96 protein-coding genes, 10 tRNA genes and 1 other RNA gene (2 of these 107 cut by a window edge) are annotated in these 115,343 nt (G+C 49.1%); 46 read left to right on the top strand and 61 right to left on the bottom strand.

What is annotated here, in order from left to right; translation table 11 throughout:
• The 6 genes from H6F93_RS19565 to H6F93_RS19540 form a co-directional block, all read left to right on the top strand.
• Positions 1-436, top strand: partial view of an iron uptake porin gene (locus H6F93_RS19565; RefSeq protein WP_242043529.1) — the 3' portion only. 938 nt of this gene lie to the left of the window's left edge; the window shows 436 of its 1,374 coding nt (coding positions 939-1,374); the start codon falls outside the window, past its left edge; the stop codon is at positions 434-436.
• A gap of 370 nt (positions 437-806) precedes the next feature.
• A complete protein-coding gene (locus tag H6F93_RS19560) occupies positions 807-4,169 on the top strand; it encodes a non-ribosomal peptide synthetase (RefSeq protein ID WP_190684154.1) in 3,363 nt (1,120 codons plus the stop codon).
• Positions 4,166-10,015 carry a non-ribosomal peptide synthetase gene (locus H6F93_RS19555; protein ID WP_190684151.1) on the top strand — a complete coding sequence of 1,950 codons (5,850 nt, stop codon included), beginning with the start codon at positions 4,166-4,168 and terminating at the stop codon, positions 10,013-10,015. The genes H6F93_RS19560 and H6F93_RS19555 overlap by 4 nt, the downstream gene beginning before the upstream one ends.
• A 17-nt stretch (positions 10,016-10,032) precedes the next feature.
• On the top strand, positions 10,033-11,157 hold the full coding sequence (locus H6F93_RS19550) for a THUMP domain-containing class I SAM-dependent RNA methyltransferase (protein ID WP_190684148.1): 1,125 nt from the start codon (positions 10,033-10,035) through the stop codon (positions 11,155-11,157).
• A gap of 91 nt (positions 11,158-11,248) precedes the next feature.
• Entirely contained in the window at positions 11,249-12,949 is a 1,701-nt protein-coding gene (locus H6F93_RS19545; protein ID WP_524537973.1) for an NAD(P)/FAD-dependent oxidoreductase, read from the top strand.
• Positions 12,950-13,111: 162 nt separating this feature from the next.
• A complete protein-coding gene (locus tag H6F93_RS19540; RefSeq protein WP_242043528.1) occupies positions 13,112-14,227 on the top strand; it encodes an alpha/beta fold hydrolase in 1,116 nt (371 codons plus the stop codon).
• A 181-nt stretch (positions 14,228-14,408) separates the two neighbouring features.
• Here the strand turns inward: H6F93_RS19540 and H6F93_RS19535 are convergent, their stop codons facing one another.
• On the bottom strand, positions 14,409-14,816 hold the full coding sequence (locus H6F93_RS19535; protein ID WP_190684145.1) for a helix-turn-helix domain-containing protein: 408 nt from the start codon (positions 14,814-14,816) through the stop codon (positions 14,409-14,411).
• Positions 14,817-14,822: 6 nt separating this feature from the next.
• Positions 14,823-15,272, bottom strand: coding sequence for an AraC family ligand binding domain-containing protein (locus H6F93_RS19530; RefSeq protein ID WP_190684142.1), 450 nt, complete (start codon positions 15,270-15,272; stop codon positions 14,823-14,825).
• Positions 15,273-15,480: 208 nt separating this feature from the next.
• Between H6F93_RS19530 and H6F93_RS19525 the strand changes: the two genes are divergently transcribed.
• On the top strand, positions 15,481-17,178 hold the full coding sequence (locus H6F93_RS19525) for an iron uptake porin (protein WP_190684139.1): 1,698 nt from the start codon (positions 15,481-15,483) through the stop codon (positions 17,176-17,178).
• On the opposite strand, the gene H6F93_RS19520 is transcribed toward H6F93_RS19525, so the two are convergent.
• Complete coding sequence (locus H6F93_RS19520) at positions 17,175-17,507, bottom strand: helix-turn-helix domain-containing protein (protein WP_190684136.1); 333 nt, start codon at positions 17,505-17,507, stop codon at positions 17,175-17,177. The genes H6F93_RS19525 and H6F93_RS19520 overlap by 4 nt on opposite strands.
• Positions 17,508-17,772: 265 nt before the next feature.
• Between H6F93_RS19520 and H6F93_RS19515 the strand changes: the two genes are divergently transcribed.
• Both H6F93_RS19515 and H6F93_RS35345 read left to right on the top strand, forming a co-directional pair.
• Positions 17,773-18,981 (top strand): GAF domain-containing sensor histidine kinase, encoded by a 1,209-nt coding sequence (locus H6F93_RS19515; protein WP_190684133.1) that lies wholly within the window; start codon positions 17,773-17,775, stop codon positions 18,979-18,981.
• 12 nt (positions 18,982-18,993) lie between these two features.
• Positions 18,994-19,632 carry a response regulator gene (locus H6F93_RS35345; RefSeq protein ID WP_190644411.1) on the top strand — a complete coding sequence of 213 codons (639 nt, stop codon included), beginning with the start codon at positions 18,994-18,996 and terminating at the stop codon, positions 19,630-19,632.
• A 132-nt stretch (positions 19,633-19,764) separates the two neighbouring features.
• On the opposite strand, the gene H6F93_RS19505 is transcribed toward H6F93_RS35345, so the two are convergent.
• Positions 19,765-20,577: a mechanosensitive ion channel family protein gene (locus H6F93_RS19505; RefSeq protein WP_190644412.1), complete on the bottom strand. Its 813-nt coding sequence runs from the start codon at positions 20,575-20,577 to the stop codon at positions 19,765-19,767.
• Positions 20,578-20,690: 113 nt separating this feature from the next.
• Positions 20,691-21,893: a lanthionine synthetase C family protein gene (locus H6F93_RS19500; RefSeq protein WP_190684130.1), complete on the bottom strand. Its 1,203-nt coding sequence runs from the start codon at positions 21,891-21,893 to the stop codon at positions 20,691-20,693.
• A gap of 145 nt (positions 21,894-22,038) precedes the next feature.
• On the opposite strand from H6F93_RS19500, the gene H6F93_RS19495 reads away from it, so the two are divergent.
• Both H6F93_RS19495 and H6F93_RS19490 read left to right on the top strand, forming a co-directional pair.
• Positions 22,039-23,418 carry a carotenoid oxygenase family protein gene (locus tag H6F93_RS19495; RefSeq protein ID WP_190684128.1) on the top strand — a complete coding sequence of 460 codons (1,380 nt, stop codon included), beginning with the start codon at positions 22,039-22,041 and terminating at the stop codon, positions 23,416-23,418.
• Between the two features lie 109 nt (positions 23,419-23,527).
• A complete protein-coding gene (locus H6F93_RS19490) occupies positions 23,528-24,115 on the top strand; it encodes a nucleotidyltransferase family protein (RefSeq protein ID WP_190684125.1) in 588 nt (195 codons plus the stop codon).
• A gap of 43 nt (positions 24,116-24,158) precedes the next feature.
• On the opposite strand, the gene H6F93_RS19485 is transcribed toward H6F93_RS19490, so the two are convergent.
• Together H6F93_RS19485 and H6F93_RS19480 are read right to left on the bottom strand one after the other, a co-directional pair.
• On the bottom strand, positions 24,159-24,527 hold the full coding sequence (locus tag H6F93_RS19485) for a GNAT family N-acetyltransferase (protein ID WP_190684122.1): 369 nt from the start codon (positions 24,525-24,527) through the stop codon (positions 24,159-24,161).
• A 37-nt stretch (positions 24,528-24,564) separates the two neighbouring features.
• Complete coding sequence (locus H6F93_RS19480) at positions 24,565-24,723, bottom strand: hypothetical protein (protein ID WP_206755750.1); 159 nt, start codon at positions 24,721-24,723, stop codon at positions 24,565-24,567.
• A 286-nt stretch (positions 24,724-25,009) separates the two neighbouring features.
• Between H6F93_RS19480 and H6F93_RS19475 the strand changes: the two genes are divergently transcribed.
• The gene (locus H6F93_RS19475) at positions 25,010-25,231 is read left to right on the top strand and encodes a hypothetical protein (RefSeq protein WP_190684116.1); all 222 of its coding nucleotides are present in this window, start codon (positions 25,010-25,012) and stop codon (positions 25,229-25,231) included.
• A 92-nt stretch (positions 25,232-25,323) separates the two neighbouring features.
• Here H6F93_RS19475 and H6F93_RS19470 read toward each other — a convergent pair whose 3' ends face one another.
• Positions 25,324-25,881 carry an RNA 2'-phosphotransferase gene (locus H6F93_RS19470; RefSeq protein WP_190684114.1) on the bottom strand — a complete coding sequence of 186 codons (558 nt, stop codon included), beginning with the start codon at positions 25,879-25,881 and terminating at the stop codon, positions 25,324-25,326.
• A 229-nt stretch (positions 25,882-26,110) separates the two neighbouring features.
• On the opposite strand from H6F93_RS19470, the gene H6F93_RS19465 reads away from it, so the two are divergent.
• Complete coding sequence (locus H6F93_RS19465; protein WP_190684111.1) at positions 26,111-26,503, top strand: hypothetical protein; 393 nt, start codon at positions 26,111-26,113, stop codon at positions 26,501-26,503.
• Between the two features lie 92 nt (positions 26,504-26,595).
• Here the strand turns inward: H6F93_RS19465 and H6F93_RS19460 are convergent.
• The 13 genes from H6F93_RS19460 to H6F93_RS19405 form a co-directional block, all read right to left on the bottom strand.
• Positions 26,596-26,683, bottom strand: a tRNA-Ser gene (locus H6F93_RS19460).
• Between the two features lie 4 nt (positions 26,684-26,687).
• Positions 26,688-26,771, bottom strand: a tRNA-Ser gene (locus tag H6F93_RS19455).
• A 3-nt stretch (positions 26,772-26,774) separates the two neighbouring features.
• Positions 26,775-26,851, bottom strand: a tRNA-His gene (locus H6F93_RS19450).
• Positions 26,852-26,853: 2 nt separating this feature from the next.
• Positions 26,854-26,927: transfer RNA gene (locus H6F93_RS19445), tRNA-Ala, on the bottom strand.
• Between the two features lie 34 nt (positions 26,928-26,961).
• Positions 26,962-27,033 (bottom strand) — tRNA-Arg (locus tag H6F93_RS19440).
• A 319-nt stretch (positions 27,034-27,352) separates the two neighbouring features.
• Positions 27,353-27,430: transfer RNA gene (locus H6F93_RS19435), tRNA-Arg, on the bottom strand.
• Positions 27,431-27,614: 184 nt separating this feature from the next.
• A tRNA-Trp gene (locus H6F93_RS19430) sits at positions 27,615-27,685 on the bottom strand.
• Positions 27,686-27,687: 2 nt separating this feature from the next.
• Positions 27,688-27,763, bottom strand: a tRNA-Ile gene (locus H6F93_RS19425).
• Between the two features lie 5 nt (positions 27,764-27,768).
• Positions 27,769-27,865: transfer RNA gene (locus tag H6F93_RS19420), tRNA-Cys, on the bottom strand.
• Between the two features lie 16 nt (positions 27,866-27,881).
• Positions 27,882-27,965: a transfer-messenger RNA gene (gene ssrA / locus H6F93_RS35860) on the bottom strand.
• Between the two features lie 4 nt (positions 27,966-27,969).
• Positions 27,970-28,043: transfer RNA gene (locus H6F93_RS19415), tRNA-Arg, on the bottom strand.
• A gap of 487 nt (positions 28,044-28,530) precedes the next feature.
• Positions 28,531-28,944, bottom strand: a complete 414-nt coding sequence (locus tag H6F93_RS19410; RefSeq protein WP_190684107.1) for an alr0857 family protein — start codon at positions 28,942-28,944, stop codon at positions 28,531-28,533.
• Positions 28,945-29,022: 78 nt separating this feature from the next.
• Positions 29,023-29,274 carry a hypothetical protein gene (locus tag H6F93_RS19405; RefSeq protein WP_190684103.1) on the bottom strand — a complete coding sequence of 84 codons (252 nt, stop codon included), beginning with the start codon at positions 29,272-29,274 and terminating at the stop codon, positions 29,023-29,025.
• Positions 29,275-29,372: 98 nt separating this feature from the next.
• Here H6F93_RS19405 and H6F93_RS19400 point away from each other — a divergent pair, with 98 nt between their 5' ends.
• Entirely contained in the window at positions 29,373-29,795 is a 423-nt protein-coding gene (locus tag H6F93_RS19400; RefSeq protein ID WP_190684101.1) for a hypothetical protein, read from the top strand.
• A 162-nt stretch (positions 29,796-29,957) separates the two neighbouring features.
• Here H6F93_RS19400 and H6F93_RS34735 read toward each other — a convergent pair whose 3' ends face one another.
• The 5 genes from H6F93_RS34735 to H6F93_RS19375 are packed head-to-tail and all read right to left on the bottom strand — an operon-like array spanning position 29,958 to position 33,059.
• Positions 29,958-30,116 carry an AAA-like domain-containing protein gene (locus tag H6F93_RS34735; RefSeq protein ID WP_199313838.1) on the bottom strand — a complete coding sequence of 53 codons (159 nt, stop codon included), beginning with the start codon at positions 30,114-30,116 and terminating at the stop codon, positions 29,958-29,960.
• A 50-nt stretch (positions 30,117-30,166) separates the two neighbouring features.
• Complete coding sequence (locus tag H6F93_RS19390) at positions 30,167-30,832, bottom strand: response regulator transcription factor (RefSeq protein WP_190684098.1); 666 nt, start codon at positions 30,830-30,832, stop codon at positions 30,167-30,169.
• A complete protein-coding gene (locus H6F93_RS19385; RefSeq protein WP_190684096.1) occupies positions 30,738-32,270 on the bottom strand; it encodes a sensor histidine kinase in 1,533 nt (510 codons plus the stop codon). Before H6F93_RS19385 ends, H6F93_RS19390 begins: the two co-directional genes overlap by 95 nt.
• Entirely contained in the window at positions 32,267-32,446 is a 180-nt protein-coding gene (locus H6F93_RS19380; RefSeq protein ID WP_190684092.1) for a hypothetical protein, read from the bottom strand. The genes H6F93_RS19385 and H6F93_RS19380 overlap by 4 nt, the downstream gene beginning before the upstream one ends.
• Positions 32,447-32,468: 22 nt before the next feature.
• On the bottom strand, positions 32,469-33,059 hold the full coding sequence (locus H6F93_RS19375; RefSeq protein ID WP_190684089.1) for a cytochrome b: 591 nt from the start codon (positions 33,057-33,059) through the stop codon (positions 32,469-32,471).
• A gap of 317 nt (positions 33,060-33,376) precedes the next feature.
• On the opposite strand from H6F93_RS19375, the gene H6F93_RS19370 reads away from it, so the two are divergent.
• The 6 genes from H6F93_RS19370 to H6F93_RS19345 all read left to right on the top strand — a co-directional run bounded on the left by H6F93_RS19370 (position 33,377) and on the right by H6F93_RS19345 (position 44,731).
• Positions 33,377-35,311, top strand: coding sequence for a CASTOR/POLLUX-related putative ion channel (locus tag H6F93_RS19370; RefSeq protein ID WP_190644427.1), 1,935 nt, complete (start codon positions 33,377-33,379; stop codon positions 35,309-35,311).
• 162 nt (positions 35,312-35,473) lie between these two features.
• On the top strand, positions 35,474-40,360 hold the full coding sequence (locus tag H6F93_RS19365; protein WP_190684086.1) for a PAS domain-containing protein: 4,887 nt from the start codon (positions 35,474-35,476) through the stop codon (positions 40,358-40,360).
• Between the two features lie 131 nt (positions 40,361-40,491).
• A complete protein-coding gene (locus tag H6F93_RS19360) occupies positions 40,492-40,998 on the top strand; it encodes a hypothetical protein (RefSeq protein ID WP_190644429.1) in 507 nt (168 codons plus the stop codon).
• Between the two features lie 107 nt (positions 40,999-41,105).
• Positions 41,106-42,461, top strand: a complete 1,356-nt coding sequence (locus tag H6F93_RS19355) for a PQQ-dependent sugar dehydrogenase (protein ID WP_190684083.1) — start codon at positions 41,106-41,108, stop codon at positions 42,459-42,461.
• Between the two features lie 91 nt (positions 42,462-42,552).
• Complete coding sequence (locus tag H6F93_RS35340; RefSeq protein ID WP_190684079.1) at positions 42,553-43,500, top strand: EamA family transporter; 948 nt, start codon at positions 42,553-42,555, stop codon at positions 43,498-43,500.
• 328 nt (positions 43,501-43,828) lie between these two features.
• Positions 43,829-44,731 (top strand): LPS biosynthesis glycosyltransferase, encoded by a 903-nt coding sequence (locus tag H6F93_RS19345; protein ID WP_199313829.1) that lies wholly within the window; start codon positions 43,829-43,831, stop codon positions 44,729-44,731.
• Between the two features lie 79 nt (positions 44,732-44,810).
• On the opposite strand, the gene H6F93_RS19340 is transcribed toward H6F93_RS19345, so the two are convergent.
• A complete protein-coding gene (locus H6F93_RS19340) occupies positions 44,811-45,305 on the bottom strand; it encodes a cupin domain-containing protein (protein ID WP_190684077.1) in 495 nt (164 codons plus the stop codon).
• Between the two features lie 33 nt (positions 45,306-45,338).
• On the opposite strand from H6F93_RS19340, the gene H6F93_RS19335 reads away from it, so the two are divergent.
• Positions 45,339-46,394, top strand: a complete 1,056-nt coding sequence (locus H6F93_RS19335; RefSeq protein WP_190684074.1) for a hypothetical protein — start codon at positions 45,339-45,341, stop codon at positions 46,392-46,394.
• 234 nt (positions 46,395-46,628) lie between these two features.
• On the opposite strand, the gene H6F93_RS19330 is transcribed toward H6F93_RS19335, so the two are convergent.
• Entirely contained in the window at positions 46,629-47,471 is an 843-nt protein-coding gene (locus H6F93_RS19330; protein WP_190684071.1) for a hypothetical protein, read from the bottom strand.
• A gap of 133 nt (positions 47,472-47,604) precedes the next feature.
• Positions 47,605-48,042 carry a hypothetical protein gene (locus H6F93_RS19325; protein ID WP_190684068.1) on the bottom strand — a complete coding sequence of 146 codons (438 nt, stop codon included), beginning with the start codon at positions 48,040-48,042 and terminating at the stop codon, positions 47,605-47,607.
• An 843-nt stretch (positions 48,043-48,885) separates the two neighbouring features.
• Here H6F93_RS19325 and pruA point away from each other — a divergent pair.
• Entirely contained in the window at positions 48,886-51,909 is a 3,024-nt protein-coding gene (pruA, locus tag H6F93_RS19320; RefSeq protein ID WP_190684065.1) for an L-glutamate gamma-semialdehyde dehydrogenase, read from the top strand.
• 270 nt (positions 51,910-52,179) lie between these two features.
• Positions 52,180-52,377, top strand: coding sequence for a hypothetical protein (locus tag H6F93_RS19315; RefSeq protein WP_190684062.1), 198 nt, complete (start codon positions 52,180-52,182; stop codon positions 52,375-52,377).
• Between the two features lie 352 nt (positions 52,378-52,729).
• Here H6F93_RS19315 and H6F93_RS19310 read toward each other — a convergent pair whose 3' ends face one another.
• The gene (locus tag H6F93_RS19310; protein ID WP_190684059.1) at positions 52,730-53,212 is read right to left on the bottom strand and encodes an acyl-CoA thioesterase; all 483 of its coding nucleotides are present in this window, start codon (positions 53,210-53,212) and stop codon (positions 52,730-52,732) included.
• A 715-nt stretch (positions 53,213-53,927) separates the two neighbouring features.
• Between H6F93_RS19310 and H6F93_RS19305 the strand changes: the two genes are divergently transcribed.
• The 3 genes from H6F93_RS19305 to H6F93_RS19295 all read left to right on the top strand — a co-directional run bounded on the left by H6F93_RS19305 (position 53,928) and on the right by H6F93_RS19295 (position 57,615).
• Entirely contained in the window at positions 53,928-55,067 is a 1,140-nt protein-coding gene (locus tag H6F93_RS19305; RefSeq protein WP_190684056.1) for a hypothetical protein, read from the top strand.
• 602 nt (positions 55,068-55,669) lie between these two features.
• Positions 55,670-56,518: a universal stress protein gene (locus H6F93_RS19300; protein ID WP_190684054.1), complete on the top strand. Its 849-nt coding sequence runs from the start codon at positions 55,670-55,672 to the stop codon at positions 56,516-56,518.
• A 149-nt stretch (positions 56,519-56,667) separates the two neighbouring features.
• Positions 56,668-57,615, top strand: a complete 948-nt coding sequence (locus H6F93_RS19295; protein WP_190684051.1) for a DNA-methyltransferase — start codon at positions 56,668-56,670, stop codon at positions 57,613-57,615.
• 94 nt (positions 57,616-57,709) lie between these two features.
• Here the strand turns inward: H6F93_RS19295 and psbM are convergent, their stop codons facing one another.
• The gene (gene psbM, locus H6F93_RS19290; RefSeq protein ID WP_190644443.1) at positions 57,710-57,823 is read right to left on the bottom strand and encodes a photosystem II reaction center protein PsbM; all 114 of its coding nucleotides are present in this window, start codon (positions 57,821-57,823) and stop codon (positions 57,710-57,712) included.
• Between the two features lie 150 nt (positions 57,824-57,973).
• On the bottom strand, positions 57,974-58,270 hold the full coding sequence (locus tag H6F93_RS19285) for a 2Fe-2S iron-sulfur cluster-binding protein (RefSeq protein ID WP_190644444.1): 297 nt from the start codon (positions 58,268-58,270) through the stop codon (positions 57,974-57,976).
• A 274-nt stretch (positions 58,271-58,544) separates the two neighbouring features.
• Here H6F93_RS19285 and psbB point away from each other — a divergent pair, with 274 nt between their 5' ends.
• From psbB to metK, 6 genes are all read left to right on the top strand, one after another.
• A complete protein-coding gene (gene psbB / locus H6F93_RS19280) occupies positions 58,545-60,077 on the top strand; it encodes a photosystem II chlorophyll-binding protein CP47 (RefSeq protein ID WP_190684048.1) in 1,533 nt (510 codons plus the stop codon).
• A gap of 182 nt (positions 60,078-60,259) precedes the next feature.
• Positions 60,260-60,358, top strand: coding sequence for a photosystem II reaction center protein T (locus tag H6F93_RS19275; protein ID WP_190644446.1), 99 nt, complete (start codon positions 60,260-60,262; stop codon positions 60,356-60,358).
• Positions 60,359-60,509: 151 nt separating this feature from the next.
• Complete coding sequence (nrdR, locus tag H6F93_RS19270; RefSeq protein WP_190684045.1) at positions 60,510-61,058, top strand: transcriptional regulator NrdR; 549 nt, start codon at positions 60,510-60,512, stop codon at positions 61,056-61,058.
• Positions 61,059-61,579: 521 nt separating this feature from the next.
• Entirely contained in the window at positions 61,580-62,575 is a 996-nt protein-coding gene (locus tag H6F93_RS19265) for a 30S ribosomal protein S1 (RefSeq protein WP_190644448.1), read from the top strand.
• A gap of 91 nt (positions 62,576-62,666) precedes the next feature.
• A complete protein-coding gene (locus tag H6F93_RS19260) occupies positions 62,667-63,422 on the top strand; it encodes an HAD family hydrolase (RefSeq protein ID WP_190684042.1) in 756 nt (251 codons plus the stop codon).
• A 109-nt stretch (positions 63,423-63,531) separates the two neighbouring features.
• The gene (gene metK, locus H6F93_RS19255) at positions 63,532-64,794 is read left to right on the top strand and encodes a methionine adenosyltransferase (RefSeq protein WP_190644450.1); all 1,263 of its coding nucleotides are present in this window, start codon (positions 63,532-63,534) and stop codon (positions 64,792-64,794) included.
• A gap of 90 nt (positions 64,795-64,884) precedes the next feature.
• Here the strand turns inward: metK and cutA are convergent, their stop codons facing one another.
• The gene (cutA, locus tag H6F93_RS19250; protein WP_190684039.1) at positions 64,885-65,226 is read right to left on the bottom strand and encodes a divalent-cation tolerance protein CutA; all 342 of its coding nucleotides are present in this window, start codon (positions 65,224-65,226) and stop codon (positions 64,885-64,887) included.
• 122 nt (positions 65,227-65,348) lie between these two features.
• Between cutA and metH the strand changes: the two genes are divergently transcribed.
• Entirely contained in the window at positions 65,349-68,963 is a 3,615-nt protein-coding gene (gene metH, locus H6F93_RS19245) for a methionine synthase (protein ID WP_190684033.1), read from the top strand.
• 266 nt (positions 68,964-69,229) lie between these two features.
• Positions 69,230-71,398, top strand: coding sequence for a pentapeptide repeat-containing protein (locus tag H6F93_RS19240; protein WP_190684030.1), 2,169 nt, complete (start codon positions 69,230-69,232; stop codon positions 71,396-71,398).
• A gap of 284 nt (positions 71,399-71,682) precedes the next feature.
• Here the strand turns inward: H6F93_RS19240 and H6F93_RS19235 are convergent, their stop codons facing one another.
• The gene (locus H6F93_RS19235) at positions 71,683-72,309 is read right to left on the bottom strand and encodes a hypothetical protein (RefSeq protein WP_190644455.1); all 627 of its coding nucleotides are present in this window, start codon (positions 72,307-72,309) and stop codon (positions 71,683-71,685) included.
• A 126-nt stretch (positions 72,310-72,435) separates the two neighbouring features.
• The gene (locus H6F93_RS19230) at positions 72,436-72,762 is read right to left on the bottom strand and encodes a YbjQ family protein (RefSeq protein ID WP_190644456.1); all 327 of its coding nucleotides are present in this window, start codon (positions 72,760-72,762) and stop codon (positions 72,436-72,438) included.
• A 235-nt stretch (positions 72,763-72,997) separates the two neighbouring features.
• On the opposite strand from H6F93_RS19230, the gene H6F93_RS19225 reads away from it, so the two are divergent.
• From H6F93_RS19225 to H6F93_RS19205, 5 genes are all read left to right on the top strand, one after another.
• Positions 72,998-74,173 (top strand): tetratricopeptide repeat protein, encoded by a 1,176-nt coding sequence (locus tag H6F93_RS19225; RefSeq protein ID WP_206755749.1) that lies wholly within the window; start codon positions 72,998-73,000, stop codon positions 74,171-74,173.
• A gap of 15 nt (positions 74,174-74,188) precedes the next feature.
• On the top strand, positions 74,189-75,988 hold the full coding sequence (locus H6F93_RS19220; RefSeq protein WP_190684027.1) for an alpha/beta hydrolase: 1,800 nt from the start codon (positions 74,189-74,191) through the stop codon (positions 75,986-75,988).
• 262 nt (positions 75,989-76,250) lie between these two features.
• Positions 76,251-76,895: a hypothetical protein gene (locus H6F93_RS19215; protein WP_190684023.1), complete on the top strand. Its 645-nt coding sequence runs from the start codon at positions 76,251-76,253 to the stop codon at positions 76,893-76,895.
• A 204-nt stretch (positions 76,896-77,099) separates the two neighbouring features.
• Positions 77,100-77,975, top strand: coding sequence for a creatininase family protein (locus H6F93_RS19210; RefSeq protein ID WP_524537972.1), 876 nt, complete (start codon positions 77,100-77,102; stop codon positions 77,973-77,975).
• Positions 77,976-78,003: 28 nt separating this feature from the next.
• Positions 78,004-79,242 (top strand): NupC/NupG family nucleoside CNT transporter, encoded by a 1,239-nt coding sequence (locus H6F93_RS19205; protein ID WP_190684020.1) that lies wholly within the window; start codon positions 78,004-78,006, stop codon positions 79,240-79,242.
• A 50-nt stretch (positions 79,243-79,292) separates the two neighbouring features.
• Here the strand turns inward: H6F93_RS19205 and lepB are convergent, their stop codons facing one another.
• The 5 genes from lepB to H6F93_RS19175 form a co-directional block, all read right to left on the bottom strand.
• Entirely contained in the window at positions 79,293-80,063 is a 771-nt protein-coding gene (lepB, locus tag H6F93_RS19200; protein WP_524537971.1) for a signal peptidase I, read from the bottom strand.
• Positions 80,064-80,648: 585 nt separating this feature from the next.
• Positions 80,649-81,665: a TOBE-like domain-containing protein gene (locus tag H6F93_RS19190; RefSeq protein ID WP_190684017.1), complete on the bottom strand. Its 1,017-nt coding sequence runs from the start codon at positions 81,663-81,665 to the stop codon at positions 80,649-80,651.
• A 189-nt stretch (positions 81,666-81,854) separates the two neighbouring features.
• Positions 81,855-82,541 carry an HAD-IA family hydrolase gene (locus H6F93_RS19185; protein ID WP_190684014.1) on the bottom strand — a complete coding sequence of 229 codons (687 nt, stop codon included), beginning with the start codon at positions 82,539-82,541 and terminating at the stop codon, positions 81,855-81,857.
• Positions 82,542-82,586: 45 nt separating this feature from the next.
• Positions 82,587-83,780: an NAD(P)/FAD-dependent oxidoreductase gene (locus H6F93_RS19180; RefSeq protein WP_190684012.1), complete on the bottom strand. Its 1,194-nt coding sequence runs from the start codon at positions 83,778-83,780 to the stop codon at positions 82,587-82,589.
• A 92-nt stretch (positions 83,781-83,872) separates the two neighbouring features.
• The gene (locus tag H6F93_RS19175; protein ID WP_190684008.1) at positions 83,873-84,856 is read right to left on the bottom strand and encodes a protochlorophyllide reductase; all 984 of its coding nucleotides are present in this window, start codon (positions 84,854-84,856) and stop codon (positions 83,873-83,875) included.
• A gap of 246 nt (positions 84,857-85,102) precedes the next feature.
• Here H6F93_RS19175 and H6F93_RS19170 point away from each other — a divergent pair, with 246 nt between their 5' ends.
• Positions 85,103-85,711, top strand: coding sequence for an HdeD family acid-resistance protein (locus H6F93_RS19170; protein ID WP_190684005.1), 609 nt, complete (start codon positions 85,103-85,105; stop codon positions 85,709-85,711).
• Between the two features lie 203 nt (positions 85,712-85,914).
• On the opposite strand, the gene malQ is transcribed toward H6F93_RS19170, so the two are convergent.
• A complete protein-coding gene (malQ, locus tag H6F93_RS19165; RefSeq protein ID WP_190684002.1) occupies positions 85,915-87,426 on the bottom strand; it encodes a 4-alpha-glucanotransferase in 1,512 nt (503 codons plus the stop codon).
• 304 nt (positions 87,427-87,730) lie between these two features.
• Here malQ and H6F93_RS19160 point away from each other — a divergent pair, with 304 nt between their 5' ends.
• On the top strand, positions 87,731-88,567 hold the full coding sequence (locus H6F93_RS19160) for a cyanophycinase (protein ID WP_190644466.1): 837 nt from the start codon (positions 87,731-87,733) through the stop codon (positions 88,565-88,567).
• Here H6F93_RS19160 and H6F93_RS19155 read toward each other — a convergent pair.
• A complete protein-coding gene (locus H6F93_RS19155) occupies positions 88,527-89,822 on the bottom strand; it encodes a damage-control phosphatase ARMT1 family protein (protein WP_190683997.1) in 1,296 nt (431 codons plus the stop codon). The two genes, H6F93_RS19160 and H6F93_RS19155, sit on opposite strands and share 41 nt — an antisense overlap.
• A gap of 298 nt (positions 89,823-90,120) precedes the next feature.
• Between H6F93_RS19155 and H6F93_RS19150 the strand changes: the two genes are divergently transcribed.
• A complete protein-coding gene (locus H6F93_RS19150) occupies positions 90,121-90,747 on the top strand; it encodes a fasciclin domain-containing protein (RefSeq protein WP_190644468.1) in 627 nt (208 codons plus the stop codon).
• A 154-nt stretch (positions 90,748-90,901) separates the two neighbouring features.
• On the opposite strand, the gene H6F93_RS19145 is transcribed toward H6F93_RS19150, so the two are convergent.
• The 7 genes from H6F93_RS19145 to H6F93_RS19115 all read right to left on the bottom strand — a co-directional run bounded on the left by H6F93_RS19145 (position 90,902) and on the right by H6F93_RS19115 (position 98,287).
• Positions 90,902-91,942 carry an N-acetyltransferase DgcN family protein gene (locus tag H6F93_RS19145; RefSeq protein ID WP_347277325.1) on the bottom strand — a complete coding sequence of 347 codons (1,041 nt, stop codon included), beginning with the start codon at positions 91,940-91,942 and terminating at the stop codon, positions 90,902-90,904.
• Positions 91,929-92,975 (bottom strand): dipeptide epimerase, encoded by a 1,047-nt coding sequence (locus H6F93_RS19140; RefSeq protein WP_190683995.1) that lies wholly within the window; start codon positions 92,973-92,975, stop codon positions 91,929-91,931. Before H6F93_RS19140 ends, H6F93_RS19145 begins: the two co-directional genes overlap by 14 nt.
• A 27-nt stretch (positions 92,976-93,002) precedes the next feature.
• The gene (locus H6F93_RS19135) at positions 93,003-93,392 is read right to left on the bottom strand and encodes a VOC family protein (protein ID WP_190683990.1); all 390 of its coding nucleotides are present in this window, start codon (positions 93,390-93,392) and stop codon (positions 93,003-93,005) included.
• 26 nt (positions 93,393-93,418) lie between these two features.
• Entirely contained in the window at positions 93,419-94,567 is a 1,149-nt protein-coding gene (locus H6F93_RS19130; protein WP_190683988.1) for a hypothetical protein, read from the bottom strand.
• Between the two features lie 149 nt (positions 94,568-94,716).
• On the bottom strand, positions 94,717-95,700 hold the full coding sequence (locus tag H6F93_RS19125) for a hypothetical protein (protein ID WP_190683984.1): 984 nt from the start codon (positions 95,698-95,700) through the stop codon (positions 94,717-94,719).
• Positions 95,701-96,162: 462 nt separating this feature from the next.
• Complete coding sequence (locus H6F93_RS19120) at positions 96,163-97,326, bottom strand: CNNM domain-containing protein (RefSeq protein WP_524537970.1); 1,164 nt, start codon at positions 97,324-97,326, stop codon at positions 96,163-96,165.
• Between the two features lie 274 nt (positions 97,327-97,600).
• Entirely contained in the window at positions 97,601-98,287 is a 687-nt protein-coding gene (locus H6F93_RS19115; protein WP_190683981.1) for a sugar transferase, read from the bottom strand.
• 431 nt (positions 98,288-98,718) lie between these two features.
• Here H6F93_RS19115 and rsmI point away from each other — a divergent pair, with 431 nt between their 5' ends.
• Positions 98,719-99,573: a 16S rRNA (cytidine(1402)-2'-O)-methyltransferase gene (rsmI, locus tag H6F93_RS19110; protein ID WP_190683979.1), complete on the top strand. Its 855-nt coding sequence runs from the start codon at positions 98,719-98,721 to the stop codon at positions 99,571-99,573.
• Here rsmI and H6F93_RS19105 read toward each other — a convergent pair.
• The 9 genes from H6F93_RS19105 to H6F93_RS19065 all read right to left on the bottom strand — a co-directional run bounded on the left by H6F93_RS19105 (position 99,559) and on the right by H6F93_RS19065 (position 107,240).
• On the bottom strand, positions 99,559-100,941 hold the full coding sequence (locus H6F93_RS19105) for a (Fe-S)-binding protein (protein WP_190683976.1): 1,383 nt from the start codon (positions 100,939-100,941) through the stop codon (positions 99,559-99,561). The genes rsmI and H6F93_RS19105 overlap by 15 nt on opposite strands.
• Positions 100,942-100,957: 16 nt before the next feature.
• A complete protein-coding gene (locus H6F93_RS19100) occupies positions 100,958-102,292 on the bottom strand; it encodes an FAD-binding oxidoreductase (RefSeq protein WP_242043527.1) in 1,335 nt (444 codons plus the stop codon).
• Between the two features lie 44 nt (positions 102,293-102,336).
• Positions 102,337-102,612, bottom strand: coding sequence for a UBP-type zinc finger domain-containing protein (locus tag H6F93_RS19095; RefSeq protein ID WP_190683972.1), 276 nt, complete (start codon positions 102,610-102,612; stop codon positions 102,337-102,339).
• Positions 102,613-102,715: 103 nt separating this feature from the next.
• Entirely contained in the window at positions 102,716-103,054 is a 339-nt protein-coding gene (locus H6F93_RS19090; RefSeq protein ID WP_524537969.1) for a HepT-like ribonuclease domain-containing protein, read from the bottom strand.
• A gap of 11 nt (positions 103,055-103,065) precedes the next feature.
• Positions 103,066-103,359, bottom strand: coding sequence for a nucleotidyltransferase family protein (locus H6F93_RS19085; RefSeq protein WP_190683966.1), 294 nt, complete (start codon positions 103,357-103,359; stop codon positions 103,066-103,068).
• A gap of 137 nt (positions 103,360-103,496) precedes the next feature.
• Positions 103,497-104,156, bottom strand: a complete 660-nt coding sequence (locus tag H6F93_RS19080; RefSeq protein WP_190683962.1) for a hypothetical protein — start codon at positions 104,154-104,156, stop codon at positions 103,497-103,499.
• A 155-nt stretch (positions 104,157-104,311) separates the two neighbouring features.
• Positions 104,312-106,042 (bottom strand): serine/threonine protein kinase, encoded by a 1,731-nt coding sequence (locus tag H6F93_RS19075; protein ID WP_190683959.1) that lies wholly within the window; start codon positions 106,040-106,042, stop codon positions 104,312-104,314.
• A 6-nt stretch (positions 106,043-106,048) separates the two neighbouring features.
• Positions 106,049-106,504 (bottom strand): hypothetical protein, encoded by a 456-nt coding sequence (locus H6F93_RS19070; RefSeq protein ID WP_190683956.1) that lies wholly within the window; start codon positions 106,502-106,504, stop codon positions 106,049-106,051.
• 40 nt (positions 106,505-106,544) lie between these two features.
• Positions 106,545-107,240, bottom strand: a complete 696-nt coding sequence (locus tag H6F93_RS19065) for a hypothetical protein (RefSeq protein ID WP_199313827.1) — start codon at positions 107,238-107,240, stop codon at positions 106,545-106,547.
• A gap of 214 nt (positions 107,241-107,454) precedes the next feature.
• On the opposite strand from H6F93_RS19065, the gene H6F93_RS19060 reads away from it, so the two are divergent.
• Positions 107,455-107,970, top strand: a complete 516-nt coding sequence (locus tag H6F93_RS19060; RefSeq protein WP_190683954.1) for a GNAT family N-acetyltransferase — start codon at positions 107,455-107,457, stop codon at positions 107,968-107,970.
• A gap of 221 nt (positions 107,971-108,191) precedes the next feature.
• Positions 108,192-109,316: a M20 family metallopeptidase gene (locus H6F93_RS19055; protein ID WP_190683951.1), complete on the top strand. Its 1,125-nt coding sequence runs from the start codon at positions 108,192-108,194 to the stop codon at positions 109,314-109,316.
• A gap of 77 nt (positions 109,317-109,393) precedes the next feature.
• On the opposite strand, the gene H6F93_RS19050 is transcribed toward H6F93_RS19055, so the two are convergent.
• Positions 109,394-111,040, bottom strand: a complete 1,647-nt coding sequence (locus tag H6F93_RS19050; protein WP_190683949.1) for a tetratricopeptide repeat protein — start codon at positions 111,038-111,040, stop codon at positions 109,394-109,396.
• 48 nt (positions 111,041-111,088) lie between these two features.
• Here H6F93_RS19050 and H6F93_RS34730 point away from each other — a divergent pair, with 48 nt between their 5' ends.
• On the top strand, positions 111,089-111,211 hold the full coding sequence (locus H6F93_RS34730) for a hypothetical protein (RefSeq protein ID WP_277882866.1): 123 nt from the start codon (positions 111,089-111,091) through the stop codon (positions 111,209-111,211).
• Positions 111,212-111,216: 5 nt separating this feature from the next.
• Here H6F93_RS34730 and H6F93_RS19045 read toward each other — a convergent pair whose 3' ends face one another.
• Entirely contained in the window at positions 111,217-111,798 is a 582-nt protein-coding gene (locus H6F93_RS19045; protein WP_242043526.1) for a hypothetical protein, read from the bottom strand.
• Between the two features lie 288 nt (positions 111,799-112,086).
• Positions 112,087-115,343, bottom strand: partial view of a cobaltochelatase subunit CobN gene (gene cobN, locus H6F93_RS19040; RefSeq protein WP_190683946.1) — the 3' portion only. The gene runs 610 nt beyond the window's last position; 3,257 of the gene's 3,867 nt are visible here — the last part of the coding sequence; its start codon lies off the right edge, out of view; the stop codon is at positions 112,087-112,089.

The raw sequence follows: 115,343 nt of genomic DNA, 5'->3' as shown, positions 1-115,343 counted from the left end.
AGTGGGCGGAAATGAGGTCTTGGCGGTCGCCAACGAAGGCATTCGGCTCAACTCTATTGGTGCAACCGTCAACTGGCAGTTTGCTCCCGGAGTAGACCTGACCCTTTCCGGTGCCTACATCTTTGCTGATCTAGTCGATGTCGATGCCTCAACCAACTTCATTAGCTGGATGGCGGGTCTACACTTCCGGGACATCTTTGGCGAAGGCAACACCGCTGCTCTACTAGTGGGGCAACCCCTGAACCGAGCCTCGGTTGGCGGCGAGGCATACAATCCTGAAAATGCTGACCCGTTTCACCTAGAGGGTTTTATTAACTTCAGGCTCAACGACAACATCAGCATTACTCCCGGTGTGTATGTTGTGTTTGACCCAGAAGGTTACAGCGGCAACAGCACAACAGCTGTAGGAGCCCTGAGAACAACCTTTACGTTCTAGAATCAATGAGACTGACTCAATAAGATCTGCGGCTTCTCCAGAGAAGCCGCAGATCTTAGGGCTCATCTTCGACTTACCTCAGTGCCATTCAATTCAAGACGACTGATTTATGAGAAACACATTTTTCCAATTTGTGCTTCTTGTAAACCCTTTGGAAGTGTTGTGTGGTTGTAGCCAGGCGGGTTTAAGAGAAGGGGGCAGGGCTCAGCCTTGCCCCCTTCTCTCAAGAGGTTAGCGCCTTGGAAGTAAAGATACTCAGAAAAACGCAACAAAAAAAAATACGCCTGCTGCTGAAAATCTATCCTAGAGCATAATTTTTGAGTCGCCTTTTTCCCTAAAACGGAATGAGGCCAAACAGATGCAGGTGTGAATGATCTTAGACCAAACCAATCAGCAGCAGGTTGAGGAAGATATCTTTGTCTTTCCAGCGTCCTTTGCTCAGCAACGCTTGTGGTTTATTGAACAACTGCTTCCTGGCGACTCTCTCTATGTTATTCCAATTGTTCTGCGGCTCACAGGTGTGTTGCAGCGATCGCTCCTCCAGCGCAGCATTCAAGCCATCGTTCAACGCCACGAAAGCCTCAGAACTACGTTTGAGGTCGTCGAGGGGCAACTGGTTCAAGTCGTTGTTTCGCAGGGTTCTGAAGGGGCGATCGCATCTGAACTACAGATGCCCCTTCGGTTAACTGATCTGCGAACATTACCCGCAAATAGCCGTGAAGATGCGGCAATGGCTCAGATTTGGGAGGAAATTCAACAGCCGTTTCACTTACATCAAGGGCCGCTGTTTCGGGTTCGGCTGTGGCAATTGCAGGAAACCGAGCATCTGTTGCTGCTGGCGTTACATCACATTATCTTTGATGAGTGGTCAAGTGGCGTTTTGATTCGAGAATTGGGCGAACTGTACACGGCTTTTGTAGAAGACAAACCGCCTGTGCTGCCCGAACTAACCATTCAATATGCAGACTTTTCTCACTGGCAGCGGCAGTGGTTGCAGGGAGATGTGATCAACGCTCAGTTGCATTACTGGAAGCAGCAATTGAAGGATGTTCCAATTCTCAGCTTGCCGGGTGCAGTGTCTCGTTCAGCAGTGCAGTCTCTAGGGCAAAGACATCAAGGTGCCAGTCAATTGATGGAATTGCCACAGTGGTTGTTGGATGCCCTGGAGGAATTAAGCCAGCAGTTTGGTGTAACCCTATTCATGACCCTGTTAGCAGCATTTCAGACCTTGCTGCATCGTTACAGCGGGCAAACTGACATTGCGGTTGGATCTCCTATTGCTAATCGGCATCGGAGTGAACTAGAAGGCTTGATTGGGTTTCTAGTCAACAGTTTAGTGTTGCGAACCGATTTAGCAGGCAATCCGACCTTTCACGAAATGTTGGAGCGAGTGCGAGATGTTACTTTAGCCGCGTATGCTCATCAGGATTTACCGTTTGAAAAGTTAGTTGAGGAGCTACAGCCCATCCGCAGTCTGGGTCAAAATCCGCTGTTTCAAGTAGTCTTTGCGCTGCAAAACACACCGATGGAGCAACTGGCGTTACCCGGATTAGTCCTTAGTCCAGTGGAGTTAGAAACCAAGACCGCACGTTTTGACCTGGAGCTATATGTCTGGAAGTGCGGAGATAACTTCAGAAGCCTTTGGGGCAAGGGTTGGCAGCAGTCGGACGGGTTGCGTGGGGTAATCGTTTACAACACTGATTTATTTGATTCAGCTACGATCGCATCTCTACGTCATCACTTCCAAACTTTATTAGAAGGAATTGTTGCAAATCTAGAAGCTCCTCTCTCTGCACTACCCTTATTAACAAACACAGAACAGCAGGAGTTGCTGCAACGCTGGCATAGCAATCAGTCTAGTTATCCAGCCAATATTTGTATCCATGAATTATTTGAAGCGCAGGTGAGACAAAGAGCGACTGCGATCGCTCTCCAATTCGGTGATCAACAGTTCACCTACCAGGTATTGAATCAGGGCAGTAATCAACTGGCACGATATTTGCAGCGGCTAGGGGTGAGTGCCGGAACATGTATTGGAATTTGCATGGAAAGCAGTGTGAAAGCGATCGCCTCCATGTTAGCCATATTAAAAGTGGGGGGAGCCTATGTTCCCTTTGATCCTAGTTACCCGTCGGAACGTCTGCACTTCATGATGGAGGATGCTGGAATTACAGTGGTTCTGACGCAAGCAGATTGGGCAGATTCATTGCAAGCAGATAACGTAACGGTTGTTTGTTTGGAGCAGGAATGGAATGCGATCGCCCAAGAGTCTGATGAAAACTTGTCTACTCCTTGCACCTCTGACCAGCTTGCCTACGTGATCTACACCTCTGGTTCAACTGGAACCCCTAAAGGAGTTATGGTGCCACACCAAGCCGTAAATCGGTTGGTGTGTGAGACAAACTACGTACAAATTGAACCGAGCGATCGCATCGCCCAGGTCGCAAACCTTGCCTTTGATGCAGCCACTTTTGAAGTCTGGGGCGCACTTCTGAATGGGGCTCAAATCATTGGGATAGAGCGAGACATCACGCTTTCACCGACTGATTTTGTGAGTGAGTTACAGCAGCAAAACGTGAGTATTTTGTTTCTCACCACTGCCCTGCTGAATCAAACGGTGAGTCAAATTCCAAATGCCTTTCAATCACTCAAATACCTGCTGTTTGGCGGTGAAATGGCGAATGTTGATCGGGTGCGATCGCTACTGGAACACGGCAAACCTCAGCATTTGATTCATGTCTATGGCCCCACCGAAAACACAACCTTTTCTACCGGGTATGAGGTGCAGGATATTCCAGAAAATGCCACCACGATTCCTATTGGTCAGGCGATCGCTAATACTCAGGTATATTTATTGGATGCCCACTTGAAGCCCGTTCCCGCAGGGGTTTCTGGCGAGATTTATCTAGGTGGAGATGGATTGGCAAAGGGATATTTGAATTGTCCAGAGCTGACAGCAGAGCGGTTTGTTGCTAGTCCATTTGGCAGACGTGGAGAAGAAACTCCTAACTCCCAACCCCCTGCTCCTAATCCCCAACTCTACAAAACTGGCGATCGCGCCCTTTATCGTTCCGATGGCAATCTTGAGTTTTTAGGAAGAACCGACCATCAGATTAAGATTCGTGGATTTCGGGTGGAGTTGGGGGAAATTGAGATGGCGATCGCTCGCCATCCAACCGTGCAAACGGCAGTGGTAATCGTGCGTGAGCAAAACGGGGATCCACAAAACCGTCAGTTGATTGCCTATGTGGTACCTAAAGCAATAATACTAACTGAACGAGAGTTGCGATCGTTTCTCAAGCAGAAATTACCGAGCTATATGATTCCTGCTGCATTTGTGGTGATGGATACGCTTCCACTCACTGCCAATGGCAAAGTTGATCAGAAAGCATTGCCTTCACCAGAACTGACCGTGACCAGGGAACCTTCCGTTTCCCCTACTACTTCCCTAGAAGCAGCTCTAGTAGAACTCTGGACTCAGCTTCTAGGGCGGAAAGTCGGCATTCACGACCATTTCTTTGAACTGGGGGGACACTCCCTGTTAGCGACTCAGCTTGTTTCCCGAATTCGCGATCGCTTTCAAGTAGAATTGCCGCTCCGCAACATCTTTGAAACACCCACAATCGCCGAATTAGCACAACAGATTGAGTCACTGAGCCAGGAAGCAACACTACCTAATTTGCATTACGGTCAACCATCAGATTCGCAACGACGTGAGGAAGTAGAGTTATGACCCAGAGTACAATTGCTGAGTTTGTTTCTCATCTCAAGAGCCTAGATATACAGCTATTGATCGAGGGCAAACAAAACACTTCCTTAGATGAAACTCGTTTGCGTTGCAATGCCCCAGCAGGAACCCTAACCCCTGAATTGCGCCAAGAATTAGCTAATCGCAAAGCCGAACTGGTTTCCTATCTACAAGAAAAGGTAGAGGATAAAGAGAAGGCACAAGCTAAAAAAAACTCATTTCCCTCTATTACTCCTACACCCTACACCTCTACACCCCTACACCCCACTCTCCTATCCTTTGCCCAACAACGTCTATGGTTTTTATATCAACTCACTCCCAATAGCCCCTTTTACAATGTGCCTGCTGCCATCCGTTTAATTGGGAAACTGGATCAGACGGCGTTGGAGCGATCGTTTCAAGAAATTGTGCGTCGCCATGCAGCCCTTCGCACCACTTTTACAACAGTGAACGGACAACCCGCTCAAGTGGTTGAGCCAGATGTCAAAGTTGAGTTATCGGTCGTGAATTTGCACACGGTCGCCAGTAGTGAGCGGGAACGCATCAGCCAGCAGTTGGCTACAACTGAAGCCCAACGTCCATTTAACCTGACGACCGATCCGCTACTGCGAATCACGCTGTTGAAATTTGACCCCACTGAGGCAGTTTTGTTGCTGACGATGCATCACATTGTTGCTGATGGTTGGTCGTTGGGAGTTTTGATTCGAGAATTGGGCTATTTCTACACTGCATTTGTAGAGGGGCGATCGCCTCTCCTACCTCCCTTACCGATTCAATACCCTGATTTTGCTGACTGGCAGCGTCAATGGCTACAGGGAGAGGTATTAGAAAAACAACTCACCTATTGGCGCAAGCAATTACACGATTTGCCAGCATTAGAATTACCTCAAGATCGTCCCCGTCCTGCCGTTCAGACCTACCAGGGTGCAACCTATCCGCTACACATTTCTCCGGCTCTCACTCAAGCGCTAGAAGCTTTGAGTCAGCAATCCGGCGTTTCTTTGTTTATGACTCTGCTAGCAGCGTTTCAAACGTTGCTCTATCGCTATACAGGGCAAGAAGATATTGCGGTTGGTTCTCCCATTGCTAACCGTCATCGTAGTGAGTGGGAGGGACTGATTGGCTTTTTTGTAAATAGCCTGGTGTTGCGATCGGATCTGTCAGGTCGTCCTACTTTTCGTGAATTGCTGGAGCGGGTGCGAACCGTTGCCCTGGAAGCTTATGAGCATCAGGACTTACCGTTTGAGAAGTTAGTAGAAGAGTTAGATCCCGATCGCGATCTCAGCCGCAATCCTTTGTTTCAAATTGCCTTTGCGCTGCAAAATGCTCCGATGCAGCCGTTAGAATTGCCAGAGTTGAAGTTAGAACCTGCCCCTTTAGAGTCAAGTAGCACCCGATTTGATCTGGAGGTTCATCTGTGGGAACCCGCCCACGGACTGAGAAGCGTTTGGCAATCGCAGGAGGGCTTGAGTGGCTTCATTGTTTACAGTACCGACTTGTTCGAGCGTGACAGAATCGAGCGCCTGGTCGGGCATTTTCAAACCTTACTGGAAGGCATTGTTGCTAATCCTGATGTTCGGCTGTCAGATCTGCCTTTGCTTACACCCACAGAACGTCAACAGATTGTAGTTGAATGGAATCGATCCCCCCTAGTCCCCCTTGAGAGGGGGGAAACCGGAAGCAGAGAATTCTCCCTTCTCAAGGAAATCGGAGGCTCGGAAGTCCTCCTTTCTAAGGGGAGTTTAGGGGGATCAATACAGGAATCCTGCTTCCATCATCTCTTTGAAGCACAGGTGAAATCTACTCCAGAAGCGATCGCTTTGATCTCAGAACAGGAATCACTCACCTACGCAGAACTCAACCAGAAAGCTGATCAACTGGCGCAAACTTTGAAGAATTTGGGGGTTAAACCTGACTCTCTAGTTGGGCTGTGTGTCGATCGCTCTGCCGATATGGTGATTGGGATTCTAGGAATCCTCAAGGCGGGGGGAGCTTATGTGCCACTTGACCCAAATTATCCAAGCGATCGCCTCCACTTCATGTTGACCGACACACAAGTTTCAATTGTGTTGACGCAATCCTGGTTAGTGGAAAAGCTACCCGCATCGCAGGCACAGATATTTTGCCTGGATCAGACTAATTTTTCTACCTGTGATAGTCCCCTTGATCAGGTCACTCCTGAGCATCTTGCTTATGTAATCTACACTTCGGGTTCCACAGGCAAACCAAAAGGAGTTCTGCTTTCTCATCGGGGTTTATGTAACGTGGTTGAGGCGCAACGGCAACTGTTTCACCTATCCCGCGACAGCCGCATTTTGCAATTTAGCTCTTTGAGTTTTGATGCCTCCGTGTTTGAGATTGCTTTGGCGATCGCCTCGGGTGGCACGTTATATATTCCCCCTAAGTCTGCTCAATTACCAGGAACGCCGCTGGTGCAGTTTCTCCAAGACAATGCAATCACCCACGCTCTCCTCACTCCAGCAGTGTTGGCAGTTCTCCCCTTTGCAGAACTTCCTGACCTTCAGGTACTTATTACGGGTGGGGAAGCCTGCTCCAGTCAAGTAGTCGATCGCTGGGCAGCAAATCATCGCTTCTTCAACGCCTATGGACCGACTGAAACTACCATTTGGGCAACCGTTGCTCAACTTTATCCTGGTGATTATCCACTCACGATTGGTCGTCCCATTTCCAATACCCAAGTATATATTCTAGATGCGGACTTAAATCCTGTTCCTGTAGGTATTCCGGGCGAGTTATACATTGGTGGAATGGGATTGGCACGAGGTTATCTGAATCGTCCAGAATTGACTGCTGAAAGGTTTATTGATAGTCCATTCTTAGCGTGTGAGGGGGAAACTTCTAACCCCCAATCCCTAATCCCTAGTCCCCAGCTCTACAGGACAGGCGATCGCGCCCTCTATCGTCCTGATGGAACCATTGAATTCCTGGGTCGAATCGATAACCAGATCAAAATTCGAGGGTTTCGGGTAGAGTTGGGTGAAATCGAAGCAACCTTACAACGCCATCCAGCAATTCAAGATGCGGTGGTGTCTGCCTCTAGTAATTCATCCAACCAGCGCCTAGTTACCTACTTCAGCCTTGATCGCCAACACCTTCAAAAGTCCCTTCAACAACCCCTCCAAACTCAACACCTCCAACACTGGCAAACCCTCTACAACCAAACCTACCAACCCTCAACCTCTGATCCCCAACCCCCAACCCCCAACTCCCAATTCAACATTACTGGTTGGAACAGTAGCTACACCGGGGAACCCATTCCTCTAGAGCAAATGCAAGAGTGGGTGGGCGATCGCGTCCAGCAAGTTCTTGCCCTGAAACCCAAACGAGTGTTAGAAATTGGCTGCGGCACCGGATTACTGCTTTTTCAAATTGCGCCTCACTGTCAGCAGTATGTGGGAACAGATTTCTCAACCGTTTCCCTGGAATCAATTCAGCATCAGTTAGAAACTCTTGATCTGCCCCAAGTTGAACTGCTGCACCGCACTGCGACTGACTTTGAGGGGATTGATCTAGAATCCTTTGATGTAGTGATTTTGAATTCGATTGTGCAGTATTTTCCTAGCGCAGACTATTTGATGCAAGTGTTGGAGGAAGCGCTTCAGAGGGTCGCAATTGGGGGCGTGTTGTTTGTGGGTGATGTGCGAAGTCTGCCGCTGTTAAAGGCATTTCATACCTGGGTAAAGTTCAGTCAGGCAGATGACGGAATGGAGCGATCGCGCCTTCAGCAGCAGGTGGAGCGATCGCACTTTGAGGAACCCGAACTAGCAATTGATCCGGCACTTTTTTACGCCTTACAGGATAGATTTCCTCAAATTCAGCAGGTGCAGATTCGTCTCTCACGCGGTCATAGCCAGAATGAGATGACGCAGTTTCGCTACAACGTTTTGCTGCACATAGAGCAATCTCAGGGCGATCGCCAATTGTCCAGATCTGCGGCTTCTCAAAGAAGTCGCACTGAACACCTACACGATTGGAAGCGTGATCCAATCACGGTTGAAGCAGTTCAAAAGTGTCTGATCGAGAGTGAACTAGAGATACTTCTAATCACCAACGTGACTAATAGTCGGGTGAATGCAGCGGTCAAAACGGTGAACTGGCTCTGCGATCAAACCTCTCCAAAAACAGTGGGACGAATGCGGGAGATATTGCAAGATTCTACGGAACTGGCGATCGCTCCTCAAGACTGGTGGAATCTAGAAACTGTTTTGCCCTACACCGTAGAGATTACCTGGTCAGAGCAAACCCACACCGGAGATTATGATGTGCTGTTGGTTCGGCATGGCGTTGATGCAACGGTTGATTCTAATTCTCAACTATTCAACCAGCCCTGGAATCACTACACGAACGATCCGCTTCAGTCGTCTTTTGCCCGACAACTCATTCCAGAACTGCGTCAATTTTTGAGAAAAACTCTGCCAGATTACATGGTGCCCTCGGTCTTTGTGCCGTTAGAAACACTACCTTTGACAGCTAGTGACAAAGTTGATCGGCGTGCCCTTCCAGTTTTGGATGAAGATTTCACTCACTCAGCAAGCCCAGCAAACTCACCATCCACACCTACGGAAACAACTCTGATTGAGATTTGGAAGGAACTGTTGCAGCTTAAACAAGTGAGTACTCATGACAACTTTTTTGAGTTGGGTGGGCATTCCCTCTTAGCTACGCAAATGACCTCTCGTGTTCGAGATGCTTTTGGGCTAGAACTGCCTCTGAAATATGTGTTTGAAGCTCCTACGATCGCCCAATTGGCTTCTGTCCTCGAAACACGCAATACTCCTTCTACTTCCCATGCTCCTCCATTAGTCCGGCTGGATCGGTCTGCCTATCGTCGCAAGCGATCGCCATCACTCAACGGCACTTCCCAGCCCTCTCAAGACTTGCCTAAAAGTGCTCCTCCTGACAGCAATTCGATTGCAGTTGCTAATCCTGTTCCACCATCCCGATCGCCTCTGGTTCCCTTAACCCTAGGGGGAAATAAGCAACCTTTCTTCTGTGTGCATCCGATGTTTGGAGTGGTGTTTCCCTATCTGGAATTGGCGCATCAGTTAGAGAGTATTGCGGAGCAGTTTCCTGAATGGGGCGATCGCAGTTTTTATGGTCTTCAACCTATGGGGCTGGATGGCAAATCTGCTCCGCTAAACCGGATTGAAGCGATCGCTACTTCCTACATTCAAGCAATTCAGGCGTTGCAACCGCAGGGCCCTTACTTCTTGGGTGGCTGGTCATTTGGGGGATTGGTTGCCTTTGAGATGGCACAACAATTAACTCAGGCAGGTCAGGAGGTTGGACTTCTGGCAATTCTAGATACTCCTGCCCCTTCTAATCAACTTTCTCTGGGCCAAAGTCTCAAGTTCCTATTAGGAACTGCCCTCTGGTCTACACTGCCCTTTTTGCTGGACTATGGTTCTCTTGCAGCAAATCGGTTGCAATCGTGGCATCCCTGGTTTGCTCGTTGGCAACAATCTGATGCCTCTAGCACTGCGTTTCGGGCGATCGCTCGTCTCCTGCCAGAAGAGTCCCGTTTACAGCTGTTGAATGAGTCTGCAATTCAATCCCTGCTGCCGATCGTTTATGCCAACAGTCAGGCAGCCTATCGATATGTGCCAAAACCTTACCCTAATCGGATTACTCTGTTTAGAGCGGTTGAACAACCGGATGCCATTAGGGATGAGCCATCTTTGGGTTGGAATGCATTGACGAGCGACATTCAACTGCACCAGGTACCAGGCAATCATTTATCATTGCTGAAACAGCCCCATGTGCAAACCCTGGCTCAACAACTGGGGCAATGTTTGTCATGTGCGACATAGTTCAGCGGTGAGTCAGGATGAATCAGTATTTTGCAACGGTGGCAAACGGTCTAGAACCACTCATCGTTGAAGAATTGGAGCGATTGGGGGCACATTCCGTTAAACCAGGGTTTCGTGGGGCTGCTTTTGAGGGCGATCGCACCCTCCTCTACCGCGTTAACCTGTGGGCGAGACTTCCATTTCGCATTCTGATGAAGCTACACCAGTTTCCTTGCCAGAGTGCAGACGACTTGTATCGATGCATCCAAAGCATCGACTGGTCAGCCTATCTCACCCCTGATTTAACACTTGCCGTAGACGCAACGGGTAAAACGGAGCAACTTAACCACACTCACTTTACGGCGCTTCAAGTTAAGAATGCGATCGTTAACCAGCAGCAGGAAATGTTTGGCGATCGCTCCAGCGTAGAACTGCAAGAACCCGATGTGCGAATCAATGTGCATCTCGATCGCGATGGTTGCACGGTCAGTCTAGACAGTTCGGGAAACAGCCTGCATCGTCGGGGCTACCGTCCTGCGGTTGGAGCCGCCCCGTTAAAGGAATCATTAGCAGCAGCGTTAATTCAGCTTTCGGGCTGGCAATCGGAGCAAATGTTTTATGACCCGCTCTGTGGCTCTGGAACCTTACCTCTGGAAGCCTGTCTCAAGTCATTAAACATTGCGCCAGGGCTGTTTCGAGAGCGGTTTGGGTTTGAAACCTGGCTTGACTGTGACCGCGACCTGTTAGACCACCTGATTCAAGAGGCAAAATCTAGCCAAAAAGAGGCACTTCCCGCACCAATTTGGGGCAGCGATCGCGATCCACAGGTGATTGAGCAGGCGATCGCCAATGCCCAAAACTGCGGCGTATCTGACCAAATTTGGTTTTCTGAAATGGAGCTTATTGATGTAGTCGCTCCGACCGATAGCGGCGTGGTGTTCTGCAATCCGCCCTATGGAGAAAGGCTGGGACGCGACAGCGACCTGGGAGCCTTCTACAAACAGCTAGGCGACGTTTTGAAACAGCGCTTCAAAGGCTGGACTGCTTTTATCTTGAGTGGCAACAAAGAACTTGCTCAGGCGATCGGGCTAAAGTCAAGTCAGCGAATCCCTGTGTACAATGGAACGTTGCCCTGCCAGTTAATGAAATATGAGCTTTACTAAAGATCTAGACTAGACATTATACAGACTCCGTTTCGGAAAGAAGCACTCTTTGGTGTACGGGCGAAGCATTCGGCAAAAAAATTGTGCTTCAGTGACAGAGATTGTGACCGAATGCTTCGCCCCTACCGCTACCGCTATTCCTAGCAACCCACGCCATCCATTCATGCTCCGACTCACCGAAGTAAAACTGCCGCTCGACCACCCCGAAGAGGCAATTCAAACTGCGATTCTGAAAAAACTACAGATCACGTCCGCCGAGCTAATCCGCTATTCCATCTTTAAGCGCAGCTATGACGCTCGTAAAAAAGGGAATGTTGTTTTTGTTTACATTTTGGACGTAGAAACCACTCAGGAAAAGCGGCTGCTCCAGCGGTTCAAAAAAGACCCGCACGTCATGCCCACGCCCGATACGCGCTATCGCTATGTGGCAAAGGCTGGTGAGGGGGCGATCGCATCTACCTATCGTCCCATCGTAATCGGGGCAGGACCCTGTGGTATCTTTGCGGGGCTGCTGCTGGCGCAAATGGGGCTGCGACCGCTGATTTTAGAACGAGGCAAGCCTGTTCACGATCGCTCTGTGGATACCTTTGGCTTTTGGAGCAAGCGAAAGTTTAACCCAGAATCTAACGCACAATTTGGGGAAGGTGGAGCAGGCACCTTTTCTGACGGCAAACTCTACAGCCGTGTCAAAGATGCCAATCATCACGGGCGAAAAGTGCTTGAAGAACTGGTGAATGCCGGAGCCTCACCCGAAATCCTCTACGTCAACAAACCCCACATTGGCACTTACCGACTCGTCAAGATTGTCGAGAACATGCGTCGCACAATCGAATCTCTGGGTGGTGAAATTCGCTTTCAAAGCCGGGTAGAAAAGATTGACGTTGAGCAAAAAGGTGAGAGGCAGGTACGCGGCGTAGTCCTGGCAAATGGGGAGTACATCCGCACCGAACACGTCGTCTTGGCAGTGGGGCACAGCGCCCGCGATACCTTTGAGATGTTGCATCAGCAGGGCGTTTATATTGAACCCAAGCCTTTCTCAGTTGGGTTTCGGGTTGAGCATCCTCAGTCCATCATCGACCAGTGCCGACTGGGATCGCAGGCAGGTCATCCGATGTTAGGAGCAGCCGACTATCAGTTAGTGCATCACTGTTCAAATGGGCGATCGGTCTATAGCTTCTGTATGTGTCCGGGGGGGCAAGTCGTAGCGGCAACCTCAGAAGTGGGGCGAGTCGTCACAAACGGCATGAGCCAGTACGAGCGCAGCGGCAAAAACGCAAACAGCGGCATTGTGGTTGGCATCACCCCAGACGATTATCCAGGCAGCCCCTTAGCCGGAATGGAGTTTCAGCGTCGCCTGGAAGAGCGGGCCTTTGAACTGGGCGGCTGCACCTATGAGGCTCCGGGACAACTAATAGGTGACTTTTTGGCTCAGCAGCCTTCTACCACTCTCGGCAGCGTAAAGCCTTCCTATCGACCAGGCGTGCATCTGTGCGACCTTAGCCCTAGCTTGCCGGATTATGCGATCGCCGCCATCCGCGAAGCCATCCCTGCCTTCGACAAGCAAATCAAAGGGTTTGCTATGCACGATGCTGTTCTAACCGGAGTTGAAACTCGCACCTCCTCCCCCATTCGGATCAAACGCAAAGACGATTATCAGAGCCTCAACACGCATGGACTGTATCCGGCTGGGGAAGGAGCCGGATACGCCGGAGGCATTCTTTCGGCTGGAATCGACGGCATCAAGGTCGCCGAAGCTGTCGCCCTCAGCCTGCTGCATCAAAAAGTAAGTTGAGTGCGGAAGTTACGCTCAAATACGGTTGGATTGCTGTCAAAACTGCTGACGGACATAAACAACCTTGGAGCGATCGCAGGTTCTAACTTCAGACGGTTACATAAGCGTTGCCTTTCCACCTAATCTCGGCTTGTATCATCGCCGTAAAAGAGTGATTACGCCATGCTCATGCCCCTCGATTTTCTCTTGCGCTGGCTGTCTAGTTTACTGACGATCGCGTTTCTGGGTAGTGCAGGATATATTCTGTATCAGTGGTACGAGGGAGAACTGGTGAGCGATCGCTGGCTCATCCTGGGTGTAGTCATGTTGCTCTGGTCATTTCTCGGGTTTTTACCCATTCTGCTGCTGCGCCGCGCCGGTCGAGATGAACCCAAACCCATTCGTAGCAATCGAACGCAGCAACTCGTCCGTCCTGATGGCAGCGAAATTCACGTTGAGTTTTACGGTCCTGACCAAGCTCCCACTCTGATTTTGACGCACGGTTGGGGTCCAGATAGCCTGGTTTGGTACTATGCCAAGAAGCAACTGACCGACCAGTTTCGTGTCATCGTGTGGGATCTGCCAGGTTTGGGCAAATCCAAAAAGCCCAAAAACCGCGACTATTCCCTGGAAAAATATGCCCGCGACCTGGAAGCTGTTCTCAACTTGGCAGGAGATCAACCAGTCGTCTTGTTGGGGCACAGCATGGGAGGTATGATCCTGCTGACGTTCTGCCGCTTGTTTCCACAGCATTTGAGACGACGAGTGGCTGGCTTAATTGTTGTAGATGCCACCTATACCAATCCCCTGAGAACAACCATCCTCAGCAAACTGTTGTTAGCCTTGCAGAAGCCTTTGCTAGAACCGTTGTTGTATCTGGCGATCGCCCTTTCCCCCTTACTCTGGGTCACCAGTTGGCTAAGTTATTTGAATGGATTTACATTATTGACTACTGAGATTTCTGGATTTACAGGCAGAGAAACGCGAGGGCAACTTAACTTCTCCACCCTAATCGGACTGAAAGCAGCTCCTGGCATATTGGCCCGAGGAACGCTGGCAATGCTGAGATTTCATGAGGCGGAAACATTACCTCAAATCTCTGCTCCAACCCTGGTAGTGGTGGGCGAATCCGACATTGCTACCCGACCCTTTGCCAACCAGCGCATCAGCCAGGATGTGCCGCAAGCCAAACTCGCTGTCTTGTCTCCTGGTGGGCACATGGGTCTAATGGAGCGCAATCAGCAGTTTGCAGAAGTAGTTCGGTCATTTAGTGCGACTTGTTTGGAATTAAGACGGTGAGTTCCAGTAGAGAACCATTTTCGCCAGATCAGACAAGCCAAACATCGGGGTGCCCTTCTATTTGCCCTGCTAGGAGTAGGGTTTGCGGCTTGGGGCTTGGCGCAACCAGAACAACCCAAAAAGATTTGAAAAGTTAAGTTGAGCAGTACTCAGAGCTACATGACTTGAGCCACAGGAAGGATCAAGATATCGCGTGGGAGGTTGTTTTTCTACACACTGTTGTTTCCCTATAATTACCAGGAGTCACCCCAACGCGCCGTTTGAACTGCCAGCCAAAATGGCTTTGATCGTAAAATCCCGTGAGGGATGCAACTGTGGCGATCGCCATTCCTTCTGTCAAGAGTTTTTTGGCATAGCTGATCCGGAGTTGAGTTTGATAAGCAGTGAGTGATAAACCAATTTCCTGACGAAACACACGACTCAGATGGAAGCGACTTAACCCAGCAAGCTCAGACAACTGATCGAGCGTAACATCTGTAGCAAAGTGAGCATGAAGGTAGTCACACACTTGTTTAATCGCAGTTCTGGTTGACGACAGGGGAGAGCCTACAAGACGGTTTTCAGCGTAGTTCGTCAGCAGGTAAGACAAAAAATCTCAGAGATTTGTGTCTCGTTCTAACTGCGATTGCAGGTCGGTCTTTTGCTGTAATGTGATAAACAGTTGGTTGAGTTGAGGGTCAGCCAGATAGATATCTGGAAAAAAGGGTGAAATCTCTGGCGCAGCTAGATCAGCAGATGCAGCTTGAAACCATTTTGGATGGATAGTCATCATCCAGAATGTAATGGGCTCTGGAAGAAAGGTGCGATCGCTTGGTGCATGAACTTCACCCGAATGGATAATACTCATACTGGCGATCGGAATATCATGGGATGCGCCTCGATAGTGGTATTGACCTGCACAATCAAAACTTAAACCAAACTGATATTCCTCGTGGCAGTGCTTGGGCAAAGGTTCTACTGTACCTGCGGTATAGCAGTATTGCTCTAGCAAGACACCATCTGACTGCCATGCTTGAACTGAAATGTCTGCTGCTTTTGCTTTCATAGGCAATGATGCGATCGCAATCTACGACATCTTAAGCCAAAGCAAAGCGATCGTATGACGAGTTCTTGCTCAAAAGTGAAGTCTTGCTCCGCTGCTGACGAACTTGAAGGCAAGAGCTGACGAAACAGCCTCACTTCGCAAGAATCGATGAGACAGAACGTAAAACCGTACCTAAAATCTATCTCAACGTTTTGCGCTTGAACGCAGTATGACAAAAACTCAACTCACTACACAATTCACTTTGCCACAAGTAATAGGAATCAGCTTCATTACGGTTTTTATCGCTTTTCCTGCCCAGGCAAAGAACTTGGAGAATGGACAGAAGCAAGTTCAATCGGTTAGTGTCACTCACAGAGCTGATGAAACGAACGAAACTGATGAGCAGACAAGCTTTGATATTCCTGTTTTGAAGAATTCTACAGAGAACGGTGAGTTAGTGGGTCAAGTCACTTCTGTTAATCAACTGTCGGACGTGCAGCCTACAGATTGGGCGTTTCAAGCACTTCAGTCTTTAGTAGAACGATACGGGGCGATCGCTGGATACCCCGATGGCATCTATCGCGGTAACCGAGCAATAACCCGTTATGAGTTCGCGGCGGGTTTGAACGCTGCGCTCGATCGCATTAATGAACTGATCGCTGCTGGTTTAGCAGATGCGGCAACGGGTGAAGACCTGGAAACAATTCAACGGTTACAAGAAGAGTTTGCTTCAGAATTAGCAGTTTTGCGAGGACGAGTTGACACCCTAGAAGCGCAAACCGCTACCGTCGAAGCCAATCAATTTTCCACAACGACTCGACTGGCCGGGCAAGCCATTTTTGCCGTGAATGCGGGTGGTTTTGAAGGCGAAAACCTGCTCAGCCCAAGCGGAGCAATCTTTAGACAGCAAGACCCAAATGCAACGTTTATCTATCGGGTTAACTTGGACTTAAACACCAGTTTTACGGGAACCGATTTGTTGAGAGTCCGGATAGATACAGGAAGTGGTGGTCCTAATGATAATGCAGGAGGATTTTTAGAACCTAACTTTGGCAGTACCTTAGACTTTTCGGCTAAACCTCCTAGCAATGGTAATTTTGGGCTGGGTCGTCTGTACTACACCTTTAGTCCACTAGAACATGTGGCGGTTTCTATTGGTCCGAATATTCGCACCACCGACTACATTGATCGAAACAGCTATGCTAACCTTAGCTTTCGCGACTTTAGCACCTTAGCGTTAACCAATAATTATGTTTTATTTCCCGTCAATGGACCCAGTGCGGGTGCCGCTATAGATTGGAACGTTGGAGATAGCCCATTTACCATCCGAGCCTTGTATGCTGCCGCTGATGCAGGTAATCCAACCGACCAGGGTATTTTACGGGGAACTGCCCCTTTCACTTCACTGCTCTATCCAGGCAATACCTCAGCTACCGCAGATAGGGGCGATCGCGGTTTCTTTGGCGATACCCATCAAGGCATGGTTGAACTAGAATACGCCCCTTCTTCGACGCTGGCGTTACGAGTGCAATATAGTGGCGGTCGCATCTTTGATCAATCTTTTGATGCGGTTGGGGTGAATGCAGAAGTGGCGATCGCCCCCTGGCTGGCGCTATTTGGACGATATGGATACAGCCAATATCGCGATACCGCATTTGGCGAGATTGAACCTAACTACTGGATGGTAGGCATTGCCTTTCCTGATTTGCTGCAAGAGGGAAACTTAGCCGGGCTTGCAATCGGTCAACCCTTCATTGCCACTGAAATTGGTAATGCAACTCAAACTAACCTGGAAGCCTTCTATCGATTTGCAATTAGTGACAATATTCAAATCACACCTGTGATCCAAGTTGTGAATGATCCTGCAAATCGCAGTGAGAATGGCACCGTTGTCACCGGTACCGTGCGAACCACTTTTTCCTTCTAAACTGATGAATTTCGATAGGCTTTGGGAGATGTTCCAGCCAGATTGCGGAAGTGTTTTGCTAGATGAGTCTGATTTGCAAAACCGCACTCCAGGGCAATTTCAGCAATCGATAGTTCGCTTTGTTTTAACAATTGCTTGGCACACTCTACACGCTGCTGCAAAACATACTGATAGAGAGAGATTCCCATTGACTGTTTAAACAAGTGACTGAGGTAATATCGACTAATACCAATACGGTTGGCAATCGCCTCTAGCGAAATTTCCTCACTCAGATGCTCTTGAATGTAATCTAGCGTTTGTTTCACTACACTCAGCGGCAACTCATTCATTATTAATTTGCCTAAAAAGATAAACGAATTTTTGAATGCTTGATCTACTCATAGGTTCCATCTGCTCTCCATTTGCTCAACCTATGAGAAGTTTAGTGAGATCAGCGTTAAACGTCGCTGTCTGAACGTTTGATTAAGTTTAGACAAAAGGCTAAATTTAATCTGAACTGAGGGTAGGGGTGTGAGTGGGGGGCTAAGGCGAGTTCCTGTAATAATGATTTTTAGAACCCATTGCCATCGCCAGCATCACATTCCTTAGCCTTGTATGTCTCAAAATGCTTCTGAAAGTAGCGTTCAATCCTCTGAAGAGGCGACACCCTATCGGTTTGAGCAGCTTGCTAAAGCAAATGCCGTACTCAAGAAAACTTTAGATATTCTGGCTAGCGAACCGGAACTCGACACCGCTTTGGGTCATGTGCTGCGTGTCATGACCGAGTGCTTGGGTTCACCGTCTGCGGCTCTGTGGTTGGCTACTCCAGATTCAGATGCCTTTCATGTGCATCTAGCCTATTACAAGGGTGAGGTGTTTGAGGCTACACCAGATGGTAAACAACTGCCAGGGCCCTGGCCACAGGGGCACGATCTGACCTGGAAAACCCATATCTGCGATCGCCATCCTACCATTTACGACGTTGAAACTGCACCAGAACTAACTCCTCGGCAACGTCAGTTTATGCAGCATTTAGGCGCAAAAACCCTGTTGGGAGTGCCGTTGCTGTTGCGAAACGAGATCATTGGCAGCTTTACCCTCCGATTCATGGAACGGCGAGAGTTTCAAGCCGATGATCTGGAACTCATGCAAGCTCTGGCGCACTACGCTACTTTGGCGATTCAGTTATTACGAATGGCAGAGCGCGATCGAGAAGCTGCCATTCTAGAAGAACGCAATCGCTTAGCGAGAGAAATCCACGACACGCTGGCGCAAGCATTTACTGGAATCTCGATTCAACTGGGAGTGGCAAAGTGGCTGTTGCAGCGAGACCCTACTGCTGTAGCTGAAATCATCGATCGGGTTGAAAGCTTGACCCAAAGCGGCTTAGCAGAAGCACAGCGATCGGTATGGGCACTTCGTCCTCATGATAAGGAATATGCAGATCTGGCACAGCAGTTGGCTAGCAGTGTTGAGCAAATCGGCACAGGCTCACCGATCCAAATCGATCTGCAGATTGTGGGTACGCCTCGGTTGCTCTCTCCAATCATTGGAAAAAATATGTTGCGGATTAGTCAAGAGGCGATGACTAACACATTGAAACACGCTCAAGCAACCACACTTCGGATTAAACTCACGTATGAAGAGGCGATCGCTGAATTGTGTGTACAGGACAACGGGCGGGGCTTTTTGCCCGATGTGGATACGGGTGGATTTGGATTGATTAGTATGAGTGAGCGGGCCGATCGCATCGCTGGGCAACTGACCATTCATAGTCAACCGGGACAGGGCACAGAGATCTGTATTCAAGTTGCTGTGAATTAGGAGAATAAAGCGGTGTCAGAGCAACCAATTCGGGTTTTAGTAGTGGATGATCATCCGATTGTTCGCAATGGTTTGGTGTTGATGGTGCAGTATAAGCCCGAAATGGAAGTTGTTGCTGAGGCTGCAAACGGCTTGGAGGCAGTTCAGTTATTTCAGCAGCACCACCCAGATGTCACCTTGATGGATTTGCAAATGCCCGAAATGAGCGGAGTTGAGGCGATCGCCACCATTCGCCAAGCTCATCCAGAAGCCCGCATGATTGTGTTAAGCACCTACGACAGTGACGAAGAAATCTATCGGGGGCTACAGGCTGGTGCAAAAGGATATATTCTCAAAAATGCTCCAGTGGATGAAATTGTGAGAGCCATTCACATTGTGCATTCGGGTAAAAAATATATTCCTCCAGAAGTGGGAGAGAAGCTAGCAGAACGTATGAGTCGCCCTCAGTTGACTCAGCGAGAACAGCAGGTACTAGAGTTGATTGCTCAAGGCAAAAGTAACAGCGAAATCGCTGAAGCCCTACATCTGTCCGAAAGCTCAATCAAATATCACGCTAATCATGTGTTTAGCAAATTAGGAGTGAGCGATCGCACTCAAGCCGCACTGTTGGCAGTAAAAAAAGGGATGGTGAATCGGACGCTAGCTCCCTGAGCAGTTTAGTTCCCTCTTTTGCTTTTGCAAGCCAATCGAGTCCGGGAATTGCTTACTCAGGTCAAGCGTAAGATTTACAGGCTGCTTTCAGAGCAGTAAGTAGAAGGTTGTTATGTCAGACGTAATGAATATTTATTGCTCATTTTCGTCTTGCTGTTGCCGATACAGAGACTCAGAGATAATCTGCTGTATCTCAGATCGGAGTTGCTCGTAAGCTTCTGCCGCACACCAAGAACGTAGATATAAAACAGTCTTCTCGCGACTAACGGACGCGACATTACAGGTCGGTTTTGGGGTATTCAGTACCAGAGGATGGGGTTGGACTAAAGATAACAAGTGAGTAATGGTTGGTTCTATTGGGCGATCGCCAATATCTACTTCTAAATCAACCCGCCGAGTTCCCATTGCGGTCAGATTTTTCAACGTTCCAGAAAACAGGTTGTTGTTAGGCACAATAATTTTTATATGATCTGGAGTCAGAATCGTTGTTGAGAAAATTCCCACGCTGTCAACAATGCCTGCAACTCCCGCGCCTTCGATTACATCTCCAGCCTCAAACGGGCGGAAGGCAATTAACATGATGCCAGCCGCAAAGTGAGAGAGTGTATTCTGCAACGCTAAGCCAATCGCTAAACCTGCCGCTCCTAAAACTGCTACCAGGGTTGTTGTCTGAATTCCAATAACGTTGAGGGCTGCAATAATTCCAACGACAAGTGTGAGAAATTCAGAGGCTTGAATGAAAAACTTTCGTAAGATCGGTTCTACTTGAATGAGCAACCTGCGAGCTGTGTGACTAACCAGATTGACCCCAATGCGGGTGAGAATCAGGATGCCAACTGCCCATAGCAGCTTCAGCAGAATCTGAAGTGCGATGTCACTTAGACTTTGTCCTGTTGTTGGAGAGGGAGTCGGAGCAGCAACTTGAGCCAGGAAAAGAGGCAGCATATCGATTGAACTGTAGGCTTTAAGGAAAATCACTCTTCACTTTAAAGCGTACAGTTCACAGTCCTTAAACCCGAGTAGGACAGTCGCTAAAGCGTCTCAAGGCGTAATTGCATTCAAAACACGTCAATTGTTGGAAATTTTGCTTGGGCTTGCAGGCAGTCCCACAGATAAACCGCTAGACCCAAATCCCCTGTCCACAGCGGATAGCGCAACTGCCCGTAGAGCTGCTTAGAAAGACGGTACTGTTCAATTGCGTGCATGGCAAAGGCTCTGGCGCGATCGAGCCACATCTGATTTCCGGTTCGGAGGAACAGCTTGAGAAACGCATAGCCGTTGCCGCCAGTGCCGTGGCACAGATTCGACCCTTTCTTCAACGGACCTGCGTGCCAGGTTAGTTCGCCGCCCTGCTCTAAAATGCGATCGAATGGCTCATTAATACCGCTCGGCAGCAGTGCCAAAGCTGTCACCATTCCAGGTGCTCCATGACAATACTGCACCAGTTCTGGAGCTTGACCGGAATTCGCTGTATCATAGACTGCGTGCCAGTTTGCCCTTTCACCATCTGTCACTGCAGTATTCACCAGAGTCGTTATAGCTTTGGCTGAAATCTGTTGGAACTGATCCTCCTCCAATAAAGACTGCCCGATCAGCAACGGTGTTAAGTTGCTGGCAAAGCCATGTACGGGGCCCAAAAATTGCTTCTGACTGCCGTACAAGTCGATCGTCCATAAATATCCAACCTCACCAACGGGTTGCCATTCCTGTAACAGTAGGGCTGCTTGAGTTTTGAAGATATCTTGCCATCTCGGTTCTTGTGTCCACTGATGCATGAAGTAGGCAGCCAGCATTGAACCTGCAATTCCCCACATCAGCTCTCGAATCGGCTGAGTATCATTCTTGTGAACCGATCGCCAGATTTCGTTCGCTTTATCCTCAGAGGGGGCGAGTTTATATTGCAACAGGAGCAGCGGTAGTTCTCCAAATAGATAAGATGACTGCTCTGGATAAGGACTAACCTGCGGATAGCGCTGACGATTTTGCGCTAATGTTGCATCGAGATGAGTAGTAATATCAAAGGCTGAATCCACTGCGCCAACGGTCTGCAAGTAATCGATCGCCCACAGCACTCCTGCTTTGCCAAAATACAGGTCACTGCCAAGACTGTAATCATCCATTGGATGCCCAGCCAATAGCGGTACGGTTTGCAGTTGAGCGATAGTTTCGTGGACGATCGCTGCGATCGCCTCCTGAGCCGTATTGGGGTTCCAATCCCGTTGCAAGAGTGGATAGTGTCTGGCTGTATCAAATAAGGTCATTTCTTTACCTCAGTGCGATCACGACCCTCATTTCATTTATTTATTGTCATTGTAAATCGCAGTCTTTTGAGCAATTGCTACAAAGGGTTGTACCGCAAAGTGGGCATTTCTGCTACAAGGGAGAAGCAGGTTATTTCTCAAACCCATGACAGCCACCCTCAACCCTTACCTCGCTGACAACTTTGCCCCCGTCCAAACAGAGTTAACTGTTGAGCAATTAACCATCATTGGTGAGCTGCCACCTGAGCTAAATGGAATGTTCGTCCGCAACGGGCCCAATCCTCAGTTTCCACCTTTAGGTCGTTATCACTGGTTTGATGGCGATGGGATGCTACATGGTGTTCACATTCAGGATGGCAAGGCAAGCTACCGCAATCGCTACATTCAGACTAGAGGGTTTAAGCAAGAGCGGCAAGCAGGGCAGGCATTATTTGGGGGACTGCTCGAACCCTCGCAGGAAGGCTTCAAGAATGTCGCAAACACAGCTCTCGTGTGGCATCGCGATCGCCTGCTGGCTCTCTGGGAAGGGGGTGAACCTCACGCAATTGAGCTGCCCAATTTAGACACGAGCGGCACATATACCTTTGAGGGTAAGTTGTCTTCCCCTGTCACTGCCCATCCCAAAGTTGATCCGGTGACAGGGGAAATGATGTTCTTTGGCTACTCTCTGGGGCAACCGCCCTATGTTCAATACAGCGTTGTGTCTGCCCAGGGAGAATTGCTGCAAACTGTCCCAATCGACCTGCCTGTGGGAGTGATGATGCATGACTTTGCCATCACAGAACACTACACCATTTTTATGGATTTACCCCTCACCTTTCGGTTGGAACGGCTGCAACGGGGAGAACCTGCCTTTGCTTTTGAGCGCGATCGCTCTAGTCGGTTTGGGATTTTGCCTCGGCACAGTGATAACCAGTCGACTCGGTGGTTTGAAGCACCGAGCTGTTATGTCTTCCACACCCTTAATGCGTATGAAGAAGGCGATGATATCGTTTTAATTGCCTGTCGGACAAACAGCACCAGTGTTTTAGGCGCATCTCCCAGTTCCCACGAAGGAGATAATCGTCAGGTTAGAACTGATGTGCCGTTGCTCTACCGCTGGCAGTTCAACCTGAAGACGGGAACTGTGCAGGAACAGACGCTGGATGATCATTCCTGTGAATTTCCTCGAATCAATGAACAGTATCTAGGCAGACCTATCCGCTACGGATACGCGGGCAGCACTGCGCCAATCGAAATGCCAAAGTTTGATGGTCTACTCAAGTTCGATCTGGATAAACAGAGTGTTCAGAAACACTCATTTGGTGAAGGTCGTTATGGCGGGGAAGGTGTATTTGTGCCACGACCAAACGGGACTTCGGAGGATGATGGTTGGCTCATGACCTTTGTGCATGATGAAACTCAGGACAGATCGGAGTTAGTGATCATCAGCACTCAAACGATGACGAGTGAGGCTGTCGCCCGCATCCAGATGCCGCAGCGCGTTCCCTATGGCTTTCATGGCACCTGGGTTACGTTGCCTTAAGAACTATTGCATCGTCCAACTAGATAACCTCTCAGCGATAATCAGACAACGCTTTTCTCGCTGTTCACTGTCGATAATGGTGAGTTCAGTTACACAAAACTCTAGAAATATGGACGATTTGAAACGGCTTCAGCAAATTTTGGAAGGCTCTGCGATCGCCTCTGTCTTACCTGCGCTCGCAGAGCTCAATTTACCAAACTGGTGGTTAGCAGGTGGAGCAGTGCGAAACACAGTCTGGCAAGCAATCTTGGGTGAAGATTGTAAATTAGTGATCAATGATTTTGATATTGCCTTTTTTGATTTAGCAGGCGATCGCGCTCAAGAATTAGCAGCAAAGGCGGACTTGAGCAAACAGTTTCCTCATTACAAATTTGATGTGAAAAACCAAGCCAGCTTTGCTCGTTGGCGAACAGGGCGTAGACCTTATCACAGCACTAAAGATGGAGTTGCAGACTGGCTCCACACGGCAACCGCAGTCGGAGTGCAGTTGGATCAGCAGGGACAATGGCAATTTTTCACGCCCTATGGTCTGAACGATTTATTGCAGGGAGTTGTCTGCCCAACGCCTGCTCACGTTCACAATCCTGATGCCGAACGCAAAGCAGCGTCATTTATGGAACTGTGTCCTGCACTACGCTTGGCAGATCCTCTCAAAGATTTTTCAGGTGAACCGTTGTCGCGTTCAGAACATGCGTAACAAACTCACTATCACAGGTCGTAAAACCAAGCGACTGATAGAACTAACCTGCAATAGGGCTGGTTGTACGAACATGGAGCCAATCAAAACTCAGTGCTGTTTGGATAACGTGGTGAACTAATGATCGCCCAACTCCCTGACGGCGATCGCTCTGCATCACGTATAAACGTCGTATTCGTCCAACCCGAGTTGAATTGGCGTAGGGATCATGGTTTAACCCACAGATGCCAATGATGTGGTTTCCCTGCTTTACCAGGAATAATGCTTCTCCGGGGCGATCGAATCGATTTACTCCTGCCCTCCACTCGTTGATTAAGCGATCGATTGCTCGAAAGCCAGCCGTTTTGCTCTCAGCCAGCATTTCGGCTAACTCCTGTACAGGTAAATCCAGAACTCTTTGAACTTCGTACATTATCCTTCAAATTCTACGGCACTGCTGATCTGATGTATCAATTTCGTAGGGACATGGCAATGCCATGTCCCGCAGAGGGAATTGAGATCCGTGAACCATACCCGTTCATCAGCGCCAATTCTACAGGTTTAATGATTGAACGGTTAGGTCTTATCAGAACGGCGATCGACTTCTCCAAACCAACAGAAATTGCCATTCCAGCGAAGATGATTTGCTCAAAAACAACTCCCTCTTTCACCAGATGCACAGGGACAGGTTTGACTTCGTCTATCCTTGACGCAGGGTGACAGAAATTGAGTGGATTGCAGTTGTGCTTGGTTACTCACAATTTGGTTCAGTAGTTTGTGAATATCAGTCATGATTGGCACTTCATTGCAGTAGGTTGTCTATCTCTGTCGCAAGGTGGCTGCACGTTATTCCCCGATGAGTACACTAGAGTAAAACTGATGTAAACGTGATTGTGTAAAGGAAGAAGGGTGAGTATGGTTGCTGATGACTCCGCAAATGTACCAGAGCAAGTTGCTCAAGAAGATTGGTTTAGCCGTGGCAAATCAGATGCACTAATGGGCTATTCCAAACAACCTCCTGAAACTGATCCCGAACAAGCCAGCCAATATGACTTGGGATATGGGGAGGGGAGTATTCAATACTCTCTTGCTCAAAGATCTGAAGCATCGGATGATGCGATCGCTACAGAGAAATAAACCTGGTAGATCACTGCACAGTTGTATTCACTGTTAAATATTTGTCCAGAATTTTGATGTCACCAAACTGATGTAGACGTATATTGATTCCCTTAGCTATCGGTTTCTAGCACTATGAGATATCGAGGTGGAACCTCATCTACTAGCCAGACCCCGTTGTCTGAGCAGTAAAAGGTAAATCCGGCTTGCTGCATGAGGGCAGTATCAACCTTCAAAATTACAGGGCGACCATGCCGCATTCCCACTTTTCGGGCAGTTTCCACATCTCCAGACAAATGCACATGATGCCTTGACATCTTGAGCAACCCTGATTGCAAAATTGCAGGAACAGATTGTTCGCCCGTCCCGTGATACAACACGTCTGGCGGAATTTGGGGTTCTAGTTGCAAATCGACTTCAGTGCTGTGTCCCTGATTAGCACGAATACGAGTTTTGGTTTCATCAAACGAGAACCTTTGTTTATCGCTGGTGGCGACTATATCCTCTAATTCTGTACGAGTAAGAGGAAACTGATGGGCTGCACAAGCAGACAACAGCTCATCAGCGCCTACCCAACCACCAGGAGCCAAAGTGAGTCCAAGATGCTCTGGAGTATGCCGCAGATGTTTGCTGAGGTATCTGCTGATTTTTGTCTGCCGTGCTTTGTCCATTGCTGCAAATTCCTATGCTTTTTCACTTATGAAGATTGCTTTTTGAGCGATCGCCAAAGTAAATGTAGTTAAAACATCTTTTTGCCTCTCTCATAGTTCTTGTTACTTTTCTATGAAGTGATCTGAATCACAGGAAATTCATCGCTCTACAGATAGGTTTAGCTAGTCCAATGATAGGTTTGTCGAGACTAAATTTGTCAGAAGAGTTTGAGCTTCAAGGAGCCGGGTTTTGACGAGCTACAATGATATTGATGATGAGCTAAAACGATTGAAGGAAGCAGTCTTGTATCCTGAAAACCCGTCAGATTCATCAACCTATGAAGAATCTCTAAAATCGGGAACTCAGAGTTTACAGGAAAGCATTAAAGTTTTAGAAGATCTTTGCTCGGATTTGAGAAGCAAGTGTCAAATGAGTATGAGCAAGGCAACTGTTAGCCATGACAAAGCTCAAACTGCTTTGATTGAGCAAGATATGGCTTCAGTGTTTCAGCATTCGATCGATAAACAGGTTCACATTCGGCTAGTGCAAGCATTGAAAACAAGAATTGAACAAGTCGAGACTGCTAAAGTATCTCTAGAGAAGCATTTAGGTAAGTTAAAGGCGTTGCTTAAATACTCCTAACTTCTGTTCTTTTGATATACTCACTTTGCAAGGGGTCGCCCTTCAAAGCGAATATGTACCATTGCTATCGCCTCTTACTTATCAACAAAACAGCGGAAGGAGGAGGAGTCGAACCTCGGTAGCGTTACACTATCCTCTGGTTTTCCAAACCAGTTGCCGTCCACACAGCGGCACCTTCCATCAGCGGAAACTGGAGGAATCGAACCTCTACAGAATTGACTGCACGCCTGTTTTCGAGACAGGTTGTCGCCCATCGACCGCAATTTCCATTTGGGGTGACTGACGAGAGTCGAACTCGCTAACACTGGTGTCACAGACCAGCCCCTCCACCACTTCGGGTTCAGTCACAGTGGATTCTGGTCGGATTTGAACCGACATCTTTCTGCTTGCAAGGCAGACGCTTTCCCAATTAAGCTACAGACCCACGATTGCCACCTGGCAATAACTTGAATCAATAGCAGGAGTGGTAGGGCTCGAACCTACACAAGCCGATTTAGAAGACCGGTGCCCATCCATTAGGCGACACTCCCAAAGTTTGGTAGTCCTGGCAGAATTTGAACCTATAACCGTGCGGTTAATAGCTGCCCGCTCCGCCCTTGAGCTATGGGGCAACGAGTGAGTAGTCAATCTGTTGCAAGCTACACTTTGAAAGGCTTGCAGAAGATGATCAATACTCACGAGTGGGAAGCGACAGAATCGAACTGCCTTCTCACCGTCTTCAGCGGCACGTGAGCACCAGATTCACCAACTTCCCGTTTTGGCGGAGGATAGAGGAATCGAACCCCTAGCCCAAGGACTACCCTGGTGTTCAAAGCCAGTTGCCGACCATTCAGCGGTATCCTCCACAATTGGCGAGAACGGAAGGAGTTGAACCTTCACCCTTCGGTTTCGTAGATTGATGTGTTCATCCAGTTACACCACGTTCTCAAAGATTTTAAAGACGTGCCGCTCGTCCACTTCGCTTCTGCACCATCAACGTCGTGGTAATGTCGTGCAAGTTGAAAAAGCTGTTATTCATACACAGGATTTGCACCTGTATGGGACTGTTTTTTAAAACAGTTGCCTTTACTATTGGGCGAGTATGTAAGCTTTTCCGGTTAGGGCACGACAACGCACAGACGAGGATTTGAACCTCGAACAATGGTTTTGGAGACCGTGATGTTGCCGTTACACTATCTGTGCATTGGTTGCAGTGGTGGGAGTCGAACCCACATAAGCTCGGTTATGAGCCGAGTACCTTAACCATTAGGTGACACTGCAATGGTTGGACTCCAGGGCGGGAATTGCTCGCGAAGCGCTACCGAAGGTTCGCGCGAATAGTTGGTTTTGCAGACCAACGCCTTCCCACTTGGCGACCTGGAGGGGTAATCTAAAAGTTTGGTGGAGACGTGGGGAATCGAACCCCAATCCTGCAACCGTCCGTTTGTTGGCTTCGGAGCAGTCGAACACCAATCGCGTCCCCACAGCGAGGATGACAGGAGTTGAACCTGCAGCTTCCTGTTTCGAAGACAGGCGCTCTATCCATTTGAGCTACATCCTCATTTAGAAGTATCGACGGGAGTTGCACCCGCTTCTCCGTGCTTGAGAGGCACAGCGACTGCTTTGATTCAGACTAAGCTACATCCCCAAGGTGGCGATTCAGTTGTCAAGGTTCAGGTTCGCTGATGTCAGCAGGAATTAGAGGAAGCAACGCCGTTCCAGGTAATGAGTTTGCTGGAGGTGATGAATTGCTTTAATACGTTGGGTTGAAGATGATCCCTGATTAGAAGGTTTATCTCGAAGGGGTGCAGAAGCACCAGAGAAATGAGTTTGTAAGAACTCCGAACACTTCGAGAGAAGACCTATTGATTGAAGGGAGCGAGTAGTCATTGGATTAGCTCTTTTGTGTCTCATCTCATGCTACAAATATAATACAACGTACTACAAAATGTCAAGGGCATACTACAACTTTTTTGGGAGGGAGTTTGGAAGGGAGAGGGAGAGTGCCTCAAAATGTCTGTATCCCCCTCTTCTACCAGAGTTGTCCATTACGCCAGAGAAGAAACGTGTGCTTCACTCATTTGCCATAGCTTGTAGATGAAGAACTCGGTGCGATGCGAAGCAGTTCCCTCTTGGGGGTAATCGCTTATCGCCGTTAGAAACATCCCTTCGTGAGCCTCTTTGCTTTCGGCAACCCAGCTTCCGTTCAGGCTCACTTCTACAAACTCCTGATCTACAGGAATGAGCGTGACAGTTGAGCTGCCTTCTTGCTGCAACGCGATCGCTAGTTCTTCCAGTTCAGGAATATCAGCAGGTAATAGAAAGGAGGCACGACCTGGTTCAACGTGGAGCGGTTGTCCTAACCGCATTGCCAGAACGACGCGCTGTGCGATTAACATCTCGGGTGCGGTCATCGTCCGCTCCATGTACAGTCCGACTTCGGTGTAATTCAGCTTTAACATGGGTAATTTACTCCTCAAAAAATAACCCCCGCCTCTGATGACTAGGAGCGGGGGTTTGGGAAATTGATATGGTTTTCCCTAGGTGGGTGTCAGGGTTGCGCTGCACCTCCCGCTTGCGGTCAGTTGATCTGAATTGAACGATTCGGAGTGAATGCGATCCGAATAAATTGCTATATCAATGCTTTTACGGACATCAATGCCTTTCCTGACGGATCTGCCGCCGCTAAAGCGATACGTTCCCTCGAACGCAGACAGCGCCAGTGCGCCTAAACCTGGATGGGATTGGCACGATATGGTGTTGCTTGGGGTGGCGAGGAGAAGGCGTATCATGAAAGGCTGTAGTATTCGTGTTACAAGTCTGGGCTATTACATACTACACTTGTAGTATTGGGTTGTCCACTCTTTGATCAAAATTAGGACGTTCGATCATGAATACACGCAAACGAGGTACTACTCCGGAGATGCAGGTCACGAGTATCCGGTTGGAATCTGAGCTAAAAGAGCGATTGCGAGAAATTTCCGGTGAGCAAGGCTATCAGGCTCTCATCCGAGATATACTTTGGCAGTTTGTGGAGCAACAAACAATATCAGATGATAAGGAATTATCCCAAGTGGAAAATGGCTTTGCATCGCTTTCTGATAAAAGTAGGCGATCCTCGGATCAAGAAGTTACAACAATGCACTTCCACTCATCTCGGTTGTCCATGTCAAATATTCGAGCAACTTTTAGCGTGATCGCACACAAAGAGGAGAGATGCGCCATTACCGGACAATATATTCATCCCCAACAGAAAATATGGTTGGGATTGACAGATACTGGCGAACTTGTTCCTTTGAGCTTATACAATTAACTGACGGGAGCATGTTTCCTCTTGGCAGAAGTCTTTGCGACACAGTCCTCTAGCCAGCAATGCCTCATACAATTCAGCGTCTGCCTGTCTGGTCCCATAGCGTAGACGTATCGGTAGGCAAACTGCTGCTAGGCTAATAGGGATATGCCGCCGAGTCAGTACTCATCTGACTTCTCCCAGGTGCTGTTGAAAATATTGACGATACACAGAGCAGCGCGGTTTAGCCTCGTTGCTTGTCAGCCGAATGAGTTCCATACTGTGAAGCTGATAGGCGGCGATTGGCTCTAGCTGAACAGAACTGGTTTGTCCTTGGTTTAGCAGGAAGATTGCTTTGACAGAAGGAATTGCTACATACTATCAGCCACAAAACTTTAGACCCGTAGCCGATAACCTACACCCCGAACCGTTTCAATACGATTGTCTCCCAGCTTTTTTCGCAAGTGCCCGACATAGACGTTGACAATGTTAGTGCCGGGGTCATAGTCATATCCCCAGATACGATCGAGAATCTGTTCTCGTGTAAGTACTTGCATTGGATGACGCAGAAAAAATTCTGCGAGTAGAAACTCTCGGGCTGAGAGCTCGATGGAGCGATCGCCCACCCATGCCTGACGAGTCAACAGATTTAGTGTGATATCAGCCACCTGCAATGAAGTATCTGGCTGAGTGCGGGGTACTTGATTGCGAAGCTGCACTCGAATGCGGGCGAGCAATTCTTCAAAGCTAAAGGGTTTAGTGATGTAATCATCTGCGCCACCCTCCAATCCAGCGACCGTATGTTCTACGCCATCTCGCGCCGTAAGAACAATGATTGGAATGGTTTGTCCCTGTCCGCGAAAGGCTTTGAGGACGGCTAACCCATCTTGATCGGGTAGCCCTAAATCTAAAATCACCAGATCAAAATCTCCGGCATGGCTTACTTGCAGTGCTTCTCGCCCCGTGTTAACGGCGATGGTCGTGAAGCCGTGTGCCTGTAGCCCGGATTCCAGAAAGTCGATGATGCGGAGATTGTCTTCGATGATGAGAATTCGACTCATGGATAGTGGCTGGAGTAGCGTCAAGTGGAATCACAATCGTAAAGGTAGCACCATGACCGGGATGACTGGAAAGCTCAACCCGGCCGCCATGAGCATGGGCGATCGCTTCCACAATAGAAAGCCCTAATCCATGATTTTCGCCCTGAGTTTCCTGTGCTGTGGTGACAAAGCGTTCAAAAATACGCACCTGATCTTCTAGGGCAATTCCTTCTCCTGTATCGCTCACCCAAATGTGAGCATGGTTTTCGCGGATTGAGGAACCGAGGGCGATCGCATCCCCTACTTGAGTATGGCGAATAGCATTCTGCACTAGGTTCATTACAGCTTGGGTAATCCGCTGGCGATCGACCCGAATTGGGCTTAAACCTTTCGATTCCAGCTTCCACTGTCGATTTGCTAGAGAACGGACTTTGAGATACAGTTCCTCGGTTAACCAGTCCAATTCTTCCAACTTGAGCGTGAGAAAATCGGGTCGTTCTGCCTTTGCCAGGAGCAATAAATCATTGACGAGGCGATTCATTCGATCGAGTTCATCAATTGCCAGTGCGATCGTTTGTTCCTGTCGTTCCGGGCGATACTTTAAAGTTTCGAGATAGCCGCGAATCACGGTAATCGGGGTTCGCAATTCGTGACCAGCATCTTTCAAAAATTCCTGCTGGCTCTCAAACGCAACCTGAAGTCGATCTAGCATCGCATTAAAAGTGGTCGTCAATTTGGCAATTTCGTCTGTGCCCTCTACCGCAATTCGCTGAGTCATATCCGACTCGGTGATAGACTGTGCGGTTTCAGTTAACGTTCGCAGCGGAGACAGCACTTGTCCTGCGGTTGTCCAGGCGATTACCGCTGCAATTCCCATGACCCCCAACATGACCGGAATGATCAGTAACACTGCTCCATCCACCAACTGATAAATACTATCAGCACAGTGAACAATCACTAACACTCCCTGAGCTTGTCCATCAATAATGATAGGTTCCGCAATGTAAAACAGTTCACCCGCTGAAGTATTGACGCTTCCTTGCTCGGCATTCACTAACTGTCCCCATTGTTGAATTAAGGCAGCATCTTGTGTTAGCAATTCCGTTGGAAACAGGTCAGTGTATTGATAAACCTCGCCTTGTAGGAGAGCGATCGCATAGTCGTCTGCATCTATTGGTTCGTATTGGGACAGGAAAACATCAAAAATCGTAGCAACTTGCTGTCCAGCGGATGCATTAGAACTTGGACGATACTCACGCACAAGTTGTTGAAACTCATCGGTTTGGCGTGAAACATATTCCTGAGAGTGGTCACGAATCCGCTCATATAGAATATGGTGAGTTACCAAAATAGATGCAACCCCAGAGAAGGTAGTGAGTAAAAAATACCAGATCAAGATCCGAGGACGGGTACTGTTAAACCATTGCCGCCATTGCCTGAGAGGAGGCATGTAACTCATGGCAACCTCCTCAGTTGGCGAGAAAACAGGATTTCTAAATGAATTCGCTGCTGCTTTGAGAATTTAACAGAAGCAGTTTCGTCAGTATGGACACTCCCTGAGTTCACATAAGTCATCTGCTGTTGCAAGTAACTCATGTATTGCTGCACAGAGAAGTAGGATATTGATTGAGCCATGATGAACTGCACTCCAGTAGGGCTAGTTAAGTGATGTTTTTTTCAAGGCTTTGCCTACTCGTCGCCAGAGCGATCGCACATACTTCTTCTGATCAACCAGGTGCAGCGCAACAAATCCTAGAAATGTGTACGCGATCCAGAAGTGTAGATCTCTTGCCAACTCTACAATAGCCGCCTTCTCAGGAAAAATGTCCGGTAGCGTCGCAATCCAGAAGAAAGGAACATTCCCGCTTTGATAAGAATTAGATAGAAGAAATCCACTCAGAGGAACTGCTAGCATAGACAGGTAAATTGCTGTGTGCAGCAGGAATGTGCGAATCCACTCACCTGTAAACTTGGGCAAGCGGCGCGTATACTTGCGCCACCAGACGCGCTGCAAAATAAAGATTCGCCAAGTTAGCAATGCCATTGTTAATGCACCAACTGACTTGTGCAAGGTGTAAGCGTTGTCCTGCAGGGCTGTATCTTCTGGTAGCCGTACCATTCCAAACCCTCCAACCCATAGCAACAAATAGCCACTTGCCATGATCCAGTGAATTGACCATAGCTGTTTGAAAGCTGAAGTTAATCTGGGTTTAGCTACCGCTTTTTGAGGCACTAATTGAGAACTCATCGGAAATCTCCTGCATTTCAATGACGTTTTTGCTCTGTCATTCAATATCCGAGAGTTCCATAAATTCACAATAAACCGTTGATAAAAACTTTTTTATAAATCTGACAAACAACGTTGTCTTCTGCACAAATCACTTTTTACAGCCGTTTTCATTTTTAATCATTATGTGCAAGCTGCAAGATTACAAAGCAAGTTGCAAGATTACAAACTTTCAACAATTTCCTTGACTACATGAAGATTGGAATTGAATCGGGCATACTACCCTATGCCTCTGATATCTTAGAGCACTCAGCGACACATCGTTTCCCGCTTCTCCCATGCAAAAACCGATCTACAGCCCTCAAGAAATTCGCAGCACCCGCTACAGCACCCTTGCCAACCTATTGCGCTACAGGTTTGACAACTTCATGGCTAAGGGTACTGTCGCCTTAGTCAGTGGATTGGCACTAGTTTCTTTCGTGTTTATCTTGCTGATGGCAGTTCTGGTCAATCTGTCTGGAATTGCACCAGAAGATGGCGATCGCCTCAGTTTGCCAGAAGCTGTGTGGGGGGTGCTGATGCGAACGCTCGACTCAGGTACGGTCGGCGGCGATACGGGCTGGGTGTTTCGCCTGACTATGCTATTTGTCACTTTTGGCGGCATCTTTGTAGTGAGTACCCTCATTGGTCTACTCAGTAGTGGAATTGATGCAAAGTTAGAAGACCTCCGCCAGGGTCGCTCACGGGTAATCGAAACCGATCACATTGTGATTTTGGGCTGGTCGCTCCAGGTTTTTACCCTAATCTCTGAGTTAGCTCTGGCAAATGCCAACCGACCCGATACTTGCATTGTTATCCTCAGTGAAGCAGACAAAGTGGAAATGGAAACGGCACTTCAGAGTACCTTAGGGAGACTGCCTCGAATTCGGCTAGTTTGCCGCACTGGCAACCCCAGTAATATGGCTGACCTGGGAATCGTGAACATTCAAACTGCGCGCTCTATCATTATCCTGAATTCTGCTCAAGATCATGCAGATGCCCAGTTAGTGAAGACACTATTAGCGATTACTAATATTCCGCGATCGCACTCTCAGCCTTATCACATTGTTGCTCAGGTCCAGACCGCTAAAACCCTGGATGTGATCAACATCATTGGGCAAAGCGAAGTAGAAACATTATTAACGAATGACCTAATCTCGCGTATCGTCGTACAAACCTGTCGGCAATCAGGATTGTCTGTGGTTTATATGGATCTGCTTGATTTTAGCGGGAATGAGATCTACTTTAAAACGGAGCCTGCACTACAGGGAAAGACGTATGGTCATGCGCTTCTGTCTTACAATGACTCCACTGTAATTGGGATTCAGCGCGTTGATGGAGCGATTCAACTCAATCCGCCCATTCATACCCCTATCCAAGCAGGGGAACAAATTATCTTAATTAGTGAAGATGACGACACCATTCACTTATCAAATCTCGCTGATACGTTAATTGATTCCCAAGCTATTCGGGCAGCAAAACAAGCTTTAGCCAGAGCCGAACACACTTTGATTTTGGGCTGGAACGATCGCGTTTGCATGATCATTCAGCAGCTCGATCAGTATGTTGCGTCTGGTTCTACTGTGACGGTCGTAGCTGAGTTTCCAGATGCCGAAGTCGATTTGTCAGAAGAAACACTTAAACTACAGAATCAAACGGTGCGCTATCAACAGGGCGATCCAGCCGATCGAGAAGTGCTAGAAAGCCTCAATTTAACCGAATACAATCATGCTGTTGTTCTATGCAATCCAAGCTTGGAGGTTGAGCAAGCAGATGCCCAAACTCTGGTAACACTGCTGCATTTGCGGGATATTTCCGATCGCCATCACCATAACTTTCAGGTAGTCACCGAAATTCTGGATGTAAGAAATCAAGCGCTCGCTCAAGTTGCTCGTCCAGATGATTTTGTCATCAGTGAGCAGCTCATCAGTTTGATGCTGGCGCAAGTGTCTGAACAGAAGAACATTAATGCTGTACTGAGCGACTTATTCAGCCCAGAAGGATCGGAGATTTACCTCAAACCCGTCGCGGACTATGTTGAGATCGATCGCCCCGTTAACTTCTATACGATTGTTGAGTCTGCTAAAAAACGAGGAGAGTCAGCGATCGGGTATCGGTGCAAAGCGGATGCCAATAACCTGGCGAGATCTTATGGCGTTGTGATTAATCCATCCAAAAATCAGCTTGTCGAGTTTAAGCCTCAGGACGCGATCATTCTGTTGGCTGAGTCTTAAAGTGACAGTCAGTTATGAGCTGCTAGACACTACAGATCTCGGTTCTAGAGGATGCTTTTATTCAACTCCAGCTGAATAAAAGCATCTTCCTAAAGACAGATTCTCTTTCCCAATAAACTCGGTTTGAATGAAGATCCGTTTACGCATACGGACTGCTGCTCCATGAAACGCGATGCGACTGGTAAGTTTGTCAACAATTGGGCTTCAGAGACTAAGCAACGAATTAGCATTTCTCTCACCAGTACAGCGTGGCGATCGCTCGATCAGGCAGCTCACAAGCAAGGAATATCGCGCTCTGAGGTGATTGAGCACTTTGCTCGTAGCCTCCAGGATGAGCATTCTACCGATTTCAGTGAGAGTAGTGCTCAGATCACTTTGCTGCAAAATCAAATCCTGGAGCAGCAGCATGAAATTGCCACCTTGCAGCATCAGAAGCAAGAATTAGAGGCGCTTTTAGAAGATACTCCAAAGGCAGACAAAGCAACAGAGCACAAGGTCGCGATAATTCTGGAAAGCATTACGGATGCCTTTGTTGCCTTTGATCGGGCCTGGCGCTACACCTATGTGAATCAGGCAGCAGCTCAACTTCTGCACACAACACCAGAAGAACTGATTGGCAAACACGTTTGGAACGACGTTTTTCCTGAATTGGTAGGTGGAGTCGCCTACCAAGCCATGCATCGGGCAGTCGCAGAACAAGTTCTTGTTACATGGGAAGAATTTGGTGAATCAATTCAACGTTGGATAGAAGCCAGTGCTTATCCTTCGGCAGAGGGGGTAGCCGTTTATTTTCGGGATGTGACGGAACGCAAGCAAGCAACGGAAGCACTGGAGAACCAGCAGAAATGGTTAGAAGCGGTGCTGAATTTAATGCCAACGCCGATGGTGTTTATTGAACCGGGAACGGCAAAAGTCACCTTCTCCAATCGAATTGCAAACCAGTTGGCAGGGGGTGATTTACCCAAAAACAAATCCCTGGATGAGTATGTTGATACCTATTACTGCACCGATGCGAATGGCGATCGCATTCCCACAGAACGAATGCCTGCGGTGCTGATCGCCCAGGGAGAACGGCTAGAGAACTACGAGATGAACTGGTATACCCCCGGCGGCATTCGCTCAACCCTGTGCTGGGGAGAAACGCTGCCCGCCATGCATGGACATCCTGCGGTCGGCATTGGCATGTTTCAGGATGTGACTCGCCTTAAGCAAATCGAGGAAGACCTACGGCAGACCGAAGAACGGTTACAGCTTGCTCTTACGTCGGCCCAAATGGTTGCCTGGGATAGGGATTTAAGAACGAACCAGGTTGTATGTTCTCCTAATGGGGCAGAGGTTTGGGGCGTTCACATTGGGACAGCAGAAGATTTCATGGCGGTGATTCATCCAGAAGATCAGCAACAGATTGTGCAGGCGGCTGAACGGGCACTTGCGGGTGACCAGTCCTATGTTCAAGAGTATCGGGTGATTGGTCCAGATGGAGTGCATCGCTGGATCAAGAGCCAGGGACGTGTTTATCTGGATGAGGCTGGGCGCGGTATTCGTATGAGTGGTGTTTCACTCAATATTACTGAGCGCAAGCAGATTGAAGCCGAGCGCGATCGCCTGCTAAAGCAAGAACAAACTGCCCGACGATTAGCCGAAAATGAACGTCAGCGGTTGAGAGACATTCTCATGCAAGTCCCCGCCATGTTTGCAGTGTTGTCAGGGCCTGAGCACGTCTTTGAGTTGGCTAACTCCACCTTTCTTACCGTTTCTGGACGTAGTGAAGACATTATTGGCAAAACGGCACGAGAAGCCTTTCCCGAAATGGAAGGTCAGGGCTATTTTGAGATTCATGATCGTGTCTATCAAACTGGGGAGATTGTTCAAGGAGATGAGTACCTGTCTTGTTGGGATACAGATGGTAGCGGCAATTTAGTTGAAGGAGTTTTCAATTTTGTTTTTCTGCCGCTGAGAAATATTGACGGTCACATCGACAGTATTTTGATTCATGGAATCGAAGTCACGGCCCAAGTACAAGCCCGTCAGCAGGCAGAAGCCTTACTCGAAGAGCTTCAGCGAAAGGAACGTCAGCAGCAATTTTTGATTGAACTGAATGATGCCATTCGCACTATTCAGGACTCGAAGGATATTATGTGGCGGGTTGTGAGCGCTACAGGGCAACACTTTAATGTCACTCGTTCTACTTACGGTGAGATTGATCCTACTCAAGAATATGTGATTGTTGATCGCGATTACTGTAACGGGGTGAACAGCATTGTTGGCAGACACCACATGAATTCGTTTGGTTCTGAAATTGTGGTCGAGCTGAAGCAGGGTAAAACCATTGTGGTCGAGGATGTCGATCGCGATCCTCGCACGGCCGGAGTTGGAGCGGCGGCTTTTGATGCAATTCAAACCAAGTCTGTTCTGTGTGTTCCCCTGGTTAAATCAGGGCAATTTGTGGCGCTGCTGGCGTTGCATCATGCAGTTCCTCGCCATTGGACCGAAGAAGAGGTGGCAATGCTGGAGCGAACCGCTGAAAAAACCTGGTTAGCCGTGGAGCGATCGCGAGCAGAAGCAGAATTGCGGGAAAGTGAAGCTCGTCTGCAACTCTCACTCAAACTTGGACGGATGGGCACCTGGGACTGGGATATACAGCCAGGTACAATTGCTTGGTCAGCAGGGCATTTCACCATACTAGGTCTACAGCCTTGTGAGTGTGAACCGAGCTACGAGATTTGGGCAAGTCGAGTTCATCCTGACGACCTGGCAGAAACGGAAGCAAAGCTTCAGCAGGCGATGCAGGAGCAAAGCGAGTACCATCACGAATATCGCCTACGCTGGTCAGATGGCTCGATTCACTGGGTCGAAGCAAGAGGGTTGTTTTCCTACGACACGCAAGGACATCCTAAGCACTCAATTGGTGTTGTGATTGACATAACGGAGCGCAAGCAAGTTGAACAGGAACGAGAACAATTGCTTGAGCGTGAACGCATTGCCCGATCGCAGGCAGAAGAGGCTCAACATCAACTGGCAACCATCTTTGAAACATCTCCAATTGGACTTGCATGGTTAGACGGTGAGCAGCGATATGTTGCCATTAATGAAGCGTTAGCTGAAATCAATGGATTAACCCGCGAACAACACTTGGGTTGTTCAATTGCAGATATTTTTGGTGAGTTCGAGCCTACATTAGTTGAGGTCTTCCATCGGATCTACACGACGGGAGAGCCTTTTATCTCGCCAAATCTCGCACTAAATGTACCCGCACGAGGCGATCGCCGTCCTGGTTATTACAACGTTCACTATTTACCAACGGTCAACTCAAACAATCAGGTCGAAGGGGTCCTCGTATATGTTGTTGATGTGACAGAGCGCGTCAGGTTAGAGCTTGCCCAACAGTTTCTCTCTGAGGCAAGTGCGGTCCTGGCGTCTTCCCTGGATTATCAGACCACGTTGGAGCAAGTTGCACAGCTTACCGTACCGAAATTAGCAGATTGGTGTACCGTTCACACGGTTGAAGAAGATGGCTCGATTGACCAGATTGCGGTTGCTCACATCGACCCCGCTAAGCTGGAATGGGCTTATCAGATTCGGGACAAATATCCGTTAGACCCCAATTCTCCTCGTGGGGCTGCTTTCACTCTGCGAACTGGACAGCCCGATTTTGTGCCGGAGATCCCCGATGAGCTGCTAGTGCAGGCGGCTCATGACCCAGAGCATTTAGAAATTCTGCGACAGGTTGGCTTTAGTTCTGTGATGACGGTGCCTCTACGAACTCAGTCCTGGACGATAGGAGTAATTTCCTTCATTGCTGCTGAGTCTGGACGGCAGTACACCTCAGTCGATTTGCAGTTGGCAGAGGAATTAGCTCGTCGCGCTTCTTTGGCAATCGAGAATGCTCAGCTCTATCAGGTAGCCCAACAGGATCGGGCCAAAGCAGAAGCCGCTAACCGCGTCAAAGATGAGTTTTTGGCGGTGCTGTCCCATGAATTGCGATCGCCACTCAATCCCATTCTGGGCTGGACGAAAATCCTACGCAATAGACAATTAGACGCAACCAAAACCGAACAGGCTCTAGAAACAATTGAACGCAACGCCAAGCTACAGGCGCAACTCGTTGAAGACTTGTTGGATATCTCCCGTATCCTACAAGGAAAGATGGTCTTAAACACGGCATCTGTGAATCTGGCTACCATCATTCAATCTGCTTTGGAAACGGTCCGTTTAGCAGCCGAAGCAAAACAGATACAAATTCAAACCATATTGAATCCCGTTTCAGGCACCGTTTCGGGTGATGCAAATCGGCTTCAGCAAATAGTTTGGAACCTTCTCTCTAACGCGGTGAAATTCACGGCACCGGGAGGGCGCGTGGAGGTCAAGTTAGAGCAAGTTGGCGCATCTGCTCAGATTCAAGTTAAAGACACTGGAAAAGGGATCAAGCCGGAGTTTCTTCCTCACGTGTTTGACTACTTCCGCCAAGAGGACGGCACCACAACCCGACAATTTGGTGGACTCGGATTGGGATTGGCGATCGTGCGTCAACTCACCGAACTGCACGGCGGAACGGTTTGGGCAGAGAGTCCAGGACAAGATTTGGGAGCAACCTTTACCGTCCAACTGCCACTCAATATCGTCAGTCAGGTGCGATCCACTCAGGATGAGCCTTTAGCAGCACCAACAGACTTGTCCCATATTCAAATATTGGTGGTAGATGATGATGCCGATATGCGAGAGTTGGTGTCCTTTGTTCTCAGCCAGTCTGGGGCACAAGTGACCACTGCCGCTTCCGCTATCCAGGCGTTGACCCTCCTCAACCAGTCTGTGCCTGACCTGCTGCTCTGTGATGTTGGGATGCCAGAGATGGATGGTTATGCCCTGATTCGACAAATTAGGAAATGGGCACCTGAGCAAGGCGGCACCCTTCCCGCGATCGCCCTGACTGCCTACGCTGGAGAACTGGATCGGCAGCAGGCAATCGCCGCAGGATTCCAACTTCACCTTTCAAAACCTGTGGAGCCAAAAGAATTAATCCGGGCGATCAGGTCATTAAGCGTGATTTGAGATGCAGAGGTAAGGTTTGAGAACTCTATGGCTCGCCTGTTTCCTTTGGCGATTACATTTCTGATTCCCCAAAAGTTAATCCATCCTTGTAGGCTAGAAAAGCTGCTTTTTTGTTTAACGGTGTTTGATTCATGCAAAAGACTAATGCCTTCGCCATTCTTGCCCCCGTTCCAGAAAGGCACTTGATTTCAGGGTTAGAGGCGATCGCCACGCAACTTGATTCTGACGACTTGCCGCCTGACCATTCGCCCAAAGTTGCCTTTGGCAGCATGGACTTCGAGGTGTTGGGCGAAGTCGAAAAGCTGCGGAATGGAAAGGCGATCGAAGTCTTCATCTATGCCTCCGATGCCCAAGGCGATCAACCCCTAAACCCAGAAGTGACCTGGCGGGGACTGTATGTGGGCTATGTCGGCTCTCGTCGCGGTCGCTATCCGGGTAAATCGATTTATCGTCCCCCGTCCACTGCAACTGACGCTCCAACCTGGGCAGTGTTCTGGGAGGTGCAAGAGTTAGAGCAGCTTAAGCAGGCAGTTCCCATCGGCAACTTGCGAGGAAAGAACAAGAAAACCAACTATCAGGCTCGATTTATTCCAGAAGGACCCGTTCTGATTGAATATCCTGCAATTCGTCAGCGTTAACTCACAAGGCGATCGCAATTCTGAAACCGCTGAAATTTGTTATTACGAAGAAAGATCATGCACCAGAGTGTGTTCACGATGTTTCGCTGTAATAGGAACCTTCTGCGATGAGTCCCTTACGTTTTTTGATGGTGGCGATCGCGCTGGCGATCGCTGCTTGCACTCAAACTCAAGCAACCCTGGAGCAAGAAACAACCTCCGCTCAATCTACATCTCAACCTGCCGAAATGGAATCTGCTGAAACTGAGGTCCCTCAAGCACCTCAACCGCAAAACCTGATTCCGACTGAACCCTTAACGCCCACGCCCATTCGCATTACTCCGGCTGACCTGCCCGAACCCTACGCCAGTCAAAGCGCTTCTCAGCGGCCCAACGTCGTACCCATTCCTGAGAATCCGTCCTTGCAGGTCCCCGAAGGGTTTACGGTCAACGTTTTTGCTGAAGGGCTAAATGAACCGCGCTGGCTAGCTTTAACGCCTTCCGGTGACGTGTTGGTGACAGAAACCCCAGACAACCGCATTCGCCTGTTGCGAGACACCAACGACGATGGCGCAGCCGATGTCAACCAAACCTTTGCTGAAGCCGCAAACGGGTTGAACATTCCCTTTGGTATGGCGTTTGCCGATGGCTTTTTCTTTTTAGGCAACTCTGCCGAAGTCCGCCGCTATCCCTATACTGAAGGGCAGCAGCAGCTTACTGGTTCCGGCGAAAAAATTGCCGACCTCCCCGGTGGTGGCTACAACCAGCACTGGACACGCAACGTAGTCACATCTCCTGATGGTCAGCAGCTTTACGTGTCCGTCGGCTCTCGTTCTAACGCCGATCGCGAACCGCTGCCCCGCGCCTCTGTGCAAGTGATGAATCTGGACGGCTCAAACCCACAAACCTTTGCCTACGGGCTGCGGAACCCCGTTGGTTTAGACTTTCATCCCGAAACTGGCGAACTTTACACCACGGTGAATGAGCGGGATGGTCTGGGGGATGATTTGGTGCCGGACTACTTCACCCGAATTCAGCAAGGGGATTTTTATGGCTGGCCCTATGCTTACTTCAGCCCTGACCGACTTGATCCTCGTCAAACTTCTGGTGGGCAAAGCATCAACCCAGAACTAGCAGCCCAAACCAAAGCCCCTGATGTCCTATTTCAGGCACATTCAGCCGCTCTGGGGGTACAGTTTTACGACGGTGAGACCTTCCCCGAACGCTATCGCAATGGCGCGTTTGTTGCTTTCCGTGGCTCTTGGAATCGCAGCGCTGGCACAGGCTACAAAATTGTGTTTGTGCCGTTTGAGAATGGTCGCCCAACCGGAGAATACGAAGATTTTGTCACCGGGTTTCTGACCGATCCATCTGGCCCAACCACTTGGGGTCGTCCAGTCGGGGTACTCGTACTGCCCGATGGTAGCTTCCTGTTCACAGAAGAACCGAATGGACGGATATATCGGGTTCAGTATCAGGGATAGGGCGGAATGGATAGGGAGAAGTAATTCATGACTCCTTCTCCCTATCCACTCCCCAACCTTTAAGATCAAGCTGTCCCTAACCTAAATTGCTGTGTTCGGTTTTTTAATTGTTTTACTCGCTTCCTTCTTTTTCTGTTTTCAGAATGTCATCGTCAGGGTTCTCTTCAACCAACACGCTGTTTTAGGGGTGTTTCAAACGGGTGGATTTGTTACGCCAAATCTGCAAAATTCGTTTTTGCTGATGTTTATGCGAATGGTATTGGTGGTGCCGTTGATGGCATTTCTAGTACCCAAGCTGCATCCGCCAGCCTGGAGAGAACTCCGTCAGTTGTGGCAGGTAGAACAACGATCGCTTCTGGGGCAATCCTTCCTCGCAGGACTTCTCATGTTTCTCTATCTGGCGTTGCTTTACGTCTCGATTGGGGTAATTCCCGCCGGGATCGCACTAACGCTGTTTTTTACCTATCCCGTGTTTACGGCGCTGTTTTCCTGGCGCTGGTTTGGCGATCGCCCGTCCCTTCTGCGTTGGAGCATTATGGGATTTGTCCTGTTGGGCAGCTTTTTGACCCTTCCCCATGTCAGCCCCAGCAGCACCAGTGGCAGTTGGCTGGGCATCATCACGGGCATCGCCTCTGGAATCGCTTACGCTCTTTATACCGTCGTTGCCCAGAAGAGTTTTGAAAAACTGCATCCCTTTCCTTTCACCTGGATTAGCTTTGCCACCACATTAGTTTTGTCGGCAGCCTGTTTGCTGGTTTGGCAGATCCATGAGGCTCAGCTTCCGTGGCTGGCTTTATGGATTGGAGGATTGCTCTCCGCTATTTTTACCTTTGCTGGACATTTGCTCAACAATCTCGGAATTCGTCTGATTGGAGCAACTACAGCCTCCATGATTGGCGCCAGCAACCCAGCGCTAACGGTTGCCCTGGCATGGCTGACGATTCAGGAAAGGTTGAATGTTGTGCAGATTTTGGGAGTGGCGATCGTCACCCTCAGTGTCGCTCTGCTCAGCCAGGAACGTCGATTTGTTAAGGGATAACTTGATTCACGAACCAAACTCGATTGTATTTTTTGGGTGAAGTTAGGGCAGTTCAGTTGCGATTTGTGTAAAAGTCGTGCCAGCATTTCTACGTATCTGTCGGCTATGGAAAACTTATGCTTTCAGTTAAATTTATCTAGTCATGGTGCGAAGCAGCACGGATAATTCGTTTTGCTGTTCGTTTCAACCCAAACCGTAAAATTTATATAAATTAAGTTCTAAATATACAATTAGTTTAGGGTTTTTACTTAGACTAAAACTTTAAGCTTTCGATCAACTTTTACTAAGGTGTAGCTTTTGAGTCGTTTCGTAAAGGGCAAGGCGGGCAATGGTGAGTACTGAGCAGGCTAAGGCTGATGAGTTAGCGACTGATTCTCAAAATCAGCAGAACCCTGGCGCGCTTCGATTAGTTGACCAGATTAGCAAGGTTCTGATTATTGCCTACCGCGAATCGACTCAGGTGCTTGAAGCAGCCCTTGTCAAAGAGGGGTTTGAATGTGAAGTGGTGAGGCAGGTTGACCGCGAAGAGCTACGCGGCTCATCGCCCAGCTATCTCTGCATGCTTAACCATCAGCGGGCTTGGCAACAGGCATCCGAGGCAGAGCAACCCACTCTGATTGTTGAAGCAGATTTTGTGCCAGTTGAAGGCATGGGCAAGCTGCCAGTGCCCTACGAGCCAGATGACCAAAATATGGGAATTACCTGGTTGTACACCTGTGCTCCGCAGATCTATAGCGTTTCTGAGCGTGGCTATGCGCGCGGCTTTTCGACTGCGATGGTGGCTTACATTCTCACACCTCGAAGTGCGGGCGCGTTAGTCGAGATGGTCGAGGAAATTCGCGCAACTAGTGGGGCAAACGCTTACACGACTTGGGATTCACAGGTTGAAGGATTTTTGCGGGCAAGGCGGTTTAGGAACTATATTCCTTTCCGCAATTATGGCGAACATGGCGGACGACCCAATCCAGAACATCGGCAGAATGGGCTGAGTGCTGTACATCGAGCGGATGTACTGTATGGCAAGCTGGCGTTTTTGCCGCCCTACGCAGTTCAGGAAGATGGGAAGGGCAACCAGCTTCAGCTTGTGACCGCGAGACTGCAAGCCCGCCTTAAAGGAATTGCGCGACTGGCGCGGGGGCGTTTCCTGCGGTTTAAGATCGTTCGCACGTCAAGCGTCCCAAGTCGGCTAATTGGGTTTGCGCTACGCAGACAGCTTTCACCTTGGCTCTAACAATTCTTCGAGGGAAAGCCTTAGAGGGAAGGCACCCCGCTTCGCGGGGTGCCTTCCCTCTAAGAATTAGTACTCAGTTTTACGGTGAAGGCGGTTGAGGGGTTGGTTGCATGTCATCCCAGTTGATCAGTTGGCGATCGCTCCCCATTCTCACCTGACGCTGACGCAATCGCGGATAGTCGCATACGTCAAAACTCCGTCGCTCTCCACCCATTAGATAAACTAAATCTTCCTCAAACGGATTGCTCAAACTGTGGGGCAGTGAGGGAGCCGTAAAGCCTATGAAATCTCCAGCAGCGACCTCTACAGAGCGATCGCCAATTTCGGCAATGCCGCAACCCGAAAGGATGTAAATAAATTCTTCCTCCTGGTGGTGAAAGTGAAACTGGGTGGTTTCTTTTCCGGGTTCAACTCTCACCAGATGAATAGCTAAACGAGTCATCCCTACGGTATCGCTAAGGGATTTTGTGTTTCGCACCGCCTTTGAATTAAGTGCATGAGTTTTAACGATTTCAGGCATTGCGGCGATGTAGCTGGCCTTGAGCAGCGGCGCTAAATCCTGATCTTCTTCCATTTTCTCCTCCTACCATCTCACTCCTACAAGTCCATGACTGCACAACTGATCAACTCCATCCTCACCCTGCTTGCCGTGCAATCCGATGATTCCTCCAGCGGGGTAACGCTGTGGAATGCTCCCGTGAAATTGATTAAAGCCATTCTAAGCAAGCAGCCCGAAATTAGTGAAGCGATGAAAGCTAAGGGGCAGCCTGTTGATTGGACAGAAACTCCCGCTGTGAGGACAGCAAGTGGGGCGATCGCTTCCACTAAAGATGCAGCAGGCGAACTGTCCCAAAAAGTCGCTCACTGGTTAGCCACCGTCGCCACCTCAGCCCAGGAAAACATCGGACAACTGACCGCAGGAAGCACCCAACCCCTTCAAAATGCTGCCTCGCAGGTTAAGCAGGCGATCGCCCAAACGACCCATAGCGCGACAGACTTTCTCCAGTCCACTCAGTCATCTGTTCAAGCCACCATTCAAGGCACGATTGACAGCGCCACCACCTCGACTACCAGCTTTTTTCAAACGGCTGCTCATACCCTGCAAGATTCCACGGCTGAGCTCGGTACGGAGGCTGCGACAGGTCTAGGAGACTCCGTTGAAACAGCTACTTCCTTTACCTTAGAAAAGGTGGGGCAGGCACTATCAGGAGCTTCCTGGCTGGTCGTCAAAAGCTATTTATGGGTCAGCAGCAAAGTCTCAACCGGCGCACAGCAAGCAATCTTAGAGACAACAGGCGCTGAAACGATAACTCCTGATCCCACGCCAATTGTGACTGCTGCTCCAGAAGTAGGTAGCTGGGTGATTTTTGCGGAAGTATGCGGAGTGCTGGTGTTTTACGCTGCCCTCGGTTGGTACGCTTTCTGGGTTTGGCAAAACCTACCCTATCGACCCGACAAACGGCTTGTCGGTAAGCCCGACTTTGACCCTAGCCGCTGGATCTGGTGGAGTCAAGCCAGTCCTGAATCCGGACTCGATCAGCCCCATCCAGAGCAATCGTCCCACCCAGAACAACGGTGGAACTGGCACAATTTACCCTATGCAGAAGTATTGAAAGGGCTAATTAGCAGAACTGGAACTTCCGAACGCTCTAACGACCAGTAATCTTGTAGCCATAACAGTTATACCGATTTACTCTCCCATTAGAAGATTAGGGATGCATCCCCACGGCGCGGGAGTGCATCCCTAATCTTTTAGGACCTAATTTTCAACTGGGAGGGAGTAATTTGAGAATGTCGCAGATGTGGCTAGGGGTGCACCGCGTGCGCCCTTACAGAAATTGATGTGTCGCGAAATCTGTTGAAATTGATATCAGTGCAATTCATGTGAAGAGGGGGCTTACGGAATCGTGATTTCCAGCTCATAAGTTGCATTGCCGCGCGTACTGCCAACAATTACCTGGTAATCGCCAGTGTGGGGCAAAAGCACTGTTTCTGACTGCGCCTCTGTGGTCAAAATATCTTCACTAGGAGACACAACATCAAAGGCGGCATTTTGTTCGGTTGAGGTCAGGGCAATCTCCATTTGCTGTCCTCCCTGGGCATTGAGCAAGTACACATCCCGTTCTCCGCCAACAACGGCATGGTTAATCACTGTGCTATTACGACCTGCCTCAAACTGGACTTGCTCTGTATGCACAGCAGTAGCCGAGTCTAGTAAGTCACTCGCTTCCAAGCCAGCCTCATTTGTAAAGCGCGATCGCACCTCTTCGCAATCGGCACTAGCCAGTTCCATGTCTGGCGTAACGATTTCGCTGGGGGTGATACTCCAGGTTTCTTCAGTATCCTGTACGTCATACTCAATCCAGGTGCGAATTTGGGCAGCTAGTTGATCTCCTTCCACAGAGCCGGAAATCTTTTGAGCAAAGGAGGAATAGTAGTTTTGAGCCTCGTTGCTAATGGTGGCGCGACTGTCTCCGGTGACGGTTTGATCCGCTGCTATGGTTAAGCGCAACACCGTCGATTGCGTGAGCTGGTCAGCACTGTAACAATATTGTCCCGGTACGATCGCCTCTGTAGAAGTATCTAAGGGCGGTTCTGAGGATGCAGACGAATCGCTTAGATCCGGTGCAGCAGAGCTAGAACTGGACTCTGGAGCAGGAGGTCGTGATTGATCGGTACAGGCGATCGCGATCGGAATCACCCCTAGAATTGCCAGAGCTAAAAATTTGCGCGTAAGCATAACACTATCTTCTCGACACAGTTGATGGAATTGATACAGTTGGTTTCGTCGTAATCATCCTACTCAATGTGCTGTTAGGGCTATTGGGGTATTGCTGATCTGATGTATGAATTTCGTAGGGGCATTGCCATGATCAGCGCTGACGTGATTGTTGGAGCGATCGCCACAAAAACTTCCCAACCCTCCAAATCAGAATCGCAACTAAACCCAAGTTAAGAACTACCAGCCACAAAAGGTGAATTTTTAGGACATTGCTTACTCTTCCCGCGTTCAAAGCAACATAAAACAGCGCAGATGTCCAAAGCAGAACCAGAACCAAAGTGCCGACCACTCTACCGACTGACTGAGTGAATGACCAGGGACGAAGAATTAAGTAAAGGCAAGTAATTTCAATCAAAGAGGCAAAAACATTGCGTGACAAATCATCTTCAAAGTTTTGGGCAAATGCTGCCCCTTCAGCATCAGTTGGAATAGGAAGATTATCAATAGTCTCCAGGTACATCAATCCTAAAAGAATGACCCAATAGACGGCAAGACCATAGAGCCTTAACCAACGAAAAAAAGATCGCATATTCCTCAACCCAAGAAAGATTTATGAGGTGAAAAGTGTGATTCAAACAATTTGTAGGAGGGGTTAGCGTAGGGTAACTCATGCTGCTCCAGTGAATAAATGTATTACGTTATGACTAGTTCACTCTGGTTTTATGTGAACTATAAAAGCAATTTATTTATAAGGAAAAAAGACCAATCAACAGTACCACTAACAGGACGAATTGCTCTCCATTGAATAGCCTCAACTAAAACAGACTTAATTCTTAAATATCTCTTCATTTCCTAAAGAAATTATTACTGAAGCATCACGATCTCTAATTGACCGAAAAGTAGATTAATATCCTGAAGAATAGGAATTTATTCCTGAAAGAAGTCCCAATGCAGTAAGTTTTTCTACTTTAAGAATTTGCCTATAGAAGTGTAGAAAGATTGAAACGGGACGGGAAGAGTCAGTAGCTCCTACATAAATAACCTTGACTTGCAGTGTACGGAGATGGCAAAGCGGACTGAGAAGATCATCAGGATGCAGAAGTTCCAGCATGGAGACTCACTTAAAACTGCGACACCAAAATATCTCAAGTTATGGATGGGGCAATCGCCAAAACATTCCGCTTCCATTCCGCTTCTAATCCAAACCCTTTCCACCAACCTACCCGGCACCTGGCACCCCACACACCCCTCCTCCATCAAGATTTCACAACAAAGTTTAAGACATGAATCAGGCAGTAAACCCGACAATAGAAGTAGATGATTCAATCGGCTAATGGTGCAAGTTGCGTAACCGAGTAATTGCGCTGAAATGGAAATGAGAGCTTGATGCACCGTTGGCTGAGCAAAAGTTACTTTTAGGGATTTATTAACTGTGGTTCTACAAGTATCTGAGAGTACCTACGAAACCAAAACTCAGGCGATCGCCCGCAAACTACTCTCTGCAACGCGGGAAAATCGGTCTTTCCTGGCTCAGATGCGCGACCAGATGCGCTGGGATGACAAGATGCTGTCCTGGACGATGAATAATCCGGGCTTGCGGGTTCAGCTTTTTCGCTTTATTGACTGCCTACCTGCGCTCCGCAGCAAGCCTGAGATCGCCCGCCACATGCAGGAATACCTGAGCGACCCGACGGTCGAACTGCCAGGGGCACTCAAGGGAATGCTCAACTTTGCCAACCCCGACTCAATGCCAGGACAGGTCGCCGCTTCGACCGTTTCAACAGCAGTAGAAACCCTGGCACACAAATACATTGCCGGGGAAAATATCAGGCAGGTGATCAAAACAATCGAGCAGCTTCGCAAAGACAAGATGGCGTTTACGGTCGATCTGCTGGGCGAGGCGGTGATTACCGAGGCTGAAGCACAGTCCTACCTCGATCGCTATTTGGAATTGATGGAACAGCTTACCGATGCAGCCAAACGCTGGTCAACGGTAGACGCGATCGATCAGGCAGACGGGGAAGCGCTGCCCAAGGTGCAGGTATCGGTGAAGCTGACTGCATTCTATTCCCAGTTTGATCCGCTGGATGCGGAAGGCAGTGAAGAACGGGTGAGCGATCGCATTCGTCTCCTACTTCGCCGCGCCAAGGAACTCGGTGCTGCCGTTCACTTTGACATGGAGCAGTACGCTTACAAAGATTTGACGCTGGACATTCTGAAGAAGATCTTATTAGAGGACGAATTCCGCAGCCGCACGGATGTTGGCGTAACACTTCAGGCTTACCTACGCGACAGCTATGAGGATTTGCAGGGCGTAATTGATTGGGCAAAACAGCGTGGCACTCCACTCACTGTGCGTCTTGTGAAAGGAGCCTATTGGGACCAGGAAACAATCAAAGCCGCGCAAAAAGATTGGCCGCAGCCTGTTTATGCCGATAAAACCTCAACGGATGCCAACTTCGAGCGCATGACGACCCGTCTGCTCGAAAACCACGAGTATCTCTACGCCGCGATCGGTAGCCACAACGTCCGATCGCAAGCACTCGCGATCGCCATCGCTGAAACGCTGAACATTCCCCGTCGCCGCTTTGAATTGCAGGTGCTATATGGAATGGGGGATAAGTTGGCAAAAGCGATCGCAGATATGGGCTACCGCGTCCGGGTCTACTGCCCCTATGGTGAACTTATTCCCGGCATGGCTTACCTGATTCGCCGACTGCTAGAAAACACCGCCAACAGTTCCTTCCTCAAGCAAAATCTGGAAGAGCGTCCCGTTGAGGAATTGCTATCTCCTCCTCAATTTGAAGAGGATAATCGGGAATTGGCAAACGGCAACGGACACTCCACTCAATCCCTAGTCCCCAACTCCCACCTAGCCCCTAACCCCCTCTTCCCCAACGCCTCCGACACTGACTACGCCATTCTCTCGGAACGCGATCGCGCCCAAAAAGCCCTGCAAACCGTGCGTCAGCAGTTAGGCAAAACTTACCTGCCGCTGGTCAATGGCGAATATCAATCGACCCAGGAAACGGTGAATTCGGTGAATCCCTCCAACCCGTCGGAGGTAATTGGTCAGGTCGGGTTGTTGAGTGTGGAGCAGGCAGATCAAGCGATCGCCGCCGCTAAAGCAGCCTTTCCTGCCTGGAGAAAAATGCCCGCAACAGAACGAGCAAACATCTTACGAAAAGCTGCCGATCTAATGGAGCAGCGACGGGCAGAACTATCGGCGTGGATGGTGCTTGAAACGGGCAAAGCTTTGAAGGAAGCAGACGGTGAAGTCTCAGAGGCGATCGACTTCTGCCGCTACTACGCCGACGAAATAGAGCGACTGAGCCAAGGCTATAGCTACGACCTGCCAGGAGAAACAAACCGCTATCGCTATGAGCCGAGAGGGATCTCGCTGATCATTTCTCCCTGGAATTTCCCACTAGCAATTCCCACGGGCATGACCGTTGCGTCGCTGGTGGCAGGAAACTGTACACTGCTGAAGCCTGCAGAGACCTCTTCTGTAATTGCTGCAAAGATGGCAGAACTTCTGGTAGAAGCGGGAATTCCCAAAGGCGTTTTCCAATTTGTGCCAGGAAAAGGCTCTAGCGTGGGTGCTCATATGGTGAAGCATCCAGACGTTCACATGATCACGTTTACGGGTTCTCAAGAAGTGGGCTGCCGAATCTATGCAGAAGCAGCGATCGTACAGCCTGGACAAAGGCACCTGAAGCGAGTCGTGGCAGAAATGGGCGGCAAAAACGCCATCATCGTGGATGAAAGCGCCGATTTAGATCAGGCAGTTCAAGGGGTGGTGCAATCTGCCTTTGGCTATAGCGGTCAAAAGTGTTCGGCTTGCTCACGGGTGATTGTACTGGAGCCGATTTATGAGACGTTCGTGAATCGGGTCGTGGAAGCGGCGCGATCGCTCAACGTAGGAGCCGCAGAACTGCCCAGCACTCAGGTGGGACCCGTAATCGACGCAGCCGCCCAAAATCGGATCAAAGCCTACATTGAAAAAGGTAAATCCGAAGCAACAGTAGCGCTAGAAGTACCTGCCCCTGAAAACGGCTACTTTGTTGGGCCGGTTATCTTCACCAACGTTTCACCCGATGCCAAAATCGCCCAGGAGGAAATTTTTGGTCCAGTGTTGGCAGTCCTGAAGGCGAAGAATTTTGATCAGGCAATAGCGATCGCCAACGGCACTCTTTATGCACTAACGGGCGGACTTTACTCTCGCACCCCCTCTCACATTGAGCGGGCCCAAGATGAGTTTGAAGTTGGCAACCTGTACATTAACCGGGGAATTACCGGGGCGATCGTGGCTCGTCAACCCTTTGGCGGTTTCAAGCTCTCCGGCGTCGGCTCCAAGGCAGGCGGGCCAGACTACCTGCTGCAATTCCTCGAACCCCGTGCCGTCACCGAAAACATCCAGCGTCAGGGCTTCGCTCCAATTGAAGGAGTAGAGTAAATTGCCAAATGGAGAAATGTTTTTGAATGCAAAACCTTTGATTTCACATTCAAAAACATCTCCATGCAGTAGGTTGGGTGGAGCACCGGGCAACCCAACACCGCAGTATTAGACCTAGCATTAAGCGTAGGATGGATAAAGTTCATCCTACGCTTAATGCTTCTGTTGGGTTCCGCTTTGCTTCACCCAACCTACGTGTGGTAACGGTTCTGGGAGTTGTGTCAGGTAACCAGGTAGAGTAGTGAGGGTAAATTGAATGAGGTAAGCACGGTGGGCATTGGAGAAATACTGGTTTTGATTCTGCTGCTGGTTGTCGCCTTTGCCGTCTTCGGCTTGTTTCTGCGCATTACAAAAGCAGTGATTAGCATTGGAATTACTCTCTTTTTGCTACTCCTAGCGCTCTACTTTATCTTCGGCATCACCCCTTTAGACTTATTGCGACAGATCGTGCAACTCCTTCAGGGATAACCAGTAATTAATCACTAATGACACTCCCTAATCGCTCAGCAAGGTCATCTAGTGCTTTCGAATTTGTCACTGGCGTTTTGTAATTCACCATACTGCGCGATAAGACTCGTAGCACTTCCTCAACGGTTGTTACACCCGTCGTTCCTTTTCAAGGGTGGCAATGGGCAACCACAACCCTTTATTTCCCAAACTTCGTTTCTGATACGGAATCCATTTCATAAAGAAGCCCTATTTGGTGTACGGGCGAAGCATTCGGCAAAAGAATTGTGTCTCAGTGACAGGGATTGAGACCGAATGCTTCGCCCCTGCCGATACCGCTACTCCACAGACGGATTGGGTATGAGAAGTTGCCTTACCCCTCAGGTGGCATGAGCCTTGCCAGCGCATCCTTCACTGCTGGAGGTAGTTGGCCCATAATTTTGCCTTTTTCTCGATCGACTGCGACCAGGGCGACCTGCGCCGTTACGTAAAGCTCCTGGCGATCGGGAGAATGGATTTGGTAATCCCAGTTGATTCGCACACCTTCCATCTGGGTCATTCTGGCTTTGACAATCGCCGCCATTCCCATGCGAAGCGGTCGATGATAGCGGATGGACAAATCAACAACGGGCAGATCGCAGCCCAGCGCGACCAGGTCGGCAAATTCGATGCCAAGCGATCGCAAACATTCCACTCGCGCTTCTTCTAACCAGGCGATATAGGAACCGTGCCAGACCGTTCCGGCATAGTCCGTATGGTGAGGCTGTGCCCGGACTGGATATTCAAACCAGCTTTCCGTCACTGCCTGCAACGAGTTTAGATGGATTGCACTAGTTGGCTCTAGCTGTGGCTGCATAAAGGATCACTCCACTCAACGCAGGGCTTCTCTAAGAAGCCATATGTTCACACTAATTCTTACATTACTTAGACCTTTCGACCTCTACACAAAAGTACCTACTGAGTAGTCCAGGTGTGTGGCCAAGCGGTTAAATTTTTTGTCTTCCCGGGGTTAGCAATAGCCATAGCCCAAAGTGCCTGTCTTATAAGCGTTAGAGAAGCTAGACGATCGGTCTAATCATACTCAGTACTCAGAGCACCCTCAAGCTACTTTAAAGATTCAGTGAAATTGCGTAAGTAGATCTATTGATATAAGAGGTTACCTAACTATACTTTTGGGAGGTTTCGTAAGAGTAACCCCTTCAAAGTATTCAGGATTTACAGTTACGGTGGGCGGCTACTTTAGCTGAACACAGTGATAGCTTGTGAAAGCAAAAAAATTTGCTTTCACAACTTAATTGTATTGAGCTAAAGGCAATTAAGTTTTGTGTCTTCTCTCAGTATTGAAATAACAATTTCAACCAGGATTTGTACTAATTCTCTTTCAACCTGAATGTTGTTGAGTGCGTCCCGAGTACGCGAGGCAGGTTCAATAACGTTCAGCTTCGATAGAAACAATATTAACGGATGCATCAAAGCATAAATTTGCGAGAAAACGGCTGGTTGTACCTCTGCTTGGCGTTCGTTTCTAGATAGCTTGATTCATAAACTTATTGCATTTGGAGCAAACGAATATGGTGTTAATTTCCTCTGAGGTCGCAGTCGCGGGTAGTCTAACTACACCCAAAGTTATTCCACCGATTTACTTCTACATTCCTCAGCGCTATTTCCCAGCAGAAGGGTTTCCAGAGCACCCTGACGACTATTGGGCATGGCAAAATACGAATCCTGGGAAATACCAATGGGGTATGTACAACTGGACATTGCAAACCTATCTGTTTTTGAAAGCGGACGGTTTTCCCTGTTCATTAGTGGGTGAACTGCCCACAGAGGGGATTGTGATTACGCATCGAGATTTGTTGCCTGATCACGTGCAACCAAACCATAAAACTTTGTTCATTTGTATTCTAGGTGACAAAATTGAGCATCCTTATGCCCAACTGCACATCGTGCAGAATTTGAAAGATAAAGTACAGAAAAGATATCCTACGCTGTGGGATAAATATTACTTTCCTCACTGGGCGCAGTCCAGCCTGATTCGCCGTAATCCAGAGCGAGGCGATCGCTTTGAAAACATTGCTTACATGGGCGATATAAAAAACTTGGCTCCAGAGCTGCGTGACCCTGCTTTTCAAGAGACTTTAGAGTCAATGGGACTGCGCTGGCGCATCGTTGGTCGTGAAGGATGGAATGATTACAGTGAAATTGATGCTGTCATATCCGTGCGACGTTTTATACCACTCAAAACTCTTCGTGTCAAACCTGCGTTGAAGCTATGTAATGCCTGGCATGCAGGAGTTCCGGCCATTCTCGGAAAAGAGCCAGCATTTCAAGCAGAACGCAAACGAGATCTGGATTACCTCGAAGTCAACTCCCTAGATGAACTGTTAAACAGCTTGCAAGCCTTGCGCGACGATGTAGAGCTGCGGCAGGCGATGATTGCTAATGGGCGGCTTCGAGCTAAGGAGACTTCTAGTGTGAACTTAACAAGGCTCTGGCGACGGTTCTTGACCGATACTGCCACAACCACGTATGAACACTGGTGTAACGGCTCAATCTGGGATCGCCGAGTATTTCTTCAGCGGCGCTACATGGTGGTTAAACAAGAGCGTATTCAGAAGCGGCTACAGAATACTTTGAATTCTGTGCAGTCATTTAGGCGGAAGTTTATTAGTAATCCTGTAAAAAATCTGCTTGGAATCACCCAAGACTAAAGTCAGTTTCCAAAAACTCAGGGGGTAAGGGTTCAGCTCTTACCTCCTCATGGACGGAATGCAGAAAGAAAACTGCGCTTGCTTACAGCCATTTTCCCATGGGTAAGCCATAGCGTAGGGTCGTTCGCGAACGACCCCTACAGGGATTTGTGGTTTATCCAAGTGGAAACGGCTGTAAGAAATTCAGCGAGAGTGAAAAATCGTGTCCCTCACATTGTATGGGACACGATTTTTGCTATTTCAGTGGCACTACACAGGGCTGAAATAGCGTTATCGGATTCGCATAGAGGTCGGACAAGTAAAGTCATCCAGTCTGTAGCCCTACACTACTTTCTTGCCCAACTTACGGGTGCACCTATACCGGTTAAAGTGCACCTTAACCCTTTGTTATCAATCTTCAGAAAACGAATTGAAGCGCTGCAGCAAGGGTTATGATGACTGAGCAAAGGCGAATTAAGAGCGATCGCCCAGCGATTTGTTGTTTGACATTATTTGTATCAAACTATTGCAAATCGTTGGATTTTTTGTCGAGCAATTTTTACTGTTTTAGCGGTAGCAGCAGCTTGTTATTTAGTTCAAAACGCTTTAAGTGAGAGGCAACGATGATAGAAAAAATTTTGCTGGCAGACTCAGGCATAGGACAATCTGAAGAAATGCTCAAAGCTCTGATGGAGATTCCATCTATTCAAGGAGCATCTGTGACGATCTTGCATGTCGTGCCGCCTCAAGCCAGTGCTGATGCAATGACCCAAAATTGGGAAAGTGGCGGAAAAACCTTAGCAAAAGCAGTTCAAACGCTTCAGCTTGACCCAAACCGCACAACTGCTATGTTGCGAGAAGGCGACCCGAAAGATGTGGTTTGCCGAGTCGCCGAAGAAATAGATGCCGACCTGATCATCATGGGATCACGGGGGCTAAAGCGGTTGCAATCAATTTTAGAGAATTCCGTAAGCCAGTACGTGTTTCAACTGGCTTCCCGTCCCATGCTGCTGGTCAGAGATGACATTTACGTTAGAAAAATTAACCGCGTCATGGTGGCGATGGACAACTCTGCTTCGGCTCAAGCGTCCTTAAAATTGGCGTTGTCGTTCCTGCGAGATATTAAAGGAGGGCAGCTGATTCTGGCTCACACAAATCCTGATCTGAAGGTCAAGCGGGATGAAATGGAAATTGATCCAAATCAAGATCCAGTGTTGATTCCAGCAATCGCTGAAGCCAAAAAGCTGGGGATCAACTACCGCTGTGTGGCTCCAGTCGGCAAACCGGGAGCGCGGATTTGTGAAACCGCCGATGAGCTTAACGTTGATTTATTAGTATTGGGTTCGCCTGAGCGACGTCCCTCGGTGGCAAAAGCGTTACCTGATTTGGATCGTCTTTTGGGACAATCCCTTTCAGACTATGTGCGGGTTTATGCAAACTGTCCCGTCCTGCTAGTTCGAACCGTTTCCTAAACAAAGTAGCCCGAACAGTGTAGATTAATGGGCGTTGCTATAAGGCGTGAATTTTGTCAGGGCGTTTCGCGGAACGCCCTGACGAGTTTGGATAAACGTCTGGGTAGTATTCTTCCAGCAACGCCTGTTGTCCTAAACCCTTGCCCTAGATGAAAGCGCCTGCTCCCCGCAACCGCACCCTTCAATTAAGTGAGACAGAGCGATCGCACTACTGCCAAAAGTTAATTCATCTAAGTGAACCCGTTGAACCAGCCGCTCTCCTGGATCGAACCGTTTGCCAGGATCTATTTGAAGTGCTGGATTATTTGCCAACAAAATTTGTCGATTTGTTATTTGTCGATCCGCCCTACAACCTGAGCAAGCGCTTCAATCAACAAATTGTCAGGCGGCGATCGCTAGCTGATTATGAGGTTTGGGTTGATAGCTGGCTTTCACGCTTGGTTCGCACGCTTAAACCGACTGCCTCTGTTTATCTTTGCGGCGACTGGCAATCTTCTCCCGCCCTCTATGCCGTTGCTTCCCAATACTTTATCATCCGCAACCGTATCACCTGGGAACGTGAGAAAGGACGTGGCGCAAAGGCAAATTGGAAAAACTGCGCCGAAGACATCTGGTTCTGCACCGTTTCTGAAAACTATTACTTTAATGCTGCTGCCGTCCAACTAAAGCGACAGGTACGCGCTCCCTATACAGACACTCAGGGTCGTCCCAAGGACTGGGAACGCAGCCCCAACGGTAACTTTCGTTTGACCGCAGCATCTAACTTGTGGACAGATATCACAATACCGTTCTGGTCAATGCCCGAAAACACCAATCATCCCACTCAAAAGCCGGAAAAGCTGCTGGCAAAAATCATTCTGGCAAGCTCGCCTCCCGAAGCAGTTGTGCTTGATCCATTTCTTGGCTCTGGCACAACTTCAGTGGTGTCTAAAAAACTCGATCGCCGCTTTGTTGGGATTGAACTTGACCAATATTATGCTTGCTTAGCCGAGAAGCGATTAGAACTAGCAGAGAGCGATCGCCAAATTCAAGGATATGGCGATCGCGTCTTCTGGGAGCGCAACAGCTTCCCTTTACAAAAACACATAGGATCGTAATGCTTCTTAATCAAAGAAGCGTCAAGTGTAAAAACTCGACGCTCCTTTATTCAAAAGTAAATCCTAATAAATTGTCAGTCAATCGATAAATCGATTAAGAACCTTTTCCTTCACGGCTAGCCGTTTGAATGTAAAGGATCAACAGAAAAACTGTTGGAACCAACACAAACAGAATAACGGCAACAAATCCTAAATCATTAACTTGCATTGAATCCAGCCCCTAAGCTCATTCAAAAAAGACAGACCTGACACAAGAATACCACCCAGTGAGTTTTGCATTTCGTCTATTCACTAAGCAGTGTTACAAAAACTAGGGGAGCAACCTCGTAGTCTACTCCCCTAGTTTTTGTCTATTTACTTATGGCTTTGTCTTCACACTCACTGGTCCGTTGACCACTACCTGACAGGCAAGCCGATAGGTTTCTGGCTTTTTTTTGAGCTTGCGATTTTCCACTTCGGTTCTAGGCGATAGGTTTTCCATCCCTTCTACAATTTCAACAACGCAGGTACCGCACTGCCCGTACCCACCACAATTCATCATCTTGCCCATGAAGGTGTAGAGGTCAATGCCATTTTCAAGGGCTTTGAACCTCAGGTTTGCACCGTCGGCAGCAATAACTTCCCGTTCTTCTTCGACAAACTTAATATTAGCCATACCGCTTCTCTTCCTTGCGCTTCGTATTCATAGCGCTTGCATTAGCTCCCCACACTGGTTACACTTCTACATACACTTTCATTTTTACAAGCTTATTGTCAAACTGTCGAAATTGTTCTGCCTTGGGTCTGAAAGGGCAGACAGCAGTAAGTCTTGGTTGGTTGGCTGGTATCTAATTTCTGATAGTCTTATCTCTGATAGGCTCATCAGTATTATTAGATGCCTTAATAAAATGCTGAAGGAAGCGTTGAAACATATAGGAGGAGCGTAGTCAATGGGACTACCCTGGTACCGAGTACATACAGTCGTCCTGAACGATCCAGGCCGATTGATCGCTGTGCATCTGATGCATACTGCCCTGGTAGCGGGCTGGGCTGGCTCGATGGCTTTATATGAGCTAGCTATTTTTGATCCCAGTGATCCCGTCTTGAATCCCATGTGGAGACAGGGCATGTTCGTTTTGCCATTTATGGCACGTCTAGGGGTTACCGAATCCTGGGGTGGCTGGAGCATCACTGGTGGTCCAGCAGTTGACACGGGTTTCTGGTCATTTGAAGGAGTTGCCGCAGCACATATCGTGCTTTCTGGTCTGTTGTTCCTGGCTGCCTGCTGGCACTGGGTCTACTGGGATCTGGAGCTGTTTAGAGACCCACGCACGGGTGAACCTGCACTTGACTTGCCCAAGATGTTTGGTATTCACCTATTTTTGTCTGGACTACTTTGCTTCGGGTTTGGTGCATTCCACCTGACTGGTCTATTTGGACCGGGTATGTGGGTGTCTGATCCCTACGGTTTAACGGGCAGTGTGCAACCTGTCGCTCCATCTTGGGGACCAGAGGGCTTCGATCCGTTTAATCCAGGTGGCATTGTAGCTCACCACATTGCGGCTGGTGTAGTCGGCATTATTGCAGGCTTATTCCACCTGACGGTGCGTCCACCTGAGCGACTTTACAGAGCATTGCGCATGGGGAACATTGAAACCGTTCTCTCTAGCAGTATTGCTGCTGTTTTCTTTGCTGCGTTTGTGGTCGCTGGTACCATGTGGTACGGCAGCGCTGCAACCCCAGTTGAGCTGTTTGGTCCAACCCGCTATCAGTGGGACAGCGGTTACTATCAGCAAGAAATTGATCGCCGTGTACAAGCCAGTGTGGCAAATGGTGAAAGTGTCTCAGAAGCCTGGGAAGGAATTCCTGAGAAGCTGGCGTTTTATGACTATGTCGGAAACAACCCTGCTAAGGGTGGCTTGTTCCGTACTGGACCCATGGACAAAGGCGACGGAATTGCTCAAGGTTGGTTAGGACATCCTGAATTCCGGGATGGAGAGGGCCGTCTATTGACAGTGCGTCGTCTTCCTAACTTCTTTGAAACATTCCCAGTGATTTTGACTGACAAAGATGGTGTTGTCCGGGCGGATATTCCGTTCCGTCGGGCTGAATCCAAGTACAGTTTTGAGCAAACCGGTGTCACGGTTAGCTTCTATGGTGGTGAATTGGATGGTCAAACCTTCAAAGATCCGGCAACTGTGAAGCGCTATGCCCGTAAAGCTCAGCTCGGTGAGCCGTTTGAGTTTGACCGTGAAACGCTGAACTCTGACGGTGTATTCCGTACTAGCCCTCGTGGTTGGTTTACCTACGGTCACGCGGTCTTTGCACTGCTCTTCTTCTTTGGACATATCTGGCACGGTTCTCGGACACTGTTCCGCGACGTGTTTGCTGGGGTTGATCCTGATCTGTCTGAGGAGCAAGTCGAGTGGGGCTTCTTCCAGAAAGTGGGTGACAAGTCAACCCGTCGGAAAGAGCCTGTCTAAAATCAAATCTTTTCTAGAATGGCGGGACAGCAGCAAAGCTAATGTCTCGCCATTCTAAAGATTCAAGAGAATGATTTGAGATGAGAGAGAATAGTTTTGTGTCGTTTGGGCTACAGCTTTTAACTTATTCTCTCTTTTGTCTGTAAACTATTAGGTGCTGGGCGAATAGGAACGCGAAAATTATGGAAAGTGTTGCTTACATCCTGGTTTTGGCTGGTGCGATTGGTGTTTTGTTTTTTGCGATCGCTTTCCGTGAGCCACCCCGGATTAACAAGGATTAGAGCATAGCGTGATAAATGTTCACATTCCAAGATCACAACTTAATTTAGCTTGGAAAGTGTATTCTCAAGTTGTGTTAGTAACCTGAGCCATCCTATAAAGGTTTGGCTCAGGTTTTGTTCTTAAATAGACGTATCCCTTTTGGGTTTTTCCATGCGGTGTCCATTCTGTCAATTTACAGATAATCGAGTTTTGGAATCTCGCTCCGCCGAGTCGGGGCAAAGCGTTCGACGACGGCGAGAGTGCTTGCAGTGCAACCGCCGATTTACGACCTACGAACGCATTGAATATGTTCCCATTACCGTGATTAAGCGAGGGGGCGATCGCGAATCTTTTGATCGTTCTAAGTTATTACGAGGGATCGTTCGCGCCTGCGAAAAAACTGGAATTGAGCAGGTTGCACTCGACAATATTGTGGATGAAATTGAGGCAGAGCTTCAGCAGCGGGCCTTGCGCGAAGTGCCTAGCAATGAAATTGGTGAACTCGTACTGCACCACCTACAAAGCTTAAATGAAGTTGCCTATGTGCGCTTTGCATCGGTGTACCGTCAGTTTCGCGGTATCCGAGATTTTGCAGACACCCTAACTCACCTGCAAGCATCCAGCGATACCAGCACAGACAATCATCAAAGCTCAACAATAGACTCCAACTTAAATCTTGAAGAAAGAGTAGAACCTCAGTCTTTTGTGACTCATTCATAGGTTCTAGCAGTGTACGCACAAATTCTCCTAGATTTTCCAAACGCTCTATTCTGGAAAATTTGAGAACTTTCAAAGTTCTTGCAATCGTGAGCTTAGAGTTGGAAGTCCCCCATCCTTGAGGCGTAGGGGTCGAAGCGCAGCGTTTTGATGCAGGTGAAACTTATATTTACCAGCACTTAATATTTGTTGAGAATCGTTCTTCTAGTCGTTTGAGCACCTAAAGCAGACGAGTTAGAATCACCCTTCCCTATTTCATCCGTAGGATTGCTCGTTCAGAAAAGCGAAATTTTTATCTCCGATTGATTGCTGGTTACTGAATCTCCCTAAATCCATTCAAAAGAGTATATCGAAGGGATTTAATTGGGTTATGATAGTTCGTCTAGGGTCAAATGCTGCTGAGATGCAAATCTCATACAATAAGAGCTATTAGGATGCTTGCTACAGATGCACATTTAGAGCAGTGCGTATGCATCAATAAGAGACCACTACCATTACGGAGAAACCACTAGGAAACAATTAGCATGGTCAATCAGGAAAAAATAGATATTGGCTTTACTCACGAAGACTTTGCCGCCCTTCTCGACAAATATGACTACCATTTCAGCCCTGGAGACATCGTCGCCGGGACAGTTTTTAGTCTTGAGCCGAGAGGCGCTCTGATTGACATTGGTGCTAAGACCGCTGCTTACATTCCAATCCAAGAGATGTCAATCAACCGGATTGATAGCCCCGATGAGGTGCTGCAATCCAATGAAACTCGCGAGTTTTTCATCCTGACCGATGAAAATGAAGATGGACAGCTTACCCTCTCTATTCGTCGCATTGAGTACATGCGAGCTTGGGAAAGGGTTCGTCAGCTTCAGACAGAAGATGCGACCGTTCGTTCTAACGTGTTTGCAACGAACCGGGGCGGCGCGCTTGTGCGAATTGAAGGACTGAGAGGATTTATCCCGGGTTCTCACATCAGCACTCGCAAACCCAAAGAAGATCTGGTGGGCGAAGAGCTGCCGCTGAAGTTTTTGGAAGTTGATGAAGATCGTAACCGTCTGGTGCTGAGCCATCGCCGTGCTTTGGTTGAGCGTAAGATGAACCGCTTGGAAGTGGGCGAAGTGGTTATTGGTACCGTGCGTGGACTCAAGCCTTACGGTGCATTCATCGATATTGGCGGTGTAAGTGGTCTACTCCACATTTCCGAGATTTCTCACGATCACATTGATACGCCTCACAGCGTCTTCAACGTTAACGACGAAGTCAAGGTGATGATTATTGACCTGGACGCAGAGCGAGGTCGGATTTCGCTCTCAACCAAGCAATTGGAGCCAGAACCCGGTGATATGGTGAAAAACCCTGACCTGGTCTACGACAAAGCTGAGGAAATGGCTGCTAAGTACCGTGAGCGCATGATGCAGCTCTCTCAACCGCAGTCAGAAGAGCCAGAAGAAGAGCCAGAAGAGGAAGAAATCGTCTTAGATGAAGACGTGTCAGCTGAGGAAGAACCAATTTTAGTGACTGAGTAGCTGCTAAAGCTGCCAAACTAGTGGGCTTCAAGGCATAATTTGGGGTGGTGCAGAGAATCTGTGCTACCCCAAATTTTTTGTCGGAGGTTGCTTGGTCACGATTCGCTGTAAAGACGCTACGTTCACTAATATTCAGGCGGTCATCTTTGACAAAGATGGAACGCTGGCTAACTCCGAGCTTTTCTTGCGGAACTTGGCGCATCGGCGATCGCGCCTCATTGACGCTCAGATTCCCGGTGTGCAAGAGCCATTGCTGATGGCCTTTGGGGTGGAAGGCGATCGCATCAATCCTGCTGGAATGATGGCTGTTGGCAGTCGCCGAGACAGTGAAATTGCCGCTGCTGCTTACATTGCTGAAACTGGACGCGATTGGATTGAAGCACTGAACATGGCTCACTCAGCCTTTATTGAAGCCGACCGCTCAATGCCACGAAAAGCTGATCACACGCCATTCTTTGAAGCTGGACGGGAGCTACTTCAAACGTTGACGGCAGCAAGGCTAAAGTTAGGCATTCTCTCGGCAGATACCACCCCTGGGGTTAAAGATTTTAGCGATCGATATCAGCTAAAACCCTACTTTCAGCTTCAAATGGGGTCAGACAAAGGATATAGCAAACCAGATCCTGCCCTCTTACAGGAAGCCTGTCGTCGTTTAGCGGTTAAGCCGGAAGCAACGCTAGTGGTGGGAGATTCCCAGGCTGATATTCAGATGGCTCGTGCAGCAAATGTTGCGGGCTGCATTGGAGTTACCTGGGGTTGGACAAGTCCTTTTGCCTTGGAGGCTGATGTCTTAGCTGGACTGTTTAGTGACATCCAGATCGCGATCGCCCAAACTCCGGTTCGGTGATCACCGAACAAGAAAACGCGCTATGCTATTTGTTCCGAATCCTAAGTATGGTAATCTCCATTCTTATCCCTATCTTTTTGTCCATCTAGCCTAAGAGAGGTCATTGCCCTTGTCTCGTCGCTACCTCTTTACTTCTGAATCGGTTACTGAAGGTCATCCCGACAAGATCTGCGATCAAATTTCGGATACCATCCTGGATGCTCTTCTGTCACAGGATGCTGCTAGCCGGGTTGCCGCTGAAGTTGTCGTCAACACAGGTCTGGTGCTGGTCACGGGTGAGATTTCATCCAAAGCTCAGGTTAATTATGTTGACCTGGTACGGCAGAAAATTGCCGAAATTGGTTACACTGACGCGATTAATGGCTTCTCTGCCCATAGTTGCGCGGTCATGGTTGCCCTGGATGCCCAGTCTCCTGATATTGCCCAAGGTGTTGACCAGGCTCAGGAAACCCGAGAGCAGAAGAGCGAAGAAGAGCTAGATGCAGTAGGCGCAGGCGATCAGGGCTTGATGTTTGGCTTTGCCTGCAATGAGACTCCAGAGTTAATGCCTTTGCCAATCAGTTTGGCACACCGCATTTCGCGCAAACTGGCAGCAGTTCGCAAAACAGGACAACTAACTTACTTGCGCCCCGATGGCAAAACTCAAGTGACAGTTGCCTATGAAGGGGGACGGCCTGTTGGAATCGATACAATTCTGGTTTCAACCCAGCACACTGCAACTATCGACGACATCACAGATGAGGCAGCAGTACAGGCTCGGATTAGAAAAGATCTTTGGGCACTAGTTGTACAGCCTGTTTTTGCAGATATCGATATCAAGCCAGACGAAAGTACTCGCTTCTTGGTTAACCCAACAGGCAAGTTTGTAATCGGTGGTCCTCAGGGCGATTCTGGATTAACCGGGCGCAAAATTATTGTTGATACTTATGGCGGCTATTCTCGTCATGGCGGTGGCGCTTTCTCTGGAAAAGATCCCACAAAGGTCGATCGCAGTGCAGCGTATGCAGCCCGGTATGCGGCAAAAAATATCGTGGCAGCAGGGCTAGCAGAAAAGTGCGAAGTTCAACTCAGCTATGCAATTGGTGTGGCTCGTCCGGTCAGCATCATGGTAGAAACCTTTGGTACTGGTACCATTGATGATGAACGCTTGCTTGAGCTAGTTAAAGAGCATTTTGAGCTACGCCCTGCGGGAATCATTCAGGAATTTAACCTGAACCGGCTACCGGGCGATCGCGACGGACGCTTCTATCAAGACGTTGCAGCTTATGGTCACTTCGGACGCACCGATCTAGACCTTCCCTGGGAGCAAACCGACAAAGCCGTTCTGCTCAAAGAAGCAGCATCTCACCTACTGTCAGGCGCAGCTGTGTAAAGGCTGAAGCCTATATCAATTAATAAGCTTTTGTTATGCGGGTTAAGCTCTCATAGCAAAAGCTTATTGATTTTTAGGACTACCGCCTCTCTATCCTTCTTTCACGGGCTGGGTTTGCTCAGCGATCCAATTTAGATAAGGCTGTGAACCTGCCAAAATTGGAAGAGCAATAATTTCGGGAACTTCGTAAGAGTGAATTTCGCGAATTTTGGCTTCCACGTCAGCAAATTGATTCAGGTCAGTTTTAATCATCAGTTGCCATTCTTCTTCCTGGTGAACCTTGCCCTGCCAGGTGTAGACCGACTGAATCGGCATGAGGCTCACACAAGCTGCAAGACGAGCTTGAATTAGGGTTTGGGCGATCGCCTCTGCCTCTGCCTTTGAAGCGGCTGTAACTAGCACTACCCCATATCGATTGAGATTCTGAGTCATCCTAAATTTTCAACAATTAGACAGCAAACATTGCGTATTTCCATCCTATGCTCAGCAGAAATGGGGTGAGGTTGATAATCTAGAACTTATCTGGATTTTCTGCCCAAAGGTCATTTCCCCTTATGACGACAAATTCTTTTCTTTCCCGCCTACATAGCCCCGATCGCCCTGTAATTGTGTTTGATGGGGCAATGGGTACGTCACTTCAGACACAAAACCTGACGGCTGAGGACTTTGGCGGCGCAGAATATGAGGGCTGCAATGAGTATTTGGTAGAAACCAAGCCCGGAGCGGTGGAACAGGTACACCGAGAATTTTTAGAAGCCGGGGCAGACGTGATCGAAACTGATACGTTTGGCGCTGCCTCTATCGTGCTAGCAGAGTATGACCTGGCAGATCAGGCTTACTCGCTCAACAAAAGAGCGGCTGAATTAGCAAAACGGGTCGCAGCGGAGTACTCTACGCCTGAAAAGCCGCGATTTGTCGCAGGCTCAATGGGCCCAACCACGAAGCTGCCGACATTGGGACACATCGACTACGACACGATGAAGGCATCCTTTGCAGAGCAGGCAGAGGGGCTGTTTGACGGCGGCGTAGATCTATTCATTGTGGAAACTTGCCAGGACGTACTACAAATTAAGGCAGCGCTGAATGCGATCGAGGAGGTCTTCCAGAAGAAAGGAGAGCGGCGATCGCTGATGGTTTCCGTGACGATGGAACTTCAGGGCACGATGCTGGTCGGCTCCGATGTCAGCGCCATGTTGTCTATTCTGGAACCTTACCCAATTGACATCCTGGGGCTAAACTGCGCTACTGGTCCCGATCGCATGGCAGAACACATTCGCTATTTGTCTGCTAATTCGCCCTTCGTCATCTCCTGCATTCCCAATGCTGGAATTCCTGAAAACGTTGGTGGACACGCTCACTACAAACTCACCCCTCTGGAACTGCGAATGGCTCTGATGCACTTCGTTGAAGATTTGGGTGTGCAAGTGGTTGGTGGTTGCTGTGGCACCCGACCCGATCACATTCGTCAGTTAGCAGAAGTTGCGCCAACGCTGACTCCGAAGCAACGGGAGGTTAGGGAGGCAGGGGTTAGGGAACAAGCTGCCATACCCCACACCCTACACCCCACACCCTATTCCCCCAACTACACCCCTGCTGCGGCCTCGATCTATACTGCTCAGCCTTACGACCAGGACAACTCCTTTCTAATTATTGGAGAGCGGCTGAATGCGAGTGGCTCGAAGAAGTGTCGGGATTTGCTGAATGCGGAAGATTGGGATGGGTTGGTGTCGTTGGCAAAAGCGCAGGTGCGAGAAGGGGCGCACGTTTTGGATGTCAACGTTGACTACGTTGGACGTGACGGGGTGCGCGATATGCGAGAACTGGTGTCGCGCCTGGTGACGAATGTGACGCTGCCGCTGATGCTGGACTCGACTGAGTGGCAAAAGATGGAAGCGGGGCTGAAGGTGGCAGGCGGCAAGTGCTTGCTCAACTCGACCAACTACGAGGACGGCGACGAGCGCTTCTTTAAGGTGTTGGAACTAGCGAAGCAGTACGGCGCGGGAGTCGTTGTCGGTACGATTGATGAGGAAGGGATGGCGCGAACAGCGGAGAGGAAATTTGCGATCGCCCAACGCGCCTACCGAGATGCTTTAGAGTTTGGCATTCCAGCTTACGAAATCTTCTACGACCCCTTAGCGTTACCCATTTCTACCGGGATTGAAGAGGATCGGGCGAATGGCAAAGCGACAATCGATGCAATCCAGCGAATTCGGGCAGAGTTACCGGGATGTCACATTGTTTTGGGCATTTCCAATGTCTCCTTTGGTTTGAATCCAGCGGCACGGATGGCGTTGAACTCGATGTTTTTGCATCTGTCGATGGAGGTGGGGCTAGATGCGGCAATTGTCAGCCCTAACAAAATTTTGCCGCTCGCCAAGATTGACCCCAAACCTCAGGAAGTGTGCCGTCAACTGATCTTTGATGAGCGTAAGTTTGAAGGGGATATTTGCGTTTACGACCCGCTAGCAGAGTTAACCACACTGTTTGAAGGGGCGACGACGAAGCGCGATCGCAGCCAAGACGAAAACCTGCCTGTGGAAGAGCGGCTCACCCGCCACATCATTGACGGTGAACGAATTGGGCTAGAAGAACAGCTCACCAAAGCGCTAGAAAAATACCCGCCCCTAGAAATCATCAACACCTTTTTGCTTGATGGCATGAAAGTCGTCGGTGAACTGTTTGGTTCCGGGCAGATGCAGCTTCCTTTCGTGCTGCAATCCGCAGAAACGATGAAAGCCGCCGTTGCTTACCTGGAACCCTTCATGGAAAAGGAAGATTCCAGTCAGGCAAAAGGCACCTTCATCATTGCCACCGTTAAAGGCGACGTTCACGACATCGGCAAGAATCTAGTCGATATTATCCTGTCGAACAACGGCTACAAGGTGATTAACCTGGGCATCAAGCAGCCCGTTGACAACATCATTGACGCCTACGAAACCCATAAAGCCGACTGCATTGCTATGAGCGGCTTGCTGGTCAAATCAACCGCCTTCATGAAAGAAAACCTGGAGGTATTCAACGAACGCGGCATCACCGTTCCTGTGATTCTGGGTGGCGCAGCCCTCACCCCCAAATTTGTCTACGAAGATTGCCAAAACACCTACAAAGGCAAAGTGATCTATGGCAAAGATGCCTTCTCAGATCTGCACTTCATGGACAAACTGATGCCCGCCAAAGCCCAGGCAAACTGGGACGACCTCCAGGGCTTCCTCAACGAAGTCAGTACGCCAGAAACCAGCGCACAACCCCAATCCCCTCCAACCCCTACCCCCCAGTCCCTAGCCTCTAGCCCCCAAACTCCTGAAGACACCCGACGCTCCGAAGCCGTTCCCCTGCTCACTCCCCCTGCTCCTCCCTTCTGGGGTACCAAAATCTTGCAGCCCACAGACATTCCCTTTGAGGAACTGTTTGCCTATCTAGATTTGCAGGCATTGATTGCAGGACAGTGGCAATTCCGCAAACCCAAAGAGCAGTCTCGTGAGGACTATGACCAGTTCTTAGCAGACAAGGTTTACCCAATTCTGGAAACCTGGAAACAGCAGGTTGTAGAGCAGAATTTGCTGCATCCTCAGGTGGTTTATGGCTATTTCCCTTGTCAGGCTGAAGGAAATTCGCTTCACCTATATGATCCGGCAATTCCTGTAGACGTATTGCAAAAAGGGGAATCGGAAGCAATTGCCACCTTCAACTTCCCGCGTCAGCGATCGCTCCGTCGTCTCTGCATTGCGGACTTCTATGCATCTAAAGAGAGCGGACTGATCGATGTATTCCCTATGCAAGCCGTCACGGTGGGTGAAGTTGCCACGGAATATGCTCAAAAGCTATTTGGCTCCAACCAATACACCCACTACCTCTATTTCCACGGGCTAGCGGTGCAGGTGGCAGAAGCAGTGGCAGAGTGGACTCATGCTCGAATCCGTCAGGAGTTAGGCTTTGCTGCTGAGGAGCCGGATAATCTGCGGGATATTCTGGCGCAGCGCTATCGTGGCTCACGCTATAGCTTTGGCTACCCGGCTTGCCCCAACATCCAAGACCAGTACAAGCTACTGGAATTGCTGGGGGGCGATCGCATTCATCTGCACATGGACGAAAGCGAACAGCTTTATCCAGAGCAATCGACGACAGCGATCGTAGCTCACCATCCAGTGGCGAAGTATTTTAGCGCTTAGGTATTGGGGATTAGGGATTGGCAATCCGTCTGTAGAGTAGTGGCAGCGGGCGAAGCATTCGGTCACAATCCCTGCTACTGACACAATTCTTTTGCGAATGCTTCGCCCGTACACCCAATCGTGCTTCTTTGCAAAACGGATTCCGCATAAGCAGCATTTCCAGGCGGAGCCTGAAAACGAGGCAAAAGATTCAGGAGAGACCTTCCTCTGCCGAAATTTTTATGCTATCGCTGTATCAAACAACAGCCTCTCCCTCCCTCGCCCCTATGAAAGCCAGCGAAGTTCTGAGCCGTTACGCTGCCGGAGAACGAGACTTTCGCCGCGCCAACCTGCGGGGGCAGTCGTTTAAGGGACAGGATCTCTCTGGGGCAGACTTCAGCGAGGCGGATATTCGCGGTGCAAACTTTGCTCAGGCTCAGCTACAGGGAGCAAACTTTACGCGGGCTACGGCTGGAGTGCAGCGACGCTGGCTGGTCGCTCAGCTCGTGCTTTCCTTGCTTCTTTCAATTCTGCTGAACTTTACCGCAACCCTTCTCAACGCAGTTTTTATTGCGATCCTCTTTGATTCCTCAACGATTGACGAAATTACCGTCATTCCAGGCATTACTCTCCTGGTGTTTGTTGGATTTGTATTTTTTGCAATTGCTCGTCAAGGATTCACGGCTAATGCAGTTAGCACGATTACAATAGCAGGCGCATTTGCAGTGGCAGGCGCATTTGCAGGCGCATTTGCGGGCGCAGGCGCAGGCGCAGTGGCAGTCGCATTTGCAGTGGCAGTCGCATTTGCAGGCGCAGTGGCAGTGGCAGTCGCGGTTGCATTTGCAGTGGCAGTCGCATTCGCATTTGCAGGCGCAGTCGCATTCGCGGTCGCAGTCGCAGTGGCAGTCGCATTTGCATTTGCATTTGCATTTGCAGTCGCATCTGCAGTCGCAGGCACATTCGCATTTGCAGTCGCAGGCGCAGTCGCATCCGCATCCGCAATCGCATCCGCATCCGCAGTCGCATTCGCATCCGCAGTCGCATTCGCAAGTCTGCTGCTGGGTCTCTATTGCAGTCGTCGTGCGCTCAAAGGCGATGAAAAGTTTGCCCTGCTTCGCAGCTTTGGTATTGCGTTTGCGGCTTTGGGCGGCACTTGCTTTGTTCAGGCTGACCTGACGGGCGCTAACTTCAACCGCGCCACGCTGAAAAGTACTAACTTTCGGGTGGCAACGCTGACTCACGTTTGTTGGCACACTGCCCAAAAGCTAGATCGAGCCAGAGTTGGCGATTCCATCCTGACCAATGCAGCCGTTCTCGACTTGCTCACCAGCCGCAACGGATACAAAAAGTCTTATGTCGATGCAAATCTGCGGGGCGCAAACCTGAATGGGGTCAACCTAAACGCCGCTAATCTGACATGGGCAGACCTGAGCGGTGCTACCTTGCAGCAAGCTAACCTGCGCGATGCCAATTTGCGCGAAGTCCTGGCGATTGGCATCGATTTCACCCAGGCTTACCTCACCGGAGCCTGCCTGGAAGCCTGGAACATTGACCACACGACCAAGCTCGATCAGGTGGACTGTCAGTATGTCTTTTTGCTAGAGCATCCCAACGAGTTGGGCAACCGCGAACGTCGCCCCCACGACCCGGATGAGCTTTTCAAACCCGGAGACTTTGAGAAGCTCTATCGCAAGATGATCAATGTGGTGCAAGTGCTGTTTCGCAATGGCATGAACAGTACTGCCTTTGCTGCGGCTTTCCAAGAATTGATGACAGAGCATCCCGACATCAGCCCTGACTCAATTCAGGCAATTGAGCGCAAGGGCAACGATGCTTTAGTCACCCTGGAAGTTGCTGATACGGCTGACAAAGCCGAAATTTCTCGCAGTCTACAAGCATCTTATGCCGACAAAATTCAACAGCTAGAAGCCAGAGTAGAGCAGCTACAGCTCCACGCCGCTGATCTGAAAGAAGTGGCTCTGGCACAGACCGCGCAAAAGGCACAGATTTTTAATCAACTCGTTGGAGGAGGTCAAGCCGTGCAGGAAACTCACGATTCTAGCCAAAACATCCATGTGGGCAGAGATTTGAACCTTACAGGTTCAACGCTCAACCTGGGCGAAATCAGTGGCAGCGTGACGAATACAATTAACCAGTTGCCGGATAGTGAGGATGGCGATCGCCCCACTCTAAAAGAGCTACTGACTCAACTGCAAGCGGCGATCGAAACCGACGCTGACCTGCCCAACCCTGACAAAGCCGACCTGCTAGAGCAGGTGCAAAACTTAGCAGCAGCGCAGCAAACCGAAGAACCCGCTCAGAAGGAGGGATTGGCGCGAAGGGCAAAGAAGATGTTTGAGGCGACTTTAAAGGGTTTACCAGAGACGGCAGAGATTGTAGAGGCGTGTAGCAAACTCTTACCGATGATCTTGCGGGTATTAGGGGTTCCAGTTTAAAGGGCGTAAACTCTGCTCATTAATATGTAGGGTGCGTTAGCGATAGCGTAACGCACCGAGTGGTGAATGATGCGTTACGGCGATCGCATAACGCATCCTACGAGATCTGTGCAGCAGCTATACGAAATCGTAAAGAAGCTAATCACTCCTTTAAAGCGTGAAGGGTAGCCCGGCAAAGCCACGCTACCCTTCACACAACACATCTATAGAAAAAGCACGTCTTACCCAAGTTTGTAAAACGTGCTAATGGAGAGACACCACAACTAAATCTGCGGTCTGTACCTCTAGCGTTCTACATACGTTGCAACGCGAGGAGTCCGAGTACCAGCCGAAGCCCCAATCAGGGAAGCGGCTAAGCTCAACAAAGAACCAATTACAAACGACCAACCTGCTTTAGCAGCGTTGCCTGCAATGTCGCGGGTTTCCTGAGGTGTTGTATTAGCTACACTGGGGTCAGGAACTTCTACACCACCGGCAGGCTGCACCTGATTAATGACTTCTCCAGCGTTAGACGCAACAATACCAAACAGTCCCGACACACCGCTGGTAAGCAGCCATGCGCTGAGCGCTAAAGTGGTTGCCCAAAGGATTGCACCATTTAGCAATCCAGTGTTGCGGTTCATGGGTCCGCAACTCCGAGCCATCACCCAGCTACCCAAAAATAGCGAGATTAATAAACTGATGACTGTCCAGATGCCAACAGCGGTGCCCACCTCTCCAGCAGCACTGTTAGGTGCGTTTGAACCTGCAAGCGTCGTTAGACCGATCGCCGCTCCAAGCGCACTCAAAATCAACTGTGAGACTAAGGCAATAACCAGACCAGCAAGGATGGGACCCCATCTAACCCGGTCATGATAATCTGTGGCTGCAACAACAGGCTCTACTACACCGGGCCGATTTGCATATGTCATACAAGTGAACTCCCTTGCCAATTCGTTTTTCTAGCAGTTATCTGAGCCTCTACTTTAGGATCAGTCCACTGCTCTTTTTCTCTCCCCTGAGGGGAGGTCACTGCTCTTTCGGAAGGGAGAATTCTATTAGCGCAGCCGGACGGCTGTTCCGGTGGCGGTAATCAGCAACAGGGCTCCAGTTTCGTCAATGTTAATGGTGCCTGTATCTATTTCGATACCGATGACTGCATTGGCACCTAGTCGCTCAGCACGTAGCCCCAGTTCGGCGATCGCCTCTTGCTGCCCCTTTTCAAACACTCGCTCGTAGCTGGCAGTGCGCCCTCCAATGATGTCGCGAATTCCAGCAAAAAAATCTCTCAGCGCGTTGCTGCCGTAAACCACTTCTGCCGTGACGACTCCCAGGTAAGATTCGACCACTGCTCCCTGAATTACGTCAGTTGTTGATAAAATCATTCCCTTGCCCTCTCACAAGATTCTTTCATGACACTACCATTCTGCGATCAGACAACGATCAAGCGGATCAAATCATGCTCGGGAGTCAAGGTCTTGTGTCTGGATATGTTTCTCGGTAGATTTCTGTTCTAGAAATCCGTTTAACCTGTCATCGTAAATGAGTCCTGATCTGGTTTTCAGATCGCTGTAGCTAATCAACAAAGTAAACAACGGTAGGAAATGCGCGGGGTTGGCTGTGAATAAGCAAGCTGTGAATAAACAAGCTGTCGGTGGTGCCATCTGTCAAGCCATAAATTGGCCACGATCGGCTGCATTGATGACATTGACAGCCAGTGTAGTCATGTCAGGGCTGTTGGGGGCGATCGCTCAACCCACTCAAGCTCAGGTACAGGGTCGGCAAACGCAGGGTGTTCTGCTGGCGCAAAATAATAATCGGCAGCTTAATGACCTGCTGCGGCAAGGGCGGCAACAGGTTAATGCAGGAGATTATGCAGGAGCACTGGCGACCTATCAGCAAGCTGCTAGCATCGACCCAGAAAATGCCCGCATCTTCTCAGGAATCGGCTACTTGCAGGCGCGGCAAAATAACTACCAGGAGGCGGCAACGGCTTATCAGCAGGCGATCGCCCTGGACAATGATAATGCCGCTTTTTACTACGCCCTGGGTTACAGCCTGGCAAATCTGGAGGACTACAGCGGAGCTGCCGAAGCATACCGCCGAAGCACTCAGCTAGAACGCAACAACGTTGATGCTTACCTCGGCTTGGGGGTTGTACTAGTTCGGCAAGAAGACTATGAAGGCGCACTGCAAGCCTATCAGCAGGTAGCAGCTTTGAACCCCAACAATGCAGTCGTGTTTGAGTCAATGGGGTCTGTGCTAATTCAGCAAGAACGGTATACAGAAGCAGTGGAGACCCTCCGACGGGCCTTGCAGCTCAACCCGCGCCGGGGCAGTATTCAGCTAAATTTAGGGGTAGCTCTGGTAAATTCAGGTGACCTTGCGAATGGACTAACCGCTTTTGAACAAGCCGCTAGCCTGGAACCGCGCAATGCTCAAATTCACTTGCAAATTGGTGACATCTTTAGGGCTCAAGGAAATTTAGACCAGGCGCTTGCGTCCTATCAGCGGGGTGCTTCAGCAGAACCAAATTCACCAGAGGCACAAGCCCTGATCGGCAGCGTTCTGTTGGAAAAGGGAGATTATCTGCGGGCGATTGTGGCGTATCGGCGGCTGGTCGAGCTTGCCCCTCAAAATCCAGAAGGATTTTATGAGCTAGGGTTGGCGCTGCAAGGGCGCGATCGCACTGACGAAGCGATCGCCAATTTAGAACAGGCACTCACGCTCTATCAACAGCAAAACAATGCCGAAGGCGTGGCAAAGGTAGAAGAAGTGCTGGATGAAATTCGCTAAGTTGGATAGAAACCCATGAGCGTTGAGCGCTGCTACACTTCTGAATCCCTACCGTTTCGGTGGAAAAACGCCGAAGCCAGTCAGGTCGATCAGCGCTGGCTCGGCGGCATCATTCGCAACTCAGCCCCCTTCTCAGACTGGTGGACAAAGGCTCGTATCGTGCAGCTTGCCTATAGGGCTGAGTATGGGGCTGATGCCAGAACCTATGCAGGCAAATCGACTGAAGCAGCGATCGCTGAAGCGCTCCATCAGGAATTGCTGATCTACTGCCAGCTCCACAATGACTTTCAGAATCTGGGTGAATGTCACGAAAAATATCCTGGTTTCTGCCAAGAAGTAAACGAAGCGTTTGTGATCAAAACCCTGAATAGCTGGAAGCAAAAACAGTTTACTCAGGCAATCAGTCGTAACTTTGAGGTGTATGGCGATCGCCAGAATCCTCACGTCTACTTGGTCGTCAGCACTGCTTCTGTATCTTTGAAGGTCGAACGGCGGCTACCGCCCAACCATCGCTTTCGCCCCCTGTTCAACATAGACGAGCTAGCTCGGACAATTCAGAAACAGAATGTCAACACGCTGACCCTGCGGACTCATGGCTATGCCACCCCCGCTAAGGGCTTTTATGACGGCTTTGCTGAGGAGGCAGATGCCTTGCAAGGCACCAACACGATTTCAGCGCAGCATCTCTACGTCGGCTATCACTGGCCCAGCGAACAGCCCTTCTTTAACCTGGGGCTGCTCAAAGACCTGGTTAGCAATGTTGGAATTTTGCTCAAGTTTGTCGGCAGTCTTTTTGTCATCAGTTTGCTGCCCAGCCTCCTTTTGGCATTGCTCTATGATCTAGTTTTGCCCTTACAGGTTCGCTGGTATTGGACTTTTCCAGTCATTGTATTTGTGCTGTGGCTACTTGCTTTTGGGCTGTTGCGGGCAGTTGTCTATCAGCGCGATCGCTATCGAGCCGTTCACTATGGTGCGCCTGATTTAGCAGAGTTTTTTTGGCGGCTCGATCGGGTTCTCAAGCAGCTTCAGGCCCCTGCGGCTTCCCTGAAAGAGTCGGTTGACTTACCCAAAAGCATTCGCACTAAAGTTAACCTGGTCGGACACAGCATGGGTGGTTTAGTTGTCGTCAACACCCTGCGCGTCCTGTCCGATCGCTTTGGTAAAGACGATCGCGCCACCGAGCAAGAAAAGCAAATGGGCGAATGCTTGGATTTAGGCAAGCTGATCCTGGCATCTCCAGACATTCCGCTAGAGCTAATTCAGGAAGGCAGAAATAACTACGTCCGCTCGGCAATTCGGCGCTGTGAGCAAATTTACCTGATGTCGAGCGATCGCGATATCGTCTTGCGCTACCTCTCAATCTTGAGCAACTGGTTTACCGAACCCAGCATTGAAATGTCAGGTTTGCGCTTGGGCAATATCTACCTCAGACGAGCCAACAAACCAAAGGATATGCTGTGGATTCGCAACGCGCTGCTCTCCAGACGGGCAGTCGAAGCAACGTCTGCCTATGACTTGTTTGAAAGCTTCAATTATCTCGACTGCTCCAGAATGGTGGGTGTGAATGCGATCGGGCTGGGGTTAAATCCATTCACAGCCCTGCTGATCGATTTGGGAAACATCCTGCCTTATCTGCTGGGCAAGATTGATGTACACGGTGGCTACTTTCGCACTTACGCGCCGACCTTCAAGTTCTTGCAATTCCTCATGCAAAATGACAATCCTTCTGAGGCAGAGATCCGTCAGGAGCTGGAGCGATGTGACCCCCATGACCAAATTCTGCTTTTGCCCCAGCGCTCAATGGGTGATGACTAACGGTTGATGGCTGATAGGCAATGGAACTTCAACCCAGAACTAGTGGCTCCAACTAAATTAATTTTTTTTGCGATCGCCTGTCTAAATTGTCGGAAAATCCTGGTGAGGTAAGAATAGAGCAGAGTATGGTGTTAGTATTTATCCTGCATCTACTCGGTTGACTTTATGCATCAGGTCAGGTTTAGTCGAGGGCTGGGTCAAGGGGTGAATAGAGTATCTGGTTTCGTTGCCGTAGTTTAACCGCAGCAAAATTATCAAAACCATGAGCGATACTACGGCGTTTTTAGCTGGCTGTGCGGTCACAGGATTCGCAGCAGTGTTGTTGCTACGAGCAGGTTTGCCGTTTTCGTCCCCCACTGAGATGCAGTCTTCTCCGGCTGTGACAGAGCAGCAGTCGCCATTACCCGTTCCCCCTTCAGCTAGCGGGCTAGGAGATTCTGATAGTTCTCAGTTGCAGCGAGAATTAGACCGACAGCGGGCGATCGCCGATGCTCTAGAAGACAAGCTAGACGATCAGGAAACGACCATCACAAGGTTAGAGTCGCGCCTGCAAAACCAGGAAGACGAGATTGAGCAAGTCCTGGCTCAGCTTCAAGAACAACAGCAATCTGTTGCAGATATTACGACTCGACGAGCAGATGAGACTTCTCTAGATCAAAACTCCTCTCAGTCGGGTGTCCTCTGGATGGTGGGCGGTTTAGTGTTGGTGCTGATCGTAGGCGGCAGCGTCGTCTTTATTTGCGTCATCATTGTGTTGCTCTTACCCCAACGCCAGCCACCTCGAAACACCACTCACATCATTCATCAGCCCAACATTCCCCCCTCCTATCCCTACGTTGAGCAGCAGTTCTTACCACCTGCCCAACCTAGAACCCGACGCACCGATTACATCGACTACAACGGATAATTGGGTTACTGATTCTGAAGCATTAAGGGTGAAACCTGAAGGTTTCGCTCTCAATCTTGATTGCATTGATTGCAGTAGATGACTGAAGTGACGTTTCGCTACAGTCTGAAGTCACCTCGACTTTGTAGAATACGAGCGTGAGCGTTACTGAATGTGGGTATGATTTACGGATCTTGATCCCCTCTGTAGGGGCATGGTATTGCCATGCCCCTACGAAATTCATACATCACATCAGCAATGCCCGATTGTGACTACGGGGACTGTATGCATAGCTTTATTCCACCTAACAGGTTCTTTCCATATCTCACCTGGACTGAGGTTCAAGCGATGCCCGACAAGGCAAATGTGGTGTTGCTTCAACCCGTGGGGGCGATCGAGCAACACGGCCCGCATCTGCCGCTGATCGTGGATGCCGCAATTGGGGTAGCGGTCTTGGGAAAGGCCTTAGAAAAACTGAATTCTGAGATTCCTGCCTATGCGTTGCCGCCGCTGTATTACGGCAAATCCAATGAGCACTGGCACTTTCCAGGAACGATTACCCTGAGCGCTCAAACCTTAATCGCGACTCTGACTGAGGTTGCTGAAAGCGTGTATCGTGCGGGGTTTCGCAAACTGGTGCTGCTTAACTCCCACGGTGGACAGCCTCAAGTCATAGAAATTGTGGCGCGAGATTTGCACCAGCAGCACGAAGATTTCATGGTATTTCCCCTATTTACCTGGCGAGTGCCTCACTGTGCAAGTGAGTTTCTTTCGCCCAAGGAAAAAGAACTGGGCATTCATGCAGGTGATGCCGAAACGAGCCTGATGCTCTCGATTTTGCCCGACCAGGTACAAATGCAGAAAGCGGTAGCAGAGTATCCTCATGGGTTGCCCGAAGAGAGTTTACTCAGCATGGAAGGAAAATTGCCTTTTGCCTGGACGACTCGTGATCTAAGCCAGAGTGGCGTGTTGGGCGATCCAACAGTGGCAACTAAAGAAAAGGGCGATCGCCTGCTTGACTCCGTATCTGACGGTTGGGTTCAGGTCATCCAAGATATATACAAATTTCAGCAGCCATCTGCCTGGAAAGGAAAATACTAAGCGGGACATCTACCACTACAGAAAGCTTATGGAGCGTCTCATTTCACTGTTCGGGCTGCTCATTTTCATTGCGATCGCCTATTTGTTTTCGACCAATCGGCAAGCTGTACGCTGGCGGCCCGTGCTGTGGGGAGTTGCGCTACAGCTATTTTTTGCCCTATTTATCCTCAGAACTCCTGTTGGCTTTGCCATTTTTGAATTCATCGGCAATTTAGTGACGCAATTCCTCAACTTTTCCGATGCAGGCGCATCCTTTGTCTTTGGTGAAAACTTTGAAGATTTCTTCTTTGCCTTCAAAGTTTTGCCAACTATCATCTTTTTCTCCGCCTTCATTGGTGTGCTTTATCACTACGGCATCTTACAGCGCGTCGTCCAATGGATTGCCTGGTTGATGATGCGAACCATGCGAACCTCGGGTTCGGAATCGCTCTCAGCAGCAGGCAATATCTTTGTCGGGCAAACCGAAGCACCGCTGCTGATTAAGCCTTACGTTTCTTCCATGACCCAGTCAGAGCTACATGCTGTGATGACGGGTGGGTTTGCGACCATAGCAGGTGGCGTACTGGCAGCCTACGTTTCCTTCGGTATTCCAGCAGAGCACCTGATCGCCGCATCCGTGATGTCTGCCCCCGCTGCTCTGGCAATTTCTAAGCTGCTTTACCCCGAAACCGAAGATTCACCAACAGCGGGCGATATCAAGATAAAAGTCGAGCGTACATCTGTCAATGTAATTGATGCCGCTGCAAGTGGAGCGATCGACGGCTTAAAGCTTGCCCTCAATGTTGCCGCCATGATCATTGCATTTTTGGCCCTGCTGGCAATGTTTAATGCTTTGTTGGGCTGGTTGGGCAGTTTAGTTGGTCTGTCCAACCTTTCCCTGGAGCTGATTCTCGGCTACCTGCTAGCCCCGATCGCCTGGCTAATGGGCGTTCCTTGGGCAGATTGTCTTCAGGTAGGAGCCTTACTGGGTAAAAGGACGATTCTGAACGAATTCATTGCTTATCTAGACCTGAGCGAACTGATTGGCGCAGGTGCCAGTTCCGCAGGCACAGAGGCAACCGCCACCATTTCAGAACGAGCCGCAATCATTACCACCTATGCCCTCTGCGGTTTTGCCAACATCGGCTCCATTGGCATTCAAATCGGGGGCATTGGCGGAATTGCTCCCGATCGCCAACATGATCTCGCTCGCTTAGGCGTTCGAGCCATGATTGGAGGCACGCTAGCTTGTTTTATGACAGCAGCGATCGCTGGAATGCTTTTGTAAAAAAGTTAATTTTTCATCCGCTTCCCGCACGAAAGCTAACCTTTAAAATCCTACTCCCGATACTCCGGCTCCGGTCCTAACTCTCCAACTCGTCCGGGTGGCCAAAAGCGCACAGCAGCTCTGCCGATAATGTTCTCTCGTGGAACGTAGCCCCAGAAGTGGCTATCGTAACTGTTGTTGCGGTTATCACCTAGAACCAGGTAAGAATCTTCGGGCACGACTTCTGGACCCCACTGATACTCTGGTTCAGCAGCGATGTAGTTTTCTCGCAGGGCTTGTCCGTTTACATAAACTCGCCCTCCACGAACCTCAATAGTTTCTCCCGGTAAACCAATGACCCGTTTAATGAACGCGTCTTTCATCGAGGGGTTTTCTTGTTTCAGCCGATCTGTCGGCCAAAACACCACAATGTCTCCCCGCTCAGGATTACTAAATCGATAGCTGACTTTCTCCACGATCAGGCGATCGTTGACTTCCAGGGTTGGCAGCATCGATTCAGAAGGAATATAGCGGGCCTCTGCCACAATTTGACGAATCCCAAAGGCTAGAATTGCACTCAGTCCAATCGTCTTTAGCCCCTCTATCCAGGGATTTTCTGCGACTTTGTGATGTCCCCCCGGTGGCTCGAGAGCAACTGGTAACTGTGAGCCATCTGCCTCTGATGGGCTGATGGGAACAGGCTGATTAGTTACAGGATGAAGCTCGGCTTCTGGATTGGGGTTGTGGTCGGATGGAGTAGGCATTGAGGGCTCTAAACTATTAGCACCGTTGTGTTCACTGTGGTCAAAGTTATCAGGCACGGATTGCTGAAAACGGGTCATAAACTGTACTAGCCACAAAAATATAGCGATTTTAGGCACTAAGCTGCAGGTTTTAGGTTGAATCAGGATTTTAGCCTAGTAGTTAGAGATTGCCTTGACCAGAATTTTGATTAGAACGTTAGAAAATTGGTCTTATAACTACTTTGTCTCTACTTCAACTGTACAAACAAATTTGACTACTCGTAGAAACTATAGCTAATCATGTCTAGTGTTACCCATCTGTTATTACCCATCTATTGATTCGTCATGCCCAGATTTTGCTGCCAGGTGGTGAGTTTTTGCTGAGAGAGATGGAGGTTCGCAATCGCCAAATTACTCGCATCGCTCCAGACCATCTCTAGAACTATCTACGGGGGAGAGATCGCCCGTCCAGGAAATTGACGCACCGGGTCTGAGTTTGTTGCCAGTAGTGCTCGATCCCCAGGTTCACTTTCGCGAGCCTGGTCTGGAACATAGAGAATACTTGTTTACTGCAAGCTGTGCTTGTGCTAAAGGGGGCGTAACTTCCTGTCTGGAGATGCCTAACACACGACCGCTGACTACAACTTAGGCTGCACTGGACGACAAATTGCGTCGAAGCCTTCATCAGATTGAGTAATATAGCGGGAATGCCTTAGCTTCTTTGGGTTTCACAAAAACTCGCTGCTGTGGCTCTAGTTTGAGTTGGTCAAAGCGATCGCGAGTCAAATGAGCCGTGACGACCTGTCCGTCGTCCAGCGCTAACTCTGCTTGCACTTCCCAACCCAGATGAATCAGGCGAGTGACTCTGGCGGCAACGGTGGTGCCGTTAGGCTGCGTTTCGATTAGTACGTCTTGAGGACGCAGAAAGACCTCTGGGTGAGCCGAGTCAAACCCATTCCCCTGGAAAATATGGGAGGTGCTGGGCAACACATTAACCGGACCAATAAAGCTCATCACAAAAGCGCTAGCCGGATTGTCATAGATCTGGGCGGGGCTACCCACCTGCTCAACCTTGCCTTTATTCATAACCACGAGTTCATCCGAGACTTCCATCGCCTCTTCCTGGTCGTGGGTAACGAAGACGGTCGTCACGTGGACTTCATCATGCAGACGACGCAGCCAAGCCCGTAGGTCTTTTCGCACTTTGGCATCAAGTGCCCCGAAGGGTTCGTCAAGCAGCAGCACTTTTGGCTCCACAGCTAGCGCTCTTGCCAGAGCAACCCGTTGACGCTGACCGCCAGAGAGCTGAGAGGGGTAGCGATCGCCCAACCCCGCCAACTGCACCAACTCCAGCAATTCTTCCACCTTTGCTTTGACTTTCGCCTTGGGTGTTTTGCGAATCTCCATGCCAAAAGCGATATTCTTACGCACGGTCAGGTGCTTGAACAAGGCGTAATGCTGAAACACAAAGCCAATGTTGCGGTCCTGAACGGTTTCATGGGTCGCGTCTCTACCCGTGAGAATGACTCTGCCTGTGTCGGGTTGTTCTAACCCAGCAATCAACCGTAGCAGCGTAGATTTGCCTGATCCTGAAGGCCCAAGCAGAGCGACCAGCGATCCGGTCTTGATTTCTAAATCAACTTGATCGACCGCTTGAAAGCTGCCAAACTGCTTTGAAACATTCTCAATAACAATGCCCACTGCAACCAGACCTCATGCTGAAGGGAAATGACCTTGATAGCAGCAAATTATCAGCACTTCATCTCAGTCCTTAAATTTGATGCTACTGTCTCACGCTCAACGATCCCCAGCTACTTTATAAATTTACTGTAGATTTATACCACAAATTCTTATATCTAAACGGTGAATCCGTTAAGCAAGAATCTGTATCTAGCTCCTTACCCCGCTAAGAGAAGGAGCCGGAATGGAGACGCTTGCTCGCTTAAGCCAAATGGCTCTCAGTCCAGCAGCTTTTGCGCCTTCATAGTCTTCTTTAAAGCTATCGCCAATGTGCCATGCTTCGCCAGGAGAACAGTTATGTTTCTGCAATGCGGTCGCAAAAACTTGGGGATCAGGCTTTGCAGCCCCCACTTCTGTGGAAATGGTGACTGAGCTAAAGAATTCGGCTAGCTCCAGAGCGGATAGGACGGCGTAAATACGAGAGTCAAAGTTAGAAACAACCCCCAGTTCAACCCCCTGGTCGCACCACTGCATCAGAGTAGAGCGAATGTCAGGATAAACGAGCCAGGGTTCAGCTGTCTCGAAATGGCTGTAGAGAACGGTAAAAAACGCTGAAAAATCCGCGAATTGGTCTAGCACTCCGGCCTTTTGGAACGTTTGAGCGGCGATCGCCCACCACCAGGCAAATTCTCGCTCTGGAATCTCTGACCGTGACACCCTCGGAAATGCCATTGGAGAGGCTGCCCGGAAGCTTTGGAAGAAAGCATTATCCAGGACTTCAGCCTCTACCACTACTCCAAATTGGCGAGCCAGCGAACCATAAACTTCGCCCACGCTGCCTTTCACGCCAAATAGCGTGCCAACGGCATCCAAAAAAATCACCTTGGGATGCTTCATCAGCGTCTACCTACCTAGAGCAATAGCTAACGTTACATCAAGACTCTAGATAGAAAGCATCTCACGCAACGGGCGCACGATCCAGTTCAAACCGACCTTAAGTTGGTGATCCAGAGTAGGCATTCGGTAAAGATATGCTAAACGACGCACAACGTAGGCTAGCTGTCCGTCTAGCTTTACTCCCAAGCCAGTAAAGGTTGCATCATCGGTGCCCAAAGTCATCATCTCGCCAAGATGCTGATAGCGGAACGGCAACAGCGGACGATTGGTTAACGATGCCCAAATATTCCAACCCACATACTCTGCTTGCTGAAAAGCGGATTGGGCGGTCGCTGGAACTTTTTGTCCATCTACATCCTGGCATTCTGCCAGATCGCCCAGTGCAAAAACTTCGGGATAGTCGATCGCCTGAAGAGTTGGCGTGATTACAAGCTGTCCTCGTGAGTTATGCTTCAGCGGTAGATTTTGCACAACCTCTGCAACTTTGTTGCCGACTGTCCATAGCACCACTTCAACTGGGATTGTGTCGACCTTCCCTTTGTACTCCAATGAAATCGTGTTCTCACCCAACGCTTCTACCTTCGTTTCCAGGTCGATCCACACGCCCCGCTCTTCCAGGGCCTTTTGAGCTGCTTCCCGGTTAAATTCTGGTGAGGTTCTAAGGATTTGGTCGGTCAGTTCTACCAACCGCAGCCGTCCTCGTTCTTTTAACCGATCTGCCAGTTTGCAGGCTAACTCAACACCGCTGTAGCCTGCGCCGACGATAGCAACTCGAATTTTGTCTGCCTCAGATGCTTCCAGGGTTCGCAGTCGTTCCTCTAGACGGTAGGCATCGGCGATCGTGCGAAAAGGAATCGCGTGTTCGGTTGCCCCTGGCACGATATCCAGAGGGGTTTCGCCGCCAAGCGCCAAAACTAAGCGATCGTAGGACAGTTCTGGTCCGTCCTGAAGCTGTACTTGCTTTGACTGCACGTCAATTCCAGCGATCGCTGCCTGATAGAAATGTACGCCTGTGCCTGCTAACAGTTCAGTGTAAGGAGGAGCAATTTCCCAGGTTTGCAGTTCACCTGTAAGCAATTCGTAGAGCAGAGGCGAGAATAGGAAGCGATCGCGCTGGTCAACCAGCACGATTTCAGGCTTTTCGAGTTTGCTCCAGGGGAGTTGGCTCAGCCGCAGCGCGGTATAAAGACCGCCAAAGCCGCCACCGAGAATGCAAATACGCTTGGGTTGTTGGGTCATGGTAAGGAAGTCAATCCACTCAGGACAACTTTACTTACAGGATAACAAGGCAATCCGCTTTGTTGGGAGCCAGCATAGCGATCGTCCAACAACTACTTAGCAGACATTGCGGGTTCCTCTAACCCCACTAGCCTTGCGCTTAGCTCCCATAGACGCACTGCCTTGGCATCATCGCGGGCTTCGGGAGAAACTTTTTGTACAAACGATTTGCCTTCTTTTTTCTGACGATTGCCCCAACTCCAGTAAGTTCCAGACTGACCGTATTCTGGCTTGGCAACAACGTCTGCAACCCGTTCTCCAGACAGTTCTTCAGTCACAAAACCGCCGGTAATGTATTTCTGGAAGAGCGGAAAAATCTTCTGAAAGAGTGGGTAGTGGTTGCGGAATAGCGCAGTCGTCGCCACACATCCCGGATAGAGAGAACTGAAGATAATGCCGGTCGAGTCGTGCAAGCGGCGATGAAGCTCTCGCATCGTCAGTACGTTGCAAACTTTGCTGTCTTTGTAAGCTTTCACGGGTTCAAATTTCTTGCCGTCAATCATGGAAATCGGTGTTTTGAAACCTTGCTCAAAGCCCTGCAACTCTCCCAGGTCGGGGCGTGGAGGAATCTTTCCGCCCAGTTCATCGGGGTTGTGAGTTACTGTGCCCAGGATGACTAAACGCTTGTCGGATGCGGGAGACTTCTTCAAGTCCTCAAGCATCAGGTTGCACAGGAGGAAATGCCCGAGGTGATTGGTGGCAACGCTTAGCTCGTAGCCTTCTGGCGATCGCAATGGCTCTTTTAACAGGGGCATGTAAATCGCCGCGTTGCAGACCAGTGCCTCTAACGATCTGCCGCTTGCCCTAAAGTCTGTTACAAACTGCCGCACACTCTCCAAAGAAGCCAAATCAATATGCAGAAGGGTGTAGCTATCTTTCGACATTCCTACAGATTGGGCTGCCTTTTCTGCTTTCTCCAAATTTCGACAAGCCATCACTACGTGCCATCCACGCTGAGCTAGCGCTCTTGCCGCCTGTAGACCTACTCCCGAAGAAGCACCTGTAATTACGACTGTTGACTTCTGATGTTGATCCATCTCGCTTCAGACTCTCTGTTCAGACTTGGTTAAGTACCAGTAATCGGCACTGATTATGCTCTCACAAATTTCATATCAATTAAGATGTCGTTACTGATTTGTAACTAAACTCTTAGAATTTGTAACCTTTTGTAGAGTAAACCCCGATCACGGGTTAAAAGGAGGTCTACCCTAAGGTCCTACCAGGCGAGTAGTTTTTTTCCTAACCTGTGCAGAGAAGCTATTACAGATAGGAAAAAAACGACTATGACATCCAACGTGTCTCCTGAAACTAGCGCTGAAACTAGCGCTGGAACTAACACCATTAATAAACAGGTAAACAATTCTCCTTTAGTGGGTGTCCTGCTCATTGTTCTAGGTATTGTGGGGCTTGCCCTACCTATCTTCTCAACCCTTGTTGCTGAGACTTGGGTTGCCTTCATCCTGATTTCTGCAGGAGCTGCTAAGGTCGTTTATGCGTTTCAAACGCGCGATCGTGGCGGTTTCATCTGGAAATTGCTGTTGGGAGTCCTTTATGTAGCGACCGGTCTTATGCTGTTCGTCTATCCTCGGACGGGCATCCTTACTCTGACTTTGCTACTGGGTAGCTTTTTCCTGACAGAAGGTGTGTTTGAAACAATCTTGGCGTTTCGTCTGCGTCCGCAGCAAAACTGGACCTGGGCTTTAGTGAATGGAATTGTAACGCTGGCATTTGGCGGTATAGTTTTGTTCCAATGGCCCTTTAACGCTCCCTGGCTAATTGGCACACTGGTTGGTGCAAGCGTTTTGTTTAGCGGCGTTTCGCGGGTAATGCTGTCGTTTGGCCGTGGTTCTGATTCTGCGATGAATCAAACTGACTCAGCTGCTTCGGCTTGAGGATAGTTTTGTTAACAGTCATTAGTCTTTTGCAGATTTGATTAGTGGCTTACTCCTCTCCTAATAAAAGATCAGGGATGCCCTCCGCGTCGCGGGGGCATCCCTGATCTTTATAGTGCCTAATTTTTAATCGGGAAGGGAGTAATGAGAGAAAATTGAAATCCCTCTTCTACTGCGGGAGAGGGATTCAGGGTAGGTAAGATTTATCGGCTATAGAGATGAGTGAGACGGAGTAGGCGATCGCTCAATTCTTGAGTCAACACATTAGAGTCGGTGTAACGCCAGCGCCAGTTACCTGCGGATACGCTAGGGTCATTCATACGAGCATGGTTATCCAAACCCAACACATCTTGCAGTGGAACAACAGCCAAATCACCAACCGAAGCAAGTGCTAGCTGGATGAATTCCCAATTGATCTGTTTAATCTCTTCGGCAGATGTACAGCCTAAATAGTGAGCCACAAATTGCTTTTCTCCAGCACTGGCTCCTGACCACCAACCTAAAGTTGTGTCGTTGTCATGAGTGCCAGTGTAAACCACACAGTTATTGATGTAATGGTGCGGTAGGTAGGGATTTTTAGGATCTTCACCAAAGGCAAACTGTAGGATTCGCATTCCGGGAAATTGGAAGCGATCGCGTAGTTCCTCAACCTCAGGTGTGATAATTCCTAAATCCTCTGCCATGATCGGCAAACTGCCTAACTGGTCGCTTAGTGATTCAAAGAACTCGGCATCTGGTCCTTTGATCCACTCACCATTGATTGCAGTTTCCTCTCCAGCAGGAACTTGCCAGTAGGCTTCAAACCCTCGGAAGTGATCAACTCTAACAATATCAACATATTGCAGCGTTGCCTGAAACCGCTTTACCCACCAGGCATAGTTGGTTTGCTTAATTTGATCCCAGTCATATACGGGGTTCCCCCAAAGCTGCCCAGTAGCGCTAAAGTAGTCAGGCGGAACTCCGGCGATGTAAGCAGGTTCAAAGGTTTGTGGATTTAGTTTAAATGTTTCTGGACTTGCCCAAACATCAGAGCTGTTGTGGCAAACGTAGATAGAAATATCACCTACAATTTGAATATTTTTCTGATTGGTATAAGCCCGAAGTTTTGACCACTGCTCAAAGAATTTGAACTGCAAGAATCGATGGAATTGAATACTTTCTTGCAACTGTTCTGCGGCTGCTTTGAGTGCATCTGGTTCTCGTCGGGCGATCGCCCCTTCCCAATAATTCCAGCTTTTCCCCTCATTGGCTTCGAGCAACGACATGAACAGCACATAGTCATCTAACCAATAGGACTGTTCTTTAGAGAACTGTTCGAGTTGTGGATCCGGCGTGCTGAGGTTCTGAAAGCGTTCGTAAGCCAATTTGAGAAACTTAAACTTATGTGGAATCACCCGATCAAAATCAATCAAATGAGGAGCAGCATTTTCCTCAGAGGGTAGTGGGGACAGTTCATCTGCGTTCAGCAAACCTTCTTCTGCCAAGGTTTCCAGGCTGATCAGGAGAGGATTTCCGGCAAAAGCGCTGAAATTCATGGTGTATGGAGAATGCTCATATCCAGTTGGGCCTAATGGCAAAACTTGCCACAGCTTTTGCCCACTTTTCTCTAAGAAATCCACAAATTTGTATGCCGATTTGCCTAAATCACCAATTCCAAATTGACTGGGTAGACTGGTTGGGTGCAGTAGAATGCCGCTAGCACGTTGAAAGCTCATGGTGATTTCTAAAGACACAGATCAGTCCAAAACTATCTCTTATTTAGGACAAGTCTCAATAGGACGTTAGATAGATTTCCAACTCGAATTTCATAGAATCACAATCTTAATTTGCAACAATGGTTACAGAAATCGCCAAAATCTCTATCTCAAGCGAGGTCAGATTTACCTGATTTCAGCAGTACGCTTATTAAGGTATTTCTCAAACGTACATTAAAGGCGATCGCTCTCTCCGAATCACTTTAGCAGCTACGATCGAGAACCGATTAAAAATCCCAAGTTAAAAATTAAGGTAGGGCACAGTATGGAGCCGAGTCAAAGTCGGGGACAGTTAGTCATCATTGGTGGGGCGGAAGATAAAGAAGGAGACTGCACTATCCTTCGAGAGTTTGTAAGATGCGCTGGAGGGGTCAACGCTCGAATTGCAGTTTTAACCGCAGCGACCAGCCTACCTGGAGAAGTTGGAACCCAATACGTGCGGATTTTCGAGCGTCTGGGAGTGGAAGATGTTTGTGTCATTGATACCGATTATCGGGAAGACGCAGACCGTTCTGAAAATTTAGAAAAGGCTGAAAAGGCAACGGGCGTATTCTTTACTGGCGGAGACCAGGCACGTATTACTGACCTGATTAAAGACACTAAACTCGACAGTGTGATTCACAGACGCTACAACGAAGGAATTGTTGTGGGGGGCACTAGTGCAGGAGCCGCAATGATGCCCGACATGATGATTGTTGAAGGAAAATCCGAAACAAACCCTAGTGTTGATGCAGTTGAGATGGGACCAGGAATGGGTTTTCTTCCTGGCATCGTGGTTGACCAACACTTTGCCCAACGAGGTAGGTTAGGACGACTAATTTCAGCCTTGGTACAACAGCCTGCCGTGTTGGGAATTGGCATTGACGAGAACACGGCTGTAATTGTGACGGGTGATGAGTTTGAAGTTGTGGGTGAGGGAGCCATCACAGTTGTAGATGAGTCAGGTACCACTCACAACAATCTGGAAGGATTACTCAAAGATGAGCCTCTGGCGGTTTGTGGTGTTAAGCTCCACATCCTGCCTCACGGCTATCGGTTTAACTGGAGGACTCGCCAACCCGTCATTGCAACCCCAAACCTGGTAGGTCAGCAAACTGCATAACTGCCCATTCTCCATTGGTTAACCAGCTTAGGTCTATTTGATTGAGTAACCCTACTTGTTCAGGCTGTAAGCCTGCTACAACTTCCGATTTGAGGGTTCGTAATGCTAATAGAGGAGAGAGAAAGTAGCATACGATCTCTTCAAATCGGGTCGTAAATGACCAGTGCCGATCTCCTAGTAAGCGGCGATAGTTGGCATCACCTTTGAGGATGACTAAGTTACTCTGAGACAACTCATGATGCAGTGTTTGGGGTAGTTCCCAGAGCTCTAAAGGTGAAACCCAGTAAGGATCTGCTAGGAGTTGTAGTCGTCCGATCGCCAAATAATTCTTGAGCCTTTCTGCCAGACTCTGGACACTCATCTCCCTATCATTGGATAAAACGGCCAGGGTATGATGAACGTCTACAATGGTGGCATCTGAGACAAACGTAGGATGAATCTTAAGATGCAGATAAACAGTAAAGGGAGAAGGTTGAGTTAGCAATAGATCAATCAGGAAGAGGTCACAAATTAACTCAAAGCCTGCATTATCTGCGACTAAATCAATTCGGGGGTGCGATCGCCATCTCCCTTCCCCTTTCCCTTGCTCCGCGAACCAATCTAACAGTTTATCCGTATCGTCTACCAAAACGTGAGTTTTCTGAGCCTGCTCAAATTCAGTTTCAGCGTTACTTTCAAAAACCAAATCAACAGTAGGCTTTAAGCTTAAATCAGCTTGATTTCCCCAGAGTGCGTTATGAAGTAGCACAGCAAGGTTTGTACCCCACGTCACATCCTCTTTGCTCTGATCAATTTGTGACTGATGCAACGAGTTGATTTGAGAACTTACTGCACGAACTTTTTCTAGAGATGTGGTTAAGCTGGCATGTTTTTGGGTGTGAAAAGGATCAAAACCTTGCCATGCTCCAGGTTGGAAGTACTGCGTTGCTTCTAAAAGACGACGGTAGAAATAAACCTCGGCAAAGAACCAGGGTACCTCCATCCAGGAACAATTGAGGTAAGGATGCAGATAAGTTGACCACTCCGCTAAATCGGGGGCGTTTTCGTCTTCAAGCAGTCGTACTTTGCCCTCAAATAGCTCCTGCACCAGGGTTTCCAGAGCGACAACAATGTCCGTTGGGAAATCATTTTCATCGATTGTGCGTTGGGCGATCGCCGGCCATCGCTGAGTTAGGGTCAGATGAGCAAAAGACCCTGGCTCGGACATCATCAGCGGCGGCGGCACAGCCAATCGAGGATGCTGAAATGGAGGCATGGCAAAAGTTAAGGTGCAGCTTTGGAATTATTGGGGCGGTCGCTTAGATCCATTAGCAAACTAAGAATACTTCACTTTTTGGGATTGCCGGATGCAGCCACAGCGTGTGTTTGTTGCTTTTGTCTGTAAAGACATTTCTCACAACCCCCTACGGTTGAAGCATTCAACCAATCAAATCAATAAATTTCTTTTTTGTATTCTAGACAACATCTATCTAGGGGCTGAGGGCATTGCTTGAGAACATCCTTTAAGTTCTGTAAAGGTCATCAAGACTACTGTGACAATTGAAGAGGTATTTATGATTCGCAACCAAATTTCTAAGCGTTTGGTTTTAGGTCTAGTTGGGTTAAGCAGTGCGCTCGTTCTGTCCGCCTGCAACCAACCCACCGATACTGCCGAGGTCGAGTCAACTGAGGTTCCTGCAACCACAACAGAGGTTCCTGCAACTGAAGACCCTGCTGTCGAAGACCCTACTGCTGAGGGCGCAACTGCTGGTGAAGGAGAAACGGTTGCAGATCTAGCGGCGTCTGATGAATCTTTTAGCACCCTAGCGACTGCCATTGAAGCCGCAGGACTGACTGAAACGCTTTCAGGCGAGGGCCCTTACACTGTTTTTGCACCTACCAACGAAGCCTTTGAAGCACTACCCGAAGGCACACTGGATCAGCTTCTACTTCCTGAAAATAAGGACGTCCTAGCTCAAGTTTTGACATACCATGTCGTGCCAGAAGAGCTTCCTGCTAGCGAAATCGCAGCCGGAGAAGTGGAAACAGTTGAGGGCACACCTGTTACCGTTGAGGTTGATGAAGCCGCTGGCGGAGTCATGGTCAACAATGCAACGGTGATCGAGCCTGATATTCAGGCTAGCAACGGGGTAATTCACGCTGTCGATCAGGTCATTCTACCGCCCGGAGCCGAGTTGTAGAGAACTGACTTGTCCAGCTTCAGGACTCTTTTCCTGATCGAGTTAAGTTTTAGAGTTTAATACCGCTTCACCTGTCTAGACTAAGCTTGAACGAGGATATGCCAGCCATATCCTCGTTTTACATATTCTCGTTTTGTCGTGAGTGCAGTATTGGTCACTTGAGAATTGCATCTAGAATAGGTTCTGCGTTAGAGCGAATCACGTCGGTGCAAGGCAGCCCTGTTTCTAGCTGGGCATGTTCGATCGCTTCCTGTGCTTCTTCTTCGCTCAGGTGAAAGGTGTTAAGGGCGATCGCCACCACTTTCACCTCAGCAAATGCTCCGCCAGCAGAGGCAACCGTTTCGTACACTTGAATAACTTTGGGTAAGGGTGGGATGGGAACATCTGCGAATTGCTGAACGTGAGTTTGTCCCGCCCGATGAACTAGGACCAGATGAGTAGGTTGACTGCCCCGCATCAGAGGAAGAGTAGCAGTAGAGGCTGGATTCATCAGCGATCCTTGCCCTTCGACAAACAGAATGTCGTAGTCATATCCATAGCGCATCATGATTTGCTCGACTGCGCCAGAGGCAAAATCAATTCTGATTGCGTCTAAAGGAATGCCGTCATGACCCAGCATTAGCCCTGTCTGACCTGTTGCCAGAAAGCGGGACTGTAAACCTCGCTCTTGTGCAGCTCGATCTAGCTCTAAACTGGCAGACATTTTGCCGACGCTCATATCGGTGCCAACGGTCAGAACTCGTAGACAAGGAAGCGATCGCGCCTGACCACTGCCTACTGTTAAACCTTGTGGCTCTCGGCGCACATCCCAAATCAACTGCCCGGGTTTTAGCAGGCTGCTAAGTTGGGGATCAGTTGCCAGGGGTGTATGCAGTCCATTCACAACTGACAAACCCGCGGCAACAGCTTGTTTTACTTCCTGCCACCAGTCTTCGGGCAGCGCTCCGCCAGAGGGAGCGATCCCAATCATTAACACGGTAGGCTGATAGGCGAGTGCCTCTGCTACCGATGCAACAATGGGCACCGGACGCGAAATTCCAATCAGCTCTGAAAGCGATCGCCCCGGAGATTGCTCATCCACAACTGCCACAATCGACAGATCGCTATAACGCAGTAGAGAAATGCCCGTTTTTCCTTTTGCCCCTTGCAGCCCTTCATGCATCAGCAGGGCAATGCGATCGCTAGCCGTGAACACGTTGCACCCCCAATCCTGGTAAGTCGTTTGGCACTAGACAGCCACTTTCCAAAGAGGCCCCAACAAACGGATCGTCAATTAGGTTGAGATGACTATCCAAGTCTAAATGATCTGCAAAAGGAGCCAGATGGGCCGCTGCGGTATTGGCTAAAGCGCTGTCTGAGTAGCAGCCAAACATAATTTGCAAGCCACAGGCTTTGGCAGTGTGAATCATCCGGAGTGCCTCACTCAAGCCGCCCGATTTCATTAGCTTAATGTTGATACCATGAACGCGATCTGCCAGTTTGGGAATGTCGCGACTATCAAAACAGCTTTCATCTACGAAAATGGGCAAGGGCGACTGACGATACAGTTCCAGTAAATCTGACTCCTGACCTTTGTCGAGCGGCTGCTCAATGTAGGTGACACCCTGTTCCGCTAGCCAGTGGCTCATAGAAATAGAATCTGCCAGATTCCAACCGCCATTTGCGTCAATACTGACTTTTGCCCCTTTGGGCACTTCTTGCTGCACTGCTTTAAGCATTTCCTGGTCTGCCATGATCCCACTAGGGCTACCCAGTTTCACCTTAACGGCTTGAAAGGGAGCAAGCTGTAACCAATGCAGCAACCGTTGTCGAGCGGCTTCAGGAGAACTGATACCAATGGTGGCAGAGGTGGGCACGATGCGATCGCGCTCCAATCCCCACAGTTTCCACAGCGGCAGCCCCAGATACTTGCCGCGCCAGTCATGCAATGCCAGATCAAGTGCAGTCTGGGCAGCAGAGGGCAGATTGGCATCTGTCAAAATTTGCTCAATCCGCTGCTGGTCAAAGGGAGTCAGCGACTTTAATTGAGGCGCAATTTGCTGAAGCTGAAGAACAATCTCTTCGGTGGGCTGAGGACGACCTACCGAAAAAGGCGAAGCTTCTCCCCAGCCTTCAACTCCGTCATGTTCTAAAATCAGCCAGACGTTCGTACTTTCTGCCGACGTGCCGCGGCTGATAGTCAGAGCAAATCGCTTGTGAACCGTAAATGTCTCAACCCGAATCTGCATGATGTATCCGCAAGCGTTGCTCCAATCTTACGAGACTTGGGGGTAATTGGAAATTTCTAACAGATTGCCATCGGGATCACGGATGTAGAGGGAGGCGATCGCCCCCATTGCTCCAGTTCTTGGCACAATGCCCTGCTCAACTTCTACTCCACACGATTGCAGGTGAGTCATTACCTCAGCTAAAGGTGTAGCTGTAATCAAGCAAAGGTCGGCAGAGCCAGGAGTAGGCTCGGCAGATTTTGGCTCAAACTCTCTGCCAACTTGGTGCAGGTTGATCTTTTGCTGCCCAAAGTGGAGGGCATAGCGGCGATCGCCAAACATCACCACCTCCATTCCTAGAACCCGCGCGTAAAAATCACAGGTCGCTTGTAAATCAGCCACCATCAAGACCAGATGATCCAACCGCTCGATTTTCACCGTGTTCTGCAAGTTAAATCTGCAATTTAAATCGAGTAAACCTGCCCATCGATTAGCAAACGCGTGATCCCCTTTGCCTGCAAATAAGGTCCAACTTTGTGTAGCATTCGCCCATCGGGAACCTTGACGACTCGCTGCATTCGGCGAGAAAACCGTCGAGCAACTCGATGGTTGTCAAAAATTGGCAGCGTTCTTGCTTGAATTTCCTCATCAGGAATTTGCCCCAGGTCGGCAAAATCTCTGAGTGGGCGAGTAATCAACTCGGAGGCGCGATCAACAACCAAATAAAAGATCTTAGGAATCGGAGCTTCAGACAACGGCAAAACGCTTACCCGCTCCTTTGACTGAATATGTACAGCGGTGAAATCTTGCGAATCTCCACCTGCTCCATACGAGTCATCCTCATCATCATCCAGGTCGTCATCCAGGTCTTCTAAATCTTCTTCCTCATCATCCAGTTCTTCAAAGTCCTCTCCCTCGTTCAACAGATCTTCTGCTAGCGTCTCTGCAACACGAGGAGTTGCTTCTAAACCGTAGTTTTGGTCTGACTGCGGCTTTGCAATTTGGTCTTCCATTGCTGCTGAAAATTCTAGCAGCGGAATCTGCGTCGCAGAAGACAAGTTTTTGTCAGCCACCTCTGCAATTTTTGCTTCAACGCTGTCTACCTCTGTCGTTTTGGTCAACGGAGCCGCAAACGTTGTCTCATTTGCTTCGGCGATCGCCGTGCGTTTCCGCTCACGCCGTTGAGGAGCTGGAATCTCCCGTAGTTGAGGTTTTGGCTTCGCTTCGGCTAACTGAGAGACCAATGGCTCTGGTTGAGAAGGTTGTTCAAAGGGTTCAGGTTGAGAAGGTTGTTCAAAGAATTCAGGTTGGGGAGATGATTCAAAGAGTTCAGGTTGAGAAGGTTGTTCAAGTGGCTGAATCGGCTTAGATTCTACTTCAGGTGGTTCAGAAGACTCAGGTGCAAAATTGAGAAACCGGGTAGACAATCCACCTCGCTTTTGCTGCACCAGGGTTTCATACTCCTGTTCCGACAAGCCTTGCTTCAGGATGCGGCTAATGGTGGTATTGCTCACGCCATAGCGACTGGCCAGAGTTGAGGTCGTCTCCTCTGGGTGGCGATACAACGTGAGAATCGTTTGTTTATCAGAATCAGACAATTTTTGGGGAGCCATGCCGCAAATCTTTCCTCAGCCAGCGATCGGACTGTCAGCTATTAGACCGTTTCTGTAGAGAAGCAAATTATATCTTTGCTTTTTATCACTACCACTACTACCATTCTGCCAATTCATCAGGATTATAGGGAGTTCTTTCATCCCTTATCCTACGCTCTCCTCCTTCCTCCTCGGCGAGAACGGGTTGACAGATCGTACTCTAAGGCTGCACCAATGCCAAACAGAACCGCGCTAAAGATGAAGAATACCTCTGGCAAAGCTCCAGTTTCGTAATCCTCAACATAGGTAGTGGCATAGAAGAACCAGATGTCTGCCAGATAGAGTGAGAAAGCGGCAGCGGCAATGAACCGCCAAGATAGGGAGAATCGCCCTCCCCAAAATGCTAACAGCAGGGTTGTTGCCATCACCACCAGAATAATGTCACCTATGATATAGAGCAGTGTAACGATATCTCCCAGGGGTTCCAGGTCAGCCGCTAAACTCGTAACCCAACCTGGGGCGGTATTTGCTGCTAGGGCATCGGCTTCGGTGGAGCTCTCCGGCAGCGCTGGGGCTGCATCTGGTGGAGCACCGGGATTAGCAGGAGCAGTTTGTTCAATCCCGGTAGGAGCCGCCGGAAGTTCAGTTTCTTCTGGTGCGGAAAGCAGCAGATAGGCAAGCAAAATCCCTACGATCGCAATTCCTAAAACCGTAGCCCATTGCCACAAAGCTAAATTCAGCCGCCTAGAGATGACCGCCAGCAGCATTCCCCAGCCCAAGAAGAAATAAGTCAGGATAAAAAAGAAGTCTCCAGGGGAAAGGTCGGGCGATTGCCCCCAGCCCAACTCCCACTGAGCCAACAGCAAGTTAGCGATAAAGTAAGACAACATTCCCAAACCGATCGCTAACCAAACAGTTCTACCACTGACGATCAGGCTACTGCGCCAGTTCCGAAAACAGAGGATGGCAGCTCCCAAAAAAGCGACATCTTCAAGCACGTAAGTTGTCACTCCGTACCAGCTCGGTCGCCCTTGCCCGGGTAAAGGCACACTAAATAAGAGAAAAAATAGGAGCGCAATAATTGCCCAAGCGGTTAAGGACAGGACAATCACTTGGACGGACAGAGAGGAATCATTAGAAGTCTTTTTGTTCAAGGTACCGCTCCTACAGAATGCAACGTTGGGACGGTTGAGCAATTGATGCGATCACTATAAATCTTTCTGCGGAAAGTCTTACAGAGAATCTCACTAAATTGCTGGGCAACAACACACGACAACAGCAGTCAATTAGAAGCGCACATGATGTCCCTACACTTTGTCACGCTGAGAGGGTTTGGTAAAAATCACCCTGACTGGTTGCTTTACTAGAGATCGGGCTTGCTTATTGGTTCATACTGCCTCTTATTCCATGCTTGATTCTGCTGAATTTAGATGTCGTTGAACAGAGGGATGGATTATGACTATCCATCCCTCTGGTAGGGGCGGTTCGCAAACTGCCCTTCAACAGATTTCGCAATTTTACAGCGTTCCTCGACAATTAGCGCTGTTGATTGTAATGCAGGACTCTTGACTGGTTCAAAGCAGGTTTCTAGCTTGTACGTCATGTTTAGCAAACGCTCAACCTAATCGCCGAATCGTAGGCACGCTGCGCTGCCATCGAATCCGAGAGGGAAAGTCGCTTTCGTCATAGATTTCACCAACTAGCTCCTCTAGAATGTCCTCCAGGGTAACGAGTCCAACGGTGCCACCATATTCGTCTACCACGATCGCAATGTGAAACTGCTGTTGCAGCATTTCTTTGAGCAGGTCAGCGACCCGCTTTAGCTCGGGTATGTAGACAGGTGCATCCATTGCTTGCGTCACGGGCGCATCAGTCTGGTCAGTTTGGCAAACCGAGTCTAATTCTTGCAGAGCTCGCTTCAGATGAACGATGCCCACAATTTGATCTTTTGATTCCTCTTGAACCGGGATGCGAGAGTATCCGGTTTTTAAGCAAAAATCTACGAGTTCGCGTAGCGTTGCTTCGTGGGAAATCGTTTGCATGTCAATTCGAGGTTTGACCACGTCTCGCGCTACCACCCGATCGAGCATGAGTGCTTTGTTGAGCAACTGATGGCGATCGAGGTCAAGCTGTCCTTTGCCGCCCAGAATTTCGATCATCAGCTGCAGATCTTTGATCGATTCTCCTGGCTGTACTACGTTGCCCTGAAAAGTGCGGATGGCGAATTGAGCGATCGCCTCCAAAAACTGAGCAATGCCAAAAAATGACAGCACTCTAGACAGCCAATAGATTGGGCGTACCACCACCCTAAAAATCGGCATGACGTTGTTGATTGCCAGCGACTTGGGCGTAATCTCGCCAAATATCAGGACTAGCAGCGTGATTACACCTGTAGCGATCCCCACTGCTGCATTGCCAAACCAGATCGTGAAAAGATTACTGGTAAGAATAGCCGAAGTATTATTAACCAGATTGTTGCCGATCAGGAGTGTGGTGATGAACCGAGCCCGATTTTCTAGCACCAGGGTAAACATTCCACCGGGATCACCCTGTTCTTTGATCAGTGCTCTCAGTTTCAGATTGTCCAGGGCCGTAATAGCGGTTTCTGACCCAGAAAAGCAGGCAGAAAGGGCCAGCATCACAACCAGAGCTGCCAAATCAAGTCGAACATCTCCTAAAAACGGCTGAACCTGACCCATGAGCGGATGAGTTAGAAAGGCGTAGGAGAACCAGGCAGGGGCGATCGCCAACAATTGCAGTGGGGGAAATAGGGAAATCACGAGGAAGAGTGGAGCCGATAAAGCTACCAGATTGTGAGTAGGTATAAGAAGACGCAAGAAAGTTGAGAGAGTCCATCTTGAGATGATAACCCCCCTCAACTTTTGAGGATTCTACCCTTGAACCGAATACGCTTGAACTAAGCTACAGCTAAATCAAAATTTAGGTCATTTAAATAAACCTCTATGAATCGCTTTTTAAAGCGTGAATGGTAGCGCGGCGGAGCCGCGCTACCATTCACGCAAAAGGTCTATTGATTGTGATTCTTTTAAGGATTTAACAGGCTCCCTGTTTCGACAAAACCACCCAAATCGTCTTGCCAATCAAAAAAAGGTCATACATTACTGACCAGCGATGAAGATATCTCAGGTCAAGCTGCACAATAGCTTCAAAGTCGATGATTTGAGAGCGACCATTGACCTGCCATTCGCCCGTAATACCAGGCTTAACTTCGAGCCGTCTCCAGTGATGCTTGCTGTACTGTTTAACTTCGTTTACTGTAGGCGGACGAGTGCCCACTAGGCTCATGTCGCCCTGTAGCACATTCCAAAACTGCGGCAGTTCATCCAGACTAGTACGTCGCAGAAATTGACCCACTCTTGTAATCCGAGGATCGTTGTCATTCTTAAAGACGTGACCGTTTGCCTGATTTGTGACCTGCTGTTTGAGTGCTTCAGCATTCACGACCATTGAGCGAAATTTCCAAATTTTGAAGTAGCGACCACGATGCCCACAGCGAGTTTGGCTGTAGAAAACGGGTCCTGGGCTGTCAATCTGGATGGCGATCGCAATGGGCACAACCACTAGCGCAGTCAAAATCAGCCCTATCGTTGCTCCCAAAATATCGATACATCGCTTCACTTTGCTGTTGACCGAAGGATGGATGTTGGTCGAACCTCTTAAATAAACCTGAGAACGAACAGATGCAGAAACAGCGGCGAATTCAGAGCTGGTAGTGACCATGATTTGAAGTGATTTACAGGTAAATGCAAATTAAAGAAGAGCCAAGAACGCAAGCAATTGTGGAGACTGACAAAGGGTTTTAAGGTCAGCGGCACTCTGATGAAGCTATTTTTTAAGCAATGTAAGGAAAAGAATTTTCAAATTTTTAAAACCGTTCAGCCAAGTTCCACGTATAAGCATTATGGTTAGCAGATCTTTAAAACCGCGCAGCGGAGCTTTGCCTTGTTGAAAGCTTCAACAAACCAACAACGAGGCTCAGCGAAATCAGTATCTTCTCAGTAAATAAAACTTTACTTAAACAGGTGCTTTTACAGGTTTTGAGAACGGAGATTCGCGATTTTAGCTTTTAGCAAGCTTCAAATCACTAGGAATACTGAGAGATTAAGCAGTTTTCAGCGTTTCTCATTCTCACTCTGAGCTACGATGCCTACATGCACGGCACTCTGTATGTAGTAGGAACCCCGATCGGCAACCTGGAAGATATGACCTTCCGGGCAGTGCGAATTTTGCAAACGGTGGATGCGATCGCCGCCGAAGACACTCGCCACACCGGTAAACTGCTCCAACATTTTCAAATTTCTACACCGCAGGTCAGCTATCACGACCACAATCGCCACAGCCGGTTGCCCGAACTGCTAGAGCGGTTGCGTCAGGGCAAGGCGATCGCCCTCGTGACCGATGCCGGAATGCCAGGAATTTCCGACCCCGGATACGAACTGGTAAAAGCCTGTGCCGATGAGGGAATTGTAGTGGTGCCTATTCCGGGAGCCAGTGCAGGAGTGACAGCGCTTAGCGTGTCGGGTTTAGCGACCGATCGCTTTATTTTTGAAGGCTTTTTGCCCGCCAAAGGACAGGAACGACGCGATCGCCTGGAAGCTTTGCAGACCGAGGCTAGAACGCTGATTCTGTACGAATCTCCCCATCGCTTGCGGCAAGCCCTGAAGGATCTGGCAGAGGTGTTGGGAACCGACCGAGCGATCGCTCTGGGACGGGAATTGACCAAACTGCATGAGGAAGTGTGGCGCGGCAGTTTAGAGGAGGCGATCGCCCATTACAGCGATCGAGAACCTCAAGGGGAATTCACCCTGGTGATCGCCGGAAACGAACTGGCAGAGCCACTGTTGTCAGAGTCAGCCCTGAGAGCAGAATTACAGCACTTGTTGAATCAGGGATTGTCGCGATCGCAAGCCAGCCGACAGCTTGCTCAAAAAACGTCCTTGTCCCGTCGTCAAATTTATCAGTTAGCCTTAGCAATCCCGGATGCCGAGGATTCAAAGTTGCTCTAGTTTCACGCCACGGATCGAGTAATCTAGCAGGCGAATTGGATGCATCAGCGGCACGGTTTTGCCTTGAAGCTGGAGGTGCTTTTGAATTTGCAATGAGCAACCGGGATTTGAAGAGGCAATCAGTGTCGCGCCTGTGTTGAGTAAATTCTGTACCTTTTGCTGCCCTAACTCGTCTGCAACTTCGGGTTGCAGCATGTTGTAAACGCCTGCACTGCCGCAGCAAAGAGCCGCATCTATCGGTTCTCGAAGCTGCACATTCGGAATTTGACGCAGAAGCTGACGCGGTTGCAGGCTGATCTTTTGCCCGTGCAGCAGGTGGCAAGCATCCTGATAAACAAGCGTTAAAGGTGCGTCAGTGAGGGGAGAAAGTTTGGCGGTGAGTCCGATCGCTCCCAAAAACTCCTGAACATCCTTCACTTTGCTGGCAAATTCATGCGCCTTCTCACGGTAGTCAGGGTCATCTTGAAGGATGTGACCGTATTCCTTCAGCGTATGTCCGCAGCCTGCGGCATTAATAATGATTGCGTCTACGTCTGTGCCTTCAAAGCTGTCGATCATCTGGCGGGCGATCGCCTGTGCCTGTTCTTCCTGTCCCTGGTGTTGCGGCAGTGCCGCACAGCAACCCTGAGATTTGGGAATGACCACCTCACAGCCATTAGCGCTGAGGACTCTGGCTGTCGCTTCATTCACTTCTGAGAAGAATAACCGCTGTACACAACCCAAAATCATTCCCACTCGATAGCGCTGTTCTCCCTGCGCTGGAATTACAGTCGGTAATGTGTCTTGAAATGATTCGGCAGTGACATTAGGCAACAGAGATTCCATTGCAGCGAGTCGTGGCAAGAACCGCTGGAGCAATCCGGTAGAACGCACTAGCTTTGGCAGTCCTAGCTTCTGGTAAACAAATAGCGGCACCAGCAACCACCGCAGGCGATTAGGGTAGGGAAATAAGGAAAAGATGAGTTGGCGGAAGAGGCGATCGCCCAGTGAACGAGGAACATTTCGCTCAACCTGGGGACGAGTCGCAGCAATCAACTGGTCATACTGCACTCCGGATGGACAGGCTGTGGTGCAGGCGAGACAGCCTAAACAAGAGTCAAAGTGTTGTGAAGTCGCGGTAGACAGCGGCGCTTCGTGATGATTAATAGCATTCATTAAATAGATTCGACCTCTAGGCGAATCCATTTCCTTGCCAAGCACGCGATAGCTGGGACAGGTCGTCAGGCAAAAGCCGCAGTGGACACAGGCATCAACCAGTTTTTGGTCGGGCGGATGTTTGGCATCAAAGCTGGGAAAGGAGTCCAGGTTTTGATTGTCCAGGTTTTGATTGAATTGATCAGCAGGTTTGGTTGGGTCTGAAGTGTTCATTTGGCAATCGCACCCCTCAAATGTTGCGGATAAGACGATGGGGACTGAGCAAATTCTGTGGATCAAACTGTTGTTTTAATTTCTGCATCCACTCCAACGCACTGCCTGAATAGCCCCAAACGTCAAACTGCTGTTTGAGCGATTGTGGAGCCGATAACACTGTGAGAAAACCACCCTGAGATTCACAAAGTTGGCGAATTTTGAGCAGCGTTTCAGGAGTCGCGTCCCCACTCATTTTAAGTTTGCCTAAGCCGCTACTTGCATGAATCGTGGCGATCGCCTCGGTCATTTCACTCTGCCTGATTTCACTCACTTTTGCTAAAGTTGCGACTGCGTTGGTGGGCAATATTCCTATCTTGCAAATAATCACGGGTTCAGCAGCAGTATCTTCAAATCTTTCTGGTAATTTGTGCCATAAATTGGACTCATCATCATCGGTCAACTCTTCGCCCTTTAAGTCTAACGCTTGACCCACTTCTAGAAGTTTGGCCGCTTGCTGTTCGACGCTGACCGCAATTCCTTGAAAGCGGCTGACCAATCCCATGCCCTGACCTAGCTGTAGCTGAGCAACAGTACTGTCAGAAAGTAGCTCGATCGCTGTAGGAGTCAGGGCTGAAGCTAATAGCGTTTGGGTTGCCTGGGCGATCGCATCTGGCGTTCCCGTAAGAATGACCGTTTGAGAGGCAGTTGACAGCGGATATACCCGAAATGTCACCTGATTGATGATTCCCAATGTCCCATAAGACCCGGTGAACAGCTTCATCAGGTCATAGCCTGCGACGTTTTTCACAACTCGCCCACCTGCCTTAGCAATTTGCCCATCCGATCGCACAAAGGAAAGCCCGATCAGCATATCTCGAATGCCACCATAACGTTGGCGCAAGGCACCCGTGTCGGCAGTGGCAACAATTCCTCCCGAGGTCGCCCGATCGGAATAGGTGGGGGCGATCGCCAAAAATTGCCCTACCTTTGCCAGCGTCGCCTGAAGCTCTGCAAACCGCATTCCCGCTTCCGCTGTAACAGTGAGATCCCCTACCGCATGATCGATCAAACGGTTCAGTTTCGCTGTACTTACCACTATCTGAACGCCTTCTGCCAAGCCGCCCCAGTGCAATTTGCTGCTAGAGCCGCAGGGCAAAACACGCCAGCGATTTTGACTGGCGCAGGTCATCACTTCTGCTAGCTCTGCTGGAGTTGCAGGATAAATCACACAGTCGATTTGAGTACCAGGAACCAGAGCTGCGCTAATTTGAACCTGCTGCTCGGAGTTCAAGCTTTCCCAAGTAGAAACCCCAACGGAGCCGACAATTTTCTCAAACTGAGAGGCGATCGCACTCATTCGTGCAGCCAAATTACAACCCGCTCATCTTACAACTGATTGAGGGCTGCGATGTATCAATATTGCTGCATTTGCTTATCGACAAAACACCATAGCCACTGTTCCCCCAGTTCTGCTGAACTAATGATGGGATGCCCAGTCTCCTCGTAGTGACGACGGGCGTGTTGATTTTTAGAAGAGTCGCAGCACAGCATCTTACCGCAGCTTTGGCAGATTCGCAGATGCACCCAGCGATCGTTTGTCCGAATGCATTCTTCACACCGAAACATTGGATAGTTAGCTTTCGGAATTAGGTTGTCTGGGGTGATTTGACCGAGATGTTGGCAAGACATAGGAGTTAGGTATTGGAATGCTTGCAATTCTATAAGGAATTTGAGCAATACAGCGTTGTAGTTTGGTAGCAAATCTAAACTGAGGAGAAGTGGTGGCGATCGCTTAAATCTGACCTTGCAAATCAGCTAAAACTTTGGAAATCATTATTTTTAACTGTGGTACGTCTTCCAGAACTGCTTTCCAAACAATTTCTATATCTGTATTGAAATAATCGTGAATTAGTTTGTCTCGCATTCCGGCAATATCCCGCCAAGGAATATCAGGGTATTGATCTCTCACAGAATCTGGTATTCGCTTTACCGCTTCACCGATAATTTCGATTGCCCTTGAAACCGCAAAGATTTTTTCCAAATTGCTTGAAAAAGCCTCAAATTCGATCCCTGCTGTGAATTGCTCGATCGCGACGACAGCATCCAAAATATCCTGTAAATAATCCTCCACTTGCCGCCTAGTCACAAGTAAACAACCTCTGCCAAAATTCGTTCTCCAATGCGAGGTTTCAAGCCAGATTTATGCACTAGATCGACTTTGATTCCCAGATTGTCGCTGAGATAATTCTCTAGGTTAATGAACTTCAAAAGACTTGGTATTTCAGAGAACTCTACTAGCACATCCACATCGCTAGTTTCTGTTTGTTCTTGCCTGACGTAAGAGCCAAAAATTCCTAACTCTTCAACTTGATAACGTTCTTGCAATATTGATTTGTGCTGTATAAACCATTGCTTGATTTCCTCTAGAGTTTTCATGATGCCAGTTTCCAAAGGGCTAAGCACTGTAATTAATCTAGCCTAATTTGTCTTGAAACCAAACTTCATCAGATAATGAATTGTCAACAAATGAATGTTAAGTTTATTTCGAAAACTGGATTGTAAAATACAATTTATCAAGTCACTTTAGTGAGGATGATTTGCTCTCGTTCTGCGGCTTCTTTGAAGCAAGTTTTGAACGCTTGAACGGTTTTGTGGAATTCTTCTAAGGAAACTGGATCACCGTGAAAAGCATCAGAATGATGAAGCAACTCATTCACTTCAATTTGGTTCAGCACTTGAGCGATCGCCCTTACCCGATTTGAGCTAAGATATCGAAGATCTGAACCAGGTTGAATCCGTTCGCCTCCCCACACGGCTTCATAAGCAAATTCAGCATCTAAGTCAGGAAATTTTACCTCTAAATTTTGCAATATGGCTGAATAAACTTGTTCATGCATTCTCCTATCCAGCCAAACTTCCTGATGAATAAGGTATGGATTATCTGCTTTTAATTGGTTTAAAGATTGTTCCAGTAGGGTGCAATACGATTCAAGTTCATCCTCAGATTGAAAGCCGTTCTTCCAAAAATCCTTCATTACCCCATAATCTTGTTTGAGTTCATCCACTGGGCTTGGGAAGTACTCAGAATTAGTCACGGTAAATGGAGTAAACCAGTGAAACATGCTGCCTCCACAACCCCATAACTGGTCAATCAATGCTAGCAGGAGTTGATTGGCACAAATTTGTTCAAAGAACTCAACAGGTATGGCTTGCTTCCGAACAGAATGTCCCATTGCTGTGCCTCACTCTAACCTTGATACGACCAAGATGCTAATGCTTTGCTTTGAGGAGATCGTTCAAGTTATTCAGGGATACTAAGTAATAATTCAGCAATTACCTTTCCTATTCTTCAGTCTAGACACTTTATTTGAGACTTCAAACTTACAGGTTAATGCAAATCTTCTTCCCAGATGCCAATGTAAATCCGATCGCTATCATTTCGTTCAATCACGCCTTCCAGGTTGCCAGAGGTGAAGGAAAAATCGTTGCGTTGGCGATCGCGAATTTGGCTTAGGGCTTGCTCAATTTCTTCGGTCGATCTGCCGTTGAGCATTCCGTTTAGGGTCACCCGCATCATCAGCGGATCGACGGATTGGGCAAAGGAGGCTTCGGTTTGGCGAATGCGCTCGGTGCTTTTGTCGTAGATGTAGGCAAGGGTGACTTGGTTGGGCACCAGTTCGTATAGGTCAGAACGGGTGTTGGGCCAGTAGCCGTCTCTAGAGCGAGTTGGCTCACCGAGTAAACTCTGCACCTCAGATATTGATGTGCCTGTAGCAAATCCAGGAACGCTGCGGTCGGATAATGCAGCGGCAGTTCCTTGCTGACTTTGTGACGGTGAAGGTTCTGGGCTGGGTTCTGGAGTCTCTGCGATGGGTGGTTCTGGCTCTGGCTCAGGTTCTGGTGAAGGAGAAGCTTCTGGGATGGGTGACAGTTCGGTTGGTTCGGGTGGAGAAAAGTCTATCGGGGTTTCGGTGGGGGTTGGCTCTGGAGCCTGGGCGGTCTGGGGCGATCGCGTCACAATTGCACTGACTCCGCCAACGATGGCAGCGGCGATCGCCACTCCGACTAACAGCAGAGGTGCCATTCGGTTTGAGCGTTGAGGTTTTTGAACTGGGGGAATAGCTGCTGCCGTTTTAGCAGGAGTTCCGACCGTTCTTTTAGCGGGGCCAACTGTAGCTGCACCAGGAGCTGGGACAGCCCGATTCACCTGGCGTGGCGCGACCGCTACGGTTGCTGCGGTCGTCGGGGAAGGGGGAATATCTGGATTGGGAATAGCTCCGTTTTCCCCTGCAGCCATTCCAATAGCTGAGGAAGTTGGCAGCAACGTTAGCCATTCTGCGACGGTTGCTGGACGATATTGCACCTCGACTGCCATGCCTCGTAAGACAGCCTGACTGACGGCGGGACTAATTTGAGGTTGCAGCTCACGGGGTGCTGGCAGGGTTTGGCGGGTTCTCAAAACTGAGGCGATCGGCACAGTTGCGGTGAGCAAGGCGTATAGCGTTGCTGCCAAACCATAAACATCGGTGGCAGGAGTGCGTTTTTCCTGCGACATATACTGCTCAATTGGCGCGTAGCCGACCGACACCAGGCTGGTATGGGTCTGAGTGGTGCCGGGGGTAAACTCGCGGGCAATGCCAAAGTCAATTAGCACCACCTCTTGAGTACCCTGGCGTAAAATAATGTTTTGCGGCTTTACGTCTCGGTGCAGCAAACCATTTTGGTGAACCACCTGTAAGGCGGCTCCAATCTGGCGAATGTAGTGAATGGCGATCGCCTCTGGCAATGGATGATCAGGAAAGACGACTTCTTCCAACGTTTGACCGGGAATGTAGTCCATTACCAGATAAGGGATGCCCTCTTCGGTAAAAAAGTCATTCACCCGCACAATATTGGGATGAACACACATCGCCAACCGCCGCGCCTCATCGCGAAATTGTCGCTCTAGTTCGGCAAACTGTGGGATCTGATGGCTGGCTGGAGTAAGGGTTTTGATCACCACCGCTTGCCTCAAATCTCGATGCACGGCCTTGAAGGTGATGCCAAACCCACCCTGTCCTAAAGGCTGCTCCAGAATATATTTGCCGTCTTGCAGCGATTTGCCTACTAGCGCGTTCATTACCCTTTAGTTGCTCTCATCCGTTGCATTTGCTTCATCTGCCTGATCCTGATCACAGACGAATTGCAACACCTCTGCGGAACTGCTGCCCCGCATGGGTTGCGCTAGTCGCCCATTGTCATCATAAACGGCACGGTGAATCACCTGTCTACCTCTACCATGAACGGTAATGCGTCTGAGCCGTGATACCAAGCTGGTGCAATCTACTGAACGGTAAACCAGTGCGCCATAGACGGGCTGTTCTAGCTCGACTCCAACAAAGGCGTTGTTGGGTTCCTGAAAGTCTCGATATTCCCAATACCAGATGATGCCTTCTCGGTTTTCGATGGAGTTACGATCGACCAGAAAGCGATCGCCCACCTCATTCTCTGTAACCTCAACCCAATCTTCTACAGCCAGGGCAACAGGGGCAAAGGAAACTACTGCACACAGGGCGGTCAAACCAATCAATAACCGTTTCATATTTTCAGTGAATGAGTGAACCAAAATGAATTGCTAATTGCTATTGAGCACGAGAATCTTGATAATCTTCGACGTTTTCGATTGCTTGCTCGGCGTAAGAATCATCCGGTCGTTCGTCCAAAGCCCTTCTGAAATAGAGCAACGCCGTCCCAAACTCTCTCGCTTGCGTTGCGGCATAGCCTGCTCGCATGTAGCGATCGTAGTCAGAGTCCTGAGGGGCGCGCTGTTGTGGCGTTGCAGGCTGAGCAGGTGTAGTGGGTGCAGCCGCAGCCCGTCCTTCCTGCTGTTGATAAGCAGTTACGACTCGCTGCACATAGTCTGAAATTTCGGCGCTGTTATATTGTTCTGGGTCGCCTCGCATCCACCAAGCGGCAGACCGACGCACTGCCAGCAGTTCGTTATTGTTGCTGGCACGATATTCATCTTGCAGCACGTCACGCATGACGCAGGTGACGACACTTCGGGCTGCATTGGGGTCAGCTTCAAACTGGGCTGGAGTTAGCTCTCTGCCCAGACAGGATCTTGACCAGCGGGGAATATTGGCTCCCATGATTTGCCAGTCACTATATAAACCGTCATTGGCGTTGCCCGTTTGGGGGGATGCCTGGCGCAACGCTTCGACCAACGCCGCAACTTGTCCATTTGAGACTTGAGCCTGTGCGGGCAGCATTCCCAAACCCAGTACAAATCCAAGACTTCCAAGGCTAATCAGGAGTTGGCTAAATCGTAACCGCATAGATTGAGTCCTACAAACCGTAGGCAGCTTCGATCCTCACAGTGAAGTGCGATCGCCATGTCCACCAAAGGGTCGAATGGATGCCTACACTACAAACAACATCATAACTCTGTCCCTCTTCGATGCACCCCTAACTCAGTAGAGCTTTAAAGTAAGAATTGAAGTACGAATTTTTAGACAATACTAGTTTCCAGCCGTTGACTCAGGCAAAGGGATGATCAACCCAGTATTTGAGACTCAGAGATTGCAACTGAGTCCCATTTTAGAAGAAGAGCTTGATGTCCTCCACAAAATCTTTATTGACCCGTATGTGAGAAGGTATTTGTGTGATGACGAGGACTGGTCTTTGCAGCAGGTTGAGGAAATGTTGAGTGAGAGTCAAAAGCTCTTTAACGAGAAAAACTTTGGGCTTTGGCTAATCAGAACTAGAGATAATGAGGAAGTTATCGGAATGACGGGTTTGTGGTACTTCTTTGAGGAGGAGCAGCCCCAACTGGTTTATGCTTTGCTGCCTCAGGCAACTAAGAAAGGCTATGCAACCGAAGCCGCAGCCAGGATGCTGGAGTATTGTTTTGACGAACTTGGCTATCAGTATCTTGTGGCAAGCTGCGATCGCCCAAATCTAGAATCTCGCAGAGTTGCAGAGAGAATCGGTATGAAAGAAGTAGAAGAGAGAATCGTAAATGGCAATCCTCTCACGTTTTTTAAGGTTGAGCGGAGTAAAACTTGATTTCAAGCTCGTCAATCAGGCTTTAAACTCGTAAACCTATTTCTATTTACGATTCCTGGCAAAGATACTAGCGTTAGGGCGATCGCCTGGACATCCGATATTGGGCTCCATTGGTGATCAGAAGTCCTCACCACCTGGGAAGGATACAGCAAACTGTGGAAACAGGCGATCGCTTGGCTATGCAGACGGGATTGAACCCTATACGGACTTTATCAAAATTAATGACCAACCTCACGTCTCTCCCCCTCACCCGCCAACTGCTGTCCTTTAACACCACCAATCCACCTGGACAGGAGCGAGATTGCGCCAAATATCTGGCTAAGGTGCTGGAAGACATCGGTTTTCAAACCTGCTGTTATGAATTTGCGCGCGATCGCACCACTGTTGTCGCTCACCTCAACGGGGAAAAAGAGCAATTACCCATTTGCTTTACCGGACACATCGACACTGTGCCGCTCGGAGCAACCACATGGGAAAAAGATCCCTTTGCGGGTGAAACCGAAGCAAACAAACTCTACGGCAGAGGATCTTCAGATATGAAGGCTGGCATTGCTGCTATGGTCATTGCCGCTTCCCGTTTTGCCCAGCAGCCCGGCAGAAAAGCAGGAATGAAATTAATTTTGACGGCAGGTGAAGAAACTTGTTGCGAAGGCGCGTATCACCTGGCAGGGCTAGGAAATGTCCTGGGTGAAGCAGGCACCGTGATTGTGGGTGAACCCAGCACCAACTACCCCTGGATTGGACATAAAGGAGCCGTTCGCTTTGCCATTCGCACTAAAGGAATTACGGCTCACGCTTCCATGCCAGAACTGGGAGACAACGCCATTTACAAGGCGGCTCAGGTGATTCTCAAACTACAGTCCTTTGAATTTGGCATTGAGCCTCATCCCTTCTTAGGAAAACCAACTTTAAACGTCGGAACCATTACTGGTGGGCAAAACATTAACTCAGTTCCCGATGAAACCACAATTGGAGTCGATATTCGCACCATTCCAGGACAGGATCACCAAGCTATTCAACAGCAACTCCAAATGCTTTTAGGTGAAGAGGTTGAAATTACTTGCCTTAATCAAGCTCAAAGTGTTGCAACAGAACCCTCTCACGACTGGATACAAACCATCTTTGAGATTACTAAACCCTATCTGGATACTGCCCCAGTTACTAAAGGAGCTTCTTACTTTACGGATGCGTCTGTATTCACCCCTGCGTTTGGTCATCCACCCACTGTGATCTTGGGCCCTGGAGAACCTACAATGGCCCATAAAACCAATGAGTTTTGCTACGTTTCAAAAATTGAGGAAGCAGTTGAAATCTATACTCATATTGCAGAACGGTGGTGTAGCTGAGCAGCAGGAGTTCCTATTTTTGTAAGAACTCATTCCGTCAAAGTCGCATTGCAGAATTAAATCTTCTCTCAGTGGAGTTAGTCAATCCCTATCTTTGACGAAAGGTGAAGCGCATGATTGTAGCTGGCGATTGCCTCCTCATGTTGTTCCAAAGCGTGTAAAACTTTGCTCCGCTCTATCCACAGATCAGCGTCATTGCTCTGAATTTGAATGGCTTGATCAAGAGCAGCTAACGCCCGTTCGGGTTGCATCAGATGGAATAAAATGAGTCCCCTCAAATACCAGGACTGATAAAGGTCAGGATTCAAATAGATTGTCTTGTCGATAATGGTGATCGCCTCTTCGTAGCGACCCAAGTCAAACAAGACCTGGCTCAGGGCATACCCAATTGCCGCCTCGTCAGGAGCCAGTTCCTTTGCGGTTTGATAAGCAGTTAACTCCTCTTCGTAGCGCTGGAGTTGCCCTAAAGCCAAGCCGCGATTGAGCCAGGGGAGGTAATTATTGGAATGGAGGGCGATCGCCCGATCATAGGCAGCGATCGCTGCCTCATACCGCTCTAAGTGACGCAAAACATTTCCCCGTCGAATCCAGGTGTGAGCGTGATCAGGGTGAAATTTCAGCAGCCGATCGTAAGTAGTGAGTGCTTCCTCATATCGCTGAAGTTGGGTCAACAGTTGTCCGCGCAGTGACCCAAAATTGAGCGAGTCGGGTTGATATTGCATCGCGTGATCATAGGCAGCGATCGCTTCCTCATACTTCCCCAGCTCCGCTAAGGTGTTTCCCTTCATGTACCAGGCTCGGTAGCCTGATTGGTGTTGAATCGCGTGGTCGTAGTCAGCGATCGCCTCTTCATAGCGTTGTAGCCCCCTTAAAGCATTGCCCCGGTGATACCAGGCTTCGGCGGAAGTAGAAGATTTGCGAATCGCTTGGTCAAAAGCCGCGATCGCCGATTCATAGTGCTGCTGCTCCAAGAGTTGATAGCCCTGTTCTTGCCAGTGCTGGAGGGGTTTCGGCAGCACTCGTTGCACCACTACCCCAATCACAATTAAGCTGACCAGCATGGCTGCTGCCCATTGGTTGAATAGGTCATAGCCCGTCCAAGCCAGCTCCATTGGTACACCTAAGAAAGTGCTGACGGTCTCGACGGTCTGCCAAAATGCCCGATTCGCCTCTGGGCTAAACCACAATAAACCAAAGACAACAAAGACTCCATAGCGGCTCCAACCATCAAGCTGCGATCGCACGCCAGCAGGGAGCCAGGGTTCGATAATGCCATATCCATCCAGGGGTGGGATAGGCAGCAGGTTGAGAAATACCCCCGCCACCTGAAGGAGAATCAGAAATGCCAGTGCCTCCCAGATCCAGTGGTTGGGCACAGCGGGAGCGAGTCCTAGAAAAAATGGAAGGGCTAGCAGTAAGGTGACCAGGACACTGGCAGCCGGACCTGCGAAGGAAACGGCACTTTCCCAGGCGCGGCTCCGCAATCGCTTCACATCGATGTAGACCGCTGCTCCGGGTAAGGGAATGCCACCGATCAGCAAGAATACAAGGGGTAAGACCAAACTGTAGGAGAGATGAGTATATTTCAGCGGGTTGAGGGTCAAATATCCTTTCTCTTTGACCGAGGTATCGCCGCCCCAATACGCTACAACGGCATGACCAAATTCGTGCAGGCAAACCGATATAATCCAACCGACAAAGACGAAGACGGCAACCGAAAGCATAATCAATCTCTACCCTTCTTGCTAGTTGAGGGAAGAATTTGAGTATAAATGGTTTTCTATTCTCTTGCGGGAAGAACAAGAGGCGATCGCAATCAATTAGAATCGGTGGATGCGATCGCTGAATTACACAAGATTGCTCAACAAGTCAGAGGGCAAATTAAACGGATTTGATAGTACTACTCTTGTGTTTCTTTAGATTTAGTAATTCGTCTTCCCCAAGGCTTCAATGTAGAGATTGCAATGATCACGAACAGAAATGAGACTTGAATTGCTGATCCAACTAAAACTCCTTTTGCATCAAACACGTAAACAGAATTCTGAAATGCATTCAACCCCTCTGAGAGTGCGATTTCTTCAGCCTTACTGCCCCAGGGGAATAACCAAAACGTTCCGAAGACCACCAAGCCAGTTGTCAAAATCCACTTGGCAATGACCCAATAAAATTTGAAGAAGCCATAGTTAGTTTGCCAGCAAAGGAGGGTCGCAGTCACCACTGAACCAATTGCCGCAGGAATCACAATCACATCATCAAGCAAATTGATCGCTGAATTTAGGGCAAAGAGAATGTCTGAGTTCACGGTGTTCTGGTTTCTTAGCGAAATTAGAAACATACTGAGAACTGTGCCAGTCCAGAGTGCCGCACAGCCAATGTGAAAGGATAAAATCCAATTCTTTTGTTGAAGGCTTAGTTTGAAAGATTTTTTCTTTTGCGCTGCATCAGGTTTGAGTAAGCTCTCATTGGTTTCAACTATTGTCATTGAATACTCCTTCTTGGCATGATGAATCATCCCCTCAGAGAAAACCTAAATGTTAGGGTAAATTGTTTGGCGTTGCTAAAGATGATTCACAGGTATCCATTCTCCTGTAAGGGCGTTTCGCGAAACGCCCTTACGAAATTCATGCATCAGATCAGCAATACCAAATGTTTCTCCAGGTGGGAATGTGATGAGTGTAGCGATCGCCCCTCACTGATGCTTAACTAAAGTTGCTCCACTTATGCAGATCTTGCTGAAGTTACTAGTGAAGTACTCTAAACTTGCAGGAAGCTAACGAAACTGGTTATCTGTATTGCTTTCAATTACTGCTTCAGCTTGAAGGGCGATCGCCTTCAATTCATCCAACGTTTTATTTGGAACGTTCTGCCATAGTCCTCGCTGATTCGCTTCCAGCAGTCGCTCTGCCATATCGCGTAAAGCCCAAGGGTTCTTTTGCTCAACGAACTGTTGAACTTCAGAATCAAACAGGTAAGCCTGAGCAATGCCCTGATACATGTGGTCTTCAACGCAGTGAGTGGTTGCATCGTAAGCAAACAGGTAGTCCACCGTTGCAGCCATCTCAAAAGCACCTTTGTAGCCGTGACGCATCACACCCGCAATCCATTTCGGATTCACCACACGAGAACGGTAAACTTTGGCAATTTCCTGCTGAAGTTTACGAATTTTCGGATTTTCGGGTAAGGAGTGATCGCCAAAATAAGTGGTGGGATTTGCGCCGGTCAGAGATCGCACCGCAGCAGTCAACCCACCCTGAAACTGGTAGTAATCATCGGAGTCGAGTAAATCATGTTCGCGGTTGTCCTGGTTGTGCAACACGACCTGAAGCTGTTGTAGTCGCTGTTTGAAGGCTTCTGGGTCGGTTCGGGCTTCTCCCTGTCCGGTGTAGGCGTAGCTGCTCCAGTTAATGTAGGCACGGGCAAGATCTTGGTCGTCTGTCCAGTTTTGCGATTCGATCAGTCCCTGTAGTCCGGCTCCATAGGCACCCGGTTTTGAGCCGAAGATGCGATAGTGCGATCGCCGTTCTGCTTGCTCCGGGGTCAATCCGGCTGTCTGCCAGGTTTCTACTTCTTGCTGTACCTGGGCTGCCAGTGGATTTTGCTCAGGAGGTTCATTGAGTGCTGCAACTGCTCTCACAGCCTGGTCAAACAGGTCGATTAAATTAGGAAAGGCATCGCGGAAGAAACCTGAGATCCGCAAAGTGACATCTACACGGGGACGACCCAAAACAGATAACGGCAAAACCTCAAAGTCTACGACTCGTCGGGCTGACCCATCCCAAACAGGCTGAACTCCTAACAGCGCCAGTGCTTCTGCCAGATCATCTCCCCCCGTTCGCATCGTGGAAGTTCCCCAAATTGATAACGCTAGTGTTTTGGGGTAATCACCATGTTCCTGAGTATACTGTTCGATCAGCGCTTCAGCCGCTTTGCGTCCCACATCCCAGGCGCTTTCGGTGGGAATGGCACGAATGTCTACGGAGTAAAAGTTGCGTCCGGTTGGGAGTACTTCAGGGCGACCACGAGTGGGTGCGCCAGAGGCTCCACTGGGAACATAACGCCCATCTAGTCCATGCAGGAAGTGAGTGATTTCTTGTTCGGTTTGTTGGAGGCTGGGGAGAAGGTGAGTGGCGATCCAGTGGAGGTCGGGAATATTGCTTAACGAAGCAGTGTTTTTGAGCGTGAAATCGAAGACTTCACGCTCAAAAACATCTTCAGATCGATCAAAGTCAGGAGTTAGAAGGGATTCAACCAGGCTAGCGGCGAGCTGCTCAAGCTGTTCGATTGCGTCACCAACAGTGCGATGCGTAGGGGATTGAGAGGATGAATTTTTTGAACACATCGCGTTCCAAAAAACAGTTCCTAAAGATGAGAGGGAATCAGCAGGGTTGGCGGTGAGGGGGTCAAAGTCGAGCTGCCAGTGTTGGGCGATCGCACGAGTCAACCCTAATCTGCCTTGTCCTGGGTGACGAGCGATCGCGACAACTAAATCTCGCAGTTGTCGCCCTTGAGGACATTTCCCAAAAATGTGTAGACCGTCACGAATTTGGGCTTCTTTGAGTTCACACAGATAGCCATCAGCACGCGTGATAAATTCTGAGATAAAGGTTTTTAGTTGGGACTGATCGATCGTTTCCAGGTTGTCACTTTGTACTCCCAAATCTTGATGTAGGTTTTCCTGAAGCACCAGTGCAGTGATGCGATCGCTAATGACTGACAAGCGAGTTGGGTCAAGGCTTTGCGCCTCATAATATTCATCAATCAAGCCTTCTAGCTGCTGCAAAGCTCCATAGAGTTCGGCACGGGTCATCGGTGGCGTGAGGTGATCGAGAATCACCGCTTGGGCACGACGTTTTGCCTGTGCCCCTTCACCCGGATCATTCACAATAAATGGATAAAGGTGAGGTAATGCACCTAATGCAACTTCGGGATAACAGGTTTTGGAGAGCGCAACTCCTTTGCCAGGAAGCCATTCCAGGTTGCCGTGCTTACCAATGTGGGCGATCGCCTGCGCTTTAAAGTGCGATCGCAGCCAGTGATAAAAAGCTAAATACTCATGAGTTGGCTCTAAATCGGGCGCGTGATAGTTCAATGATGGATCGAGGTCGTAGCCACGAGCAGGTTGAATGCCGATGAAGATGTTGCCAAGTTGAAGACCGGAGATGGGAAGGTGGGAAGGTGGGGTGTTCCAGCGATCGCCAATGCCCTGCTGAACGGCTTTGGGAAGGGTGGCGAAATACTTTTGATAGTCCTCTAAAGGAAGGCTTTGGTGAATTTGGCGGAGGTCTTGCCCTTCAGGGTCGTTAGTAATGCCTTGAGTAAGACGTTGAATTAGTTCGTCGCCTGATGCGGGAATGTTGTCAATAGAGTAACCTGCTTGTTCTAAAGCTTTGAGAATTTCGATGCAGCTTGCGGGAGTGTCTAACCCAACCCCGTTGGCAAGGCGACCGTCACGGGTGGGGTAGTTTGCCAAAATGAGTGCAATTCGGCGATCGCCTACTGGTGTTTGACGCAAATGTGCCCAGTTTGCGGCCAGGTCAGCGACAAACTGAATGCGATCGTCTACAGGTTTATAGCCCACCACATCAGTTTCTAAGGATGGGTTACGGACTTGAACAGTCTTAAAGGAAATGGCACGACTGATGATGCGTCCATCAACTTCGGGTAATGCCACATTCATCGCCACATCTCGTGGCGAGAGTCCTCTGGTCTGCGATCGCCACTTCTCTACCGTTCCACCACTGAGAATGACTTGAATTACAGGGACATCTAACTGTTTCCACAGGTCTACATTGGGCGTTTCACTATCTAGTCGAGCCAATGAAAAACTGGTGGCGTTGAGCAACACCTGAATTGGACACCCATCCTTAAGCTGAAAGTGAGTGAGTAAATCGGTTTGCACATCTGGATCGCGTAGGGAAGATACGAAGATAGGGACTGGTTCTAATTGTCGTTCGACTAATGCTTGACAGAGGGCATCAATCGGGGCAGTGTTGCCAGAAAGGTAGTGGGCTCGGTAGAAGAGAATGC

The sequence above is a fragment of the Leptolyngbya sp. FACHB-671 genome (assembly GCF_014695745.1).
Lineage (GTDB): Bacteria > Cyanobacteriota > Cyanobacteriia > Elainellales > Elainellaceae > JAAUTN01.
This window is presented reverse-complemented; position numbering and strand designations above follow the sequence as displayed.

Excerpts from the sequence above, each read along its gene's own strand:
- H6F93_RS19050 (WP_190683949.1), bottom strand. The coding sequence starts at position 111,040 with ATGCTTTCGGTTGCCGTCTTCGTCTTTGTCGGTTGGATTATATCGGTT.
- H6F93_RS19185 (WP_190684014.1), bottom strand. The coding sequence starts at position 82,541 with ATGAAGCATCCCAAGGTGATTTTTTTGGATGCCGTTGGCACGCTATTT.
- H6F93_RS19265 (WP_190644448.1), top strand. The coding sequence starts at position 61,580 with ATGGTCAATCAGGAAAAAATAGATATTGGCTTTACTCACGAAGACTTT.
- H6F93_RS19130 (WP_190683988.1), bottom strand. The coding sequence starts at position 94,567 with ATGGCTCCCCAAAAATTGTCTGATTCTGATAAACAAACGATTCTCACG.
- H6F93_RS19330 (WP_190684071.1), bottom strand. The coding sequence starts at position 47,471 with ATGCTTACGCGCAAATTTTTAGCTCTGGCAATTCTAGGGGTGATTCCG.
- H6F93_RS19295 (WP_190684051.1), top strand. The coding sequence starts at position 56,668 with ATGAAAGCGCCTGCTCCCCGCAACCGCACCCTTCAATTAAGTGAGACA.
- H6F93_RS19520 (WP_190684136.1), bottom strand. The coding sequence starts at position 17,507 with ATGAATGAGTTGCCGCTGAGTGTAGTGAAACAAACGCTAGATTACATT.
- H6F93_RS19390 (WP_190684098.1), bottom strand. The coding sequence starts at position 30,832 with ATGAGTCGAATTCTCATCATCGAAGACAATCTCCGCATCATCGACTTT.
- H6F93_RS19140 (WP_190683995.1), bottom strand. The coding sequence starts at position 92,975 with ATGCAGATTCGGGTTGAGACATTTACGGTTCACAAGCGATTTGCTCTG.
- H6F93_RS19300 (WP_190684054.1), top strand. The coding sequence starts at position 55,670 with ATGATAGAAAAAATTTTGCTGGCAGACTCAGGCATAGGACAATCTGAA.
- H6F93_RS19055 (WP_190683951.1), top strand. The coding sequence starts at position 108,192 with ATGACCAACCTCACGTCTCTCCCCCTCACCCGCCAACTGCTGTCCTTT.
- H6F93_RS19045 (WP_242043526.1), bottom strand. The coding sequence starts at position 111,798 with ATGACAATAGTTGAAACCAATGAGAGCTTACTCAAACCTGATGCAGCG.
- H6F93_RS19325 (WP_190684068.1), bottom strand. The coding sequence starts at position 48,042 with ATGCGATCTTTTTTTCGTTGGTTAAGGCTCTATGGTCTTGCCGTCTAT.
- H6F93_RS19150 (WP_190644468.1), top strand. The coding sequence starts at position 90,121 with ATGATTCGCAACCAAATTTCTAAGCGTTTGGTTTTAGGTCTAGTTGGG.
- H6F93_RS19505 (WP_190644412.1), bottom strand. The coding sequence starts at position 20,577 with ATGCTGCCTCTTTTCCTGGCTCAAGTTGCTGCTCCGACTCCCTCTCCA.
- H6F93_RS19470 (WP_190684114.1), bottom strand. The coding sequence starts at position 25,881 with ATGGACAAAGCACGGCAGACAAAAATCAGCAGATACCTCAGCAAACAT.
- H6F93_RS19355 (WP_190684083.1), top strand. The coding sequence starts at position 41,106 with ATGAGTCCCTTACGTTTTTTGATGGTGGCGATCGCGCTGGCGATCGCT.
- H6F93_RS19515 (WP_190684133.1), top strand. The coding sequence starts at position 17,773 with ATGTCTCAAAATGCTTCTGAAAGTAGCGTTCAATCCTCTGAAGAGGCG.
- H6F93_RS19115 (WP_190683981.1), bottom strand. The coding sequence starts at position 98,287 with ATGGTCACTACCAGCTCTGAATTCGCCGCTGTTTCTGCATCTGTTCGT.
- H6F93_RS19230 (WP_190644456.1), bottom strand. The coding sequence starts at position 72,762 with ATGATTTTATCAACAACTGACGTAATTCAGGGAGCAGTGGTCGAATCT.
- H6F93_RS19235 (WP_190644455.1), bottom strand. The coding sequence starts at position 72,309 with ATGACATATGCAAATCGGCCCGGTGTAGTAGAGCCTGTTGTTGCAGCC.
- malQ (WP_190684002.1), bottom strand. The coding sequence starts at position 87,426 with ATGAGCTTTCAACGTGCTAGCGGCATTCTACTGCACCCAACCAGTCTA.
- H6F93_RS19155 (WP_190683997.1), bottom strand. The coding sequence starts at position 89,822 with ATGCCTCCATTTCAGCATCCTCGATTGGCTGTGCCGCCGCCGCTGATG.
- cutA (WP_190684039.1), bottom strand. The coding sequence starts at position 65,226 with ATGACTCAGAATCTCAATCGATATGGGGTAGTGCTAGTTACAGCCGCT.
- H6F93_RS19175 (WP_190684008.1), bottom strand. The coding sequence starts at position 84,856 with ATGGATCAACATCAGAAGTCAACAGTCGTAATTACAGGTGCTTCTTCG.
- psbB (WP_190684048.1), top strand. The coding sequence starts at position 58,545 with ATGGGACTACCCTGGTACCGAGTACATACAGTCGTCCTGAACGATCCA.
- H6F93_RS19085 (WP_190683966.1), bottom strand. The coding sequence starts at position 103,359 with ATGAAAACTCTAGAGGAAATCAAGCAATGGTTTATACAGCACAAATCA.
- H6F93_RS19495 (WP_190684128.1), top strand. The coding sequence starts at position 22,039 with ATGACAGCCACCCTCAACCCTTACCTCGCTGACAACTTTGCCCCCGTC.
- H6F93_RS19105 (WP_190683976.1), bottom strand. The coding sequence starts at position 100,941 with ATGAACACTTCAGACCCAACCAAACCTGCTGATCAATTCAATCAAAAC.
- H6F93_RS19550 (WP_190684148.1), top strand. The coding sequence starts at position 10,033 with ATGAATCAGTATTTTGCAACGGTGGCAAACGGTCTAGAACCACTCATC.
- H6F93_RS34730 (WP_277882866.1), top strand. The coding sequence starts at position 111,089 with ATGGTTTTCTATTCTCTTGCGGGAAGAACAAGAGGCGATCGCAATCAA.
- H6F93_RS19405 (WP_190684103.1), bottom strand. The coding sequence starts at position 29,274 with ATGATACGCCTTCTCCTCGCCACCCCAAGCAACACCATATCGTGCCAA.
- H6F93_RS19205 (WP_190684020.1), top strand. The coding sequence starts at position 78,004 with ATGGAGCGTCTCATTTCACTGTTCGGGCTGCTCATTTTCATTGCGATC.
- H6F93_RS19170 (WP_190684005.1), top strand. The coding sequence starts at position 85,103 with ATGACATCCAACGTGTCTCCTGAAACTAGCGCTGAAACTAGCGCTGGA.
- H6F93_RS19160 (WP_190644466.1), top strand. The coding sequence starts at position 87,731 with ATGGAGCCGAGTCAAAGTCGGGGACAGTTAGTCATCATTGGTGGGGCG.
- H6F93_RS19335 (WP_190684074.1), top strand. The coding sequence starts at position 45,339 with ATGACTGCACAACTGATCAACTCCATCCTCACCCTGCTTGCCGTGCAA.
- H6F93_RS19560 (WP_190684154.1), top strand. The coding sequence starts at position 807 with ATGATCTTAGACCAAACCAATCAGCAGCAGGTTGAGGAAGATATCTTT.
- H6F93_RS19220 (WP_190684027.1), top strand. The coding sequence starts at position 74,189 with ATGAGCGTTGAGCGCTGCTACACTTCTGAATCCCTACCGTTTCGGTGG.
- H6F93_RS19490 (WP_190684125.1), top strand. The coding sequence starts at position 23,528 with ATGGACGATTTGAAACGGCTTCAGCAAATTTTGGAAGGCTCTGCGATC.
- H6F93_RS19400 (WP_190684101.1), top strand. The coding sequence starts at position 29,373 with ATGAATACACGCAAACGAGGTACTACTCCGGAGATGCAGGTCACGAGT.
- H6F93_RS19070 (WP_190683956.1), bottom strand. The coding sequence starts at position 106,504 with ATGAAACGGTTATTGATTGGTTTGACCGCCCTGTGTGCAGTAGTTTCC.
- H6F93_RS19180 (WP_190684012.1), bottom strand. The coding sequence starts at position 83,780 with ATGACCCAACAACCCAAGCGTATTTGCATTCTCGGTGGCGGCTTTGGC.
- H6F93_RS19305 (WP_190684056.1), top strand. The coding sequence starts at position 53,928 with ATGGTGTTAATTTCCTCTGAGGTCGCAGTCGCGGGTAGTCTAACTACA.
- H6F93_RS19075 (WP_190683959.1), bottom strand. The coding sequence starts at position 106,042 with ATGAACGCGCTAGTAGGCAAATCGCTGCAAGACGGCAAATATATTCTG.
- H6F93_RS19365 (WP_190684086.1), top strand. The coding sequence starts at position 35,474 with ATGAAACGCGATGCGACTGGTAAGTTTGTCAACAATTGGGCTTCAGAG.
- H6F93_RS19480 (WP_206755750.1), bottom strand. The coding sequence starts at position 24,723 with ATGGCAATTTCTGTTGGTTTGGAGAAGTCGATCGCCGTTCTGATAAGA.
- H6F93_RS19525 (WP_190684139.1), top strand. The coding sequence starts at position 15,481 with ATGACAAAAACTCAACTCACTACACAATTCACTTTGCCACAAGTAATA.
- nrdR (WP_190684045.1), top strand. The coding sequence starts at position 60,510 with ATGCGGTGTCCATTCTGTCAATTTACAGATAATCGAGTTTTGGAATCT.
- H6F93_RS19080 (WP_190683962.1), bottom strand. The coding sequence starts at position 104,156 with ATGGGACATTCTGTTCGGAAGCAAGCCATACCTGTTGAGTTCTTTGAA.
- H6F93_RS19060 (WP_190683954.1), top strand. The coding sequence starts at position 107,455 with ATGATCAACCCAGTATTTGAGACTCAGAGATTGCAACTGAGTCCCATT.
- H6F93_RS19385 (WP_190684096.1), bottom strand. The coding sequence starts at position 32,270 with ATGAGTTACATGCCTCCTCTCAGGCAATGGCGGCAATGGTTTAACAGT.
- H6F93_RS19345 (WP_199313829.1), top strand. The coding sequence starts at position 43,829 with ATGGTGAGTACTGAGCAGGCTAAGGCTGATGAGTTAGCGACTGATTCT.
- H6F93_RS19210 (WP_524537972.1), top strand. The coding sequence starts at position 77,100 with ATGCCCCTACGAAATTCATACATCACATCAGCAATGCCCGATTGTGAC.
- H6F93_RS19095 (WP_190683972.1), bottom strand. The coding sequence starts at position 102,612 with ATGTCTTGCCAACATCTCGGTCAAATCACCCCAGACAACCTAATTCCG.
- H6F93_RS19500 (WP_190684130.1), bottom strand. The coding sequence starts at position 21,893 with ATGACCTTATTTGATACAGCCAGACACTATCCACTCTTGCAACGGGAT.
- H6F93_RS19370 (WP_190644427.1), top strand. The coding sequence starts at position 33,377 with ATGCAAAAACCGATCTACAGCCCTCAAGAAATTCGCAGCACCCGCTAC.
- H6F93_RS19555 (WP_190684151.1), top strand. The coding sequence starts at position 4,166 with ATGACCCAGAGTACAATTGCTGAGTTTGTTTCTCATCTCAAGAGCCTA.
- H6F93_RS19380 (WP_190684092.1), bottom strand. The coding sequence starts at position 32,446 with ATGGCTCAATCAATATCCTACTTCTCTGTGCAGCAATACATGAGTTAC.
- H6F93_RS19275 (WP_190644446.1), top strand. The coding sequence starts at position 60,260 with ATGGAAAGTGTTGCTTACATCCTGGTTTTGGCTGGTGCGATTGGTGTT.
- H6F93_RS19485 (WP_190684122.1), bottom strand. The coding sequence starts at position 24,527 with ATGTACGAAGTTCAAAGAGTTCTGGATTTACCTGTACAGGAGTTAGCC.
- H6F93_RS19410 (WP_190684107.1), bottom strand. The coding sequence starts at position 28,944 with ATGTTAAAGCTGAATTACACCGAAGTCGGACTGTACATGGAGCGGACG.
- psbM (WP_190644443.1), bottom strand. The coding sequence starts at position 57,823 with ATGCAAGTTAATGATTTAGGATTTGTTGCCGTTATTCTGTTTGTGTTG.
- H6F93_RS19475 (WP_190684116.1), top strand. The coding sequence starts at position 25,010 with ATGGTTGCTGATGACTCCGCAAATGTACCAGAGCAAGTTGCTCAAGAA.
- rsmI (WP_190683979.1), top strand. The coding sequence starts at position 98,719 with ATGCACGGCACTCTGTATGTAGTAGGAACCCCGATCGGCAACCTGGAA.
- lepB (WP_524537971.1), bottom strand. The coding sequence starts at position 80,063 with ATGACCCGTTTTCAGCAATCCGTGCCTGATAACTTTGACCACAGTGAA.
- H6F93_RS19540 (WP_242043528.1), top strand. The coding sequence starts at position 13,112 with ATGCTCATGCCCCTCGATTTTCTCTTGCGCTGGCTGTCTAGTTTACTG.
- H6F93_RS19530 (WP_190684142.1), bottom strand. The coding sequence starts at position 15,272 with ATGAAAGCAAAAGCAGCAGACATTTCAGTTCAAGCATGGCAGTCAGAT.
- H6F93_RS19340 (WP_190684077.1), bottom strand. The coding sequence starts at position 45,305 with ATGGAAGAAGATCAGGATTTAGCGCCGCTGCTCAAGGCCAGCTACATC.
- H6F93_RS19360 (WP_190644429.1), top strand. The coding sequence starts at position 40,492 with ATGCAAAAGACTAATGCCTTCGCCATTCTTGCCCCCGTTCCAGAAAGG.
- H6F93_RS19310 (WP_190684059.1), bottom strand. The coding sequence starts at position 53,212 with ATGCAGCCACAGCTAGAGCCAACTAGTGCAATCCATCTAAACTCGTTG.
- H6F93_RS19215 (WP_190684023.1), top strand. The coding sequence starts at position 76,251 with ATGAGCGATACTACGGCGTTTTTAGCTGGCTGTGCGGTCACAGGATTC.
- H6F93_RS19240 (WP_190684030.1), top strand. The coding sequence starts at position 69,230 with ATGAAAGCCAGCGAAGTTCTGAGCCGTTACGCTGCCGGAGAACGAGAC.
- metH (WP_190684033.1), top strand. The coding sequence starts at position 65,349 with ATGACGACAAATTCTTTTCTTTCCCGCCTACATAGCCCCGATCGCCCT.
- H6F93_RS19065 (WP_199313827.1), bottom strand. The coding sequence starts at position 107,240 with ATGCGGTTACGATTTAGCCAACTCCTGATTAGCCTTGGAAGTCTTGGA.
- H6F93_RS19375 (WP_190684089.1), bottom strand. The coding sequence starts at position 33,059 with ATGAGTTCTCAATTAGTGCCTCAAAAAGCGGTAGCTAAACCCAGATTA.
- H6F93_RS19285 (WP_190644444.1), bottom strand. The coding sequence starts at position 58,270 with ATGGCTAATATTAAGTTTGTCGAAGAAGAACGGGAAGTTATTGCTGCC.